Source organism: Stenotrophomonas sp. YJH_SMC_81 (assembly GCF_059370875.1).
In genome coordinates this window covers 1-112,374 of sequence record NZ_JCAFUB010000008.1, presented here as the reverse complement: position 1 = coordinate 112,374, position 112,374 = coordinate 1, and the positions used below count along the sequence as shown (strand labels likewise).

The 112,374-nt window shown below is 66.3% G+C and carries 102 protein-coding genes and 1 riboswitch (1 of these 103 only partly in view); of the genes, 41 read left to right on the top strand and 61 right to left on the bottom strand.

Features of this window, described 5'->3' with window-relative positions:
- The 3 genes from AC5P8U_RS15970 to AC5P8U_RS15960 form a co-directional block, all read left to right on the top strand.
- Positions 1–3,190, top strand: partial view of a DEAD/DEAH box helicase gene (locus AC5P8U_RS15970; protein WP_111008214.1) — the 3' portion only. 119 nt of this gene lie to the left of the window's left edge; the window shows 3,190 of its 3,309 coding nt (coding positions 120–3,309); its start codon lies off the left edge, out of view; the stop codon is at positions 3,188–3,190.
- A 98-nt stretch (positions 3,191–3,288) separates the two neighbouring features.
- Positions 3,289–4,635, top strand: coding sequence for a phosphohexomutase domain-containing protein (locus tag AC5P8U_RS15965; RefSeq protein WP_447897055.1), 1,347 nt, complete (start codon positions 3,289–3,291; stop codon positions 4,633–4,635).
- 11 nt (positions 4,636–4,646) lie between these two features.
- The gene (locus AC5P8U_RS15960) at positions 4,647–6,050 is read left to right on the top strand and encodes a mannose-1-phosphate guanylyltransferase/mannose-6-phosphate isomerase (protein ID WP_005415191.1); all 1,404 of its coding nucleotides are present in this window, start codon (positions 4,647–4,649) and stop codon (positions 6,048–6,050) included.
- A 75-nt stretch (positions 6,051–6,125) separates the two neighbouring features.
- On the opposite strand, the gene rfbD is transcribed toward AC5P8U_RS15960, so the two are convergent.
- Genes rfbD through rfbB form a run of 4 tightly spaced genes read right to left on the bottom strand, consistent with a single transcriptional unit; the run spans position 6,126 to position 9,527 of the window.
- On the bottom strand, positions 6,126–7,019 hold the full coding sequence (rfbD, locus tag AC5P8U_RS15955; protein WP_447897054.1) for a dTDP-4-dehydrorhamnose reductase: 894 nt from the start codon (positions 7,017–7,019) through the stop codon (positions 6,126–6,128).
- Entirely contained in the window at positions 7,016–7,573 is a 558-nt protein-coding gene (gene rfbC / locus AC5P8U_RS15950; RefSeq protein ID WP_495214231.1) for a dTDP-4-dehydrorhamnose 3,5-epimerase, read from the bottom strand. Before rfbC ends, rfbD begins: the two co-directional genes overlap by 4 nt.
- A complete protein-coding gene (gene rfbA, locus AC5P8U_RS15945) occupies positions 7,570–8,457 on the bottom strand; it encodes a glucose-1-phosphate thymidylyltransferase RfbA (RefSeq protein ID WP_061480209.1) in 888 nt (295 codons plus the stop codon). Before rfbA ends, rfbC begins: the two co-directional genes overlap by 4 nt.
- A 14-nt stretch (positions 8,458–8,471) precedes the next feature.
- Positions 8,472–9,527 (bottom strand): dTDP-glucose 4,6-dehydratase, encoded by a 1,056-nt coding sequence (gene rfbB, locus AC5P8U_RS15940; RefSeq protein ID WP_353761375.1) that lies wholly within the window; start codon positions 9,525–9,527, stop codon positions 8,472–8,474.
- A 263-nt stretch (positions 9,528–9,790) separates the two neighbouring features.
- On the opposite strand from rfbB, the gene AC5P8U_RS15935 reads away from it, so the two are divergent.
- The 7 genes from AC5P8U_RS15935 (at position 9,791) to AC5P8U_RS15905 (ending at position 16,870) form a co-directional block, all read left to right on the top strand.
- Positions 9,791–10,537, top strand: coding sequence for an electron transfer flavoprotein subunit beta/FixA family protein (locus AC5P8U_RS15935; protein WP_171956408.1), 747 nt, complete (start codon positions 9,791–9,793; stop codon positions 10,535–10,537).
- Positions 10,537–11,475: an electron transfer flavoprotein subunit alpha/FixB family protein gene (locus AC5P8U_RS15930; protein WP_495214230.1), complete on the top strand. Its 939-nt coding sequence runs from the start codon at positions 10,537–10,539 to the stop codon at positions 11,473–11,475. Before AC5P8U_RS15935 ends, AC5P8U_RS15930 begins: the two co-directional genes overlap by 1 nt.
- Before the next feature lie 129 nt (positions 11,476–11,604).
- The gene (locus tag AC5P8U_RS15925; protein ID WP_495214229.1) at positions 11,605–13,023 is read left to right on the top strand and encodes a UbiA family prenyltransferase; all 1,419 of its coding nucleotides are present in this window, start codon (positions 11,605–11,607) and stop codon (positions 13,021–13,023) included.
- Positions 13,020–14,330, top strand: a complete 1,311-nt coding sequence (locus AC5P8U_RS15920; protein WP_495214228.1) for an FAD-binding oxidoreductase — start codon at positions 13,020–13,022, stop codon at positions 14,328–14,330. The genes AC5P8U_RS15925 and AC5P8U_RS15920 overlap by 4 nt, the downstream gene beginning before the upstream one ends.
- A 2-nt stretch (positions 14,331–14,332) precedes the next feature.
- Complete coding sequence (locus tag AC5P8U_RS15915) at positions 14,333–15,064, top strand: SDR family oxidoreductase (RefSeq protein ID WP_495214227.1); 732 nt, start codon at positions 14,333–14,335, stop codon at positions 15,062–15,064.
- Positions 15,061–15,477, top strand: coding sequence for a GtrA family protein (locus AC5P8U_RS15910; RefSeq protein WP_495214226.1), 417 nt, complete (start codon positions 15,061–15,063; stop codon positions 15,475–15,477). The genes AC5P8U_RS15915 and AC5P8U_RS15910 overlap by 4 nt, the downstream gene beginning before the upstream one ends.
- A complete protein-coding gene (locus AC5P8U_RS15905) occupies positions 15,437–16,870 on the top strand; it encodes a hypothetical protein (RefSeq protein ID WP_495214225.1) in 1,434 nt (477 codons plus the stop codon). The genes AC5P8U_RS15910 and AC5P8U_RS15905 overlap by 41 nt, the downstream gene beginning before the upstream one ends.
- A 1-nt stretch (position 16,871) precedes the next feature.
- On the opposite strand, the gene AC5P8U_RS15900 is transcribed toward AC5P8U_RS15905, so the two are convergent.
- The 15 genes from AC5P8U_RS15900 to AC5P8U_RS15830 all read right to left on the bottom strand — a co-directional run bounded on the left by AC5P8U_RS15900 (position 16,872) and on the right by AC5P8U_RS15830 (position 34,405).
- Positions 16,872–18,488: a DUF8728 domain-containing protein gene (locus AC5P8U_RS15900; RefSeq protein ID WP_495214224.1), complete on the bottom strand. Its 1,617-nt coding sequence runs from the start codon at positions 18,486–18,488 to the stop codon at positions 16,872–16,874.
- Between the two features lie 28 nt (positions 18,489–18,516).
- On the bottom strand, positions 18,517–19,122 hold the full coding sequence (locus AC5P8U_RS15895) for a hypothetical protein (protein WP_495214223.1): 606 nt from the start codon (positions 19,120–19,122) through the stop codon (positions 18,517–18,519).
- Positions 19,123–19,185: 63 nt separating this feature from the next.
- Positions 19,186–19,755: a hypothetical protein gene (locus AC5P8U_RS15890; RefSeq protein ID WP_495214222.1), complete on the bottom strand. Its 570-nt coding sequence runs from the start codon at positions 19,753–19,755 to the stop codon at positions 19,186–19,188.
- Positions 19,752–20,894, bottom strand: coding sequence for an acyltransferase family protein (locus AC5P8U_RS15885; protein ID WP_495214221.1), 1,143 nt, complete (start codon positions 20,892–20,894; stop codon positions 19,752–19,754). The genes AC5P8U_RS15890 and AC5P8U_RS15885 overlap by 4 nt, the downstream gene beginning before the upstream one ends.
- Positions 20,895–20,896: 2 nt before the next feature.
- Entirely contained in the window at positions 20,897–21,817 is a 921-nt protein-coding gene (locus tag AC5P8U_RS15880; protein ID WP_495214220.1) for a class I SAM-dependent methyltransferase, read from the bottom strand.
- 33 nt (positions 21,818–21,850) lie between these two features.
- A complete protein-coding gene (locus AC5P8U_RS15875; RefSeq protein WP_495214219.1) occupies positions 21,851–22,777 on the bottom strand; it encodes an NAD-dependent epimerase/dehydratase family protein in 927 nt (308 codons plus the stop codon).
- Between the two features lie 4 nt (positions 22,778–22,781).
- The gene (locus AC5P8U_RS15870) at positions 22,782–26,147 is read right to left on the bottom strand and encodes a glycoside hydrolase family 99-like domain-containing protein (RefSeq protein ID WP_495214218.1); all 3,366 of its coding nucleotides are present in this window, start codon (positions 26,145–26,147) and stop codon (positions 22,782–22,784) included.
- Positions 26,148–26,150: 3 nt separating this feature from the next.
- A complete protein-coding gene (locus tag AC5P8U_RS15865; protein WP_495214217.1) occupies positions 26,151–27,326 on the bottom strand; it encodes a class I SAM-dependent methyltransferase in 1,176 nt (391 codons plus the stop codon).
- A 35-nt stretch (positions 27,327–27,361) separates the two neighbouring features.
- The gene (locus AC5P8U_RS15860) at positions 27,362–28,783 is read right to left on the bottom strand and encodes an ABC transporter ATP-binding protein (RefSeq protein ID WP_495214216.1); all 1,422 of its coding nucleotides are present in this window, start codon (positions 28,781–28,783) and stop codon (positions 27,362–27,364) included.
- A complete protein-coding gene (locus tag AC5P8U_RS15855) occupies positions 28,773–29,621 on the bottom strand; it encodes an ABC transporter permease (RefSeq protein WP_495214215.1) in 849 nt (282 codons plus the stop codon). Before AC5P8U_RS15855 ends, AC5P8U_RS15860 begins: the two co-directional genes overlap by 11 nt.
- An 8-nt stretch (positions 29,622–29,629) precedes the next feature.
- Complete coding sequence (locus AC5P8U_RS15850) at positions 29,630–30,802, bottom strand: cystathionine gamma-synthase (RefSeq protein ID WP_495214214.1); 1,173 nt, start codon at positions 30,800–30,802, stop codon at positions 29,630–29,632.
- A 123-nt stretch (positions 30,803–30,925) separates the two neighbouring features.
- Positions 30,926–32,296, bottom strand: a complete 1,371-nt coding sequence (locus AC5P8U_RS15845) for a pyridoxal-phosphate dependent enzyme (protein WP_495214213.1) — start codon at positions 32,294–32,296, stop codon at positions 30,926–30,928.
- Positions 32,297–32,597: 301 nt separating this feature from the next.
- A complete protein-coding gene (locus tag AC5P8U_RS15840; protein ID WP_005407964.1) occupies positions 32,598–32,834 on the bottom strand; it encodes an HP1242/YdcH family protein in 237 nt (78 codons plus the stop codon).
- 324 nt (positions 32,835–33,158) lie between these two features.
- Positions 33,159–34,043 (bottom strand): OmpA family protein, encoded by an 885-nt coding sequence (locus AC5P8U_RS15835; protein ID WP_154329989.1) that lies wholly within the window; start codon positions 34,041–34,043, stop codon positions 33,159–33,161.
- The gene (locus tag AC5P8U_RS15830; RefSeq protein ID WP_008264627.1) at positions 34,040–34,405 is read right to left on the bottom strand and encodes a DUF4398 domain-containing protein; all 366 of its coding nucleotides are present in this window, start codon (positions 34,403–34,405) and stop codon (positions 34,040–34,042) included. The genes AC5P8U_RS15835 and AC5P8U_RS15830 overlap by 4 nt, the downstream gene beginning before the upstream one ends.
- 121 nt (positions 34,406–34,526) lie before the next feature.
- Here AC5P8U_RS15830 and AC5P8U_RS15825 point away from each other — a divergent pair, with 121 nt between their 5' ends.
- The 3 genes from AC5P8U_RS15825 to AC5P8U_RS15815 all read left to right on the top strand — a co-directional run bounded on the left by AC5P8U_RS15825 (position 34,527) and on the right by AC5P8U_RS15815 (position 38,509).
- Positions 34,527–35,654 carry a PilT/PilU family type 4a pilus ATPase gene (locus AC5P8U_RS15825; RefSeq protein ID WP_049416904.1) on the top strand — a complete coding sequence of 376 codons (1,128 nt, stop codon included), beginning with the start codon at positions 34,527–34,529 and terminating at the stop codon, positions 35,652–35,654.
- Between the two features lie 130 nt (positions 35,655–35,784).
- Complete coding sequence (locus AC5P8U_RS15820) at positions 35,785–37,068, top strand: putative DNA modification/repair radical SAM protein (RefSeq protein WP_283785471.1); 1,284 nt, start codon at positions 35,785–35,787, stop codon at positions 37,066–37,068.
- A complete protein-coding gene (locus AC5P8U_RS15815) occupies positions 37,049–38,509 on the top strand; it encodes a UdgX family uracil-DNA binding protein (protein ID WP_353080371.1) in 1,461 nt (486 codons plus the stop codon). The genes AC5P8U_RS15820 and AC5P8U_RS15815 overlap by 20 nt, the downstream gene beginning before the upstream one ends.
- 44 nt (positions 38,510–38,553) lie before the next feature.
- Here AC5P8U_RS15815 and maiA read toward each other — a convergent pair whose 3' ends face one another.
- On the bottom strand, positions 38,554–39,222 hold the full coding sequence (gene maiA / locus AC5P8U_RS15810; RefSeq protein ID WP_283785473.1) for a maleylacetoacetate isomerase: 669 nt from the start codon (positions 39,220–39,222) through the stop codon (positions 38,554–38,556).
- Between the two features lie 14 nt (positions 39,223–39,236).
- The gene (locus AC5P8U_RS15805) at positions 39,237–40,226 is read right to left on the bottom strand and encodes a fumarylacetoacetate hydrolase family protein (protein WP_049440556.1); all 990 of its coding nucleotides are present in this window, start codon (positions 40,224–40,226) and stop codon (positions 39,237–39,239) included.
- Between the two features lie 620 nt (positions 40,227–40,846).
- On the opposite strand from AC5P8U_RS15805, the gene AC5P8U_RS15800 reads away from it, so the two are divergent.
- Complete coding sequence (locus AC5P8U_RS15800; RefSeq protein WP_049414254.1) at positions 40,847–42,268, top strand: DEAD/DEAH box helicase; 1,422 nt, start codon at positions 40,847–40,849, stop codon at positions 42,266–42,268.
- A gap of 555 nt (positions 42,269–42,823) precedes the next feature.
- On the opposite strand, the gene AC5P8U_RS15795 is transcribed toward AC5P8U_RS15800, so the two are convergent.
- Complete coding sequence (locus tag AC5P8U_RS15795) at positions 42,824–45,418, bottom strand: M14 family zinc carboxypeptidase (RefSeq protein ID WP_072167758.1); 2,595 nt, start codon at positions 45,416–45,418, stop codon at positions 42,824–42,826.
- A gap of 74 nt (positions 45,419–45,492) precedes the next feature.
- Positions 45,493–48,132, bottom strand: a complete 2,640-nt coding sequence (locus AC5P8U_RS15790; protein WP_072167757.1) for a TonB-dependent receptor — start codon at positions 48,130–48,132, stop codon at positions 45,493–45,495.
- Between the two features lie 191 nt (positions 48,133–48,323).
- On the opposite strand from AC5P8U_RS15790, the gene queD reads away from it, so the two are divergent.
- Together queD and AC5P8U_RS15780 are read left to right on the top strand one after the other, a co-directional pair.
- Positions 48,324–48,686 (top strand): 6-carboxytetrahydropterin synthase QueD, encoded by a 363-nt coding sequence (gene queD / locus AC5P8U_RS15785; RefSeq protein ID WP_353080369.1) that lies wholly within the window; start codon positions 48,324–48,326, stop codon positions 48,684–48,686.
- 116 nt (positions 48,687–48,802) lie between these two features.
- The gene (locus tag AC5P8U_RS15780) at positions 48,803–49,150 is read left to right on the top strand and encodes a phasin family protein (protein WP_061480483.1); all 348 of its coding nucleotides are present in this window, start codon (positions 48,803–48,805) and stop codon (positions 49,148–49,150) included.
- Positions 49,151–49,929: 779 nt separating this feature from the next.
- Here the strand turns inward: AC5P8U_RS15780 and asnB are convergent.
- Positions 49,930–51,831, bottom strand: a complete 1,902-nt coding sequence (asnB, locus tag AC5P8U_RS15775) for an asparagine synthase (glutamine-hydrolyzing) (RefSeq protein ID WP_111008274.1) — start codon at positions 51,829–51,831, stop codon at positions 49,930–49,932.
- A gap of 349 nt (positions 51,832–52,180) precedes the next feature.
- Here asnB and AC5P8U_RS15770 point away from each other — a divergent pair, with 349 nt between their 5' ends.
- Together AC5P8U_RS15770 and AC5P8U_RS15765 are read left to right on the top strand one after the other, a co-directional pair.
- Positions 52,181–52,870: a winged helix-turn-helix domain-containing protein gene (locus AC5P8U_RS15770; protein WP_004141029.1), complete on the top strand. Its 690-nt coding sequence runs from the start codon at positions 52,181–52,183 to the stop codon at positions 52,868–52,870.
- On the top strand, positions 52,867–54,213 hold the full coding sequence (locus AC5P8U_RS15765; protein ID WP_072167754.1) for an ATP-binding protein: 1,347 nt from the start codon (positions 52,867–52,869) through the stop codon (positions 54,211–54,213). The genes AC5P8U_RS15770 and AC5P8U_RS15765 overlap by 4 nt, the downstream gene beginning before the upstream one ends.
- On the opposite strand, the gene AC5P8U_RS15760 is transcribed toward AC5P8U_RS15765, so the two are convergent.
- A complete protein-coding gene (locus tag AC5P8U_RS15760) occupies positions 54,210–55,679 on the bottom strand; it encodes a sensor histidine kinase (RefSeq protein WP_111008272.1) in 1,470 nt (489 codons plus the stop codon). The two genes, AC5P8U_RS15765 and AC5P8U_RS15760, sit on opposite strands and share 4 nt — an antisense overlap.
- Positions 55,676–56,395, bottom strand: a complete 720-nt coding sequence (locus tag AC5P8U_RS15755; RefSeq protein ID WP_005415146.1) for a response regulator transcription factor — start codon at positions 56,393–56,395, stop codon at positions 55,676–55,678. The genes AC5P8U_RS15760 and AC5P8U_RS15755 overlap by 4 nt, the downstream gene beginning before the upstream one ends.
- 145 nt (positions 56,396–56,540) lie before the next feature.
- Between AC5P8U_RS15755 and msrB (AC5P8U_RS15750) the strand changes: the two genes are divergently transcribed.
- The 4 genes from msrB (AC5P8U_RS15750) (at position 56,541) to AC5P8U_RS15735 (ending at position 61,258) form a co-directional block, all read left to right on the top strand.
- Positions 56,541–57,113 (top strand): peptide-methionine (R)-S-oxide reductase MsrB, encoded by a 573-nt coding sequence (gene msrB / locus AC5P8U_RS15750; RefSeq protein ID WP_005415145.1) that lies wholly within the window; start codon positions 56,541–56,543, stop codon positions 57,111–57,113.
- Positions 57,114–57,115: 2 nt separating this feature from the next.
- Complete coding sequence (locus AC5P8U_RS15745; protein WP_072167752.1) at positions 57,116–58,885, top strand: cytochrome c biogenesis protein DipZ; 1,770 nt, start codon at positions 57,116–57,118, stop codon at positions 58,883–58,885.
- 14 nt (positions 58,886–58,899) lie between these two features.
- A complete protein-coding gene (gene msrA / locus AC5P8U_RS15740; protein ID WP_227837981.1) occupies positions 58,900–59,637 on the top strand; it encodes a peptide-methionine (S)-S-oxide reductase MsrA in 738 nt (245 codons plus the stop codon).
- Positions 59,638–59,809: 172 nt separating this feature from the next.
- Positions 59,810–61,258, top strand: a complete 1,449-nt coding sequence (locus AC5P8U_RS15735) for an aminotransferase-like domain-containing protein (RefSeq protein ID WP_188241530.1) — start codon at positions 59,810–59,812, stop codon at positions 61,256–61,258.
- 64 nt (positions 61,259–61,322) lie between these two features.
- Here the strand turns inward: AC5P8U_RS15735 and bioD are convergent, their stop codons facing one another.
- Positions 61,323–62,015 (bottom strand): dethiobiotin synthase, encoded by a 693-nt coding sequence (bioD, locus tag AC5P8U_RS15730; protein WP_495214212.1) that lies wholly within the window; start codon positions 62,013–62,015, stop codon positions 61,323–61,325.
- 68 nt (positions 62,016–62,083) lie between these two features.
- On the opposite strand from bioD, the gene AC5P8U_RS15725 reads away from it, so the two are divergent.
- Both AC5P8U_RS15725 and AC5P8U_RS15720 read left to right on the top strand, forming a co-directional pair.
- Entirely contained in the window at positions 62,084–62,566 is a 483-nt protein-coding gene (locus AC5P8U_RS15725) for a GAF domain-containing protein (protein ID WP_004140850.1), read from the top strand.
- A complete protein-coding gene (locus AC5P8U_RS15720; RefSeq protein WP_049410464.1) occupies positions 62,563–62,925 on the top strand; it encodes a TfoX/Sxy family protein in 363 nt (120 codons plus the stop codon). The genes AC5P8U_RS15725 and AC5P8U_RS15720 overlap by 4 nt, the downstream gene beginning before the upstream one ends.
- An 89-nt stretch (positions 62,926–63,014) precedes the next feature.
- Here AC5P8U_RS15720 and AC5P8U_RS15715 read toward each other — a convergent pair whose 3' ends face one another.
- A complete protein-coding gene (locus AC5P8U_RS15715; RefSeq protein ID WP_447897615.1) occupies positions 63,015–63,593 on the bottom strand; it encodes a histidine phosphatase family protein in 579 nt (192 codons plus the stop codon).
- A 143-nt stretch (positions 63,594–63,736) separates the two neighbouring features.
- A riboswitch (cobalamin riboswitch) is annotated at positions 63,737–63,959 on the top strand.
- A 116-nt stretch (positions 63,960–64,075) separates the two neighbouring features.
- Here AC5P8U_RS15715 and btuB point away from each other — a divergent pair.
- On the top strand, positions 64,076–65,917 hold the full coding sequence (btuB, locus tag AC5P8U_RS15710; protein WP_088496579.1) for a TonB-dependent vitamin B12 receptor: 1,842 nt from the start codon (positions 64,076–64,078) through the stop codon (positions 65,915–65,917).
- A gap of 91 nt (positions 65,918–66,008) precedes the next feature.
- Here btuB and gph read toward each other — a convergent pair whose 3' ends face one another.
- From gph to AC5P8U_RS15695, 3 genes are all read right to left on the bottom strand, one after another.
- The gene (gph, locus tag AC5P8U_RS15705) at positions 66,009–66,677 is read right to left on the bottom strand and encodes a phosphoglycolate phosphatase (RefSeq protein ID WP_072167746.1); all 669 of its coding nucleotides are present in this window, start codon (positions 66,675–66,677) and stop codon (positions 66,009–66,011) included.
- Positions 66,678–66,740: 63 nt separating this feature from the next.
- Complete coding sequence (locus AC5P8U_RS15700; RefSeq protein ID WP_005415136.1) at positions 66,741–67,532, bottom strand: class I SAM-dependent methyltransferase; 792 nt, start codon at positions 67,530–67,532, stop codon at positions 66,741–66,743.
- The gene (locus AC5P8U_RS15695; RefSeq protein ID WP_072167744.1) at positions 67,529–68,458 is read right to left on the bottom strand and encodes a LysR family transcriptional regulator; all 930 of its coding nucleotides are present in this window, start codon (positions 68,456–68,458) and stop codon (positions 67,529–67,531) included. The genes AC5P8U_RS15700 and AC5P8U_RS15695 overlap by 4 nt, the downstream gene beginning before the upstream one ends.
- 108 nt (positions 68,459–68,566) lie before the next feature.
- On the opposite strand from AC5P8U_RS15695, the gene AC5P8U_RS15690 reads away from it, so the two are divergent.
- Positions 68,567–69,205: an NAD(P)-dependent oxidoreductase gene (locus AC5P8U_RS15690; RefSeq protein ID WP_072167743.1), complete on the top strand. Its 639-nt coding sequence runs from the start codon at positions 68,567–68,569 to the stop codon at positions 69,203–69,205.
- Positions 69,206–69,270: 65 nt separating this feature from the next.
- Positions 69,271–70,182 carry an MBL fold metallo-hydrolase gene (locus AC5P8U_RS15685; RefSeq protein ID WP_447897621.1) on the top strand — a complete coding sequence of 304 codons (912 nt, stop codon included), beginning with the start codon at positions 69,271–69,273 and terminating at the stop codon, positions 70,180–70,182.
- A 294-nt stretch (positions 70,183–70,476) separates the two neighbouring features.
- Here AC5P8U_RS15685 and dinB read toward each other — a convergent pair whose 3' ends face one another.
- A complete protein-coding gene (gene dinB, locus AC5P8U_RS15680) occupies positions 70,477–71,571 on the bottom strand; it encodes a DNA polymerase IV (RefSeq protein WP_088496438.1) in 1,095 nt (364 codons plus the stop codon).
- Positions 71,572–71,761: 190 nt separating this feature from the next.
- Between dinB and fabA the strand changes: the two genes are divergently transcribed.
- Both fabA and fabB read left to right on the top strand, forming a co-directional pair.
- Positions 71,762–72,277, top strand: a complete 516-nt coding sequence (fabA, locus tag AC5P8U_RS15675) for a 3-hydroxyacyl-[acyl-carrier-protein] dehydratase FabA (protein ID WP_005415130.1) — start codon at positions 71,762–71,764, stop codon at positions 72,275–72,277.
- Entirely contained in the window at positions 72,277–73,485 is a 1,209-nt protein-coding gene (gene fabB / locus AC5P8U_RS15670) for a beta-ketoacyl-ACP synthase I (protein ID WP_005415129.1), read from the top strand. Before fabA ends, fabB begins: the two co-directional genes overlap by 1 nt.
- Before the next feature lie 128 nt (positions 73,486–73,613).
- Here fabB and AC5P8U_RS15665 read toward each other — a convergent pair whose 3' ends face one another.
- Genes AC5P8U_RS15665 through AC5P8U_RS15655 form a run of 3 tightly spaced genes read right to left on the bottom strand, consistent with a single transcriptional unit; the run spans position 73,614 to position 76,056 of the window.
- Positions 73,614–74,297, bottom strand: coding sequence for an HAD family hydrolase (locus tag AC5P8U_RS15665; RefSeq protein WP_072167739.1), 684 nt, complete (start codon positions 74,295–74,297; stop codon positions 73,614–73,616).
- The gene (locus AC5P8U_RS15660) at positions 74,294–74,995 is read right to left on the bottom strand and encodes a pseudouridine synthase (RefSeq protein WP_072167738.1); all 702 of its coding nucleotides are present in this window, start codon (positions 74,993–74,995) and stop codon (positions 74,294–74,296) included. Before AC5P8U_RS15660 ends, AC5P8U_RS15665 begins: the two co-directional genes overlap by 4 nt.
- A complete protein-coding gene (locus tag AC5P8U_RS15655) occupies positions 74,992–76,056 on the bottom strand; it encodes a class I SAM-dependent methyltransferase (RefSeq protein ID WP_072167737.1) in 1,065 nt (354 codons plus the stop codon). Before AC5P8U_RS15655 ends, AC5P8U_RS15660 begins: the two co-directional genes overlap by 4 nt.
- A 157-nt stretch (positions 76,057–76,213) precedes the next feature.
- On the opposite strand from AC5P8U_RS15655, the gene AC5P8U_RS15650 reads away from it, so the two are divergent.
- Positions 76,214–76,477: a hypothetical protein gene (locus tag AC5P8U_RS15650; protein WP_005415125.1), complete on the top strand. Its 264-nt coding sequence runs from the start codon at positions 76,214–76,216 to the stop codon at positions 76,475–76,477.
- A gap of 70 nt (positions 76,478–76,547) precedes the next feature.
- On the opposite strand, the gene AC5P8U_RS15645 is transcribed toward AC5P8U_RS15650, so the two are convergent.
- Together AC5P8U_RS15645 and AC5P8U_RS15640 are read right to left on the bottom strand one after the other, a co-directional pair.
- On the bottom strand, positions 76,548–76,841 hold the full coding sequence (locus AC5P8U_RS15645; RefSeq protein WP_019660923.1) for a DUF3247 family protein: 294 nt from the start codon (positions 76,839–76,841) through the stop codon (positions 76,548–76,550).
- A 43-nt stretch (positions 76,842–76,884) separates the two neighbouring features.
- The gene (locus tag AC5P8U_RS15640; RefSeq protein WP_005415123.1) at positions 76,885–78,873 is read right to left on the bottom strand and encodes a hybrid sensor histidine kinase/response regulator; all 1,989 of its coding nucleotides are present in this window, start codon (positions 78,871–78,873) and stop codon (positions 76,885–76,887) included.
- A 244-nt stretch (positions 78,874–79,117) separates the two neighbouring features.
- Between AC5P8U_RS15640 and AC5P8U_RS15635 the strand changes: the two genes are divergently transcribed.
- Positions 79,118–79,681 carry a DUF3016 domain-containing protein gene (locus tag AC5P8U_RS15635; RefSeq protein WP_188241538.1) on the top strand — a complete coding sequence of 188 codons (564 nt, stop codon included), beginning with the start codon at positions 79,118–79,120 and terminating at the stop codon, positions 79,679–79,681.
- 95 nt (positions 79,682–79,776) lie between these two features.
- On the opposite strand, the gene alr is transcribed toward AC5P8U_RS15635, so the two are convergent.
- Positions 79,777–80,844, bottom strand: a complete 1,068-nt coding sequence (gene alr, locus AC5P8U_RS15630) for an alanine racemase (protein ID WP_188241539.1) — start codon at positions 80,842–80,844, stop codon at positions 79,777–79,779.
- Complete coding sequence (locus AC5P8U_RS15625; RefSeq protein WP_447897573.1) at positions 80,823–82,127, bottom strand: D-amino acid dehydrogenase; 1,305 nt, start codon at positions 82,125–82,127, stop codon at positions 80,823–80,825. The genes alr and AC5P8U_RS15625 overlap by 22 nt, the downstream gene beginning before the upstream one ends.
- A gap of 149 nt (positions 82,128–82,276) precedes the next feature.
- On the opposite strand from AC5P8U_RS15625, the gene AC5P8U_RS15620 reads away from it, so the two are divergent.
- Positions 82,277–82,756: an Lrp/AsnC ligand binding domain-containing protein gene (locus AC5P8U_RS15620; protein WP_005407919.1), complete on the top strand. Its 480-nt coding sequence runs from the start codon at positions 82,277–82,279 to the stop codon at positions 82,754–82,756.
- A gap of 111 nt (positions 82,757–82,867) precedes the next feature.
- Here AC5P8U_RS15620 and AC5P8U_RS15615 read toward each other — a convergent pair whose 3' ends face one another.
- Both AC5P8U_RS15615 and AC5P8U_RS15610 read right to left on the bottom strand, forming a co-directional pair.
- A complete protein-coding gene (locus AC5P8U_RS15615) occupies positions 82,868–83,047 on the bottom strand; it encodes a lana protein (RefSeq protein ID WP_072167733.1) in 180 nt (59 codons plus the stop codon).
- A 143-nt stretch (positions 83,048–83,190) separates the two neighbouring features.
- Entirely contained in the window at positions 83,191–83,562 is a 372-nt protein-coding gene (locus AC5P8U_RS15610; RefSeq protein WP_447896996.1) for a classical arabinogalactan protein 4, read from the bottom strand.
- A 140-nt stretch (positions 83,563–83,702) separates the two neighbouring features.
- Here AC5P8U_RS15610 and msrB (AC5P8U_RS15605) point away from each other — a divergent pair, with 140 nt between their 5' ends.
- From msrB (AC5P8U_RS15605) to AC5P8U_RS15585, 5 genes are all read left to right on the top strand, one after another.
- On the top strand, positions 83,703–84,170 hold the full coding sequence (gene msrB, locus AC5P8U_RS15605) for a peptide-methionine (R)-S-oxide reductase MsrB (RefSeq protein ID WP_005415117.1): 468 nt from the start codon (positions 83,703–83,705) through the stop codon (positions 84,168–84,170).
- A 91-nt stretch (positions 84,171–84,261) separates the two neighbouring features.
- On the top strand, positions 84,262–85,116 hold the full coding sequence (gene motA, locus AC5P8U_RS15600) for a flagellar motor stator protein MotA (protein ID WP_005407915.1): 855 nt from the start codon (positions 84,262–84,264) through the stop codon (positions 85,114–85,116).
- Positions 85,117–85,119: 3 nt separating this feature from the next.
- Entirely contained in the window at positions 85,120–86,058 is a 939-nt protein-coding gene (motB, locus tag AC5P8U_RS15595; RefSeq protein ID WP_447896997.1) for a flagellar motor protein MotB, read from the top strand.
- Positions 86,059–86,153: 95 nt separating this feature from the next.
- Entirely contained in the window at positions 86,154–86,648 is a 495-nt protein-coding gene (locus tag AC5P8U_RS15590) for a hypothetical protein (protein ID WP_072167729.1), read from the top strand.
- Positions 86,649–86,661: 13 nt separating this feature from the next.
- Positions 86,662–86,937 (top strand): DUF4031 domain-containing protein, encoded by a 276-nt coding sequence (locus AC5P8U_RS15585; protein ID WP_061478631.1) that lies wholly within the window; start codon positions 86,662–86,664, stop codon positions 86,935–86,937.
- Positions 86,938–87,007: 70 nt separating this feature from the next.
- On the opposite strand, the gene AC5P8U_RS15580 is transcribed toward AC5P8U_RS15585, so the two are convergent.
- A complete protein-coding gene (locus tag AC5P8U_RS15580) occupies positions 87,008–87,550 on the bottom strand; it encodes a DUF6630 family protein (protein WP_061478630.1) in 543 nt (180 codons plus the stop codon).
- Between the two features lie 90 nt (positions 87,551–87,640).
- Between AC5P8U_RS15580 and AC5P8U_RS15575 the strand changes: the two genes are divergently transcribed.
- Positions 87,641–87,889 carry a DUF3297 family protein gene (locus AC5P8U_RS15575; RefSeq protein WP_005415112.1) on the top strand — a complete coding sequence of 83 codons (249 nt, stop codon included), beginning with the start codon at positions 87,641–87,643 and terminating at the stop codon, positions 87,887–87,889.
- Positions 87,890–88,036: 147 nt separating this feature from the next.
- Here AC5P8U_RS15575 and AC5P8U_RS15570 read toward each other — a convergent pair whose 3' ends face one another.
- From AC5P8U_RS15570 to AC5P8U_RS15560, 3 genes are all read right to left on the bottom strand, one after another.
- Entirely contained in the window at positions 88,037–89,686 is a 1,650-nt protein-coding gene (locus tag AC5P8U_RS15570) for a Na+/H+ antiporter (protein ID WP_005415111.1), read from the bottom strand.
- A 117-nt stretch (positions 89,687–89,803) separates the two neighbouring features.
- The gene (locus tag AC5P8U_RS15565) at positions 89,804–90,592 is read right to left on the bottom strand and encodes a dioxygenase family protein (protein WP_111008070.1); all 789 of its coding nucleotides are present in this window, start codon (positions 90,590–90,592) and stop codon (positions 89,804–89,806) included.
- Between the two features lie 31 nt (positions 90,593–90,623).
- A complete protein-coding gene (locus AC5P8U_RS15560; protein WP_061478627.1) occupies positions 90,624–91,034 on the bottom strand; it encodes a DoxX family protein in 411 nt (136 codons plus the stop codon).
- 96 nt (positions 91,035–91,130) lie between these two features.
- Between AC5P8U_RS15560 and AC5P8U_RS15555 the strand changes: the two genes are divergently transcribed.
- A complete protein-coding gene (locus tag AC5P8U_RS15555) occupies positions 91,131–92,012 on the top strand; it encodes a LysR family transcriptional regulator (protein ID WP_447896998.1) in 882 nt (293 codons plus the stop codon).
- Positions 92,013–92,290: 278 nt separating this feature from the next.
- Here the strand turns inward: AC5P8U_RS15555 and AC5P8U_RS15550 are convergent, their stop codons facing one another.
- Positions 92,291–95,353, bottom strand: coding sequence for a bifunctional diguanylate cyclase/phosphodiesterase (locus AC5P8U_RS15550; RefSeq protein WP_072167726.1), 3,063 nt, complete (start codon positions 95,351–95,353; stop codon positions 92,291–92,293).
- A 176-nt stretch (positions 95,354–95,529) separates the two neighbouring features.
- Between AC5P8U_RS15550 and AC5P8U_RS15545 the strand changes: the two genes are divergently transcribed.
- The gene (locus AC5P8U_RS15545; protein ID WP_334271499.1) at positions 95,530–97,641 is read left to right on the top strand and encodes a M13 family metallopeptidase; all 2,112 of its coding nucleotides are present in this window, start codon (positions 95,530–95,532) and stop codon (positions 97,639–97,641) included.
- Positions 97,642–97,749: 108 nt separating this feature from the next.
- Here the strand turns inward: AC5P8U_RS15545 and AC5P8U_RS15540 are convergent, their stop codons facing one another.
- The gene (locus tag AC5P8U_RS15540; RefSeq protein WP_072167724.1) at positions 97,750–98,679 is read right to left on the bottom strand and encodes an oxygenase MpaB family protein; all 930 of its coding nucleotides are present in this window, start codon (positions 98,677–98,679) and stop codon (positions 97,750–97,752) included.
- A gap of 309 nt (positions 98,680–98,988) precedes the next feature.
- On the opposite strand from AC5P8U_RS15540, the gene AC5P8U_RS15535 reads away from it, so the two are divergent.
- Positions 98,989–99,603, top strand: coding sequence for a hypothetical protein (locus tag AC5P8U_RS15535; RefSeq protein WP_049411437.1), 615 nt, complete (start codon positions 98,989–98,991; stop codon positions 99,601–99,603).
- Between the two features lie 39 nt (positions 99,604–99,642).
- On the opposite strand, the gene AC5P8U_RS15530 is transcribed toward AC5P8U_RS15535, so the two are convergent.
- From AC5P8U_RS15530 to AC5P8U_RS15465, 14 genes are all read right to left on the bottom strand, one after another.
- Positions 99,643–99,987 carry a hypothetical protein gene (locus AC5P8U_RS15530; protein ID WP_031270794.1) on the bottom strand — a complete coding sequence of 115 codons (345 nt, stop codon included), beginning with the start codon at positions 99,985–99,987 and terminating at the stop codon, positions 99,643–99,645.
- 34 nt (positions 99,988–100,021) lie between these two features.
- Positions 100,022–100,792, bottom strand: a complete 771-nt coding sequence (locus AC5P8U_RS15525; protein WP_134968927.1) for a LytR/AlgR family response regulator transcription factor — start codon at positions 100,790–100,792, stop codon at positions 100,022–100,024.
- Positions 100,782–102,041, bottom strand: coding sequence for a sensor histidine kinase (locus tag AC5P8U_RS15520; protein WP_495214211.1), 1,260 nt, complete (start codon positions 102,039–102,041; stop codon positions 100,782–100,784). Before AC5P8U_RS15520 ends, AC5P8U_RS15525 begins: the two co-directional genes overlap by 11 nt.
- 188 nt (positions 102,042–102,229) lie before the next feature.
- Complete coding sequence (locus AC5P8U_RS15515; protein ID WP_439426565.1) at positions 102,230–103,879, bottom strand: M28 family metallopeptidase; 1,650 nt, start codon at positions 103,877–103,879, stop codon at positions 102,230–102,232.
- Between the two features lie 248 nt (positions 103,880–104,127).
- Positions 104,128–105,783, bottom strand: coding sequence for a CsgG/HfaB family protein (locus AC5P8U_RS15510; RefSeq protein ID WP_353080496.1), 1,656 nt, complete (start codon positions 105,781–105,783; stop codon positions 104,128–104,130).
- A 16-nt stretch (positions 105,784–105,799) separates the two neighbouring features.
- Complete coding sequence (locus AC5P8U_RS15505) at positions 105,800–106,477, bottom strand: hypothetical protein (protein ID WP_005415096.1); 678 nt, start codon at positions 106,475–106,477, stop codon at positions 105,800–105,802.
- Between the two features lie 99 nt (positions 106,478–106,576).
- Positions 106,577–107,677, bottom strand: a complete 1,101-nt coding sequence (locus AC5P8U_RS15500; protein ID WP_439426564.1) for a hypothetical protein — start codon at positions 107,675–107,677, stop codon at positions 106,577–106,579.
- Positions 107,668–108,864: a hypothetical protein gene (locus tag AC5P8U_RS15495; RefSeq protein WP_088496425.1), complete on the bottom strand. Its 1,197-nt coding sequence runs from the start codon at positions 108,862–108,864 to the stop codon at positions 107,668–107,670. Before AC5P8U_RS15495 ends, AC5P8U_RS15500 begins: the two co-directional genes overlap by 10 nt.
- 106 nt (positions 108,865–108,970) lie before the next feature.
- Positions 108,971–110,233: an RNA polymerase sigma factor gene (locus AC5P8U_RS15490; RefSeq protein ID WP_495214210.1), complete on the bottom strand. Its 1,263-nt coding sequence runs from the start codon at positions 110,231–110,233 to the stop codon at positions 108,971–108,973.
- A 45-nt stretch (positions 110,234–110,278) separates the two neighbouring features.
- On the bottom strand, positions 110,279–110,635 hold the full coding sequence (locus AC5P8U_RS15485) for a DUF1428 domain-containing protein (RefSeq protein WP_032128771.1): 357 nt from the start codon (positions 110,633–110,635) through the stop codon (positions 110,279–110,281).
- Between the two features lie 22 nt (positions 110,636–110,657).
- Positions 110,658–111,068, bottom strand: a complete 411-nt coding sequence (locus tag AC5P8U_RS15480) for a VOC family protein (RefSeq protein WP_005415091.1) — start codon at positions 111,066–111,068, stop codon at positions 110,658–110,660.
- 33 nt (positions 111,069–111,101) lie between these two features.
- Positions 111,102–111,524, bottom strand: coding sequence for a VOC family protein (locus tag AC5P8U_RS15475; protein WP_088496423.1), 423 nt, complete (start codon positions 111,522–111,524; stop codon positions 111,102–111,104).
- A gap of 67 nt (positions 111,525–111,591) precedes the next feature.
- Positions 111,592–112,005 (bottom strand): YciI family protein, encoded by a 414-nt coding sequence (locus AC5P8U_RS15470; protein WP_032953878.1) that lies wholly within the window; start codon positions 112,003–112,005, stop codon positions 111,592–111,594.
- Positions 112,006–112,268: 263 nt separating this feature from the next.
- Positions 112,269–112,374 (bottom strand): IS3 family transposase (locus tag AC5P8U_RS15465; RefSeq protein WP_188248811.1); only part of this gene is annotated, 106 nt, incomplete at its 5' end.

Sequence of the window (112,374 nt, the reverse complement as noted above, 5' to 3'; positions counted from 1 at the left end):
GGCCGAGGTGCAGGGTTCGGCCAGGCATCCCTACCACGTGGAGATCGATCTGGCCGCCAGTATGCGCACCGCGCGCAGCCGCCTGCAGAGTGCCTGCTCCTGCCCCGTCGGCCGCGCCTGCAAGCATGTGGCGGCGGTGCTGGTCTCCCACATGCTGGAACCGCTGGCCATGGATGAGAGCCCCCTGACCGAACAGGACCTGGCGCAACCGCCGCGTGCTGAACTGCTGGCGGATCTCTCGCGTTGGCAGAGCACCCGGATCCGGCCGGCCCAGCCACGCCGGAACGGTGTCATCTTCGAACTGTCCACCTACAACCATCGCCCCGCCGTGCTGGTCCGGCGCGTCAAGTACGGTGCCGATGGTGCGATCAGCCCGGGCAAGTGGATGGATATCACCGCAGACCTGCTGCTGGAGCCTCCCGCATACCTCACCCCGACTGATCTGGCGGTGATGATCCAGCTACGCACCCAGCGGCAGCCCGCGACGAAAGACGAATGGATCGACTTCGCGGCCACCCTGCAGCTGATCGTCTCCAGCGGCCATGGCTGGGTCTCATGTGGTACGCAGGACGTGCTGGCCCGGTCGGGCGCTCCACGCCGCGGCGAACTGGGCTGGGTCGTTGACATGGCGCAGGGCGCGACGCTGCTGGAACCCACGTTGAGCGTGGAGGGCGGCGCCAGAGGCGTGGTCCTGGGCCGGAGTGCGTGCTATCTGGACCCGGTCACCGGCGAGGTCGGTCCACTGCAGCTGGATGTCAGGCCCGAAGACGCCGACGCGTTCCTGAGCCTGCCCAGTTTGTTACCCAATGAAGCGTCGGTGGTCGCACAGATGCTGCAGCAAATCGACCCTGCGCTGCCGCGCCCCGGTGCAAGCGACACGCTGCCCACCCTGCAGATCACTTCGATGATTCCTGTGCTGCGCCTGCATACGATCGAGTTCCGGCCGGCATGGCTTGGCCGTGGCGACGCTTCGCAATGGGCCGATATCGCGACCGTGGCCTTCGAATACGACGAGCACATCCGGTTCCTGGACGATCCGAGCCTGTTCGCACACGATCCGGAGGGCCAGCTTGCCCTGCTGCCCCGCGACCTGGCTGAGGAATCACGGCGTGAGGCCGAGCTGCGCACGGTGGGACTGCATCGCGACACGGCTCCGCGGGCGCCATTGGAGGGCGCAGGACCTCAGTTCCAGCTGCGCACCCATGACTGGACACGGTTTCTGCTGGACGACGTGCCGCGCCTGGAAGCCTTGGGCTGGAAGGTGGAGACGGACGACGATTTCCGCCATCGCATCACCCGGGTGGATGTGATCGACCTGGACATCCAAGCGGACCCGGCGGATGCGGGCTGGTTCAACCTGGGCCTGGATATTCAGGTGGAAGGCCGCAACGTGTCGATGGTTCCGCTGCTGCAGCAGGTGCTGCAGTCCGATCCCCGCTGGATGCGTGGCCAGCTGGACGCCATCGGCGACGATGAGAACATCCTGTTGACGACGGGCGACAACACGTGTCTGGCACTGCGGGCCGCACGACTGAAGCCGATCATGGCCCTGTTGGCGGACCTGTTCGCCCAGCGCGGCGCGCCGCTGCGCCTGTCTGCGCTTGACCGTGGCCGCCTGCAGGCGCTGCAGGACACGGCGCACCTGCAGTTCCGGGGGCGCGACACCCAGGCGATGGTGCAGCGGCTGATGCAGGCACCCGCATTGGGTGAAGTGCCGCCGCCGGCAGGGCTGGTGGCAACGCTGCGTCCCTATCAGCGCGAAGGCCTGTCGTGGCTGCAGTACCTGCGCCAGCAGGGCCTGGGGGGCGTGCTGGCCGATGACATGGGGCTGGGCAAGACCGTACAGACGCTGGCGCATGTGCTGGTCGAGAAGGAAGCCGGCCGCCTGGACCGTCCAGCGCTGCTGGTGGTGCCCACTTCGCTGCTGCACAACTGGCAGAGCGAAGCGGCACGCTTCACCCCGGGCCTGCGCGTGCTGACCCTGCATGGACCGGCACGTGAAACGCTGTTCGAGGCGATTCCCGGGCACGACCTTGTACTCACCACCTACCCTCTGCTGTGGCGCGACGAGCAGGCGCTGCAGGCACATGCCTACCATCTGCTGATTCTGGATGAAGCCCAGCAGGTGAAGAATCCGAAGTCACGCGCGGCCATCACCCTGCGCATGCTGCAGGCGCGCCATCGGCTGTGCCTGACCGGCACGCCGCTGGAAAACCACCTGGGCGAACTGTGGACGCAGTTCGACTTCCTGCTGCCCGGCCTGCTAGGCAGCGAGAAACAGTTCAACCAGCATTGGCGCCATCCGATCGAACGTGGCAGCGACCACCGCCGCGCCACCTTGCTGGCGCAACGGCTGCGTCCGTTCATCCTGCGCCGGCGCAAGGACCAGGTGGCGTCAGAGCTTCCGCCCAAGACCCTCATTACGCGTGCAGTGGAAATGGAAGGCGGCCAGCGTGATCTCTATGAAACCGTGCGCGCAGCGATGGAAAAGCAGGTGCGCGAGGCCATCAGCGGCAGCGGGCTGGCGCGCAGCCATATCGTGGTGCTGGATGCGTTGCTGAAGCTGCGCCAGGTCTGCTGCGATCCGCGCCTGCTGCCGGGCGACGCCCCGGCCCGCAATGCCGGTTCGGCCAAGCTGGAGCTGCTGCGCGACATGTTGCCGTCGATGGTCGAGGAAGGCCGGCGCATCCTGCTGTTCTCGCAGTTCACCGGCATGCTCACGCTGATCGCGCAGGCGTTGGATGATCTGGGCCTGGCCTATGTGACTCTGACCGGAGACACCCAGGACAGAGCCACGCCGGTGCAGCGCTTCATGCAAGGCGAGGTGCCGGTATTCCTGATCAGCCTGAAGGCAGGTGGCGTCGGGTTGAATCTGACCGCCGCCGATACCGTCATCCACTTCGATCCGTGGTGGAACCCGGCGGCCGAAAACCAGGCCAGCGATCGCGCCCATCGCATCGGCCAGCAGCAGCCGGTATTCGTTTACCGGCTGATCGCCGCAGGCAGCATCGAAGAACGGATTGCCGAGCTGCAGGAGCGCAAGGCCACGCTGGCCGACTCCATTCTCGAAGGCGGCGGCGCTACGGGGCCGCGCTTCAGCGAAGAAGACGTGCAGGCGCTGCTGGCGCCGTTGCCGGGGCTGCCCGGCAAGCGTTTGCGTAAAGCGGGCAAGCGGTCGACGCTAACCTGACCCTTGGACGCCAGTCACGTGGCGTTGCGCCATGGAAACGATTCCCATACAGGACTGGGACTACAATCGTGGGCTGAGCTCCCCAAGGATCCCGATCAATGCCCCTGCCCGCCTTCAAGGCCTATGACATCCGCGGCCGTGTGCCGGAAGAACTGAACGAAGACCTGGCCCGCCGCATCGGCGTCGCCCTGGCCGCGCAGCTCGCTCCCGGTCCAGTGGTCCTCGGCCACGACGTGCGCCTGACCAGCCCCGCGCTGCAGGATGCATTGGCCGCAGGCCTGCGCGGTACCGGGCGCGAGGTGATCGACATCGGCCTGTGCGGCACGGAAGAAGTCTATTTCCAGACCGACCATCTGGGCGCGGCCGGCGGCGTGATGGTCACCGCCAGCCACAACCCGATGGACTACAACGGCATGAAGCTGGTCAAGGAGAACGCGCGCCCGATCAGCTCCGATACCGGCCTGTTCGCAATTTCCGATGCGGTCGCCGCCGACATGTCCGAGGCCCAGCCCCCGCGCGCCGGACAGAGCGCCCGGCACGACAAGAGCGCGTACATCCAGCACCTGCTGAGCTATGTCGACGCTGGCAAGCTGCGGCCGCTGAAGCTGGTGGTCAACGCCGGTAACGGCGGCGCCGGTGCCATCGTCGACCTGCTGGCACCGCACCTGCCGTTCGAGTTCATCCGCATCTGCCACGAACCGGACGGCAGCTTCCCCAACGGCATTCCCAACCCGCTGCTGCCGGAGAACCGCGCCGCCACTGCCGACGCGGTGCGCGAACACGGCGCCGATTTCGGCATTGCCTGGGATGGTGACTTCGACCGCTGCTTCTTCTTCGATCACACCGGCCGCTTCATCGAGGGCTACTACCTGGTGGGCCTGCTGGCCAAGGCGATCCTGGCGCGCAACCCGGGCGGCAAGGTCGTGCATGACCCGCGCCTGGTCTGGAACACCGTGGACATGGTCGAGCAGGCCGGCGGTGTACCGGTACAGTGCAAGAGCGGCCACGCTTTCATCAAGGAAAAGATGCGCGCCGAAGACGCGGTGTACGGCGGTGAGATGAGCGCCCACCACTACTTCCGCGAGTTCGCCTATGCCGACTCCGGCATGATCCCGTGGCTGTTGATCGCCCAACTGGTCTCCGAAAGCGGGCGCTCGCTGGCCGAGTGGGTCGAAGACCGCATGGCCGCCTATCCGTGCAGTGGCGAGATCAACTTCAAGGTGGCCGATGCCAAGGCCGCCGTCGCGCGCGTGATGGAGCATTTCGCGGCGCAGTCGCCCACCCTGGACCACACCGATGGCATCAGTGCCGACTTTGGCGACTGGCGCTTCAACCTGCGCAGCTCCAACACCGAGCCACTGCTGCGCCTGAATGTCGAAGCCCGGGGCGATGCCGCGCTGATGCAGGCACGCACCGACGACATCTCCCGCCTGATCCAGCAGTAACCGAGGAACGCATGAGCAGCATCCAGCCCGTCATCCTGTCCGGTGGATCCGGTACGCGCCTGTGGCCGCTTTCGCGCGAGGCGTATCCGAAGCAGTTCCTGCCCTTGGCAGGTGAACTGACGATGCTGCAGGCCACCTGGAAGCGCGTGGCGCCGATCGCCGCGCGCGGGCCGCTGGTGATCGCCAACGAAGAGCATCGCTTCGTCGCCGCCGAGCAGCTGCAGCAGGTTGGCGCCGAGCCGGCCGCGATCATCCTCGAGCCGATCGGTCGCAACACGGCTCCTGCGATCGCAGTGGCCGCGCTGGAAGCCACCCGCGACGGTGCCGACGCCCTGCTGCTGGTGCTGCCGTCCGACCACGTGATCACCAACGAGACTGCGTTCCGCAGCGCCGTGCAGGCGGCGGCCGGCGCTGCCGAGGCCGGCAAGCTGGTGACCTTCGGCATCGTGCCGACCGGGCCGGAAACCGGCTACGGCTACATCAAGGCCGCCGATGGCCAGGGCCTGCGTGCGGTCGAGCGCTTCGTCGAGAAGCCCGACCTGGATACCGCCACCGGCTACGTCAGCAGCGGCCAGTACTACTGGAACAGCGGCATGTTCCTGTTCAAGGCCTCGCGCTACCTGCAGGAGCTGGAACGCTTCCAGCCCGCGATGCTGGCTGGCAGCCGCCAAGCCTGGCAGCAGGCGCGCCGAGATGCCGACTTCACCCGCCTGGACAAGGACGCCTTCACTGCCGTTCCGTCCGATTCGATCGACTACGCGGTGATGGAGAAGACCGCCGACGCGGTGGTGATTCCACTGGATGCGGGCTGGAACGATGTCGGTTCGTGGACTGCGCTGCGCGACGTCTCGCAGCAGGACGGCGATGGCAACGCGCACCAGGGCGACGTGATCGCCATCGACTGCCGCAATACCTATGCCTACGGCCAGCGCCTGGTGGCCATGGTCGGCCTCGATGACGTGATCGTGGTCGAGACCGACGATGCGGTGCTGGTGGGCAAGGCCGACCGCATGCAGGAGGTCAAGACCGTGGTGGCACAGCTGAAGGCCGAAGGCCGCAGCGAGGCCACCTGGCATCGCAAGGTCTATCGCCCATGGGGCGCCTACGATTCGATCGACAACGGCGAGCGCTTCCAGGTCAAGCGCATCACGGTCAAGCCCGGTGGCACGCTCAGCCTGCAGATGCACCACCATCGCGCCGAGCACTGGATCGTGGTCAGCGGCACCGCCGAGGTGACCCGTGGCGATGAAGTGATCCTGCTCAGCGAGAACCAGAGCACCTACATTCCGTTGGGCGTGACCCACCGCCTGCGCAACCCGGGCAAGCTGCCGCTGGAACTGATCGAAGTGCAGTCGGGCAGCTACCTCGGCGAGGATGACATCGTGCGCTTCGAGGATACCTACGGGCGCAGCTGACCCAGCGCCCGCTGGAGGCTGCCGACCGCGGGTTGGGGTGGGTGCCGACCGCTGGTCGGCACGCCGCCTACCGGGTCAGGCAATCTCCGCCATCACCCGCTTCAGGCCATCCTGCCAGGTCGGCAGCACGATGCCGAAATCCTGTTGCAGCTTGCGGTTGTCCAGTACCGACCAGGCCGGACGCTTGGCCGGGGTCGGATACTCGGAGCTGGGAATCGCCTCGACCGTCGGCACCTTGGCCAACACGCCGGTGGCCAACGCTTCGGCGAAGATCGCCTCGGCAAACCCATGCCAGCTGGTCTGGCCGCTGGCGGTCAGGTGCCAGGTACCCGACAACTGCCCCGGATGCTGCAGCGCCTGCAAGGTGACATCAGCGATCAGCGCGGCCGGCGTCGGCGTGCCGACCTGGTCGGCCACCACCCGCAACGCATCGCGCTCGGCCCCTACGCGCAGCATGGTGCGCAGGAAGTTCGCGCCGTGCGAGGCATACACCCACGCCGTGCGGAAAATCAGATGGCGGCCACCGGCCGCACGCACCGCGTCTTCGCCATCGCGCTTACTGGTGCCATACACGCCCAGCGGGGCGGTCGGCTCGTCTTCGCGGTAGGGCGCGCTGCCCTGACCATCGAATACGTAGTCGGTGGAGTAATGTACGAACGGCACGCCGTGGGCCGCGCACCAGCGCGCGATTACGCCCGGCGCCTGCGCGTTGGCAGCGAAGGCCGCATCAGCGTCCTGCTCTGCGCGGTCAACGGCGGTGTAAGCGGCCGCATTGACCACCAGCGACGGCTGCACGCGGTCCAGCAAGGCAGGCAGGCTGTCGGGCTGGCCGAAATCGGCGGTTTCGCAGGCGCTGCCGTCGGGCAGCTGGCCGCTACGGGTGGTGGCTACCACTGCTCCCAGCGGGGCCAGCGCGCGCAGCAGCTCCTGGCCGACCTGGCCATTGCCACCGAACACCAGCACGGTCATGGCACGTAGACCGGTAGGCGGTCTTCAGCAACGTCCTTCAGGAACGGCGCGTTCTCGTCCTTGGCCGACAAGGTCGGTGCACTGACCGGCCAGTCCACGGCGATGTCAGCGTCGTTCCAGCGGATACCCGCATCGGCTTCCTTGACGTAGACATCCGTGCACAGATAGCTGAACAGAGCGCGCTCGGACAGCACGGCGAATCCGTGGGCGAAGCCTTCCGGAATCCAGAACTGCCGCCTGTTCTCAGCGCTCAGTACCACCGCTTCCCAACGCCCGAAGGTCGGCGAGCCGCGGCGGATATCCACGGCGACGTCGTAGACCTCGCCCTCCAGCACGGTCACCAGCTTGCCCTGCGGGCGCGGCCACTGGTAGTGCAGTCCGCGCAGTACGCCCTGCGCGGACGTCGACACGTTGCTCTGCACGAAGCGATCAGGCAGGCCCAGCGCGGCGAAGCGCTCGGCATTCCAGGTTTCGAAGAAATAGCCGCGGGCATCGCCAAACACCGCCGGCTCGATCACCACGCAACCGGGCAACTTGGTTTCAATCACTTTCACGGAACGACTCCACGCAGGGCAAGCTTGTGCAGGTATTGGCCGTAGCCATTCTTGATCAGCGGCGCAGCCAGTGCTTCCAGCTGCTCGGCGTTGATCCAGCCCTGGCCGAACGCGATTTCTTCCGGGCAGCAGACCTGCAGGCCCTGGCGGGTCTGGATGGTCTCGATGAAGTTGGAGGCCTCCAGCAGCGACTGGTGCGTGCCGGTATCGAGCCAGGCGTAGCCACGGCCGAGCGCCTCCAGGTGCAGGTGGCCCTCGCGCAGGTAGCGCTGGTTCAGATCGGTGATCTCCAGCTCGCCACGCGGCGACGGCTTGAGCTCGGCCGCATAGTCGCTGGCATTGCCATCGTAGAAGTACAGGCCGGTCACTGCGTAGTTCGAACGCGGATTCTCCGGCTTCTCGACCAGGTCGATGACCTTGCCGTCCTTGTCGAACTCGGCCACTCCGTAACGTTCCGGGTCGTTGACCCAGTAACCGAATACGGTCGCGCCCTGCTCTCGCTGGTCGGCGTTGCGCAGCACTTCGCGCAGGCCGTGGCCGTGGAAGATGTTGTCGCCCAGCACCAGGCAGCTCGGCTTGCCGGCAACAAAGTCGCGGCCGATCAGGTAGGCCTGGGCCAGGCCATCGGGGCTCGGCTGCACCGCGTACTGGATGTCCATGCCCCACTGCGAGCCGTCGCCCAGCAGCTGCTGGAAAAGTGCCTGCTCGTGCGGGGTGTTGATGATCAGCACCTCGCGGATGCCCGCCAGCATCAGCACGCTGAGCGGGTAATAGATCATCGGTTTGTCGTACACCGGCAGCAGCTGCTTGCTGACGCCCTTGGTGATCGGATACAGCCGGGTGCCGGAGCCGCCGGCGAGGATGATGCCTTTACGCTGCGTCATGTCGTCTCCAGGGTTCAGGCCGCAGTGCCGATGCGCTGCAGACGGTAGCTGCCGTCCAGCACGCCGTTGACCCAGTCCTGGTTGTCCAGGTACCAGTCGACGGTGAAGGCGATGCCCTGCTCGAAGGTGTAGGCCGGTTCCCAGCCCAGATCGTTCTTCAGCTTGGACGCGTCGATCGCATAGCGACGGTCGTGGCCGGGGCGGTCGGTGACGTAGGTGATCTGGCTGCTGCGCGGCTGGCCATCCGCGCGCGGGCGGCGCTGGTCCAGCAGGGCGCAGATCGCCTGCACCACTTCGATGTTCTGCTTTTCCGAATTGCCGCCGACGTTGTAGGTCTCGCCGACCTGGCCCTTGGCCAGTACGGTGCGGATCGCTTCGCAATGGTCGGACACGAACAGCCAGTCACGCACCTGCTTGCCATCGCCGTACACCGGCAGCGGCTCGCCGGCCAGCGCCTTGGCGATCACCAGCGGGATCAGCTTCTCTGGGAAGTGATACGGGCCGTAGTTGTTGGAGCAGTTGGTGGTCAGCACCGGCAGCCCGTAGGTGTGGTGGAAGGCACGCACCAGGTGGTCCGAAGCGGCCTTCGACGCCGAATACGGGGAATTCGGGGCGTACGGCGTGGTTTCGCTGAACTTGCCGGTCTCGCCCAGGGTGCCGTACACCTCGTCGGTGGACACGTGCAGGAAGCGGAAGGCCGCGCCCTGCTCGGCCGGCAACGCCTTCCAGTAATCACGCACGGCTTCCAGCAGGCCCAGGGTCCCCACTACATTGGTCTGGATGAACGCACCCGGGCCATCGATGGAACGGTCGACGTGGCTCTCGGCGGCGAAATTGAGCACCGCGTCCGGCTGGTGTTCGGCCAGCAGGCGGGTGACCAGGGCGCTGTCGCCGATGTCACCCTGCACGAACACATGGTTCGGGTTGCCGTCCAGGCTGGACAGGGTCTTCAGGTTGCCGGCATAGGTCAGGGCGTCGAGATTGATGACCTTGACGCCACGTGCGACGGCCTCGAGAACGAAGTTACCGCCAATGAATCCGGCACCGCCGGTGACAAGCCATGTGGGCACTACCTGTTCTCCTGATCGAAATTCATCCAAGGGGCGCCATGAAGCACCCCAGCACAGCAGCACAGGATACATGTGGTTCGTCTTCACGACTGCCTGCGTGACGTGAACGACGCACTGGATTCACGCGAGCCATGCCGCAGCGCAGCATAACCATACGCATTCGCATGGTCCCCTCAAGCCAGCTAGAATCGGGATCCCACCCCCGAACCGGTTGCTGTTGCAGGACCGGACGTTCTCTCCGTTATTGAAGGACCCCGTACCAGATGAAAATCCTCGTCGCGTACAAGCGCGTGGTGGACTATAACGTCCGCATTCAGGTCAAGCCGGACGGTTCCGGCGTGGTCACCGACGGCGTCAAGCTGTCCCCCAACCCCTTCGATGAAATCGCCCTGGAAGAAGCCCTGCGCCTGCGCGACAAGGGCATCGCCAGCGAAGTCGTGGTTGCCAGCATTGCCCCCGCAGATGCCCAGGCGCACCTGCGCAACGGCCTGGCCATGGGCGCCAACCGCGCCATCCATGTGGTCACCGACCAGGCCATCCAGCCGCTGACCGCCGCACGGACCCTGCTCAAGCTGATCGAGAAGGAACAGCCGGACCTGGTGATCCTCGGCAAGCAGGCCATCGACGACGACGCCAACCAGACCGGCCAGATGCTGGCCACGCTGTGGGGCCGCCCGCAGGCGACCTTCGCCAGCAAGCTGGACATTGCCGACGGCAAGGCCACGGTGACCCGCGAAGTCGACGCCGGCCTGGAAACGCTGGAAGTCGATCTGCCGGCGGTGGTCACCACCGACCTGCGCCTGAACGAGCCGCGCTTCATCAAGCTGCCGGACATCATGAAGGCCAAGGCCAAGCCGCTGGAGACCCTGCAGCTGGCCGACCTCGGCGTTGAAGCCGCCGACACCTTCAAGACCACCCAGTACGCCGCACCGTCCAAGCGCAGCAAGGGTGTGATGGTCAAGGACGCGGCCGAACTGGTGGCCGCACTCAAGCAGAAGGGGCTGCTGTAATGAGCAAGATTCTCGTCATCGCCGAACACCACGACGGCAAGCTCAACGCCGCCACCGCCAAGACTGTCAGCGCCGCCGCCGCCATCAGCGGTGCCAGCATCGATGTCGTGGTGCTGGCCGCCGATCCGGCCGCCGTCGCCGCTGAAGCCGCGAAGATCAGTGGCGTCTCCAAGGTCCTCACCGTGGCCAACGCCGCCAACGCGCAGACCATCGCGCAGGTACTGGCGCCGCAGATCGCGCAGCTGGCCAAGGGCTACAGCCACGTGTTCGGTCCGTCGACCACCTTTGGCAAGGACCTGATGCCGTGCGTGGCTGCCCTGCTGGGCGTCAACCAGGTCTCCGACCTGATGACCGTCGAAGGCAGCCACACCTTCAGGCGCCCGATCTACGCCGGCAACGCGATCATCACCGTGGAAGCCCCGGCCGACCAGATCGTGGTCGCCACCGTGCGTGCCGCCTCGTGGCCGGAAGCCGCCCAGGGCGGCAGCGCCGCCATCGAAGCAGCCAGCGTCGATGCTGCCCTGCCGACCCACACCCGCTTCGTCGGCCTCGCCGCAGGTGCCAGCGACCGCCCGGACCTGCAGAGCGCCAAGCGCGTGGTCTCCGGTGGCCGTGGCGTCGGTTCGGAAGAGAACTTCAAGGTGATCTTCCAGCTGGCCGACAAGCTCGGTGCCGCCGTGGGTGCCTCGCGTGCCGCGGTCGATGCCGGCTACGTGCCCAGCGACCTGCAGGTGGGCCAGACCGGCAAGATCATCGCCCCGGAGCTGTACGTGGCGGTGGGCATCAGCGGTGCCATCCAGCACCTGACCGGCATCAAGGATGCTGGCACGATCGTCGCGATCAACAAGGATCCGGATTCGCCGATCTTTGAGATTGCCGATATTGGTCTGGTGGGGGATCTGTTTGCGATCCTGCCTGAGCTGGAAAAGGCGCTGTAAACAGCGTGAACCCTCCCGGCACGCATGCGCCGGGAGGTTTTGGACTTGCCGCTATACTGGATGACCTTTGCATCCGGAAATGGAACCTATGCAGTCCAAGCCAATCCGTCCCGTGGGGAGCGATGCCGCGTGAGCACCGATAGTCGCCCCCTCTGCGTAGACCTGGATGGAACGCTGCTGCGTTCAGACGTCCTGTATGAGTCATTGCTCGCTCTACTCGCACAGAATCCGCTCTACGTGTTCATGCTGCCGCTCTGGCTGCTCAAGGGAAAGGCGGCACTGAAGCGTGAACTGGCCAAACGCACAACGCTGCCGCCGGAGACGCTGCCGTATGACGAGCGCGTACTGGAACTGTTGCGGAACACTCCACAACGACCCCGCGTGCTTTGCACTGCGTCGGATGCATTGCTGGTAACTCCGATTGCAGAACACCTTGGGCTCTTCGAGGAGGTGCTGTGCAGCGACGGCAACCGTAACCTCGCCGGGCATCGCAAGGCTGAGGCGCTCGTGGAGCGCTTCGGTGAGCGGGGCTTTGACTATCTCGGCAACGGGCGCGTTGACCTGCAGGTTTGGAAGCATGCAGCCTCGGCGATCGTAGTCAATGGTACTGACTCGCTGGCAGTGGCCGCAGCCAAGGTCACCAAGGTGGCAAGCACCTTGCCACGTGCACGGGAAGGCTTGAAGACCTGGGTAAAGGCGCTGCGCATTTATCAATGGCTCAAGAACCTGCTCGTGCTGGTTCCGCTCCTCACCGCACACCGCTTTTTCGATATTGATGCGATCATCCAAGGCGTGGTCGCATTCCTTGCATTCGGCCTGTGCGCGTCGGGCGTCTACGTCCTGAACGATCTGTTGGATCTCACCCCCGACAGATTGCACGCACGCAAACGCCTTCGCCCCTTTGCTGCAGGCCGGCTTCCCATCCTGCAGGGCCTGCTGGCCGCCCCCCTGCTCACGCTGAGCGGTTTTGCACTGGCACTGGCATGCAACTGGAAGTTCGCCTTGGTGCTGGTGGGCTACTACATCATGACGCTCAGCTATTCGTTGAAGCTGAAGCGCATCGTCATGATCGATGTCGTCCTGCTTGCGGCTCTCTATACCGTCCGGATCATCGGCGGAACAGTCGCCATCAATGCAGACATGTCGTTCTGGCTGCTCGCCTTCTCCATGTTCCTGTTCCTGAGCCTGGCATTGGTGAAGCGGTATGGTGAACTCGAGTCAGCGCTCAGCAGTGGCAAGGAAACCGCGATCGGGCGGGGATACAGTGTCAATGACCTGCCGCTCATCCAGTCAATGGGAACCAGCGCGGGCTACCTGGCGGTCCTGGTGTTCGCCCTGTACATCAACAGTCCTGCCAGCATCCAGCTCTACAGCAGGCCGGAGCTTCTGTGGCTGCTGTGCCCGATCCTGCTGTACTGGGTGAGCCGCGTCTGGGTCGTTGCGCACCGTGGCGACATGCACGATGACCCCATCGTGTTCGCCGCGACAGACCGCGTAAGCCAGGTGGTCGGCGCCCTTGGACTGCTGGCGCTTCTGATCGCCATATGAGCAGCGAGTTCAGCTCATGGGGCCGCTTTCCCGTCGCCTACGGACAGCGCAACCTGCCCGTGGCGGGTCGGCTTGCGCCGCTGCCTGATTTCAGTGGATCCGCGCTTCCCCGTGGCAACGGCCGTAGCTATGGCGACAGCTGCCTGAACGCCGGCGGAAGTCTGCTGACCACTCGTGCCTTGGACCATTTCATTTCCTTTGACCCTTCCACTGGCGTACTCGAGGCAGAGGCGGGCGTCACACTGGCCGAGGTCATTTCGCTGGCCCTACCCCACGGATGGTTTCTCCCCGTTACCCCTGGTACGCGCTGGGTCACGCTGGGCGGGGCCATCGGCAATGACGTGCATGGCAAGAACCATCACGTAGCGGGCAGCTTCGGGCACCATGTGCGCTCGATTGAGCTACTGCGTTCGGATGGATCAAGGGAACATCTCGCTGCAGGAACGGGAAGCGAACGGCTGCGAGCCACTATCGGTGGCCTGGGACTGACCGGACTGATCACCCGCTGCGAAATCCAGCTGCGACGTGTCCCAGGACCTTGGCTCGACACTGAAACAGTCCGCTTCGGCTCACTCGATGAGTTCTTCGCACTTTCTGCAGAGTCCGCCTCTACGCACGAATACACGGTCGCGTGGATCGACTGCCTGGCCAAAGGCAGCAGGCTCGGTCGCGGGCATTTCATTCGCAGCGACCACGCACCCGGCGACCCGTTAGCACCGGTTCCCGGCGGGCGGCAACGATTGTCTTTCCCTGCCACGCCACCGGTATCGCTGGTGAACCGGCTCACCCTGCGGCCGTTCAACACTGCCTATTATTGGCGGCAGCTGGCCCTGCGCCAGCGTCGTCAGCAGCATTATCAGGGCTATTTCTATCCGTTGGATGGAATCGGGAACTGGAACCGTATTTATGGCCCCCGAGGGTTCCTGCAACATCAATGCGTGCTTCCACCGTCCTGCGCCAAGGACGCGACCGCGAGTCTGCTGCGGGCAATCTCCGACAGCGGCAACGGCTCTTTTCTCGCGGTACTCAAGGAATTCGGGGACATCAGTGCCAGCGGGTTGCTCTCCTTCCCCCGGCCAGGCACAACCCTTGCGCTCGACTTCCCAAACACTGGGCCCAGTGTCTTCCGGTTGCTGAGCAGGTTGGACGATATCGTCACCGAAGCGGGTGGAACCCTGTACCCGGCCAAGGATGCCCGTATGGCGCCCAAGCTTTTCCAGCAAGGATATGGGCACGCGCTCAGCGCCTTTGAAAGCCACATGGACCCTAGATTTTCGTCAGATTTCTGGCGACGTATGACGGAGTAAATATGCAGAAGATCCTGATTATCGGCGCCACTTCGGCCATTGCTGAAAGCGTTTCGCGTTGCTATGCACAACGCGCCAGTGCACTGCACCTTGTGGGCCGCAGCAGCGCGAAACTGGACATCACCGCGGCGGATCTCTCAACGCGTGGTGCAGCGCGGGTGACCTCTTCCGTACTGGATGTGGCCGACATTCGCGCCCATGCTGCGATCCTGGATGAGGCAATGCAGAGCCTGGGGCAGATCGATGTCGCCCTTATCGCGCACGGAACGCTTCCCTCACAAGCGGATTGCGATGCGGACGTCGATGTTGCGCTACGCGAGTTCCATGTCAACGGAACCGCGACTATTGCACTCGCACACCAGCTGGCTTCCAGAATGCAGGCGGGTTCGACCATCGCGGTCATCTCATCTGTCGCTGGAGACAGGGGCCGCGCCAGCAACTACCTCTACGGGAGCGCGAAATCTGCGGTCACCGCGTACATGAGCGGCTTGTCGCAACGCCTGCAGAGCGAAGGCATCAACGTCCTGACGATCAAGCCAGGCTTCGTTGACACGCCGATGACTGCCTCCTTCAAGAAGGGCCCCCTTTGGGCGTCTGCGGACAACGTTGCAAAGGGAATCGTCAAGGCGATCGACCGGCGACGCCCTGTCGCCTATCTTCCCGGATTCTGGTGGCTCATCATGCAGGTCATCAAGCACATCCCCGAGCGGATCTTCCGGAAGGTCCGCCTGTGACCCGCACCAGGCTCGTGGCGATCTACGCAGCATTCGCAGCGTTGTCGATCGCTGTGAACATTGGTTCACAGGCCTTGGCCATCGCCGTGTATTCAGGGCCCTGGGCAGTTGCGCTCTCGATGGCGTTTGGTACGGGTACCGGGCTCGTCTGCAAATACATCCTCGACAAGCGGTTTGTATTCGACCATCGTTCGCGCGACCACAAGCACGAAGCCAAGACATTCATTCTTTACACAGTGATGGGCCTGGCGACCACGGTCATATTCTGGGGAACGGAGACCGCATTCCATTTTGCGTTCGAAAGCGACGCGATGCGCTACATCGGTGGGATCGTGGGTCTGTGTATCGGGTATATCGTGAAGTATCAGCTGGATGCGAGATTCGTATTTTCCAGGCAGCACGATCCAACCTGACTGCCAGGAGTATGCTGGGACGGCCTGCCGCCAGTCATTTTCCATGACACAGCCCTTGAACCCCTCGTCGTCCTCCATCCATTGGCACATTGCGTATCGCTCGCTTCCCTACGCGTTGTTGCTTGCCTTGCCGATTGTGCAGATCGCCCGGCATTTCCGGGACCTTCAGGTCTACCCTTTTGCAGATGAGTGGTACTACGTAACCTCTGTCGCGGCACAGAATGGGGTTCCTTGGGCCTGGCTTTGGGAGCAGCATGGGGACCACAGGATTCCCCTGCAGAAGGCCCTGCAGTGGGCCCTGCTCAACGCATCAGAATTCGACTTCAGAACACTGGTCATCCTCAATCTCCTTGTAGCTACAGCGATCGGCCTCATCACTCTGCAGGTCGCCCGCAATCTCCGCGGATCCACCAGCGTATGGGATGCGATGATTCCCATCGCGCTTTTCAACCCGATGGCCGGTTACGCCATGTGGGGATTTCACCTGCAGTTTCTGTCGAGCGCCCTATTTGCCTGCGTATTTGCATGGGCAGTTGTTCGTCATTCCATTCGCCCATGGCATCTGGCCGTGGCGATTCTGGCAGTCATTGCATGCGGCTTGTGTGGATTGAATGGCCTCTTGCAGGCCGGGTTCATGCTCCCGCTGGCATGGCTGCGCGCAACGAAGACGCAGCGCGGCCCATACCTCACTGCTGCGCTATGCTTGACCAGTCTGCTTCTGGCATTGCTGTGGTTTTCATGGTCACGGGCCGGTGCGGGTGAGGCAGTCCCCTCTCCCTCTGCGTTCGGACAGTTCTTTGCGGGCTTGATCGGTGCGAGCCTGCTGCCAGCCTGGGATGTGTACGTCGCAGCAGCGATCATCAGCGTGGCTGCGGCAGCCGCGGTGCTGGCTGGACTGCGCGGTGGGCAAGAAAATCCTGCCGCCCGCGTCTGCGCACTCTTGGTCTCCACCGTCATGCTCCAGCTGTGCGCCGTTGCATGGGGACGCGCGCAGTACCAAGGCGGCTGGCAACCTGGGTTGGCTATGCACTATGGCGCGATCTCCATGCTGCTCCCGATTCTGGCATGGCTGACGCTTGCTAGCCGAAACCGACCGATGGCCACGCGAGCCGTTGGTGTCCTGCTTACGCTTGCATTAGGGGCTGGCTGGGTCGAGGCCGAGTTCTGGCGCACGACGTACACCAGGGAACACTCTTCCAGCAAGGCGCTGGCATACAGGGATATAAGGGATAGGCACATGCCCATCCCCACGGTCATCGAGCGCAATGCTGCACTTTACTGGAGCGATGACGCCGCAGCCAAAGAGACCATGTCGGTCGGCATCCCGATCCTGCGGCGGGCGTACGAGAGAAAATGGCCGGGCCTCGCTGTGGAAGAGCCCGGCCCCCACTGAATCAGTGAGCCGTTGCGTCTGCCTTACGTCGGTAGAGCATGGCGCCTTGCTTCAGCAGCACATCCCAGTAGGGCTCCCGGAACTCTCCCACCAGCTCGTAATGATCAAAGAAGCCGGGCTGCTGGTCAGGGTTGTACTTGCCCTGCCAACTCGTCACCACGTACTTGGGCTTCCAGGTTGTCACCGTGTAGTTGAAGTCGCCAGCGCGCAGGGCCTTCGCTACACCCGGACTTGCCAGACCGAGCACGTCCAGCACCTGGTAGTCAGGACCCAGCTTGTATCCGAAGGTGCCCGGCTCAGCGATGGCCACGCTCGTACCAGCAGGCTCATGCTTTTTCAGGTAATACATGATCGGGTCATAGCTTGTCAGGTGCCCGTTGACGTTTCGGCTGGTTGCGAACGTCTTTGCCTGCTGGTCGATCCGCGGCGTGATCGACAGGCCGACCGCCAGCAGGAAACCGAGGATGAAGGATGCCCACGTTCCAGGCGTGCTCGGCACTTGGCCAACATTGGCGGCACTGGCTACCCGCTGCTGCGCGAGGTAGTTGGCGCCGTATACGCCTGAGAGCAACAGCCCGAAACCGATCGGCGCGACGTACCACGTCCACAACGTCACCTTGAACACGGTATAGGCGCAAACAACACCCAGTGCGAACAAGAGCCAGACCGCGCAGTAAAGGATCAAGGGATTCACCAACGGACCTGGCAGTCGCGCGCGCAACTGTCGCAGGAACACACCTGCGGCGACCAGTGCTGGCACCGGCAACAACAGCCAGTAGCGACCCGCGAACAGCTGGTCGAGCGCCGTTACGACGGTGCTGATCTTGAACAGCGGCCAATAGCCCATCTGCACCTGGGCCTTCTTTGCGTCCATCGTGCCCGGGAAGAAGGTGCCGTAATACAGCTTCATCGCCACTACCCACGCCAGCATCCCGACCAGGACGATGCCCACCGCAATGCAGATCTGCCGCAGGGTGTAGCGGGACTGTGTCCGGTCAACGCCAAAGGCGAAGACTAGGCCTGAGAACTGGATGATGACGAACAACAGCGAGTCCGGGCGCAGCGTCATCGCGAGCACCATCATCAGTGCCCCTGCAAACAACGCGCGTCTCATGATGATCAGGTAACTGCCCACCGCAAGCGCCGCGGTGAAGGCATATGTCTCGTGGCCAGATACCGAACTGGACAGCGGTAGGACCACAATGAACACGGCTACTGCAACCGCTGCGACCTGTCCGAGCAGCGAGCGATTCCAGAGACAGGCTCGCCCAGCGATCCAGGCGATCCCAGCGACCGACAACGCTGAGAGGAAGGTCGATACCTGCGGGATGTCGACCAGAATGCGTACGAACGACAGCAGCTTCACTATGCCGGCGAGCAGCATGGCGTAGCCGGTTGCGGTTGATCCGTAGTAGTGCTGGCCTACGTTGAAGACGAAGCCGTGACCCGCCAATGCATTCTGCGCATACCGGAACGTGATGTATGAATCATCTACCGCGAACCCTTTATTGAAGCGCAGATATGCCCAGAACAACAGGACAACCGAAATAGTGAGCGGCGCGAGGCGCTTCCATGTTGCCAAGGTGCCGCTATCGAATCTGGTCGGGCTTTCGTTCATTGGATCAACTCACATTCCTGGGATGCGCTTACTTGGGTACAACGTCGTGGAAACCGACTGCAAGCCAGTCACACCAGATGACGCCGTTCTGGTCGCTGGACTCGATGACCAGCTGCTTGGCGCCACCGACATCGACCCGGATGGCCGAGGCATAGTTGCGGTCTACGACGACGTCGTTCATCGGCGCTCCATCAAGCTGCCAGTGCAGTCCCGCAACGCCGGCGCTCGGATCCGCCTCACAGGTCGCATTACCTTGGAAACTCTCGATGACAGGCGAAAGCGTGAGACCTGAAAGGCTGCTTACATCGAGTACAAGGCGGGCACGCTTGCCTTCAGCTGGGTGCAGCAGGAGTCGGTGGTCAGCCAGCGGTGCGATAGGCTGATAGACATCCTCCTTCGACTTGATCAACGGCTGCACTGCATCCAGCCCAGCAAGCAGCTTTGCCTCCACTTGAGCCTTGGCGGCGGAATCCGCATCCTCGTTCGCCCCCGCAGTCGGCGCTGCATTCGCCGGCTGGGCCGGATCCGCTGCCGCAGCAGGCGTGGCTGCTGGCTCACGCAGATCACATGCCGTCAACGCCAGACACGTCGCTCCTGCCAGGCACAGCGAGGGCAATCCGATACTGAACTTCATTTTGGTTTTCCTTGTTGAATAACGGATCGATTCAGGAGCGATCAGTGCAGTTGAATAGTTTCGTCACTTATCGAAAGTGACTTGGCGGCCATTGTCGCAACGATACGGCTTTCCATCGACAATGTAGTGCAGAAGCAGCTTGTAGGTGCCCGCCGGCACGTCCGGAAGCGCAGCCTCGAAACCGGAATCGCGTAGTTCCGCTCGCCCTCCGTAGGCGTTCACCACATCCTCCCGCACCATGGACAGCTGCAGGGCGACCCCTGCAGCGGCGCCGTGTTCGCCCAGCAGCACCAGCACGGGTGAACCTACAGGGGCGGGCGTGGAATGACCCAACCAGCCGTGGACCTTCTGCGCCGGCGCCACAGCCAGTGGTCCTGCGACGAAAGCACTGGTTCCAACGCTCTCGATGTTGCAGTAGGACTGGTCAGATGCCTTGGCAACATCGATGCCCTCGATGACGCCAGGCCCTGCTTGAATCTGCGCAACGGGCGGCTCGACTTCAGCTGCCGATTGCGCGTCACCAGGCCCACTGCCAGCAGGCAAAGTTGAAGCTGGCAGCGGTGCGTTCGGTTCGCGACAGGCCGCGAGCGAAACGCAGATGATGGCCGCAGCGGCCAAGGGAGCAAGTTTCATGCAGTTGCCCTTTTCGGCAGCCAACGGGCCTCCAACCGCTTGCCCAGCCGGATGCCCGGCAGTTCGATGAAGCGATAGGACAGCCACGCCAGCGGCAGGAGAATTGCGAAGGTCAGCCCGGCGCACACGATGAACGCGACCGTCAGATCGGTCTGCTGTTCATGGATGCGGCGATAGACGGGAATCAGCAGGTACACGATGGTCGGGTGCAACAGATAGAGCGAGTAGCTGACCTTGCCCAGGAATGAAGTGAAGCGATTGACAACCAGCTTCCAGGGGAACAGGGCCAAGCCGATGAAGATCAATCCATAGGCAAGCGCCTGGAAGTAGTACGGGTTACCCAGTACGTTCGGCAACCAGCCTTGAATCAGGGCCAGATAGGTGAAGGCCCCCGCGAACAACGCCGCCTGTCCCTTGCTTCGGGCCATGCTGCAGTCGGCATCGGTATCCATGAACCAGTAGTACAGAAGGATGCCCGTGGCGAAGATCGGGAAATGCTTGAACGTGCTCCACTGCAGGATCGACTCGCGCCACCCCTCCGGCAACACCAGGTAATCGAGCACCAGTCCGATGAAGTACCAGAACAGGAGGGTGACGAAAATGAACGCGACAGCCTTGTACCGATCCCTTACCCGGGCATAGATCAAAGGGAACACCGCGTAGAAGATCATTTCCACGCCAATGGTCCAGCCTGCCCAGACGAATCCTTCCTGGCGCATGGGGAACAGGTTGAAGATGAACGTCGCAGACGCTGCCACCGCGCTTACCGAATGGTGGACATCAAACAGCCAGGCGTCGCGGAGCCAGCTCACCAGAATAAGGAAGTAGAAAAGAGGCGCTACGCGGAAGAAACGATGCAGATAGAAACTGGCAGTCGGCTTCGGGCTGCCTTTCCGCATCGGCATCGTGTAATAGAGCGAGAAAGCGCTGACGATGAAGAACAGGGTGACACCCGTGCCCCCCATCAGGGTGAACTTCTCGGCCCAACGCGGCAATGCCAACTGGGGCTGGGGCATCAGGGTCATGTGGTAGATCACCACATAGGCAGCCGCCAGGCCACGCAGTGCGTCCAGAAACTCCAACCGTCCGCGCTTGGGAAGTGCGTTAACGGCGGACACAACAGCGGTGTTGTCTTGCATTTTCACTCCATGATCGACGCCGGGGCAGGATCCGTCTCATCCATCCGCTCCCTGACCGCACGGACGACCGTGGGTAGCATAAGGAACTCATCCCCATAACGGTAGTTGTTTGTCACCAGGCCCGCATAGGGGTCATAGCACACGCCAAAGGAGACGTCCGGGAACCCCGCACGCGTCACCAGATCGGCGAAATCGGCACCGAAATTGTGAAATGTGTAGATCCCCTCGGGGCGAAGACCGTCGCCGTGCATCTCTGTTGGCAGCAGCTCCACCAGCGCCCCGCTCTCGTCCAGTCGCCCTCTGACCAGGGTTTCAGGAAGCCAAGGGAAGAACGGTACCGTGAACAACGCCACGCCACCTGGCGCCAGCACGCGGTGGCACTCCTTCAAGCCCGCCAAGGGGTCTGGAACGTGCTCAAGCACGTCGTTGTGGAGTATTCCATCCAGGCATCCATCGTCGAACGAGAGTGCCTGCATATCCTGGTGAACCGCAGTGCGCGTGCCCCCCTGGGGGTCGGGGAAGGTGTACTGTTCCCCACCCAGTGAGCTTGGCCCATGGAATTCAGACAGCATCATCGCGGGCCATACTGCCGCGGCATAGCGCGACAGCGGCGAAAAAGCCTCCAGGAGTGCGAGACGGTCAGTTGGTCCGAAGCAGGTGCGTGCTTCCATGTACAGGTGCCGGGACCGTGAGTTGAGCCCACACGACTGGCAGACCAGCCCTTCCCGAAGGTTGACATCGGCACCAAACATCGCACCGCCGTTGACCTGCAGATCCCGCACCTTGCCACAATGGGCGCAGAAGCCACGGGTCAGGCTGCCCTTGCCAATCTCGCCATCGATTTCACGCATCAGGTCCAGCGAGCCCGCTACCGCCTGGGAGATCGCTGCTACAGAATCAAACCACATCGTCTGCGGGTACATGGCCTGCTCCCTGAATGGGCGGCATCCACTACGTCACCCCCTGGAAGCCCCCTCGTCCAGCATTGCCTGCCAGGTTCTGCGGATACCATCATGGATTCCCACCTGGGGCAGCCACCCCAGGTCCTCTCTTGCCCTTGCCACATCGAGCACGATTTCGCGCACATCGAACGCGCGAGCCGGCTGGTACTGAACGGACAACGCACTGCCAGTCACGCTGCGGATGCAGTTGCACAGCTCGTTGAGACTGATGCCACTACCCGAGCCCGCATTGAAGACCGCATTGCGGCCCGAATCAACCGCACGCAGGGACAGGTCGATCAGATCGTCAATGTAGATGTAGTCCCTGACCGTCTCTCCATCGCCCCAGATCTGTATCCCTTCGCCGGCAAGCGCCTTTCCAAGGAAGACAGCAACGGCCCCCTGGACGCTGCGCGCCGGCTGGCCCGGACCGTACGGGTTGGAGGGCCGGATGATCACCGGGTCCAGCCACCCCTTGCGCTGGAACATGGCCAGATACTGCTCGATGGCGACCTTCACGATGCCGTAGGACGAGATTGGCCGCAGCGCGTGCGTTTCGGGCACAGGAACGGCGTCGGGGTTGCCGTACACCGTTCCTCCCGAGGAGAAGTAGCAGAACCTGCGGACACCGCGCTCACGCATGGCCTCCAGCAGCCGGTGTGTTCCAACCAGATTGCCCTGGATGTCAGCGATGGGGTCGGCGTCGGCCGTGCTCGGCACCGTGCAACTGGCCAGGTGGTAGACGGTGTCCACCCCCTGCACTGCCTGTTCCAGTACATCGGCGTCATGGAAATCGCCCTGGAAATAGCGCACGCCACTCCAGTCCATGTCCCGGCGGGCAGCAAAGCGATCCAGCACCGCTGTCTCGTCACCGCGCGTGCGCAGCGCGGCGACGAGTCGCGAGCCGATGAAACCATTGCCACCGATGACCAGCACGCTCATGCGATCATTCCGCTCCGGCCGGGAGGTTGCGCAACCCGAAGTGGGTGCGCAGTTTGTCCTCATAAGCCGCCGCCGCGCTTCGCGTAGCCGCGCTCAGCGGGAACAACCGTTGCGCATGGGCATGCAGGCTGCGGATTTCATCCAGGTGACCCTGTGCCTTGGAGCCGATGGTCACGCTGTTGCCATGGCGGCGGTGCTGGTTGAGCGATTCAGCATTGAAGCTGAGGCCGCCATCGCGCAGCAGCAGCAGGTAGACCAGCCAGTCGCCGGCGATCCGATACTGGGTGATCTCTTCGATGTGCTCCTGCATCACGCTCAGCAGCGCCTCGCGACGGAACAGCACGGCGCTGACGTTGGGCAGGGTGTTCTTGACGGCCAGACCGGCTTCGACTTCTTCCGAACCCATCGCCGAATAGCTGCTGCGCCAGCGATCACGCGAGAGATCGTTGGTGTATTCCAGATAGTCGCCGGCCATCACCTCGCCGAACTCGTCGATCTGTTCCGACTGCGAGAACGCCATCACCGAGCGGGGGTTGGACTCGAGCAGGTCCACCAGCGAGCGCAGGAATGCAGGCTTGGAAAGATCGTCGGCCTCGGCGATCCAGACGTACTCGCCGCGCGCCAGGCTCACGCCCTTCATCCACTGGCGGAAGACCGACCCGCTGTTGTCCGACGACGCCTCAAGGCGAGGCTCCGGATCGAATGTTGGCCAGAGGCGTTCGAGTTCTGCCAGGCTCCCATCCGATGAGGCGTCATCCAGGATGATGACCTCATACAGGGGGAAGTCCTGCCCGTACACCGATGCCAGGCGCTCTTCCAGGTAGTGGGCGTAGTTGTAGTTCGGCACCACCACCGAGACACGCGGAATGCGATGCCCGGCCAGATCCAGCAGGTCCAGCAGGTAGCTGCGGAAGGAGAAGTCGGCATTGACAAGGCGTCGTCCGACTTCGCCTGCCGCTGCTCGCACCGCATCCTCATCAAGCAGACGCGCCAAGGCGCCGCCATAGGCGACAGCGTCCAGTGCCGGCACGACCACGCCCGCCTGGTGCTGGGCGACGAGGTCCGCACCGCCCCCCGTGCCTGCGAATGCGACGACCGGCAGCTCGACAGACAGGGCCTCCAGCACGACGGACGGGAAAGGATCTTCCCGCGACGCGAGCGCATAGACGTCAGCGCCTGCGTAGTAGTCATCGGTGTCAAAGTCGAGACCGGAGAAGTGGAACCGCTCCAGCATGCCATGGCGGCGGAGCACCTTTTCCGCGGCCTCACACGCCGCCTCTTCACGGTGACCGACCCAAACGACGTGGACATCGGGTCGCTGGGCGAATGCACTGGTGAACGCCTCGGCCAGCAGGTCGACACCCTTGCGCGCATCGGCGTAGCCCACCGACAACACGATCCTGTCCGTGGATTTGAGACCCAAGCGCTGCCGCAGCGCTGCGCGCGCAGTGTCTCGATTGCGCTTCCCGCGATGGCGGTTGGCTGCAAACAGCCCCTGCGGCAGCTTGGTTACCTTGGCCTGCCCTGCCGGGTCGAGGAAGGGCTGCAAACCTTCGCGTACTGCGTCCGAGGCGACGACGATGCGCTTGGCAACACGGGAAATGTCCGCCAGTGCAGGCTGCAGGCCGTAGCTCTGGATGACACCCGGCAGCTCGTGGATCATCGACACCACGGTTAGACCTGCATCACCCAACGCCTGCACGATGCGGCCGCTGACCGCCGTATTGGCAAGCACCGAGCGCACGCCCAGCTGGCGTAGTTCATTGGCCAGCACCGCTGGATCCCGGTCGCCCAGCAGGTGGACCGTGGAGCACTCGGCGAACTGGCTGTGCAGGCGGCCGTCTTCGAGCAGCACGACATGCACGTCCAGCCCCAGGCCGGCCGTCATCTTGCGTGCCATGTTGAGCGCAAGGTACTGCGCGCCATGCGGATGCGCGTCATGCGAAATCAGCGCGACACGCGGCTTCGCCGTGCCCGCGGTGACATTGCGCGTCGCCTGCAGGAAGGCATAACCGTAGTAACGGTCCGGTTCCAGATGGGCGCCTTCGGCCCACTCGTTCCACGCGTTGATGAAGACCACGCTCTCGCCACGCACAGGTTTGGCCAGTGCGAACTCGCCCGCCGATTCCAGCCAGCGCTGGTACTCGCTCGGCGAGGAATGGGCGAACGTGTAGCCGCGGCCCGGCTTTCGCGCTTCATTGTCCCAGCGGGGCGCAACCCCCTTGAACAGCGGATAGTCTTCTTCCGGCCAGGTCCTGGAACGTTCGGCCATCTCGCGGTAGTCGACCACGTAACCTTCATAACGCGGGTTGGCAATGTCCAGCGTGTGGTTGATGCTGGACAGGCCACGCGCCACCTTGTGCGGCGGGAACTCCAGGGCTGCATCGAAGCCGTACGTGCGCGGATCGTCGACGTCGAACTGGACCATGGCGATGAACAGCTCGCCGAGGCCCTGCTCACGCGCATACTCGCGCCAGACATCCAGCGACTTGCGGGCATCGGGAAGCAGCGATGGCCGGTAGATGATGAGCAGCGGCCGACCATCGATGCGGATATACCGCGAATCAGACAGGTACGGCATCGCATCACGAATGAACGCGATGTCGTTGTCAGCCGTGTAGTTCTGACCAATCAGCACATCGTTTTCATGCCCATCCCAGCGCCGGGTCCAATTCTCGTTGGCCCAGCAGATGCAGAACGGCAGGTCAATTTCCGGATGCGCGAGCAGCTGGTCCACCGGCCGCTCCATCAGTCGATGACCAGAGAACCAGTAATGGTGGAAACAGAAACCATGCAGGCCGTACAGCCTCGCTAGCTCAGCCTGACGTTTCAGTACGTCAACAAGTCGCAAATCGTAGAAACCAAGTTCACCCGGTAGGTGCGGCTGTCGATGCCCGGCGAATTGAGGGACGGCCTTGCTGACGTTCGTCCACTCAGTGAATCCGCGCCCCCACCATGCGTCATTCTCTGCAAAGGGATGGAACTGCGGAAGATAGAACGCGATGGATTTGAAACGAAGGCTTGTTGGGGCCTGCAGAGAACTGGGTAGCTCGACATACTCGCGACCACGCACGCCAGTAGCGGCATCAATGGCCCCCGCGTAGATCTGCGCGACAGCCGGCAGCTTCACGCCTTCGGCAACAAGGGTGGCTGCAGCCGGCGGCGGCGCCTTTGCGAAGGATTCAGCTGCAATGCCCTGGCCAGGGCCCAGTGCGCGCCAGCGACGGTACGCATTTGTTCTGGCGAACACGAAACTGAAGTTGCGGAAAAGGAAATCCTTCAATGCCAGACGCGCATTCCAACCCGGCACGGCCATGTAAATGTGCCTTGCGAACGCCCCCAGCTTGCCACTCTTGTAATTCTGATGCATGTGTTACAGGTGCCTCCGTGCACTACCGGTAATTCGGCGCAGCCAACCAGTGTACCTCCAACTGCGCGACTCCTTCAGCAACTGGACTTCTCGTTCCCGCTGGTCACCAATAAGACGCTGTTCGGTCACAGCAAGCTGGAGCTGCCGGACCTCCTCGCGGTCTTGATTGTGCTGTGCCACCAGACGCGCCAGCTCGTCGCGAAGCGCGCCCTCGCCGGCAAACTGCGTCAGCAGGGTCTGCTGCGACGACGCAAGGAGGCCTTCGAGCTGCTTTACCTGCTCCCCTACGTTCTGGAGGGCAACGTGCTGGATTGAAAGCTGGCGCAGGAGTTCATCATTCGAAAAGTTATCGATCCGGGCTTGCAATGCAGCCACCTGCCGATCGCCGTCACTGACCCGCTCGGGCAGGTGCACGCCGTAGAAGGTGGCTGCATCCAGTCCGTGAACCTTCATTTCATAGAAGCTCGACTGGGCTTCTGGAAGCCCAGCATCACTGGCCAGGATTAGATCGTACAGGGGTCGATTCAGGCCGGCTTCGCTTTCGCTGGTGTCCGGACCCGTGCCAAGAATCGAGCTGAATGCGCTCTTGCCTTCGGCTACGAGCAGAGAGCCATGCACCACCCGCTGCGAGTACACCTGTACCTCGCCGAAGTAGCGACCAGCCAACGCAAGCAATTCCTCACGGAAGAGCTCCTTCACGTGATATGGATTGGAGTATCCCGGCTCGATGGAGTAGTACTGCTTGTTCGGACTGGACAACACGAGCAGACCGCCTGGGCGCAGGACGCGACGAATCTCCGAGAGCATTTCCTCATGCTGATCATGATGCTCGATGGTCTCGAAGCTCACCACCACATCAACGGAGTCGTCCTCCAACGGCAGCAGTGCAGCCGACGCCTCAACGAACCGCAAACTATCAGATCCATAGCGGCGGGCAGCATGGGCCACGGCGTCGGCCGAAATATCTATGCCGGTCACGGATGCCGCAACGCCGGACAGAATCTGGCTGCCATACCCCTCACCACAGGCCACATCCACCACCTGCTTGTCCGCACAGAACCTGGCGGCAAAGTGGTAACGATGCAAATGCTCAAAGGCAATCTGACCGGCCACTTCGGGCATGAATCTTTCACCGGTGAATGCGAGATCTTCTACTTGCTCGTCAAGCTGGTTTGCCATGGGTCACCTCGATACATGAATACTGATGAAGCCGGTCACCCGGATACCAAATCTTGCTGCTCGACTACAAGGCGCACGCGTTGCATTGGTGCGCCGAACAATCCAAGGCAGATGCCACGTGCATGCACATGGAAGGCTAGCGCATCATGCAGCCAGTGGTGTTGGACATGGTGATTCTGGTTGCCGTCGGCGATTGCCGCGCTCATGGTGTAGTCGCCTTCGCGCAGAACAGGCATCCGGAAATCAAAGGAAGCCACCAGTATCTGCCCCGCTTGAGCGCCGGGAGGGGGATCAATGGAGGCGACATACGTGTTGTCCGCGAATAGGGTCTGCCCCAGCCGGTCGTACACCTCGAAACCGATGATGGGCGAGCTCAGCACCTGGTTCACACGACAGCGGATCTGCAGCCTGACCGGCTCTCCGCCCACCACCCAGGACAGCGGATTGCCATCCACGTCAACAAAGGCAGCGAACTCGACCTGCGCCCCGCCTTGTCCGAACCCCTTGTCTGCATTGAACTCGAAGACCCGAATTTCTTGCCGATGCTCACTGGCGTTAATCAGATCCTGGCGGAAATCACGGGGCGCCATGCCTGCGTGGTCCGGTTCGATGGCGGTCGCACCAGCAGCCGCCGGTTGGACTTCACTTCCGGGAGCGTCAACGGCCACCGGAGCAGGGCCAGCAGCAGCCATCTCCACCGCGTAGAGATCTTCCAAATACTTGGCGGTGACTTCCTTGGGGGCGCCATCTGCAACGATCTGCCCGTGCGACAACCAGACCACTCGGTCGCAGAGGTTGATGACGGCGGCGGTGTCATGGGATACGAAGACCACCGTGCCGTTCTGCATGAAGGAACGGAGGAATCGCATGCACTTCTGCACGAAAAACGCGTCGCCGACGCTCAGTGCCTCGTCGATGACCAGAATGTCGGCTTCGACGTGCGCGATCACGGCGAAGGCCAGCCGCACGAACATGCCGCTGGAGTATGTCTTCACAGGCTGGTCGATGAACTCGCCGATATCGGCGAATTCGACAATGGAGTCGTACTTGCTGCGCAGCTGCTCGTCCGAAAGTCCCAGCAGGGCGCCGTTGAAGAACACGTTCTCGCGGCCGGTAAAATCAGGATTGAATCCCGCCCCGAGCTCCAGCAGTGCCGCAACCCTTCCGTCGACCAGGATCTGGCCTTCCGATGGCGCCAGCGTACCGCTCAACAGCTGCAGCAGCGTGGACTTTCCCGACCCATTGCGTCCGATGATACCGACCGTTTCACCCTTGCGAATCTCGAACGAAACATCCTTCAGCGCGCTGAACTGGCGGCCATAGGATTTGCCTCGGCTTCCCACGACACGCGCAGCGCGCGAAAAAAGGGCGTCCTTAAGCCGGTCCTGGGGTGAGCCGTAGACCTGATAGTGCTTGGAAACGCCGTCGATCTTGAGAACGACCGGATCAGATGACATCGGCAAATCCATCTCTAGATTTCTGGAAGAAAGCGTAACCGGCCATGGCCGTGAGCACGCCGACGAGCAGGCCGATCCCGAAGTACGCAGGAGACGGGATGTCACCGAACATCAACACCTTGCGTGCCGCCTCCAAGACACCCGTGAGGGGATTGGCTTGGATCAGGGGGCGATAACGTTCAGGAATCGAATCAAGCGCGTAGAACACTGGAGAAAGGAACAGCAGCAGCGTCGCGAGCGTCCCGGTGATCTGTGCCACGTCCCGGAAGTACACACCGATCGCGGCCAGGAACCAGGAAACACCAAGACAACCGAGCAACAACGGCAGCATGACCACGGGGAACAGGATCACGGTCCAGGGCAGCGCAACGCCCATGCACAGCTGGGCGATAGTCAGCACGATCCAGCTAACGAAAGCATGGAACATCGCGGAGCCGAGCGTCACCCACGCGTAAACTTCCAGCGGAAACACTACCTTCTTTACGTAGTTGGCATTGCTCGTGATCAATGCCGGGGAACGATTGATGCATTCGGCAACCACGCCGTGCACGATCAGTCCGGAAAAGAGGATCAAGGCAAAGCCACCGCTGGTATCGAAGTCCTTCCACTTTGCCTTGAACACGATGGAGAACACGAACGTGTAAAGGACCAGCATGATCAATGGCGTGATGAACGACCAGGCCAGGCCGGCAAAGGAACCGCGATAGCGACCCACGATCTCACGCTGGATCAGACGGAAGATGAGTTGACGGTGCTCCAAGGGCGAACGCAGGAAGCCCGCCAATGGCCGCCGCCGGGCCGTTGCATAGGGCGTCAGCCCGGAAGCTTTCTTGTCCAAGCGACTGCTCACGCGAGCGCCCTTTCCAGATCCACCTGCAGATCCCCCAGCTCTTCCACGCCCACGCTCAGCCGCACCAGCGCATCGCTGATCCCCAGCTGCTCGCGGCGTACCACCGGAATCGAGGCATGGGTCATCACCGCCGGGTGGTTCACCAGGCTTTCCACGCCACCCAGCGATTCGGCCAGGGTGAACAGCTCGGTATTTTCGCAGAAGCGCTTGGCCGCCTCGAAGCCGCCCTTCAGCACGATCGAGACAATGCCACCGAAGCCGGTCATCTGCTTGCGGGCAAGATCATGCTGTGGATGCGAGGGCAGGCCCGGGTAGATCACCTTTTCCACCTCCGGATGCGTTTCCAGCCACTTGGCCAGCGCCATCGCATTGGCGCAATGCGCCTTCATGCGCAGCGGCAGGGTCTTCAGGCCGCGCAGGGCCAGGAAGCTGTCGAACGGGCCCTGCACACCGCCGATGGAGTTCTGCAGGAACGCCATCTGCTCGGCCAGCGGCGCGTCGTCACCGACCACCACCATGCCGCCGACCATGTCCGAATGGCCATTGAGGTACTTGGTGGCCGAATGCAGCACCAGGTCGGCGCCCAGCAGCAGCGGCCGCTGCAGCATCGGCGAGGCGAAGGTGTTGTCCACCACCACAATCAGGCCATGGCGCTTGGCGATGGCAGCCACCGCGGCGATGTCCACGATCTTCAGCATCGGGTTGGTCGGGGTTTCAATCCAGACCATCTTCGTCTTCGGCGTGATCGAGGCTTCAAAGGCCGCCAGATCGGTCAGGTCGACGAAGCTGAAGTCCAGCCCGGCGGTACGGCGGCGCACGCGCTCGAACAGGCGGAAGCTGCCGCCGTAGATGTCATCCATCGCCACCACATGGCTGCCGGCGTCCAGCAGCTCGATCACGGTCGAGCTGGCCGCCATGCCCGAGGCGAAGGCGAAGCCGCGGGTACCGCCTTCCAGCGAGGCCACGCAGCGCTCATAGGCAAAGCGCGTCGGGTTGTGGGTACGCGAGTACTCGAAGCCCTGATGCTCGCCCGGGCTGGACTGCGCATAGGTCGAGGTGGCGTAGATCGGCGGCATCACCGCGCCGGTGCTGGGGTCGGGCGACTGGCCGCCGTGGATGGCCAGCGTGGCCAGGGCCAGTGCGCGGTCGGGCGAAGAGGAGTTGGACATGTCGTTTCCTGAATGGCGCCGACGTGCGGCGCCGTCGAAGGAGCGGGAGTCTATCAGCGCGGCCTTAACGAGCTTTGACGCGGATAAACCGGGATTCAGCAGCGATCTGCGGCGATAAACGCCTTACTGAACGCGCCGACGCAGATAGTTCAGCAGGTCGATGCGGGTGATCAGGCCGAGGAAGGCGTCACCGTCCATCACGATCGCCACCTGCCCGCGGTCGAACACCGGCAGCAGGGCCTCGATCGGCGACTTCACGTCCAGCCGGTCCAGCTTGCTGACCATCGCGGTGGCCACGGTGTCGCGGAAGCGCGCTTCGTCACCATAGACATGCAGCAGCACGTCGCTTTCATCGACGATGCCGACCAGCTGCTCACCGTTCATCACCGGCAGCTGCGACACGTCATACAGCTTCATGCGCTGGTAGGCGGTGGTCAACAGGTCGTTCGGGCCGATCACCACCGTGTCGCGCTGGCCGTACGGACGCAGGATCAGGTCGCGCAGGTCACCGTGCTGCGGGCGCTCCAGGAAGCCGTTGTCCAGCATCCAGTAGTCGTTGTACATCTTCGACAGGTACTTGTTGCCGGTATCGCAAACCAGCACCAGCACCTTCTTCGGCGTGGTCTGCTCCTTGCAGTACTTCAGTGCCGCGGCCAGCAGGGTGCCGGTGGACGAACCGCCGAGGATGCCTTCCTTGCCCAGCAGCTCGCGCGCGGTGTGGAAGCTCTCGGCATCGCTGATCGCATAAGCCTTCTTGACGCGGCTGAAGTCGGAGATCGAGGGCAGGAAGTCCTCGCCGATGCCTTCCACCAGCCAGCTGCCCGACTTGTCGTTGAGCACGCCGTCGTTGATGTATTCGGCCAGGATCGAGCCGACCGGATCGGCCAGCACCAGCTCGGTCTTCGGCGACAGCTTGGCGAACGCGCGCGACAGGCCGGTCATGGTGCCGGAGCTGCCGCAGCCGAACACGATGGCGTCGAGGTCACCGCCCATCTGCTCGAGGATCTCCGGGCCGGTGCCGAACTCATGCGCGGCCGGGTTGTCCGGGTTGCCGAACTGGTTGATGAAGTAGGCGCCCGGGGTCTGCTCGGCGATGGTCTTGGCCAGGTCCTGGTAGTACTCCGGATGGCCCTTGGCGACGTCTGAACGGGTCAGGCGCACTTCAGCGCCCATCGCCTTCAGGTTGAAGATTTTCTCGCGGCTCATCTTGTCGGGAACGACGAGGATCAGCTTGTAGCCCTTCTGCTGTGCCACCAGCGCCAGGCCCAGGCCGGTGTTGCCGGCGGTACCTTCAACCAGGGTCGCGCCCGGCTTCAGGTCACCCCGCTGCTCCGCCGCCTCGATCATCGACAGGCCGATGCGATCCTTGATCGAACCGCCCGGGTTGGCGCTCTCGAGCTTCAGGTAAAGCTCGCAGACACCAGTGTCCAGGCGCTGGGCCTTGACGATCGGGGTCTGGCCGATGAGTTCGAGGACGGAGGAATGGATGGGCATTCGGAGGACTTTCGATTCGCGCCACGCAGGGCCGGACCGATGATTATCCGACGGATGGCGCTGAATGTCAGGTCGGCGCGGAGATGCCGCCCGCCGGCCCCGTAAAGGGATGCGGGCGGGCCCGGATCGACGAGGAGACCGGTACCGCCCGCATCGGTGAGTGGTGCCTGCAGGCCAAGGCACCACCGCTTGTGGTGCCTTGGCGCGGCCGCCTCATCGGCGGTGCCGCGATGCCGGGGCAGAAGCGCCCGGCGGGGCCATCGATGGCCGGGTCACGCCGTTCCGGGCGCGACGGAGTGCGTCAAAGCGTGGGGGACGTCGTTGGGAGCGGTGTTTCGTACATTCGCAGAAGACGTTGCTTGGCCAGCAGCTTCTCACGCTTCATGCGACCCAGGGTGACATCATCGATCGGGAGTACACCCAACTCCGCGTCCATGCACTTCTTGTTCAACTTGCGGTGCTGGTCATGGAGTGCCCTGAACTCCGGATCACGCGCGCGACGGGCGTCGATCTCGCTCTGGGGCTGATCTTCAAACATGATGGACCTCCTTCGACAGATACACGAACGCCCCGGCCGCAAGGCACGGGGCGTTGTTCATGGAGGAGTGCCGGTCGATGGCCACCTGGACGCCTGCAACGACCTGCGGCACTGGCCTGCGCACGTCGATCTGCTGCGGTTCGCGCCCTGCTTGCATCGGCCCGGCCCTCCCATCGTCCGGTCCGCGGCATTGCGTCCCGGACGATTGACCCTACGCCTGCTCAGGGCGGGGTACAAGACCCCTGCGACAAAAAGACCGAACCCCGCCGGGGCGGGGTTCAGGCTGAATGCTCATCACAACGAAAAACAAACAATATCAAGCAATTACGGGGCGATGATGACCTCGGCAGAGCGCGCCCGGGTGGACGCAGCCTTCTTGCCGCTGACCTGGATCCGGTTGCTGGCGACACCACCTGCGACCAGGGCGTCGCGCAGCGCTTCGGCACGCTTCTGGCCCACGCCGTTGGCACTGTCGTAGGCCTCGATGCGCAGGCGCCCCTTCTTGCCGATGTTCAGGTACTCGGCCAGGGCCTTGGCCTGGTTGCGCGCGCCGCCGGACAGGCTGGAGGCGCCTGCGGCGAACGCGTCACCCCCGAAGGTGAAGACCTCACCGCGAGCGTCGAACTTCGAACCGGGCAGCTTCTGCCCGGACACCAGCTCGGCTTCCTCGCGGGCCAGCCTGGCAGCGTTCTGCTGGGCAGCGCTCAGCCGCTGCTGCTGCTTGCCGGCCACGCTGGTCAGGGCATTCTCGGCGTCCTGGCGGGCCAGGGTCTCGGCCTCGGCCGCCTGGCGCAGGCGTTCGGCCTCCTCGGCCTGCATCTGCGCCTGCATGCGCAGCTGCTCGGCTTCCTGGCGGGCACGGGCGGCATCGCGGCGGCTGGCCTCGATCAGCAGGTCGCTGCGGGTACGCTCCAGGCGGTCGACCTCGCGCGCGGCCAGCGCAGTGCGCACTGCGGTCTCGGCAATCTCCACCCGGCGCTCGGCCAGGTAGGTGGCCAGCTCCTGGTCACGGCGCTTGGCCTTGTCCAGGGTCGCGATGGCCTGCTGCGCCTGCATGCGCTCGAAGGCGCCCAGCTCAGCGGTATCGGGGTTGGCCTGGATGGCCATCAGGCGCTGGCTCAGCTGCGCCACCATCGGGTTGTCGGCGGCCACGGCCAGGGTCGGCAGCGCCAGCAGCGCGGCCAAGGTTGCGGCGGTCATCGGCTTCACCGGCGGTCCTCCCCGGTCGACAGCTGGCGCTGCAGCTGGTTGACCTCGTTGCGGCGCAACTGCAGCTGCGCGGTGACGGTGGCTTCCTCACTGCGGGCGCGGGCCAGGTCGGCATCGGCGGCAGCGCGCAGGGCCATCGCCGGGGCGTTCTTGCGCTCACGGCGGTCGCCGGCGGCGCGCTGGGCCTGCTCCAGCCCCTGCCGGGCCAGCCCGATCAGGTCCGGGGCGTACTGGTCGGCATCGGCCTGGGTGGCCTTGTCGACCGCCTGCCGGGCCTGCGCCAGTTCCAGGGCAGCGTCCTGCGCCCAGGCGGGGGCAGACAGTGCGAATGCAAACGCCATCACATACAGGCCATGGCGCATTCGTGCGAAGCTAAGTCGTTTCATTGGGGAGGCCGTACCGGTTGTCGGTTCACGGCCATTGTCGTCAAGCCGACACCGTGCTGGCAACGGGCGTCGGCCGTTTCGTTGGGGAAAATTCGCAATGGATATCGGCTACTTCCTGAAGCTGATGACCGAAAAGAACGCTTCGGACATGTTTCTGACCACCGGGGCACCGGTCTACATCAAGATCGAAGGGAAGCTCTATCCGCTGGGCAACACGGGCCTGCCGCCGGGCATGGTCAAGAAGATTGCCTACTCGCTGATGGACGAGGGCCAGGTGCCGCAGTTCGAGCGCGAGCTGGAGCTCAACATGGCCATCGCCCTGCCCGATGCCGGGCGCTTCCGCGTCAACGTGTTCAAGCAGCGGGGCGAGGTCGGCATGGTCATCCGCGCCATCCGCAGCCGCATCCCGAGCATCGAGGAGCTGAATCTGCCGCAGGTGCTGAAGGACGTCATCATGACCCCGCGCGGGCTGGTGCTGGTGGTGGGGTCCACCGGCTCCGGCAAGTCGACTTCGCTGGCGTCGATGATCGACCACCGCAACAGCACCACCACCGGTCACATCCTCACCATCGAGGATCCGATCGAGTACCTGCACAAGCACAAGATGTCGATCGTCAACCAGCGCGAGGTCGGCCTGGACACCCATGCCTTCCACAACGCGCTGAAGAACGCGATGCGTGAAGCACCGGACGTGATCCTGATCGGCGAGATCCTGGATGCGGAAACGATGGAGGCGGCAATCGCCTTCGCCGAGACCGGCCACCTGTGCCTGGCCACCCTGCACTCCAACAACGCCGACCAGACCATCGAGCGCATCCTCAACTTCTTCCCGGAAAGCGCGCACAAGAACGTGCTGATGAACCTGGCACTGAACCTGCGTGCGGTGATCAGCCAGCGCCTGGTGAAGAACAAGGAGGGCCGTCGCCTGCCAGCCACCGAGGTGCTGATCAACACGCCGATGATCCGCGACCTGCTGCGCCGCGGCCAGGTGCACGAAATCAAGGCCGCGATGGAAGCCTCGCTGGAAGAAGGCATGGAGAGCTTCGACCAGTGCCTGTTCCGGCTGGCCAAGGCCGGCACCATCGAGCAGGAGGAAGCGCTGCGCGCGGCCGACTCGCGCGATGGCCTGGCCCTGAAGTTCCGCCTGTCCGAAGGCAGCAGCGGCGAGCACGACCCGTACGCCGATTTCTCGGCGGGCGCGCCCAGCATCACCCACGGCTTCTGATCCCACGAAAAAGGGGACGGAGGGGATCAAGTCGTTTGTGCACTGGCGACTTGAATCGCTCCGTCCCCTTTTTCTGAAGAGTTCAGGGGCGGTCTCATCCAATGAGACCGCTCATCCGTAGGTTTCCTCAATGGAAACCATCCGCAAGCTGGCCATTCTGGCTGATGCCGCCAAGTACGATGCCTCCTGCGCCTCCAGCGGTTCGGGCAAGCGCGATTCGCGCGCCAGTGGCGGTATCGGCAGCACCGAGGGCATGGGCATCTGCCACAGCTACACGCCCGATGGCCGCTGTGTTTCGTTGCTGAAGATCCTGCTGACCAACTTCTGCGTCTACGACTGCGCCTATTGCGTGAACCGGGTTTCCAGCAACGTGCCCCGTGCACGTTTCAGCGTGGATGAGGTGGTCACGCTCACCCTGGACTTCTACAAGCGCAACTACATCGAGGGCCTGTTCCTGTCCAGCGGCATCATCCGCAATGCGGACTACACCATGGAACAGATGGTGGAAGTGGCCCGGCAGCTGCGCGAAGAACACCGCTACGCCGGCTACATCCACCTCAAGACCATTCCCGAGGCCTCGCCGGAACTGCTGGCCAGTGCCGGGCGCTATGCCGACCGCCTGTCCATCAACGTGGAACTGCCGACCGAAGCCGGCCTGAGCGCCTTGGCGCCGGAGAAGACGGTTCATTCCATCCGTGGCGCGATGGGCGAACTGCGCTGGCGCATCGAGGAAGCCAAGGAAGCTCGCAGGGCCCCCGCAGCGGTGGCACCGACGGCCAGCCGCAGCACTCGCCCGCGCCCTCCCCGTTTCGCACCGGCCGGGCAGAGCACCCAGATGATCGTCGGCGCGGACGGGGCAAACGACCGGCAGATCCTGGCCAGCGCCGACAGCCTGTACGGCAACTACCGCATGCGCCGGGTCTACTACTCCGCGTTCAGCCCGATTCCGGACGCCAGCCGGCAGTTGCCACTGCAGCCGCCACCGCTGCAGCGCGAACATCGCCTTTACCAGGCTGACTGGCTGCTGCGCTTCTACGGGTACGGCGTGGATGAAATTACCGATACCACCCAGGACGGCATGCTCGACCTGGATATCGACCCGAAGATGGCCTGGGCGATCCGCCACCCCGAGCGCTTTCCGGTCGATCTGAACCGGGCACCGAAGGAGATGCTGCTGCGCGTGCCCGGCCTTGGCGTGCGCAACGTCAAGCGCGTGCTGATGGCGCGCCGTCACGGGCGGCTGCGCGTGGCCGACCTCGCACGCCTGAAGGCACCGATGAGCAAGCTGCTGCCGTTCGTGCTGCTGGCCGACCACCACCCGCGCAAAGCACTGGACGACCCGGCGGCGCTGCGCGCGCAGCTGGCCCCGCCGCCGCGACAGGGTTCGCTGTTCGATGCCCCGTCCGCGGCCTGACGCGCAGCGCTGGTCGCTGCGGGTGGATCCGCCATGGTCGCTGGAGGCTTGGCGCAGCGGTGCGCGCGAAGCCCTGCTGCGCGGCGTCGCGCCGGAGCAGCTGGACTGGCTCGAGGGCAGCGACGCATCGCTGCTGGACGCGCCAGCGGTCACCTCGGCGCCCGCACAGGCCGATGCTGGCGCACTGACGGTACCGCGCGACTTCCTGGAACTGGCGGCCACCTGCCTGTGCCATCGCGACGGACAACGCATGGCCCTCCTGTACCGGTTGCTGTGGCGCATCGCCCATGGCGAACGCTCGGTGCTGTCAAACCCTGCCGATGCCGACGTACTGCGGGCGATGACCATGGCACAGGCGGTCCGCCGCGACACGCACAAGATGAAGGCGTTCGTGCGCTTCCGCGAAGTGCCTGGCCAGCCTGATGCGTTCATCGCCTGGTTCGAGCCACAGCACCACATCGTCGACCGGGTCGCGCCGTTCTTCGCGCGCCGTTTCACCGGCATGCGCTGGGCCATCCTCACGCCTTCGCGCAGCGTCGCCTGGGATGGGCAGGCGCTTGCCTTCGGCCCCGGTGCACGGCGCGAGGATGCCCCGGCCGAGGATGCACGCGAGTCGCTGTGGCAGACCTACTACGCCAGCATTTTCAATCCGGCCCGGCTCAACACGCGGATGATGATGCAGGAGATGCCGGCCAAGTACTGGCGCCACCTGCCTGAAGCCCGATTGCTGCCTCGCCTGGTACGCGACGCCGCCGACCGCGTGCAGGAAATGCATGACCGTCCCGCGCAGGCACCGCAACGCAGGATTCCGCTGCGAGCGAACCCTCCGGCATCGGCAGCCGAAGCCAGCAGCCTGGACAATCTGCGCGGGCAGGCCAGCGCCTGCCGCCAGTGTCCGTTGTGGGAGCAGGCCACGCAGACCGTATTCGGGCAGGGGCCGGCAGGGGCCGGGGTGATGCTGGTCGGAGAGCAACCCGGTGACACCGAAGATCTGCGTGGGCAGCCATTTGCAGGACCTGCCGGCCAGGTGCTGGACCGCGCCTTGTCGGAACTGGGGATCGATCGCGCCACGCTGTACCTCACCAACGCGGTGAAGCACTTCCACCATGAACGGCGCGGCAAGGTGCGGCTGCACAAGCGGCCGGAGAGCCGTCACATCCAGGCCTGCCGGCCCTGGCTGATGGGTGAGATCGCGCGCGTGCGGCCCCAGGTGATCGTGTGCCTCGGCGCGACAGCGGCAGCCTCGGTGTTCGGCCATGATTTCGACCTCTCGCGTGACCGCGGGCGCTGGCACACCCTCGAGGACGGCACGCGCGGCTACGCCACGGTGCACCCGGCATGGGTGCTGCGACAGACCGGCGATGCCCGCCGCGAGGAGGCCTACCGGTTGTTCCGCGATGACCTGGCCCGATTGCAACAGAAAGGGGACGGAGGGGATTAAGTCGTAAGTGCATATACGACTTAATCCCCTCCGTCCCCTTTTTTTCAGGCGGCGTCGGGCTGGTGTTCCGGGCGCGCGCGGTCGAATGCCTCCAGCGCTTGGCACGCCGCTTCGATGCGGCGCAGGGTCGGGTACGGCGTCAGGTCCAGGCCGAAGCGGTGTGCGTTGTACAGCTGCGGCAGCAGGCAGATGTCGGCCAGGCCAGGACGGTCGCCGTGGCAGAAGGTGCCGGTGTCGCGGCTGTTGGCCAACAGCGCTTCCATCGCGTCAAAGCCTTCGGCGATCCAGTGCAGGGTCCACTGCGTGCGGGCGTCGGCAGGCAGTTGCAGGTCGCGTTCCAGGTACTGCATCACCCGCAGGTTGTTGATCGGATGGATATCGCAGGCCACAAGCTGCGCCAGCGCCCGCACCCGTGCGCGGCCCGCAGCATCGGCCGGCAGCAGCGGCACCTGTGGGAAGCGCTCTTCCAGGTACTCGATGATCGCCAGCGACTGGGTCAGCGTGTGCCCATCATGCAGCAGGGTCGGCACCAGCTGCTGCGGATTGAGCGCGCGATAAGCCTCATGGTGCTGCTCGCCACCGTCGCGCACCAGATGCACCGGCCGCGCCTCCCAGGCCAGGCCCTTCAGCTCCAGGCCGGTGCGCACGCGGTAGGCGGCGCTGGATCGCCAGTAGGTGTACAGCACGATGCCGTCGTCGACCGGGATCTCCATCGCCGCCTCCATGCTCAGGGCTTGGCCGCCTGTTCGATGCGCTGCTCGATCGCACCGAAGATGCTGTTGCCGGCAGCGTCGAGCATCTCGATGCGGACCACGTCGCCGAAGGACATGAACGGCGTGCTCGGCTTGCCGTCACGCAGGGTCTCGACCACGCGCTGCTCGGCGAAGCACGAGGCACCCTTGCTGGTGTCTTCATTGGCGATGGTGCCCGAGCCAACGATGGTGCCGGCGCCCAGTGGACGGGTCTTGGCCGCATGCGAAACCAGCTGGGCGAAATTGAACTGCATGTCCACGCCCGCCTCCGGCGCACCGAACCACTGGCCGTTGATGTGCGTCAGCAGCGGCAGGTGCACCTTGCTGTCCTGCCACGCAGCACCCAGCTCATCGGGGGTGACGAACACCGGCGACAGCGCCGAACGCGGCTTGGACTGCAGGAAGCCGAAGCCCTTGGCCAGCTCGCCCGGGATCAGGTTGCGCAGCGAGACATCGTTGACCAGGCCGACCAGCTGGATGTGGCCGGCGGCCTGTTCCGGGGTGGCCGCCATCGGCACGTCGTCGGTGATCACCACGATCTCCGCTTCCAGGTCGATGCCGTAGTCCTCGCTGACCACCTTGACCGCATCGCGCGGGCCGTAGAACCCCGCACTGGTGGCCTGGTACATCAGCGGGTCGGTGTAGAAGCTCTCCGGCACCTCGGCGCCACGGGCGCGGCGCACGCGCTCGACGTGCGGCAGGTAGGCGCTGCCGTCGACGAATTCATAGGCACGCGGCATCGGTGCGGCCAGCGCCTGCGGATCGAGGTCGAATACGCCATCGGCGTCGCCAGCGTTGAGCGATTCGTACAGGGCGTTCAGGCGCGGTGCGATGTGGCTCCAGTCCTCCAGGGCCTGCTGCAGGGTGGCGGCAATGCCGGTGGCGCGCACGCCGTGGCGCAGGTCACGCGAGACGACGATCAGGGTGCCGTCGCGGCCGCCTTCCTTCAAAGAACCAAGCTTCATGGGTGGGTGTCCGGAGTCGTGGGCAAACAAGTTTCAAGTGTAATCAAATCTGCGGCGACGCCAAGCTGCAGCGCGGCATCGGCCCACCCTACCGTAGTGGGGGTCGGCAGGGCTTGCAGGCCTGCGCCTGCGGTAGTGCCGGCCGCTGGCCGGCAACCTCAACAGCAACAGCGTCCATTCCGAGGGATGGTGGGGCAGTGCGGGTGGGCCGGGCCCCTGAGGGGTACTTGCAGCGTCCCCTGCCACCGGACCGACCCCGCCTGCCCACAGGAACCCGACCTTTGACGTTGCTCCCGCCTCTGCGGGTGCAGGGCGCAGCCCTGCAGAGAGAACCCCTTACCTGAACGGGGCTTTTTGCGCGAGGTCTCAGCCATCGGTTAGACTAGGCAGGTCTGCAGCGGCCGTCCGTTTCCCTTCGGGATCGCCGGCGACCAGGGTCCGCCCTCTTCGCCCGCCCCCACTCCGACGCCGTTCGTCACGCATTCCAGCCTGCGCTTCGTGCCGGCTGCACCCAACTTCTCGCAGCGCGGTTCACGGGAACGCTCCGAGTCAGCCGATCACTTTGATCTGCCCCCGTCTGTCCGCTCGGACAGGCGTTTCTTGTACCTGGAGCAATCTCAATGTCTTTTGAATCGCTGGGCCTGGCGCCCTTCCTGCTGCGTGCGCTTGCCGAGCAGGGCTACGAAAACCCGACCCCGATCCAGCAGCAGGCGATCCCGCTGGCGCTGGCCGGTCGCGACCTGCTGGCCGGCGCACAGACCGGTACCGGCAAGACCGCCGCGTTCGGCCTGCCGCTGCTGCAGCACCTGGGCACCGCCTCGCAGGAAGTGCGTGCCGGCCCGCGCAAGCCGCGTGCGCTGATCCTGGCCCCGACCCGCGAACTGGCCACCCAGGTGCATGACAGCCTGCGCGGCTACAGCAAGTACCTGCGCATTCCCAGCGCCTGCATCTACGGCGGCGTCGGCATGGGCAACCAGCTGGACATCCTGCGCCGTGGCGTGGACCTGCTGGTGGCCTGCCCGGGCCGCCTGATCGACCACCTGGAGCGTCGCAGTGTCGACCTGTCCGGCATTGAACTGCTGGTGCTGGATGAAGCCGACCGCATGCTCGACATGGGCTTCCTGCCGTCGATCAAGCGCATCCTGGCCAAGCTGCCGAAGCAGAACCGCCAGACCCTGCTGTTCTCGGCCACCTTCGAGGACAACATCCGCCAGCTGGCGCTGGAGTTCATGCGCAACCCGGAACAGATCCAGGTGACGCCGAAGAACACCGTGGCCGAAACCATCACCCATCGCGTGCATCCGGTCGATGCCGGCCGCAAGCGCGACCTGCTGCTGCACCTGCTGGCGCAGGACAGCCGCGAGCAGACCCTGGTGTTCGCCCGTACCAAGCACGGCAGCGACAAGCTGGCCACGTTCCTGGAAAAGTCGGGCATCAAGACCGCGGCGATCCATGGCAACAAGAGCCAGGGCCAGCGCCTGCGTGCGCTGGGCGACTTCAAGGCCGGCCGCGTGACCGTGCTGGTGGCCACCGACATCGCTGCGCGCGGCATCGACATCAACGAGCTGCCGAAGGTGATCAACTTCGACCTGCCGATGGTGGCCGAGGACTACGTGCACCGCATCGGCCGTACCGGCCGCAACGGCGCCACCGGCCAGGCGATCTCCCTGGTGGCGCAGGATGAAGTGAAGCTGCTGCGCGCGATCGTGCGCCTGCTGGGCCGCGACATGGACATCCGCGACGTGCCGGGCTTCGAGCTGCAGACGCCGATCCGCTGGGGCAACAGTGCGCCGGGCAAGGCCGAGCACGATACCGGCGAGCGCGCACCGCGCAAGAGCCACGCACGCCGTCCGCACGGTGATGCGCCGCGCCATGCGCATGCCGGCCCGAAGAAGGCCGGCGGTGGCCGTCGCGAGGGCGGTGGCAACGGCCAGCAGCGTGCGGGTGCAGGCGCCGGTCAGGGCCAGCGTCGTGGCGGTGGCGGTAATGGTGGCGGTCGTGGCCGCGGCCAGGGAGGCAATGGCGGCGGTCGCGCCGGCTGATCACAGCTGACAGCTGTTGTGCTTCCCGTTGCGCGGGAGGCTATCGAGGGACGGCGCTGACGCGCCGTCCTTTTTTGTTGCTGGCTACCGGGTGATGAAGCACGCGGTGGCGGTACCGAGGGCGGATGGGCATGGGGGCAGCGCAGAACACGCTGTAAATACGTCCATGTAAGCTCGATGGCGCCATCCATGGCGCCAACGGTTCTGCGCTGCCCCCATGCCCATCCGCATCAAGCATTGCCTGCGCCTTCTTCTCCCGCCGGGTAGCCGGGAGAAGAAAGATCAAATTCAAATTCAAATTCAAATTCAAGTTCAAATTCAAAGGCAAAAGCCGAAGTCGCAATTCCTGGCTTTGCTTTTGCTTTTGCCCTTGCTCCCGCCTTGGGGTTCGATGCGTCCGCGCCCGCAGGAAACCGTCGAGGGGCGGCCGGGCGGGCTGCGCAGGACCGTTGGCGCCATGGATGGCGCCATCGAGCCCCCAAGGACGGGTTTACGGCGTGTCCTGCGCAGCCCGCCCGGCCGCCCCCACACGCATCAGTCAAGGCGCCAAACGCCTCAACCCCGCGCCTTGCTCGGATTCACCAGATTCCCGAAGAAGATCGCGTTGATCAGCAACCGGTCCGTCCCGTGCCAGTACTTCCGGTGCGCCGGATCGTCGGCGAACAGCACCACGTTGCCCTGCCCCTGCGCCGACACCAGCAGCCACGCGCTGCCCGCCACCCGCGCACGGTTGCGCTCGGAAAGATAGCCATTCACCCGCGGCGGCGTGTCGATGCGTACCACCGTCGAGAATGGGTTCGCACTCGGCTGCAGGGCAACTGTGTTTTCCTTGTTGACCGCCAGTTGCCGGCGCGGCACGCCGAACGCCAGCGGATGACTGATGTCCACATCGGCGCTGAGGATGTTGCCGCTGACCCGCTCGATCGCGGCGATGTCGCGCTGGTCGCCGAATGCGCGGCGGCTCTCGTCGGCAGTCTCTTCGTCCTTGCCGAGCTTCTCGCCGTCGGCGAGCTTCTGTTCGATCGCCCACTTCGAAGCACTGCCGTAGGTCACCAGTGAACCACCGGCCTGCACCCAGCGCTTCAGTGCAGCCACCGCCGTGGTATCGACGCCGGTGTAGGTCCCCCCGGACAGCACGATCGTGGTGTAGCGGTCCAGCGGCACTTTGCCCAGCTGCTGCGGGTCCAGCTTGCTGGCGGGCAAGTGCAACTGCTGGTCGAGCAGGAACCAGGCCGAGCCGATCTCGGTGGCGGCCACGCCCTCCCCCATCACCAGCGCAACCGCGGGTTTGCGCAGCGCCTTGACGCCGTCACTGCCCAGATCGATGCCTTCGCGGCTGCGGCCACTGGACAGCGCGTGCACCTGCACACCTGCCTCGCGCGCGGCCGATGTCACTGCCTCAAGCAGCGCCGCACCCTGCAGCGCTTGCCCGGCAACCGGAATCACCAGGCTGCCGGCAGCGAAGCTGACCTCGCCCTGCACGGTCGCGGTGGTGAACGGCTGGAACGCGGCACGTGCGCTCACGCCCTTGCCCTGCAGCACAGCCAGCGCGCGCCCGGCGTTGTAGTCGCGCCAGTCGATCGCGTACGCGAATCCGGCCTGGCCACCCAGCACCGCACCCTGCTCCGCCGGCAGCGCGGTCACGCGTGCGCCACCCTCGATACGGCTACGGCTGCCGGCGAACGCCACGCCGTAGGCCGGTGCGATCGCATAGCTGGTGCTGCCGTAGAACACATCCCCCTTGATTGGCGGCGTCTCGGCAAAGATCGAATGCACCAGGCGGAACTGCGCCTGCTGCACCGGCACCACGTAGGCGCTGCCGGCATCGAAGCGCTGGCCATCGACAGTGACTGCATGCTCCAGCGCGCGCACCTCGATGCGATGCAGCAGCAACAGTTCCAGCAGGCGACGGGTCAGTGCCGGATCGTGCGCGTCGCCGAACACGAAGCTCTTCACCGGCTGCTGTGCGGCCTGCTTCAACGCGCTCTGGAAGAAATGCTTCTGCAGGTCGAACAGGCCGCTGCGCTCAGCTACCGCACCACGCACCGTGCCCAGCCCGGTGGCGACCTGGTTGCGGATGGTGAACGGGAAGGTCAGCAGGCCGTTCACCGATTCCTGCACGCGGCCACGCGAACTGGCCTGCTCGACGGTGACGCCGACCGCGCCGTGGAAGTCCGGATAGGTCGAGCCATACACCGGCGAGAAGTTGTCGAAATTCTCGCCGGTGTAGTACAGCGAACCCAAGGCATCCAGCGCCTGCGCGTGGTACCTGGCCAGGGTCTTGTTGAACTCGTACGACGGCGCCGGAATCAACGGGCTGTGCATGCTCTTCGGCGAAGGCTCGAAGTAGTACGTGCTGTCCTTGCCCATTTCGTGGAAATCGATCTGCACGTTCGGGTACCACTGGTGGAACACCTCTACCTTCGGCCGTGAGTCCTGCTGGGTCAGGGCAAGCCAGTCGCGGTTGAGATCGGTGAAATAGTGGTTGGTGCGACCCTGCGGGAACGGCTCGACATGTTCCTTGTCGGCGGGGTCGGCCGACGCCGGATCGGAGGCCCAGGCATTGTGCCAGTTGGCGGCACGGTCGCGGCCGTCCGGATTCTGTGCCGGGTCGAACAGCACCACCGCGTGCTGCAGCCACTGCTGGGTTTCGGCACTGCGGTTGGCCACCAGGTAGTAAGCGGTCAGCATCGCCGCCTCGGCACTGGAGGTCTCGTTGCCATGCACGCTGTAGCCCAGCCACACCACCACCGGGCTGTCACCGGCCGCGCTGCGCGGTTGCGCCGGATCGGCCAGGGTCGCGTGCTGCTGGCGGATCTGCTCCAGCCGCGCATGATTGCCTGCAGCAGTGACGGTGGCGATCAGCAGCGGGCGGCCCTCATAGCTGCGACCGATCTCGCGCACGCTGATTTTGTCGGAACGCTTCGCCAGCTCCTGGAAGTACGCCACCAGTTGGTCGTGCCGAGTGTAGCGGCTACCGATCGGGTAGCCGAGGAACTGCTCCGGCGTCGGCACCGCTGCATCGAAGGCTGCCGCATCCGTGGCCTGCGGGAAGAAATAGGCACTCTGTGCCTGCGCCGGCTGCGGGCAGGACAGTACAGTGGCGGCGGCAAGCAGCAACGGAAGAACGGCACGGCGATGCAAGGACACGGTGACTCCCCTGGAACACAACGGCAGACAGTTGCGCGGCCGGTCCCTTCAGGTGGCCGGCTGCGGCGGATGGATCAGAAGCGGTAATCGAAGCCCAGCGTGAAGTAGCGGCCGCGCAGGTCGTACTGGCTGAAGTCGTACGGCGCGCGGATGCCCGGGAACGAGGCGTCGTACGGCGGCGTCTTGTCGGCCAGGTTCTGCACCTTGGCATACAGCGTCAGCTTGTCGATGCCGGTGTAGGCCAGGTACAGGTCGTACTGGCTGTAGCTGCCAACGCGCTGCTGCACGGCCTTGGCGGCGGTGCTGGCTTCCTGGCGGTAGCTGCTGGTGTAGTACCAGGTCACGGCTGCGTTGAAATCACCGTACTTCCAATCCAGCGTGGTGGTGGCCTTGTCCTTGGGCAGGGTCGCGCCCAGGTTGCTGCCGGCGTAGTCGACCAGCGGGCCACCGACCACGGTCGGGCGACGGTAGTCGCGCACGTGGGTGTAGGCCGAGGACACGGTGAAGTCACCCAGCACCGCGGTCGGGATGCGCTGGCGCAGTTCGACGTCGATGCCCGAGGTCTTCAGCTCGCTCAGGTTCTGGTAGCGGTTGTAGACCGCCTGCAGCTTGCCGCGCTCGTCGCGCTGCACGGCACCGGCCACGTTGTCGTTGACCAGGGTCTGGGTGTTGTTGGTGCCGACCAGATTGTCCAGCTGGATGCGGTAGTAGTCCACGCTCAGATTGGTGTTGGCCCACGGCGACAGCACCACGCCGAAGTTCACGCTCCTGGTGCGCTCGGGCTTCAATGCGTTGTTGCCGACGGTGAAGAAGGTCGGGTTCTGCCGCGAGCCCGGCACGTCCGGATCACGCGGATCGACCACGCTGCCATAGGCGATGCTGGTGCTGTTGGAGTTTTCCGACAGCGACGGCGCACGGAAGCCCTTCGAGGCCGATGCACGTACCAGCAGGAAGTCCAGCGGCTGCCAGCGCAGGCCGATCTTCGGCGAGAACGCATCGCCGAAATCATCATAGTGATCGGCGCGTGCAGCGGCGGACAGCTCCAGCGTCGAGGCCAGCGGTACGTTCACTTCGGCGTAGGCGGCACTGACCTGGCGCTGGCCATGTACTTCTGCGATGGCCGGGCGCACCTGCAGGCCGGCATCGATCTGCCACGGGTTGTTGGAATCGAGCTTCTCGCGGCGCCACTCGGCACCCGCGGCGAAGCCGATCTCGCCGGCCCAGGTGCGGCCCAGGCTGCCGGAAATCTTCGCATCGACGCCCTGCAGCTTGGACTCGGCCGGACGCAGCGTGGCGATGTTGATCGAATCACGCACCGACTGCGGCGTGGCTGCCGGGTCAAGCAGGTTGTAGCTGCCCGTGGACAGTGCGTTGGCCAGCGCCCAGCGGTTGGCGAACCCGCCGGACACAGTCTCCCGCTCACTGCTGCGCGCACCGAATGCAGCCACTTCCCAGTCCCAGTTGGCGGTGGTGCCGCGCAGACCGAACACGCCGCGATAGGCGGTTGAGCGGTTGGTCTTGATCGTGCCGCCGAGGTCGAAGAAGGTGTACTCGATCGGGATCGCACGGCCGTACGGGTTATACGGATTGCTGGCCGGCAGCAGCGACGACACCGGCTCGGCCAGGCCGCTGTCCGCGTTCAGTGCGAAGCGGCCGCTCTCCAGGGTGAAGAACGGGCTGCTGCCGAACCACGCGGCGCTCTTGATCTGGCTGTACAGCACCTCGCCGAAGGCTTCGACGTTGTCGTTCAGGCGGAACGTACCGTTGGCGTAGGCCTGATAGCGCTTGGTAGAGGGGATCAGCGTGGTGAACGGTGCCTGGTTGAAGCCGCAGGTATCACCGGACAGGCCATCGATCGGCGCGCTGGCAACGCGGGTGGTGCCGGCCGGGCAGTTGCCGTTGGCATCGAGCATCGGCACCGACACGCCGTTGACCAGGTAGCGTGCGCCCTTGGCCGACCAGCCGTTCCAGCGGCCACCGGGCTTGTCGGTGTAGATGCCACTGCGGGTCAGATTGCGCTCGTCCTGGTCCAGACGCTCGCGGTTGTAACCCTGCAGGCTGAAGAGGATGTTGTAGCCGTCGGTGTCCAGATCACCGAGGCCGCCGACGAACTTCAGGTTCTGCTCGTGCAGGCCGCCCTGGTCGGCACCGCCGAAGCTGCCGCCGATCTCGGCGCCTTCGAAGTTCTGCCGGGTGATGATGTTGACCACGCCGGCCACGGCGTCGGAACCGTATACCGCCGAGGCGCCGTCCTTGAGCACTTCAATGCGCTCGACCGCGACCAGCGGCAGCGCATTGAGATCGACGAAGGTGTCGGACAGGCCACCGGCCGGGAAACCGTAGTTGGCCAGGCGGCGGCCGTTGAGCAGGACCAGCGTGTTCTTCTGCGAGAGGCCGCGCAGGCCGATGCCGGCCGAGCCGGACGCCCAGCCGTTGTTGGTGGTTTCGTTGGCGGCGTTGCCGGTGTTGGCCGAAATCGAACGCAGCACGTCGGCCACGGTGGCCTTGCCGGTCTGTTCCAGCTGCTGGCGACCGATCACCTGCACCGGATTGGAGGCCTCGGTATCGGTGCGCTTGATGTTGGAACCGGTGACACGCACGGCGGCCAGGGTATTGGCGTCACCAACGGCGTCGGCGGAGGTTTCGGCGGCGGCGGACAAAGGCGCGGCCAGAGCGACGGCCAGGGCCGCCACGAGCAGGGTGTGCTTGGGCATGACGATGTGGGGAGATGGTAAGGACGACGAAGTTCCGCAGTAGTCCATGCCTGGCCCGGGTCCGGCCAATAACATCTCTTCATACGGATATAAGAGAAGCGATCATCTCTTCATCCGGATGGAAAGAGTTACTTCACGAAAGCCCGACATCCACTCAGGATGGCCGGCCACCTGCGGCGTACAATTGCGCCATGGAAATCTTCAAAGTCTTCATGCTCGAGGCGGCGCACCGCCTTCCCAACGTGCCGCCGGGGCACAAGTGCTCGCGCCTGCACGGCCACTCGTTCCGGGTGGAACTGAAGGTCGAGGGCGAGCCCGGCGCGCAGACCGGCTGGATCATGGACTTCGGCGACGTGAAGGCGGCCTTCCAGCCCATCTATGACCGCCTGGACCATCACTACCTCAACGACATCCCCGGCCTGGAGAACCCGACCAGCGAGAACCTGGCGGTGTGGATCTGGAACGAACTCAAGCCCAGCCTGCCGGCGCTGAGCGAGATCACCGTGCACGAAACCTGCACCTCCGGCTGCCGCTACCGCGGTCCGACGGTCTGATCAACTCATTGATCTGAAAGGTTTTTCAAAGGCGCCCTGAGCGCCTTTGTTATTTTTGTTGCATTGCCGCATCAAGGGCGTATGCTGCAATGCATCAAGCCACTCCCTGACGCCCCATGGCCGCCGCCTTCAGCGATCGCTTCAGTGATGCCACCCGCCAGCTCGCCGCCGCGGCAACCCGTGCGAACCGGTTGGCGTTGGAGAACGCGGAAAGCATGTTCGGCGTGCAGTTGAAGGCGATGGAGCGCAACCTGACCGCGACCGGCGGCTGGCTGGGTGAACTGGCCCGCAGCGACGACGCGGCCGGGATGCTCAACAGGGGCGCACAGCTGTGGCAGGACAACCTGCAGCGGCTGGGCCAGGCCCAGCAGGATGTGGTCGGTCTCGGCCTGCAGGCCAGCAAGGCCTGGTCCGAACTGGTGCAGGGTTACAACGAATCAACGGCGGACGCGAACAGTCACTGACGCGACGCAACGCTCATTGCATGGGTCCCTCCCCCCATGCAATCCGGACCCGGCAGATCCCTCCCTCTGCCGGGTCTTTTTTTGCCTGGCTTCTGGATTGAATAGCGCTTCCTCGCTTGGACTCTCTGCGAACTGATGGGCCCCGCCGGGGCGGGCAGGGGCCTGGGCAAATGTCCCCCGGCGCCGGCCGTTGGCCGTCACCTCCTCCTTTACTTTGCCCAGGCCCTGCCCGCCCCGACGAGGTTCGGCTTGCGGCGGCCAAGGCACCGAGCAGGCTGCCTTCAACAAAGCGCCGATAGATTTCGAACGCAGGGCGGAGGCCCTTGCGTACGAAGTAAAGGGGGAGGTGACGGCCAACGGCCGGCGCCGGAGGACATTCGTACGCAAGGGTCTCCGCCCTGCGCCACGCAAAATGAACCCACCGCACGCGTGCCTTCGTTTCGATTCGCCGCGAATTGAACGGCCCCGCCGGGGCAGGCAGGGGTCTGGGCAAATGTCCCCCGGCGCCGGCCGTTGGCCGTCACCTCCTCCTTTACTTTGCCCAGGCCCCTGCCCGCCCCGACGAGGTTCGGCTTGCGGCGGCCAAGGCATCGAGCAGGCTGTCTCCAATAAAGCGCCGATAGATTTCGAACGCAGGGCGGAGACCCTTGCGTACGAAGTAAAGGGGGAGGTGACGGCCAACGGCCGGCGCCGGAGGACATTCGTACGCAAGGGCCTCCGCCCTGCGCCACGCAGAACGAATCCGCCACACGCCACGCAGAACACACCGCAAAGGAACCTCAGCGCCCGCGACCACCGTGCCAGTGCTGGTGCCACGCCTGGAACATCAGCACGTTCCACAGGTGCGTGTGCCACTTGCGCTCGCCGCGCAGGAACGCTTCCCAGATGCCGCGCACGCGCGCCGCATCGAAACAGCCCTGGTTGCGCAGCAGCTGCGGGTCCAGCAGCGCCTCCGCCCAATCGCGCAATGGACCGGCCAGCCAGCGCGCCATCGGCGGGCCAAAGCCGCGCTTGGGACGGTACACCAGCGGCTCGGGCAGGTAGCGTGCCAACAGGTGCTTCAGAATCAGTTTGTGTTCGCCATCGTGGTACTTCAGGTGCTGCGGCAGGCGCCAGGCCAGTCGCACCACCTCCATGTCCAGCAGCGGCGCACGGGTTTCAACGCCCGCCGCCATGCCCGCGCGGTCAACCTTGGCGAGAATGCCCTCGGCCAGGTCCATGCGGAAATCCAGCAGCTGGATGCGCGCTTCGGCCGGCAGCGCCGTGTCCTGCTGCTGGAAGATCGTCACCGGTTCACGCGCGCCCAGCACCACCTGCGCCGGCTGCCGCCAGCGGGTCACCCGCTGCAGGTAGTGGCCTTCCACATCGTTGGCAGCAACCTCGGCCACCAATGCACGCCAGCCACCCAAGCGACCACGCTCGGCGTTCATGCGGTTGCCGCTGCGCCGCGCCAGGTCGCGTACCCAATCCGGCAAGCCACCGCACAGGCGCGCATTGCGCAGCGCGCGGCCATAGCTGGGGTGGCCGAAGAACAGTTCATCGCCACCGTCACCGGTCAGCGCCACCGGCTTGCGTGCCCCCAGCAGTTCACTGGCCAGCAGCGTCGGCAGCTGCGACGCGTCGGCGAACGGTTCGCACCAGACCTGCGGCAGGCGCTGCAGCAGATCCAGGCCCTGGCGCGCGTCCATGCGGTGCAGGTGATGCTGCACACCCAGATGGCGCGCGACCTGCGACGCCCAGTCGCTCTCGTCATGTCCCGGATCGTCGAAGCCGACCGTCCATGCTTCGATCGGCAGGTTGGATTGGGCCTGCATCATCGCCGTCACCAGCGAGGAGTCGGTGCCACCGGACAGGAACGCGCCACAGGCCAGCGGCGAGTGCATGCGTGAAGCGATGGCTTTCTGAAGTACCGCCTCAAGCTGATCGGTGGCCTGTTCCAGGCTCGGCGCCGGTTGCACCGGCTCCTGCAGTGCACGCTGCATTGCTTCGCGTGCGCACCAGTAACGCGCGCCCCCCTGCGCGGCCTGGCTGGAGCAACCCGCGGCATGGTCGCTGAGATCGATGCGCAGCATCGCGCCCGCCACCAGCTTGTGGATGCCGCGGTAGATGGTGTGCGGCGCCGGCACATAGTCGTGGCGCAGCAGCAGGCTCAGCGCATCCTGGTCGATGCTCGGGGCGAACCCGGCGAAAGCCTGCAGCGCCTTCAACTCCGAGGCGAACAGGAACCGGCCCTGGCACCAGCCGTAATACAGCGGCCGCTCGCCCACCGGATCACGGGCCAGCCACAGCACGCGCGACTCGCGGTCCCAGACACTGAAACCGAACGCGCCCTCGATACGCGCCAGCGCCCGCTGCACGCCCCATTCGACGATCGCCTGCAGCAGCAGCCGTGCATCGCTGCAGCTGCGTGGCAGATCGCGCAACTGCGCCTGCAGGTCAGCGCGGTTGTACAGGCGGCCGTCCAGGCACAGCACGTAGCGACCGCAGTCCGAGCTCAGCGGCTGCAACGGCGTGTCGGCCGGCGCCCGGCAGTGGCCCAGCGCGAGGCCGGCCTCGGCGTCGGTCCAGTAACCGATGCGGCCACGCCCACGCTGCTGCAGCGCCCGCAGCATTGGCGCCAGCTGCTGCAGCAGCTGCTCGTCCTCGGCGGGCGGCAGCCAGGCCCCGACCACGCCGCTCATCGGGAGCCTCCGCACTGGCGGCGGCGGGACGGGTTCAGCAGGCAGGGGGCGGCGGGCGACATGGGGACGGCACGCGGAGCGGAGAAGACTCCATGCTCGGCCGCAGGCCCCGTCGCGTCAGTCGCTTTGCTGTCAGCGATCGTCACCCGCCGTATCACGAAGGTAACGTTTTGTAACAGCGGCAGGCTATGCTGGGCGGCAAGTCGTTGCCGGGACTGAGACCCGGCCCGTGCGCCAGCAACCCCGGCTGAATGGCGCCCGCCCCCGGCACCCGGGCGGCCCGATGGCTGGGATAGCATCGCCGCGCTCGTGCCGTGGCGGTACGTCTGCGCCTACGGAGGCCTTGGAAATGCTGGATATCGTACTGGTTGAAGACGATGCCCGCCTGGGAACGATGGTCAGTGACTACCTGCAGCGGCATGGCTACCAGGTCGCCCATGAACGCAGCGGCGAGCGGGCAGTGGCCCGGATCCTGGCCGAAAAGCCGGCGCTGGTGCTGCTCGATGTCGGCCTGCCCGACCAGGATGGTTTCGAAGTGTGTCGGCAGATCCGCCCTCACTATGACGGCATCATCTGCGTGCTGACCGCCCGCACTGACAACATCGACCAGGTGCTGGGACTGGAGCTGGGGGCCGACGACTACATCGGCAAACCGATCGAACCGCGGGTGCTGCTGGCGCGGCTGCGCGCCCACCTGCGCCGCCACCGCCGGGTCGAACCGCGTGACGGCAGCCTGCGCTTCGGCGAGCTGAACATCGACCCGTCCACACGCAACGTGCACCTGCAGGGCAGCCTGCTGGAGCTGACCACGGCCGAGTTCGACCTGCTGTTCCTGCTGGCCAGCAACGCCGGCCAGATCCTGGACCGCGACGCGCTGCTGCGCGGCCTGCGTGGCATCGCCTTCGACGGCCTGGACCGTTCGATCGATGCCCGCATCTCGCGCCTGCGCCGCAAACTGGGCGACAACCCCGAGCAGCCGGAACGGATCAAGACCGTCCGTGGCCGCGGCTACCTGTTCAGCCGCTCGGCATGGGGATGAAGCGCACGCCCTCGGCGATGCGCGGCCACGCCTTCCACTTCCTGCGCTACGGCGTCGGCTTCCTGGTCGCCCACCTGTTGTTGATCGTGCTGGGCCTGTGGGCCTGGGATGCCCTGCTCGAAGACCGCACGGAAGCTGGTCTGCAGGCCGAGATGCGTGGCACCCATGCGCTGCTGCAGCACCGCTTCGCCGAAACCCCGCGCGACCAGTGGCCGGTGCTGGCACGCGAACTCGACGCCGATTTCGCCTACGCGCTGCGCATGGTGCCGCTGGCTGAGGCAGTGAGGGCGTTGCCGGCCAGCCAACGTCCGCCGTTCAACAACGGCCGCGTGCAGATCGACCTGGAGCACATGCGCAGCCTGCAGCGCATCGGTGACAGCGACTACGCGGTGATCCTGGGGCCGCTGGACGAAGCGCTGCCGGACGAGGGCTGGCAGGACAGCGAAGTGTCCGGCGTGGCGATCCTGCTGCTGATCCTGATGGTGGCGGTGGCACTGCCGATGTACGTGATGGTCTATCGGTTGTGGCGCGACGTCTCGCAGCTGGCACAGGCGGCCAGGCAGATGCGCGATGGCCAGTTGGACACGCGAGCGCCGCGTGCGGGCACCGCGCTGGTGCGGCCACTGGCCAATGCCTTCAACCACATGGCCGAGCAGCTGCAGCAGCTGCTGGAAAGCCAGCGTGTGCTGGCGCAGGCGGTGGCGCACGAAGTGCGCACGCCATTGGCGCGGATGCGTTTCGGCCTGGCCGACCTGGAGGACACCGCGCTCGATGATGGGCAGCGCGATGCACTGGGCGGATTGCGCACCGATGTGGATCGGCTGCAGCACCTGACCGATGCCGGCGTCGAGTACGCCGCACTGGGCCGCTGCCATCAGCCGACCCGCCAGCGCCTGCAGCTGGCGGCGCTGGTGCGTGGCGTGGTCGCCCAGTTCGCGCCGCTGCCGATGCCGGTGCAGCAGGCGCTGTCGCCGGTGGGCCTGGTCAACGTCAACCGGCACATGCTGGAGCTGGCACTGCGCAACCTGCTCGGCAATGCACTGCGTTACGCGCGCCGGCAGATCCGTATTGCCAGCACCGTCAATGACGGCTGGCTATGCCTGCAGGTGGAGGACGACGGCCCCGGCATCGCACCCGAACTACGCGGCCAGGTGCTGCAGCCCTATGTCCGGCTGGACCCGGGCAGTCCCGGCTTCGGCCTCGGCCTGGCGCTGGTGCAGGTGGTGGCCGACAAGCATGGCGGCCACGTCGAAGTGACCGATTCGGCGCTGGGCGGTGCCTGCATCCGCCTGCGCCTGCCGCTGGAAAACGGCGGCATCGTCGAATGCGAAGCGGCCTGCTAGGCCGCCGGTTCCGCACGCGGCAAGGCGAACACGAACAGCGCGCCACGCTCGCTGTCGCGCAGTTCGATGCGGCGGCCGTGCAGCTGCACGATGCGCTGCACGATCAACAGCCCCAATCCGCCGTTCTCGCCGCGCCGCGCGCCCAGCGCGGCCGGTGCCTGGAACAGCTGGGTGCGCAACGCCGGCGCGACCCCTGGGCCGTCATCGGCCACGCTGACCTCCACGCTGTCGGGAGTCGCACGCAGGCGCACTTCGATCTGTCCACCGTCGGGTGCATGGCGCAGCGCGTTGTCGAGCAGGTTGGTCAACACCCGTTCGACCAGGCCCAGGTCGGCGCGCACCAGCGGCAGGCCGGGGGGGAACGCTGCGTGCAGCTGCTGGCCGCGCGCCTGTGCCGCCAGTTCGAACTTCTGCAGCACGTCCTGCAGCAGCTCCGGCAGCGCGAACACCTCCCACTCCAACCGCACTTCGCCATGCTCCAGCCGCGCCAGCTCGAACAGCGCGCGCGCCAGCCGGCCGACCTTGGCGCTCTGCGCCAGCGCGATACCGAGATAGCGGCGGCGCTCGTCCGCTGTCAGCGTGGCGTCCTTCAACGCCAGCGTTTCCAGGTAGCCATGCAGCGACGACAGCGGCGTGCGCAGGTCGTGTGAGATGTTGGCGACCAGTTCGCGGCGCTGCAGGTCCTGCTGGCGCAGCTGCTGCCACTGCTCGCCCAGCCGCTGCGCCATCTGCGCGTGCGCGTGTTCGAGGATCACCAGCTCGTCGCGCTCACCAGGGCGCAGCGGCTCCGGCGGTGGCAACGGCGTGGGTGCGTCGATGTCGAAGGCCTGGATGCGTCGGGTCAGCCGCCGCAGCGGACGGGTCACCCAGTAGAACGCCACCAGCCCGGCCAGCAGGCCGAGGCCACCGACCAGCACCACCGACCACAGCGTGGTGTTCCACTGGCTGCCGGCGGCAAGATCGTCGGCCAGCATCTGCCGGTGCTCGCCGACCAGCACCACGTACACGTAGCCCGCCGGCCGGCCCTGCACGATCAGAGGTGCCGCGCTGAACACCTTGCGGCCATTCGCGCTGCGCGGGTCATCGCCGAGGATCGGCAACGGCGCACCGGCCAGCAGGCGGCGCAGCGGCGCCACGTCCACCCGGTTTCGCACCAGGTGCCCACTGGGTGCATCGTGGCCGAGGATGCGGCCCTGGTCATCCAGCAGGTAGACCTCGACGCTGGGGTTGACCGCCATCAACTGGCCGAACAACGCCCGCACCGCCGCATCACGCATGCCGCTGGTATCCATCAGCTCGCTGCGCTGGGCGATGTGCTCGGCCAGGCCCAACGACAACCGCTGTACCACCTCCTGCTCGTGGCGGGTATTGGCACGCATCTGCAGTGCAAGCAGCGCCATGCAGCACGTCAGCATCAGCGCAGCGGTCACCACTGCCAGCTTCTGCCACAGGTTCGGCTTGATCATGCCGCCGCTCCGGCCGGGTCGACCAGCTTGTAGCCACGGCCCCACACCGTCAGCAGCCGCCGCGGATTGGCCGGATCGGGCTCGATCTTGCTGCGCAGGCGGTTGATATGGGTGTTGACCGTATGCTCGTAGCCGTCGTGCTGGTAGCCCCAGACCTGGTTGAGCAGTTCCATGCGCGCGAACACCTGGTCCGGGTGACGGGCAAAGAACAACAGCAGGTCGAACTCGCGCGGGGTCAGCTCCAATGGATTGCCATCCACCGAGGCGGTGCGCGCGACCGGGTCCAGCTGCAGTCCCCCCAGCTCGATCGCGCCGGCATCGATGCGTGCGCTCTGCGCCATCGCCTCGGCGCGGCGCAGCAGCGCGCGCACGCGTGCCACCAGTTCCGGCATCGAGAAGGGTTTTGCCAGGTAATCGTCCGCGCCCAGTTCCAGGCCGACGATGCGCTGGGTTTCGCTGCCGCGCGCACTGATGATGATGATCGGCACATACCGCGCCATCGCGCGTGCGCGCTGGCACACCTGCAGCCCGTCCACGCCGGGCAGCATCACGTCCAGCACCAGCGCGTCCCAGGGACCTTCCTGCTCGAGCAGGCGCAGGCCGGCATCGCCGCTGGCAGCATGGGCGACGTCGTAGCCCTCATCGCCCAGGTGCATGCGCAGCAGGTCGGCGATGTGGGCATCGTCTTCAACAATCAGCACGCGTTTGGTCGACATCGTCAGCTCAAGGCCAGTGGGGAGGCGGGTTGCATTGTGGCGCGGGACGGCCGCCGATACCTCACGAAAAATTGAATCCTGCGTGAGGATTCGTTGACCCGGGCGGGCGCAGCATGGCCCCGTCACCCCCTTCCCGGAGTCCGCCATGTCCTTGTCCCGCCGCCATCTGCTGGGCCTGGGCGGTGTTGCCACCGCCGCCGGCCTGCTCGGCCTGGGGGCCTGCAGCCGCGCCGCCCCCGCCGCCGCCGAAGCGCGCCCGTCGCGACAGTTCGAGGTCATGCACAGCGATGCCGACTGGCGCCAGCGCCTGACCCCGGCGCAGTACGCGGTGCTGCGCCAGCAGGCCACCGAACGGCCGTGGAGCAGCCCGCTCAACAAGGAACACCGCCAGGGCACCTTCGCGTGTGCCGGCTGTGCGCTGCCGCTGTTTTCCTCGTCCACCAAGTTCGAGAGCGGCACCGGCTGGCCCAGCTTCTGGGCGCCGCTGCACAACGCCATCGGCGAAGACCGCGACGTCACCTTCGGGATGCTGCGGGTGGAGGTGCACTGCCGCCGCTGCGGTGGCCACCTCGGCCATGTGTTCAACGATGGCCCACGCCCGACCGGGCTGCGCTACTGCATGAACGGTGCAGCGATGGTGTTCGTTCCCGGCGCCACGGATGGCACTGCCGACGGCTGGCGGGTGCCGGTCGGTTCTTCCCCTGTTTCCGGAGCCTGACGATGCTGCTGTTGCTGCTTGCCTACCTGGGAGGCGCGCTGACCCTGCTCAGCCCCTGCATCCTGCCGGTGCTGCCGTTCGTGTTCGCGCGTGCCGACCGTCCGTTCCTGCGCAGCACGCTGCCATTGCTGCTGGGCATGGCACTCACCTTCACCGTGGTCGCCAGCCTGGCCGCGGTGGGCAGCCAATGGGTGGCACAGGCCAACCAGGTCGGGCGCTGGATCGCCCTGCTGCTGATGGCGCTGTTCGCGGTCGCCCTGCTGTGGCCACGAGTGGCCGACCATCTGCTGGCGCCGTTCCAGCGCGTGGGTGCCCGTCTGAGCGCGCGCGCCGATGCCGCGGATGCCGCTGGGCGCGGCGGCGCGTGGACCTCGCTGCTGATCGGCATCGCCACCGGCCTGCTGTGGGCGCCATGCGCCGGTCCGATCCTCGGCCTGGTGCTGACCGGTGCCGCCCTGCATGGTGCCAGCGTGGGTACCAGTGCCCTGCTGCTGGCGTATGCGCTGGGCGCGATCACCGCGCTGGCACTGGCGGTGTGGGTGGGCGGCCGGGTGTTCCGTGCGCTGCAGGCGCGGCTTGGCCTCGGCGATGTGCTGCGCAAGGTGCTGGGCGTGGCCGCCTTGCTGGCAGTGGTGGCGATCGGCCTGGGCTGGGATACCGGCCTGCTGACCCGCCTTTCCACGGTCAGCACCGCGCGTATCGAGCAGGGCCTGCTGGACGCGGTACCCGGCGCGCAGCCGGCGGCACCACCGATGATGATGATGGCCGGTGCCAACGCCGCTGGCGATGCACCGCTGCCGGTCGAGGGCACCCTCCCCGCGCTGGACGGGGCCACCGGCTGGCTCAACAGCCCACCGCTGACGGCCCAGCAGCTGCGCGGCAAGGTGGTACTGGTCGACTTCTGGACCTACTCCTGTATCAACTGCCTGCGCGCGATGCCGTTCGTGCACGAATGGGAGCGCCGCTACCGCGACCACGGCCTGGTGGTGATCGGCGTGCACACGCCGGAATTCGCCTTCGAGCGTGACCCGCGCAACGTCATGAAGGCGGTGCAGCAGCTGAAGGTCGAGTACCCGGTGGCGCTGGACAACCAGTACACGATCTGGCGCGCGTTCAACAACCGCTACTGGCCGGCGCAGTACTTCGTCGATGCGCAGGGCAACATCCGCGGCCACCAGTTCGGCGAAGGCAACTACGCGCGTTCGGAACAGATGATCCGTCGCCTGCTGACCGAAGCCGGGCAGGCCAACCTGCCGCCGCCTGCCGATCCTGCTGCCGCCGACCTGAAAGGCGTGGCCGTGCAGGCCGACATGGGCAACCTGCGCTCGCCGGAAACCTATCTGGGCCACGCCCGCGCCGAGCAGTTCGCCTCGCCCGGCGGACAGCGCAGCAACAGCGCGTTCGACTACACGCTGCCGACCACCCTGGCGTTGAACCAGTGGGGACTGTCGGGGCGCTGGACCGTCACCGATGAAGCCGCACAGCTGCAGCAGGCCGGTGGCCGCATTGCCTTCCAGTTCCATGCGCGTGACCTGCACCTGGTGCTGGCGCCCAGCCGCGACGGCACGCCGGTGCGCTTCCGCGTCTGGCTGGATGGCAAGGCGCTGCCCGCTGCCGATGCCGGTAGTGATGTCGGCGCCGATGGCAGTGGCGTGGTCGACGAGCATCGCCTGTACCAGCTGGTACGCCAGCGCGGCACGGTCGGTCCGCATCGCTTCGAGATCGAATTCCTCGATGCGGGCGTGCAGGCCTATGCCTTCACCTTCGGTTGAACCGGGAGCACATGATGAAACTCTCCTTTGAACAGAGCATCGCCGCCGGTGTTGCCGGCCTGGTGGCCATGGCATTGATTGCCGGGGTGCTGCTGGTCGATCACGGCGCGGCTGCGGCGCCGGTCGAAGCCAGCGCGCAGATCCAGGCACTGCCGGCCCCCACCGGCGATGCGGCGTTCCGCGATGACGCCACCCACGCCAGCGTGGTGTTTGCCGGCGGTTGCTTCTGGGGCGTGCAGGGCGTGTTCCAGCACGTCAAGGGCGTGAGCAATGCGGTGTCCGGCTATATCGGTGGCAGTGCAGCCAATGCGCGCTATGAGCGCGTCAGCGGTGGCCAGACCGGCCATGCCGAAGCCGTAAAGATTGACTACGACCCGCGCCAGGTCAGCTATGGACAGCTGATGCAGGTGTTCTTCTCAGTCGCGCACGACCCGACCCAGCTCAACCGCCAGGGTCCGGACCACGGCAGCCAGTACCGTTCGGCGATCTTCACTGACGACGCCCGCCAGCAGGCGGCCAGCCGTGCCTACATCGCCCAGCTCGGCCAGGCCGGCAGCTACCGCGCGCCGATCGTCACCCAGCTGGTCAGCGGCCAGCGCTTCTACCCGGCCGAGAGCTACCACCAGAACTACATGACCAACTACCCGCAGGCCGCCTACATCCGCTACTACGACGCACCGAAGCTGGCGGCCCTGGCCAAGCAGTTTCCGGCGCTGTACCGGCGCGAGGCGGTGCTGGTGCCGATGCGCTGACGGCATTTCCCCTGGGGCTGATCGGTGCTCGGCTCTACACACCAAAAAAAGACGCACGGCGGTCCCGCCGTGCGCTTGGAATGCGCCGGCCACGCCCCGATCAGGCCCGGCCGACGACGACATGCTAGGCTCGCCATCATCATGGGTACAGAACCAGATGGCGGCATGTTCGATGGATACAGATGACCAGGCCACGATGATCCCTCCACGCTACCAGCGGCTCTCCGACGAACTGGCCGAGGCCATCCACGGCGGCCGCCTTCCGGTCGGCAGCCGCCTGCCTTCGCTGCGGCAGATGGCGTCGCAGCGCAGGCTCAGCCTCAACACGGTGATCGCGGCATATCGCCAGCTGGAAGATGCCGGGCTGGTGATTCCGCGGCCGAAGGCGGGCTTCGAAGTCGCGCCGCGGCTGTCGGTGCCGGAGCGTTCGCTGCGCGACACCCCGTCCGCGCCCACCGCGCCGCTGCAGCAGGTGCTGATGGCCCGGGTACTGGAAGCGCAGCGCCGCCCGGGTGTGGTCGACCTGGCCTTCGCCGGCCCACGTGGTCGCCAGTTCTATCCCGGCGCGCAGCTGGCCCGGCATACCGCGCAGGTGCTGCGCCACGGCCAGCAGACGGTGGAGACCTATGCGAGACCCAACGGCTCCCCCCGGCTGCTGGCGCAGATCGTGCGCCGCAGTCCGCGCATGGGCCTGCACACCCACGCCGAGCGACTCCTGCTGACCCATGGTGCGATGGAGGCCCTGCAGCTGGCGTTGCGCGCGGTCACCCAGCCCGGTGACGCAGTGGGCATCGAGGCGCCGTCCTACTTCAACCTGTATCCGTTGCTGGCCAACCTCGGCCTGCAGGCAATCGAGTTGCCCACCCACCCGCAGCACGGGCTGGATGTGGATGCACTGGATGCGCTGCTGGAGCACACGCCGCTGGCCGCACTGGTGGTGATGCCGACCGTGCACAACCCGCTCGGCTGCACCATGCCGACCGCCGCCAAACAACGCCTGGCCGAGCTGGTCAACGCACGGCAGCTGCCCCTGATCGAGGATGCGGTGTACGCCGAGCTGCAGTTCTGCGAGCCGCCGGCACCCTTGCTGAAAGCCTTCGATCGCGATGGCTGGGTGATGGTGGTCGGTGGCTTCTCAAAGACACTGGCGCCGGATTACCGCATCGGCTGGCTGGATGGCGGCCGCTTCGCAGAGCGCATCGCGCTGCTGAAGTTCCAGTCCACCGGTGGTGAGCCGCAGCTGCTCGGCGATGCGGTGGCCGCGTATCTGGAAGCAGGCAGCTACGAGCACCATCTGCATCGCATGCGCCGCCTGTACCGCGAACAGGTGGGACGGCTGCGCCAGCTGGTAGCCGAGCATTTCCCGGCAGGCACCCGCGCCACCGAACCACAGGGCGGATTCCTGCTGTGGCTGGAACTGCCGGGCGTGGACACGCGCGAGCTGTTCGAGCGAGCGCTGCAGGAGGACATCGTGTTCATGCCCGGCCAGGTCTATTCGCGTGGTGCGCGCTATCGCCACTGCCTGCGGCTGTCGTGCTGCCAGAGCCTGGATGCGCGCTTCATCGGTGCGGTGGAACGGCTGGGTGCGATCGCGCGGGAGCTGGCGGCTGCAGCACGGTAGTGCCGGCCGCTGGCCGGCAACTGCACGGACGTGATTCATCGAGGTTGCCGGCCAGCGGCCGGCACTACCCCAGGTCGTCGAGCAGGTGCGCCGCCAGCACTTCACCACTGGCATCCGGCAGATGCGGCAGCCGTCCCCAGCACGGCATCGGCAGGCGCTGCTGCAGCGTGGCGATGTTCTCGTCCTGGCGCTGCATTGCCGGGTCGATGTGGTTGCCGATCCAGCCCAGGCAGTCCACGCCGCTGGCCTGCAGCGATTGCGCGGTCAACCGCGCGTGGTTGACGCAGCCCAGCCGCATGCCCACCACCAGCAGCACCGGCAGCTGCAGCGCACGCACCAGGTCGAGCTGGTCCAGCGTGGCCGAGACCGGTGCCAGCCAACCGCCCACGCCCTCCACCACGACGATATCGGCCTTCGCGCGCAGGCGTTCGAACGCGGCCACGATCGGCGCCAGCGCCACCTGCACGCCGTCCTCGGCAGCGGCCAGCTCCGGTGCCAGCGGCTGCCGCAGCGCATAGGGATTCAGGTCGGCATAGTCCGGTACCGGCCAGCTGGCCGCCTGCAGCGCCAGCGCGTCCTCGTTGCGCAGGCCCTGCCCCAGGTCCTCGCTGCCGCTGGCCACGGGCTTCATGCCCACCGCGCGCAGGCCACGCTGGCGCAGTGCATGCAGCAGCGCGGTGCTGGCCGCGGTCTTGCCGATTTCGGTGTCGGTGCCGGTAACGAACAGGGCGGGCGGCAGCGTAGCGGGCAACGGCATCGATGGGCTCCAACAGGGCAACAGTGCGCGCATTATCGCCGGCCCGGTGCACTTGCTAGACTGCAGGCATGTTCGCCAATGCCTCGCTCACCGGCAGCAAGCCGGAACAATACGCCCAGCTGCTGGAACAGGCCCGTGGCCTGGTCTACGCCGAGTCCGACCGCATCGCCAACGCGGCCAACCTCTCCGCACTGGTCTATCACGCCCTGCCCGACCTGAACTGGGTGGGCTTCTACCTGTATGACGGCAAGGAACTGGTGGTCGGCCCGTTCCAGGGCCTGCCGGCCTGCGTGCGCATCCCGCTGGACAAGGGCGTGTGCGGTGCCGCCGCCAGCCAGCGCGTGACCCAGCGCGTGGACGACGTCGATGCCTTCCCCGGCCACATCGCCTGCGATTCGGCCTCGCGTTCGGAGCTGGTGGTGCCGCTGCTGCGCGGCGATGAACTGATCGGCGTGTTCGATATCGACAGCCCGAAGGTCGGCCGCTTCGACGCCGACGATCAGGCCGGCCTGGAAGCCATCGCCCGCGTGTTCGTCGAGGCACTGGGATGAGCGCACCGAAGCTGCGCAACATCGGCCCGAAGAGTGCAGCGTGGCTGCGCCAGGTCGGGCTGCGCAGCCGCGAGGACCTGGTTGCGATCGGCGCAGTTGGCGCCTTCGTCAAGGTCAAGCGGGCCGGCTTCAAGCCCAGCCTGAACCTGCTGTACTCGCTGGAAGGCGCATTGCTGGACTGCCACTGGCAGGAGCTGAGCGAGCCGCAGCGTGAAGCGCTGGTGCAGGACTACGAAGCGCGCATCGCCGCGCATCCGCTGAAGGCGGCCGGCCCGGCGTCGGGCCCGGTGCATGAGCAGCGCTTCGATGCCGACGATGACGCTGAAGACAGCGTTGCCGAGGGCGCGGACGAGGATTGAGCCGCGCCCTCCTGTAGAGCCGAGCCCACGCTCGGCTGGCCTTTCTGATCGAAGTGCAGCCGAGCATGGCTCGGCTCTACAAGAGCAGATCAGGGCTGCTGCAGTTCCAGCAGCTCGCCCACCAGCCCGATCTCGCCCCGCTCCAGCCACACCCGCAGGCGCGTGCCGTGGTCGATGCGCAGGGCCCAGCACAGCGACATCGGCAGGCCGCAGACCTGCGACAACACCATGCGCAGCGGGCCACCATGGCTGACCACCAGCGTCGGCACCGGATCATCATCATCGAGCAGGCGATCCAGCGCGCGCGCGATACGCCGCTCGAAATGACCCCAGCTCTCGCCGTTCGGCGGCGGGAACGCATGCGGATCGGCATGGAAGGCGGCCAGCGCATCTTCCGGCAGGTCGAACAGCGACTGCCCGTCCCAATCGCCGAAATCCAGTTCTTCCCATTCCTCGTCCGCTTCGACGTCCAGCCCGCGTGGGGTGGCCAGCGCCATCGCCGTGTGCAGGGCGCGCAACCGCGGTGAACTGATCACCCGCTCCCAGCGTTGCCCGGCATAGGCCTCGACCAGCTCCTGCGGCAGGCCGGCCAGCTGCGGTGGATCGCTGCGGCCATCAAGGAATTCATCGCGACCGTTGCCGGCATGGCGGACCAGGTCGAGGATCATGCGTGCGTCCCGGACGGGCGACGCAGGTACAACGGAGAACGGGCAGACATCGGTAACGGCACCACGGGATCGAGCAACCATTCTAAAGGCACAGCAAAGGCAGCCGCGCAGGCGCGACGCAACGGGACGGCCTGCGATGCCGTAGACTGCGCGCACTTCCAGGTGACCTGCGGCCGTGGCCGGCAGGTTGAAACGGGAAGCCGGTGACGCGTGATTCCACGCCAGGCCGGCGCTGCCCCCGCAACGGTAAGCACGTCAGTTCCAGGCAACACCGCCACTGTGCCGCAGGCATGGGAAGGCGCCTGGACGGTGGCCTCGCGCCACCCGGCGGCAAGCCCGGAGACCGGCCCGGAAGCCTCAGGTCGCGATGCGGTGGGCATGGCGCTGGATGACCGTGGCGTGCGCTGCGGCATCGGCGCGTGCCTGCCTTCGCGGCTCCTCCCCTTCGCCACGCGGGCGTGCGTGGCACCTGGAGTCCCCCCATGAAGCTGCAGTCCCGAATGCTGTCCCTGGCCGTACTGGCCGCCCTGCCCGCGCTGGCACAGGCCGCCGATGACACCACCGCGCTCGACCAGATCCTGGTCACCGCCACGCGCACCCCGATCGCCCTGCAGGACAGCATCGCGCCGGCCCAGGTGATCGACCGCGCGCAGATCGAATCCAGCCAGGCCACGTCGCTGCAGGAACTGCTGCGCGGCCGCGCCGGCATCAACCTGACCAATGCCGGTGGGCTCGGCAAGCAGAGCTCGCTGTTCCTGCGCGGCACCAACTCGGGCCACACCGTGGTGCTGGTCGACGGCGTGCGCATCAACAGTGCCGACCTCGGCCTGGCGATGTACCAGGACCTGCCGCTGGCGCAGATCGAGCGCGTGGAAATCGTGCGTGGCCCGCAGTCGAGCCTGTACGGCGCCGATGCCATTGGCGGCGTGATCCAGATCTTCACCCGCCGCAACCAGGGTGATTTCGCCCCGCACTTCCAGCTCGGTGGCGGCAGCAACGGCCTGCGCGAAGCCAGCGGCGGGATCGGTGGCGGGACCGAACGCGGCTGGTTCGGCGCCGACATCGCCTACCAGCATTCCGATGGCATCGATGCCTGCCGCGGCTCGGCAACGCTGTTCACCGGCTGCTTTGCCGACGAACATGACCGCGATGGCTACCGCAACCTGTCCAAGAGCCTGCGCGGTGGCTACACCTTCAACGACCAATGGAACGTGGAAGGCAGTGCATTGCGTGCCGACGGAAAGAACCATTACGACGGCTACTACAACTATTCGGAAACCCGCCAGCAGGTGCTGGCCGGCAAGGTGCGCTACACCCCGTCCGAACGCCTGGCGTTCACCGCCAATGTCGGGCGCAGTGACAACGAGTCGGACAACTTCGGTGACTTCGGTGCCCGTGGCAGCGCTCAGACCCACCGCGACAGTGCCTCGCTGCAGGGTGACTTCGCCTTGGCCGAAGGCCAGCTGCTGAGCACCGGCGTGGACTGGAGCGAAGACAACCTGGATGGCAGCAGTGCCGGATATCGGGTCGACAGCCGCCGCAACACCGGCGTGTTCGTGCAGTACCAGGGGCGCTTCGGCCGCCACCAGCTGCAGGCCAGCGCGCGCAACGACGACAACCAGCAGTTCGGCAACCACGCTACGGGCAGCCTCGGCTGGGCGATGGAGCTCGGCCACGGCCTGCGTGTCAATGCCAGTTACGGCACCGCGTTCAAGGCGCCGACCTTCAGCGACCTGTATGACCCGTGGAGCGGTGTGCCGACGTTGAACCCGGAGAAGTCCAAGAGCGCCAACCTGGGCGTTTCGCAGCAGGGACAGGGCTGGCACTGGGGCCTGGACGTCTATGAAACCCGCATCGATGATCTGATCACCTACGATGCGGCGACCTTCAGGATGCAGCAGGTGGAGAAGGCGCGCATCCGCGGTGCCGAACTGACCGGTGGCGTGCTGCTGGCCGGCTTCGACATCAACGCCCAGCTGAGCTACACCGACCCACGCAACCGCACCGGCGGCAGCACGCAGTTCGACAACTGGCTGCCGCGTCGTGCACAGCAGACCGCGCGCTTGGACATCGACCGGCGTTTCGGGGACTTCCGCGCAGGCCTGACGGTTCAGGGTGCGGGCAAGCGCTATGACGATGCCGCCAACGCGGTGAAGGTGGGGGGGTACGGCACGCTGGATCTGCGCGCCGAGTACGCGCTGACGCCGTCGTGGTCGCTGCTGGCGCGTGCCACCAACGTGTTCGACCGCAGGTATGAGACGGTGGCGTGGTTCAACCAGCCGGGCCGTGAGTACCAGTTGAGTGTGCGTTACCAGCCGAAATGAAAGAAGGCGCCGGGCATTGCCCGGCGCTTTCTCTGTAGAGCCGAGCCCATGCTCGGCTCAGGCAGCAAAGCAGCCGAGCATGGGCTCGGCTCTACACCGGGACGCCGGCGGTCAACCCCGGCAGTTCACGCAGGTCGTCGATCACCGCCACCGCATGCGCGCTGGCCAGGTCCAGGCCGCGCGGATAGCCGTAGCGCACCAGCGCGATCGGCATGCCCGCATCTTCGGCGGCGCGGTAGTCGGTCAACGAATCTCCCACCATCAGGCACGCCTGCACCGGCAGCCCGAAGTGCGTGGCGATGTGCCGCAGCGGTTCGCCGCTGGGCTTGCGCTGTGGCAGTGAATCGCCGCCCAGTACCAGCGCGAACGCATCACCGATGCCCAGGTGCTGCAGCAGCGGCGGCACCAGTGCTTCGGGCTTGTTGGTGCAGATCGCCAGTGGCACGTCGCGCGCGCGCAGCTGCGCCAGTGCCTCGGCCACGCCATCGAACAGGCGCGGGCTGCGCAGCAGGCATTCACGGTAGTGCACCATGAACACCGGCATGACCTCGGCCAGGTCGACCTCACGACCGGCGGCGTGCACGGCCTGTTCGACCAGGCGGCGCACTCCGTCACCGATCCAGCCGAGCACGGTGGCTTCCGGCACGCGTGCCATGCCGATGGCTTCCAGCGTGCGGTTCAGCGCTTCGGCGATGTCAGATGCGCTGTCGACCAGCGTGCCATCGAGATCGAATACGACCAGCGGATAGGGATACGACAAGGGACGACGCCTGTACAACGTGGGGCCGCCCATTGTACGCCGCGTTTTTTTCCAGGATCCGCCTCATCCGATCCTGCGTGCGCGGGTGGCCAGAAAGGTGGGCAGGTAACGGTCGATCAGGAAGCGCGGCTTCGGCTGCCAGTCTTCCATGAACCGATCAATCACGAAGCCTGCATCCAGCTGTCCGCCGATCAGTTCGGTCAGGCTGTGGCCAAAGGTCAGCGCATCACCGCGGGCGAGTTTCGCCTCACGCTCTGCGGCGGGCAGGTCTTCCAGGTCCGAATAGGGAATGGCGTACTGCGGCCGGATCAAACCCTGTGCGTCCAGCTGCGGATCACGTGCACCGACGAACAGCACCGGGTTGTAGAAACTGGCCATCAACATGCCATCGCGCGCCAGCACGCGGCGGCATTCGGTCCACACCGGGCGCACGTCGGGCACGTACAGGTTGGAGATCGGATGGAACACCACGTCGAAACTGTCGTTGGCGAATACGTGCAGGTCGCGCATGTCGCCCTGCACCGTGCGCAGCTGCAGTCCATCACGCGCAGCGACCCGGCGGTCCTGTTCCAGCTGCCCGTCGGACAGGTCGAACACGGTGACGTCGGCGCCCGCAGCGGCCAGCACGGGGGCCTGCTGGCCACCACCCGAGGCCAGGCACAGGATGCGGCGGCCGCGCACGTCGCCCAGCCAGTCCAGTGGCAGCGCGCGTGGGGTCAGGTGCACCTGCCAGCGGCCTTCGCGCGCGGCGGCAATGGTTGAACTCTCCACCGGGCGCGACCATTCGCGCACTTCGCTGGCCTGGCGGTCCCAGGCAGCACGGTTGTGGTCGATCAAGGCCTGTCCATGGTTCATGTGTTCTCCTTGCCCGGTGGGCGCCAATCCAGATCCTGGAAGGCCGGGCTGGCGAAACACTCGGCCAGGTAATCCAGGAATCGCCGCATGATAGCGGGCTGCTGGCGCCGTGATGCGTACACGGCATGAATGCCGAGCTCGTCCAGACTGAATCCGGGCAGCAGTTCGATCAGCTCGCCGCTGCGCAGCAGTGGCGCCACCTGGTAGGTCGGCAGCATGGCGATCCCGGCACCGGCGCGTACCGCCTCCAGCAGCAGCGAGGCATCGTTGGCGCTGATGTTGCCGCCCACCGCCACCGACAGCGAACGGCCATCGCGGTGCAGCTGCCACAGGCTCTTGCCGACGTAGTGGTGGGTCAGGCAGTTGTGCGCGGCCAGGTGCTCCGGCGCGGTCGGCGTGCCACGCGCCTGCAGGTACGACGGCGTCGCGCACAGCACCGAGCGGCAGGTGGCCAGCCGCCGCGCGATCAGGCTGGGGTCGATCTGGCGCGCGATGCGCACGGCCAGGTCCACGCGCTCCTCGACCAGGTTCACCGTGCGGTCGACCAGCAGCAGCTCGATGCGCGCCGCCGGATGGCGTGCGACGAAACCGGCCACCGCCCGCGCCAGGTGGCTCTGCCCGAACGACACGCTGGCGGTCACCCGCAGCGTGCCGTGCGGCTCGGGATCATCACTGGCCAGCTCGCCCTGCAGTTCTTCGCCGATTGCCAGCATCTGCCGGAAGCGCGCCAGCGCCGCCTCGCCCGGGCCGGTCAGGCTGACCCGGCGTGTGGTCCGGTGCAGCAGGCGTGCGCCCAGCCAGCCCTCGACCTCGGCCAGGTAGCGGCTGACCATCGCCCGCGACATGTCCAGCACTTCTGCGGCGGCGGTGAGGCTGCCGCGCTCGGCCACCTCGACAAACACGGCCATGGCGGTCAATCGGTCCATATGCTCGATCCACGCAACAAACAAGCGCGTTATACGCTGTTTTTCGAGCGACTGCAGCGGCCTAGAGTGGCCCCATTCCCAGCCCACATCGCCCCACGGAGTCCTGCCATGAAGATCGCCCTCGTTGGTTCCACCGGCAACATCGGCCGCCAGATCGCCCGCCACGCGCTGGCCCACGGCCACGAACTCACCGTCATCGTGCGCAGCGCGCAGGACCTTCCGGCCGAACTGGCCGGTGCCCATCCGGTGATCGCCTCGCTGGATGACCAGGACGCGCTGGTCGCCGCCATCGCTGGCCACGACGTGCTGGCCAGCGCCTACGGCCCGCGTCCGGGCGATGACATCGGCCGCGTGGGCGAGATCGCCGCGCAGCTGGCGGCCGCCGCGCGCAAGGCCGGCGTACCGCGCCTGATGGTGGTGGGTGGCGCCGGCAGCCTGGAAGTCGCGCCGGGCGTGCAGCTGGTCGATACCCCCAACTTCCCGGAAGCCTACAAGCCGTACGCGCTGGCCCATCGTGAAGCCTTCAATCGCCTGCAGGCAGTGGACGACCTGGACTGGACCTTCTTCTCGCCGGCCGCCGAAATCGGCCCGGGCGAAGAGCGCGGCCAGTACCGTGTGCAGCCCAAGGCCTTCCTGGCCGACGCCAGCGGCCACAGCCGCATCAGTTATGCCGACTACGGCGCCGCGTTCGTCGCCGAGCTGGAAGCGCACCAGTACCCGAAGCAGATCATCACGGCCGCGTACTGATCGACGCGCGAGCCCTGTAGGGCCAAGCCCACGCTCGGCTCCCTATCCGACACAAGGAATTCCCCATGCGTACCGCTGCCCTGCTGCTTCCCCTCGCCCTGGCCGCCACGTTCACCAGTGCGCCGCTGCTGGCCGCACCGGCCACCGCGGCGCCGACCACCGCGACGAAATCACGACTGCACCTGCAGACCTTCCATCCCGGCCCGCAGGCGATGTTCTCGGTATCCTCGGTGCTGATCGAAGGGCGCCACGACGCGATCCTGGTCGATGCACAGTTTGGTGCCAGCGACGCGCGCAAGCTGGTCGAACGGATCCGTGCCAGTGGCAAGCAGCTGACCACGATCTACATCAGCCACGGCGATCCGGACTACTACTTCGGCCTGGCCACCCTGCAGGATGCCTTCCCGCAGGCACGCATCGTCGCCACTGCGCAGACCGTCGCCCACATCCAGCAGACCCAGGCCGGCAAGCTGGCCTACTGGGGACCGAAAATGGGCGCCGACGTGCCGGCACGCATCGTGGTGCCGCAGGTACTGGACGGCGATGCCCTGCAGCTGGAAGGCCAGCGCCTGCCACTGATCGGCCTGGATGGCCCGACCCCGGACCGCACGGTGCTGTGGGTACCGTCGCTGCGCGCGATCGTTGGCGGCATTCCGGTGGTGGCCGGTGAGCACGTGTGGATGGCCGACACGCAGACGACGAAGTCGCACGCTGACTGGCTGCAGACCCTGCAGCGGTTGCAGGCACTGAAGCCGAAGGTGGTGGTACCGGGGCATTACGCGCCGGGTGCGGCGCTGGATGCCAGTGCGCTGCGCTTCACTGCGGACTACATCCGCGCGTTCGACGCCGAGGCGGCAAAGGCCAAGGACAGCGCGGCACTGGTGAAGGCGATGCAGGCGCGCTATCCGAAGCTGGACGGCGTGGCGTCGCTGGAGCTGAGTGCGAAGGTGGCCAAGGGCGAGATGCAGTGGCCATGAGGTGGGGAGTTTTCTTTTGCAGGGCTGCGCCCTGCACCTGCAGAGGCAACAGCAACAGCTGGCTATCGGTGGGAAGGCGAGGTGGGTCCGGTTGCGGGGGGCGCTGCAAGTACGTCCATGTAAGCTCGGTCGCCGCATCCATGCGGCTCACGCCCCCGCAACCGGACCCACCCCGCCTTCGACAGTTTCCCGCTATCTGTCGGAACCTGCTGCTGATGGTGGGTGCCGACCGTTGGTCGGCACGGGGTCAGAGCCCGTTGCTGCGCAACGGGCTCTGACCCCACTATTTGATGATTAGGTATCTGTGGGATTGTTCATGTCGTGCTCGAACAACTCCCCCTGCACCACCGGTTCCTTTTCGCGGAAGCCACCCAGCCCGACACCCACCAGCCGATAGCGCGTCTCCGCCGGCAGGTCGACGCGGGCGCGCAGGGCCAGTGCGATGTCGCGCAGTTCTTCCATCGACTCCGGCGGACGTTCCGGGGTGAAGCTGCGGGTGAGAATGCGGAACTGCGCGGTTTTCAACTTCAGCACCACGGTATGGCCGACACGCTCGGTCTTGCGGGTCGCCTTCCAGGTCTTCTCTGCCAGCTGCACGATGGCCTCGGTCAGGTCTTCCAGCAGCAGGTCTTCGGCGAACGTGTCCTCCGAGGAAATCGACTGCACCTGCTGGTCCGGTTCCACCGGCCGCTCGTCGATGCCGCGTGCGCGGTTGTACAGGCTGCGGCCGAAACTGCCGAACGCTTCTTCCAGATCGATCAGTGCCCACTGCCGCAGGTCGCCGCAGGTGGCGATGCCGCGCGCGGCCAGCTTGCCTTCCATCACCTTGCCGACGCCAGGCACCCGGCTCACCGGCAACGGCAGCAGGAAGGCGTCCACCCGCTGCGGCGGAATCACGAACTGGCCATCGGGCTTGCGCCAGTCCGAGGCGATCTTGGCCAGGAACTTGTTCGGCGCGATCCCGGCTGAAGCAGTCAGGTTGGTCTCCTCACGGATCTGCATGCGGATGGTACGGGCGATGTCGGTCGCCAGTTCGATGCCGCTCTTCGGCTCGGTCACGTCCAGGTAGGCTTCATCCAGCGACAATGGCTCAACCAGGTCGGTGTGGCGCAGGAAGATCTCGCGCACCTGGCGTGACACCGCCTTGTAACGTGCGAAGTCGGGCGGCACGAAGATCGCATCCGGGCACAGGCGTTCGGCCCGCACTGCCGGCATGGCCGAACGCACACCGAACACGCGTGCCTCGTACGATGCCGCGCACACCACCGAGCGTGCGCCGCGCCATGCCACAACCACCGGCTTGCCGCGCAGTGACGGATCGTCGCGCTGCTCCACCGACGCGTAGAACGCGTCCATGTCAACGTGGATGATCTTGCGCAGTCGGGTCATGTCAGGTGGAAAAGGCGGGGCCGGGCCGGGTGGGCCACACGCCGAAGTATGGTCGTTGCACATCAACAGGATGCGCGTATTCCCTTGAAAACACTACGGTTGCGTACGGTTGAAATGTTTGATCGGCGCAGTTTCCACGGGCATTCTCGGGCGCTTGTTTCCCTGTTCTCCGCTTCCAGGATTGTGCTTCATGACCCGTCTCCACGCGTTCAACCGCGAACAGCTGCTGGCCAGCGCACGCGGTGAACTGTTCGGCACCGCCGCCGGCCGTTTGCCCAACGACCCGATGCTGATGTTCGACCGCATCACCGACATCCGAGAGGACGGCGGACCGCATGGCAAGGGCATGGTACGCGCCGAACTGGATATCCGCCCGGACCTGTGGTTCTTCGGCTGCCACTTCATCGGCGACCCGGTGATGCCAGGCTGCCTGGGCCTGGATGCCATGTGGCAGCTGACCGGCTTCTTCCTGACCTGGCTGGGTGCACCCGGCAAGGGCCGCGCGCTGGGCTGTGGCGAGGTGAAGTTCACCGGCCAGGTATTGCCGGACGCCAAGCTCGTACGCTACGAGATCGACATCAGCCGGGTCATCAACCGCAAGCTGGTGATGGCCCAGTCGGACGCCCGCATGTACGTGGACGACCGCGAAATCTACAGCGCGCGCGACCTGCGCGTCGGCCTGTTCACCGAAACCGGGAGCTTCTGATGCGTCGCGTCGTCATCACCGGCATGGGCATCACGTCCTGCCTCGGCAATGATCTGGATACCGTTTCGGCCGCGCTGCGTGAGGGACGCTCGGGCATCACCGCCCTGGCCGACCACGCCGAAGCAGGCCTGCGCAGCCAGGTCGGTGGCCGCGTCGACCTCGACCTGGACGCCTTGATCGACCGCAAGCAGAAGCGCTTCATGAGCGACGCGGCGGCCTTCGCCTACCTGGCCATGCGCGATGCCATCGCCGATGCCGGGCTCAGCCCCGAGCAGGTCAGCAGCCTGCGCACCGGCCTGATCGCCGGTTCCGGTGGCGGCTCCAGCGAATGGCAGATCGGTGCCGTCGACCTGCTGCGCGAACGTGGCGTGCGCAAGGTCGGCCCATACATGGTGCCGCGCACGATGTGCTCGACGGTCTCGGCCTGCCTGGCCACGGCCTACCAGATCAAGGGCGTCAGCTACTCGCTGTCGGCTGCCTGCGCGACCTCGGCGCATTGCATCGGCGCCGCTGCGGACATGATCCGGCACGGTGCGCAGGACATCATGTTCGCCGGCGGTGGCGAAGACCTGCACTGGTCGATGAGCGTGATGTTCGACGCGATGGGTGCCCTGTCGACCAGCTTCAACGAAACCCCGGCCAGTGCCTCGCGCCCGTACGACAAGGACCGCGACGGCTTCGTCATTGCCGGTGGTGGCGGCATGCTGGTGCTGGAGGATTACGACCACGCCGTCGCACGCGGTGCCCACATCCATGCCGAGCTGATCGGCTATGGCGTCACCTCCGACGGTGCCGACATGGTGGCGCCCTCCGGTGAAGGTGCGGTGCGCTGCATGAAGATGGCGCTGCAGGGTGTCGATCGCCCGCTGGACTACCTGAACACCCACGGCACCTCGACCCCGCTTGGCGATGTCACCGAGCTCAACGCGATCCGCGAAGTGTTCGGCGATGCGGTGCCGCCGCTGTCTTCGACCAAGGCGTTGTCCGGGCACTCGCTCGGTGCAGCCAGCGTGCACGAGGCGATCTACTGCCTGCTGATGATGCGCGATGGCTTCGTTGCCGGTTCGGCCAACATCGGCGAGCTGGACCCGAAGGTGGAGAGCTTCCCGATCCTGCGCGAGAGCCGCGAGCAGAAACTGGATACGGTGATGTCCAACAGCTTCGGCTTCGGTGGCACCAACGCCGCGCTGGTGTTCGGGCGGGTGTGATGGGGACGGGCGTGCCGACCAACGGTCGGCACCCACCCAAGGATGTAGAGCCGAGCCATGCTCGGCTCTGTGCCAACCAAGGTTGGCACCTACCGGGGCACTGGGCCGACCAACGGTCGGCACCCACCTTACTTCGGCAGCAACGGCAGCAGCAGCGCGTGCGCGTCCACCAGGGATCCAACGATGCGGTGGCCCAGAGCACGCAGCTCTTCATCCGGATGCACCAGGTCCGGCACCTGGATCACGGTCATGCCAGCCGCCAGCGCCGCGCGCGTACCGGCCGGTGAATCCTCCAGCGCCAGGCAACGCCCGGGCACCTGCCCCAATCGCTGCGCGGCCAGCAGGTAGATATCCGGCGCCGGCTTCGGCCGCGCCACGTCGCCACTGGTGATCACCGCATCGAAATACGGCAGCAGGCCAGCAGCGGCCAGCTTGCGGTTGGCCCGCGGCTGCCGCGTGGTGGTGGCCACCGCCCGCGGTACCGCGTGCACTTTCAGCAGCTCCAGCAGTTCCAGGATGCCCGGACGCAACGGCAACCCGGTCTGTGTGCGTGCCTCATAGAGGTCGTGGCAACGTGCGGCCACCGCATCGATCACGCTGTCCTCGATGCCCTGCGCGCGCAGCAGCGCGTGCGAATCGCGGTCGCCGAGGCCGACCATGCGCAGGAACACCGCCTCGTCCAGGCCCAGCCCGAATTCATCGGCGGCCTGGCCCCAGCAGGCCAGCGAGACACGCTCGCTGTCGATCATCAGGCCGTCCATGTCAAAGATGACGGCGTCGGGAAGAAACGGCAGCGCAGCGATGGGGGTCATGGAGCGAACAGCGTATCCAGGTCGGTAGGGGTGAGCTGCCGCCATTGCCCTTCGTCCAGCCCCTGCAGGTCCAGCCCGCCGACGCGGCTGCGGTGCAGGGCCTGCACGTGGTTGCCGGTGGCGGCGAACATGCGGCGTACCTGATGGTAGCGGCCTTCGTGCAGCACCAGCCGCGCACGGCGCGCATCCAGCACTTCCAGTTCAGCCGGCAGCAGGGGCGTCTTCTCCGATTCCAGCATCAGCGTGCCGCTGGCGAACAGCGCCACCTCGTCGCCGCGCAGGTCCTCGCTCAACTCGACCTCATAGACTTTCGGCAGCTTCGACTTCGGCGAGATGATCCGGTGCAGCAGGCCACCATCGTCGGTCAGCAACAGCAGGCCACTGGTCTCGCGGTCGAGGCGGCCGACCGTGGACAGCACCGGATCGCGGTCACGGAAGCGCGGCGGCAGCAGGTCGTAGATCAGGCGCCCGGTGTCCTTGGTCGAACAGGTGTAGCCGGCCGGCTTGTGCAGCGCGATCGACAGCCCCGGCGGTGGGTCCAGCGGCTCGCCATCGACCCGGATGGCGTCATGCGGCACCTGGTCGTCGGCATACAGCACCTCGCCGTCGGCGTCGGTGACGCGGCCTTCGCGGAACATCCATTGCACCTGCTTGCGGCTGCCATAGCCCAGGTTGGCGATGTGCTTGACCAGCTTCACTTGCCCTTCCCCTTCACGGCTTCCACCAGCTTGAAACCGTCGCGCTCGGCGACCACGCGCACCGCGCCGAAGCTGTCGTTGAGGGTGTGCTCGTAAGGCAGGTGGCGGTTGGCCACCACGTACAGGCGCCCGCCCGGGCGCAACGCCTGCGCAGCCACGGCGATGAAGCGCTGGCCGATGTCCGGGCGGTCAGCGCGCGAAGGCGTGTGGAACGGCGGGTTGCTGATGATGACGTCGTAGCCCGGCTCGATGCCGGCGGTGACGTCCTGCCACAGGAAACGCAGCGGCAGCGGTCGCGGCGGCGGCGCCAGATTGAGCTCGGCCAGTGCCAGCGCGCGCTGCTCGGCCTCGTACAGGTCCAGCGCGGTGATCTTCGGGCAGCGTTCCAGAAGTTCGCGCGACAGATAGCCGTAGCCCGCGCCGAGGTCGGCGGCGCGTCCGGCCAGGTCGGCCGGCAGGTGCTCGGCCAGCAGCGCCGACGCCGGATCGATGCGATCCCAGGCGAACACGCCCGGGCGGCTGAGGAAGCGACCGCCCACGATCGGGCGCACCGCATCCAGCGCCGACCAGCGCTTGGCCAGGTCAACGTCGTGCCGGCCCTGCAGCGGGGCGGTCCAGTACACGCGGCAGTGGTTCTTGGTCAGGCAGCCACCGAGGCCGGCCAACTGCTTGAGGTCGCCCTCGCCCGAACGCGCACCTTCGTTGTTGGACTGGCAGGCAACGATGCGGCCGCCATCGGCGACCAGCGCCAGCGCACGGGCGAACAGCGCACGGGCTTCTTCGCGCTGGCGCGGCGGCAGCACCAGCACCAACGGGTAGCGGCCCTTGCCGGCCGCGTCATCCAGCTGGCCGCTGACGGTCCAGCCGGCAGCCTGCTGCAGCGGTTGCGCGAACGGGGCGAAGCTCTGTTCGCAGTGCACCTCGCGGTTGCCGGCCACTTCGCGCAATGGCCAGCCATCGCGGGCACGCAGGAAAGCCACCGGGCCCTCCGGCCAGCGCAGGGCGCCTTGGGAGAACGGCAGGAGCAGGGTCTGCAGGGGGGCGTCGTCGCTGGAGGCCATCGGCGCGGGTACTTCAAGCGTGAGGGCCGTCCATTGTACCGGCTTGGCCGGGCCGGCCCCGGCGGCCCGCTTTGCGAAACCCGAACGGGGCCTTGATCCGCCAGAAACATTGAAACGTTCAGGGTAGAGGCTCCCCCGGAAACCCAGGAGAACCTGCATGCGAGCCTTGTTCGTCGGTGGCGTGGTCGACAACAGTGAAATGGACCTGGAAGGCAGCCATCCGCCCGTGCACTACCCCGAGGACACCGGCGGCGGCCACTCGCGCTACCGGCTGCATCAGATCGGTCATGGTGCCGACGGCAGCGTTGCCTACGCCGTCTATGGGGCACCGGACCTGGCCGATGACGAGGTGGCGAGGGTTGCAGAGGAGCGTGCGTACGCACGCCGATTCGAGGCGACGCCGACGTTGTTCGAGCACTGACACATCCGTAGCGCCCGAGCCCACGCTCGGGCGGCGGCAGAGCCGAGCGTGGGCTCGGCTCTACACCGGATCAAGGCGCCTTGGGTGGCAGGCGGTTGATACTGGCGATTTCATCCAGCCACACATGGTGCTGCTGCACCGGCGTGTCGTAGTCATCCAGGCGCAACTGGCCGTTGCTGCCTTCATCACCAGCGGCGTTGCGGTATTGCTGCACAGTTGGCCTCACCGCCACCGTGCCGAGCAGGCGGCGGCCATCGTGCAGAATCAGTTCCACCTGCGTTTCGCCATCCAGCTGCGGCAGCAGGGCTTCCAGGCGCGCGATCTGCGCCGGATCGGTGTGGATACGTGGAGCTATACGGGACATCGGCGACCTCCTGATTGCAGGGTCGCCGATCGGCCGTGAATGTTCAGTGCAGCGCGCTGTCCGCGCGCGGCACCTGCACCTTGCGCACGGCAGCCACCAGCTGCGCTACCGAGTACGGCTTGGCCACATGCTCCTGGAAGCCCGAGGCCAGCGCGCGGCGACGGTCGTCGGCACGCGCCAGTGCAGTCACCGCCACCGCAGGCAAGGTCGCCGCATCCACGCCCATGTCCTCGCGCAAGGTGCGCACCAGCCCATAGCCATCCATGCCCGGCATGCCGATGTCGGTCAGCAGCACGTGGTATTGCAGGTGGCCGGTGTCGGCCAGCAGTGCCAGCGCTTCGCCGGCCGAACTGGCCGCAGACACGCTGGCGCCCTGCTCTTCCAGCATGCGCCGCAAGTACTCCAGCACTTCCGGCTGGTCTTCCACCGCCAGCACATGCATGCCGCGCAGCGGATACGGCTCGACGATCACCGGCTCCAGGATCGGCCCGCTGATCACTTCACGCAGCGGCCGCCGTTCGGCATCGGGAACATGCTGGGGCAGGCGCACGGTGAAGGTCGCGCCGTGGCCGTGGCCCTCGCTGGCCGCAGTGACCGTGCCACCATGCAGTTCGACCAGCTGCTGCACGATCGCAAGGCCCAGGCCCAGGCCGCCATGGCGGCGGGTGGTGGTGCCGTCGGCCTGGCGGAAGCGGCTGAACAGATGATTGAGGAATTCGGGTGCGATGCCATCACCGCTGTCACGCACGGTGATCTCCCAGTAGTTGCCGTCGGCCCGCAGCTGCAGGTCGATGCGGCCTTCAGCCGGGGTGAACTTGATCGCGTTCGAGAGCAGGTTCCAGAACACCTGCTGCAGGCGCGTGGCATCGCCCAGCACCAGGCTGGGTTGCGTGGGCAGCTGCAGGTGCACGTCCAGCGCCTTGCCTTCGGCCACCAGTTCCTGCGCGCCGATCGCCTCACCCAGCACCGCGCACAGGTCCAGCACTTCCACCTCCAGCTGCACCTTGCCCAGCAGCATGCTGCTGAGGTCGAGCATGTCCGAGATCAGCCGCTTCTGCGCACCGGCGCTGTTGGCGATCACGTTCAGGCCCTTGTACAGCGGACTGGTGTTGTCCACTCGCTGCAGAAGCAATTCGCTCCAGCCGAGGATGGTAGTCAACGGCGTACGCAGCTCATGCGACAGCGTGGCCAGGAATTCATCCTTCAGCCGCGCCATGTTTTCCGCAGCACTGCGCGCGGCACGCTCGGACTGCAGCAGTTCCTCGCGGGCCAGCTCGATCTCGCGGCGTTCGGTCACGTCCGGGCTGCTGCCGGCCAGGCCGATGAAGCGGCCCATGCGCGAGAAGCGCGGGCGGGCGTTCATCTCCAGCCAGCGCCACTGGCCATCGGCACGGCGTGCGCGCACCAGCGCATGCATCGAGCGCTGCGCCTTCAATGCTTCCTGCAGTTCGTACTCGAAGACCGATGCGTCGTCCGGATGCACCAGGCCGCGCCAGACGTCCTCCGGCACGCGCGTCTCGTCACCGCCGAAGAACTCGCTGAAGGCACTGTTGACGAAACGGGCATGGCCGCGCTCGTCCAAGACCCACACCGGCATCGGCAGGCCGTCGGCCAGCGCACTGAAGCGGGCTTCGCTTTCGCCCAGCTCCACTTCCATCTGCTTGCGTGCGGTGATGTCGAAGAACAGGATGCCGACCTTGTCCTCGCCCGGCCGGCCCACGCGCACCGCATCCACCGCGAACGAGCGGCCCAGCGCACGCGCCTCCATCTCGAACTGGGCCGGGCGGCCGCTGCGTGCGACCTCGCCATAGATGCGGAACCAGTCCTGCTCATGGCCGGGCTCCAGCGCCGTCATGCGCTTTCCACGCGCATCCTTCAGCCCGGTGTGGCGCTCGAAGGCATCGTTGACCTCGATGAAGCGGTAGTCGACCGCACGATCACCCTCGAACAGCACCTGGATCACGCAGAAACCGGCGTTGATGCGCTCAAGCACGCCATGATGCAGGTCGGGTTCGGGCGCCGGCACCGTCATCGGTGGGCGCTCCACAAGGGGCGGCAGTGTGGACAAGGGTGTCTGTGCAGGCCAGGTTGGAGGCACAGCATCTTCCAAAGGGCGTATTCACAGCGTCAAGCGCCGTCAGTCATGGTTGACGTCGATGAATTGGCGGCAACCGCTCTTGCAGACGACGCATGCGGCCATTGCCGATACCGGGAAGCAGGATCACACTCGATCTGTGATCAACATCGCCCCCATCGAGGGGACGCAGGAGAGCGTGATGAAACACTCACTCGCGATTGCCCTGTTGGCAGGCGCCCTGGCGGCGGGCGGCGCCAGCGCGGCCCCGCGCACCGTGACCGACCCGGAAGCTCCCCGCGCATTGCGGGCCGATGGCCCGGTCAGCGTGAAGTGGGACGATCCGGCCCAATTCACCGAGATCCGCCAGAGTACCAACCGCTTCGAAGCCGAGCGTGGCGACTGGGTGCAGCAGCTGGCACGCTACCTGCAGACCGCTGCCGCCAAACCGCTGCAACCGGGACAGACGCTTGATGTGACCCTGGTCGACATCAAGCGCGCCGGTGACTACGAGCCGTGGCACGGCCCGCGCGGCCGCGACATCCGGATCATGCGCGACATCTACCCACCGCGGATCAGCCTGCAGTACACGCTGAAGGACGCCAGCGGCCGCATCATCAGCGAGGGCGACGCGCGCCTGAGCGATACCGGCTACCTGCACAACATCGGCCTGAAGAGCGACAGCGATCCACTGCGCTACGAAAAGCACCTGATCGACGACTGGGTGAAGCGGCAGCTGACAGCGCAGGCCACCGCAGCACGGTAGGCCGTAGGCCCATCGGCAGGTGTCTACCTTGGCCGACACGCATTCACAGCGCCGACCAGGGTCGGCCGCTACGGAAGCCGAGCGTGCGCTCGGCTCTACACGTACACCTTCGCCACGCGCTTGACCGCGCACGGCAGCTGGTAGGCACTGACGCCACAGCGCGGCGCCAGCTCCGACAGCTTCGGCGCGGAACCCCACAGCTCCACCACGCTGCCGATGCCGGCCTGCGGATGCGCGGTCAGGTCCACCGTCAACATGTCCATCGACACGCGCCCGATCAGCCCGCCGGGCTGGCCGTCGATCAGCACCGGGGTGCCGTTCGGGGCGAACTGCGGGTAACCGTCGGCATAGCCAAGCGCGACCACGCCCACGCGGGTGCGCGCCTTGGCCACGAAGCGCGCGCCATATCCCACCGGTTCACCGGCTTCAATCCAGCGATCGGCGATCACCTTGGACTGCATCGTCATCACCGGGCGCAGTCGCGCGGTCAACGCGGTGTCATCCGGCAGCGGGTTGGCGCCGTACAGCATCAGGCCCGGGCGCACCCAATCGCTGCGCACCTCCGGCCAGCCCAGCAGCGCCGGCGAGTTGCACACGCTGGTCTCGCCCTCCAATCCATCAATGGCGCGCGCGAAGGTTGCGGCCTGCTCGCGGGTGCGCTCGCTGTCCAGTTCGTCGGCACGTGCCAGGTGGGTCATCAGCACGATGCGCTCGACCTGCGGCAGCGCCGACAGGCGTGCATGCGCCGCGCGGAAGCTGTCCACGTCCAGGCCGAGGCGGTGCATGCCGCTGTCCAGCTTCAGCCACACCGTCAACGGGCGCGGGCTGTCGAACGCCGCCAGTGCCTCCACTTGCCACGGCGAACCGACGGCGAACCAGAAGTCATGCTCGGCCACCAGCGCCATGTCGCTGGGCTCGAAGATGCCTTCCAGCAGCAGGATCGGCGCACGGATGCCGGCCTTGCGCAGCTCCAGTGCCTCTTCGATGGTGGCCACGCCGAATCCATCGGCCTCGCCCTCCAGCGCCTGCGCACAGCGCACCGCGCCATGCCCATAGGCATCGGCCTTGATGATCGCCAGGGCCTTGCCACCGCCCAGTTCACGGGCGAGCCGGTAGTTGCTGCGCAGGGCGTCCAGATCGATCAGCGCGCGGGCAGGACGCATGTGCGGTTCTCGAGTTGCGGCGCGTGACCGTACTGGCCGTAGCGGAAAATATCCAGGCCTTCGGTGCTGATCTGCGGCTGTCGCGCGCTCATCAGGTCGGCCAGGTAGCGGCCTGAGCCGCAGGCCATGGTCCAGCCCAGCGTGCCGTGTCCGGTGTTGAGGTACAGGTTGCGGAACGGCGTGGCGCCGATCACCGGCGTACCGTCCGGCGTAGCCGGGCGCAGGCCGGTCCAGAACTGCGCGCGCGACAGGTCGCCGCCCTTCGGATAGAGATCCCTGACCACCAGTTCCAGGGTCTCGCGGCGGCGCTGCGACAGCGACAGGTCGAAGCCGGCCACTTCGGCCATGCCACCGACACGGATGCGGTCGTCGAAGCGGGTCACCGCCACCTTGTAGCTCTCATCGAGGATGGTCGAGGTCGGCGCCATCGCCGGGTCGGTGATCGGCAGGGTCAGCGAATAGCCCTTCAGCGGGTACACCGGCAGGCGCATGCCCAGCGGTGCAACCAGCGCTGGCGAGTAGCTGCCAAGCGCAACCACGAAGCGGTCGGCGGTTTCCAGCTTGCCGTCGATGCGCACGCCGGTAATGCGGTCGCCATCGAATTCCAGGCCGGTGATGTCCTGGTCGAAGCGGAATTCGACGCCGGCATCCACGCACATCTGCGCCAGGCGGCGGGTGAACAGCTGGCAGTCGCCGGTCTGGTCACGCGGCAGGCGCAGCGCGCCGACCAGGCCATCGACGTGGGCCAGGGCCGGTTCGGCCTGGATGATGCCGGCCCGGTCCAGCACCTCGTACGGCACGCCGTACTGGGCCAGGATCTCGATGTCCTGCGCCGAGGCATCCAGCTGCTGCTGGGTGCGGAACAACTGGGTGGTGCCCAGGTCGCGGCCTTCGAATTCGATGCCGATCTGCGCGCGCAGCTCGTTCAGGCAGTCGCGGCTGTACTCGGACATGCGCACCATGCGCGCCTTGTTGATCGCATAACGCTCGTGGGTACAGTTGAGCAGCATCTGCCACAGCCAGCGGTACTGGGCCAGGTCCATGCCCGGCTTGATCGCCAGCGGCGCGTGTTTCTCGAACAGCCAGCCGATCGCCTTCTTCGGCACGCCCGGCGCCGCCCACGGCGAGGTGTAGCCGAACGACAGCTGGCCGGCATTGGCGAAGCTGGTCTCCAGCGCTGGGCCGGGCTGGCGGTCGATGACCGTGACTTCAAACCCGGCCTGTCGCAGGTACCAGGCACTGGTAGTGCCGATCACGCCGCTGCCGAGAACTAGGACTCGCATGGGACTTCTCCAACCCGATCATTCCCTGCACTGGAGCGTGCCGGGGCCATAATTGGGGAAGTATAGACAGCCAATACCAGTTGATTTGCCTGAATTGAAATCAACCGGCAGGATGTTCTCCTGCAATTCATTCCCCAAGGTTGACGGCCATGGCCACCCGTACCCGCGAACTGGACAAGATCGACCGCAAGATCCTGCGCATCCTGCAGGCCGAAGGCCGCATCTCCTTCACCGAGCTGGGCGAGCGGGTCGGCCTGTCGACCACCCCGTGCACCGAGCGGGTACGCCGCCTGGAACGCGAAGGGGTAATCACCGGCTATCACGCCCACCTCGACCCGGCCGCGGTGAAGGCCAGCCTGCTGGTGTTCGTGGAGATCAGCCTGGCCTACAAGTCCGGCGACATCTTCGAGGAATTCCGCCGCGCCGCGCTGAAGCTGCCCAACGTGCTGGAATGCCACCTGGTGTCGGGCGACTTCGATTACCTGCTGAAAGCACGGATCAGTGAAATGGCTTCCTACCGCAAGCTGCTCGGCAGCACGTTGCTGACACTGCCGCATGTACGTGAGTCGAAGAGCTACATCGTGATGGAAGAGGTGAAGGAGACGCTGAGCCTGCCGATTCCGGATTGAAGCTGGGAACCGGTTGGGGTCAGAGCCCGCTGCGCGGGATCCGACCCCGGTCGGCATCTGGCAAGGGGTCGGATCCCGCGCAGCGGGCTCTGACCCCGGTCATGGCGACAGTCAGCGCTGCTGCGGATGCTTCTGCGAGCGCTGTTCCTGCTGCTTGCCGCCCTTGTGCGGCGGCTGCGGCTCCATCTGCTGTTGTTGCTGTTGCTGCTGCGGGTTACGGCCCTGCGGTTCCTTGCCGGGATGACGGTTCTGCTGGTTTTTCATGGTCGCGATCCAGTGGACGAAGGACATGCGGCGGCGGAATGCCGGCGCAGGGCCACGGTGGTCCCGCAACGGTTAATCGCAGGCGAAAAAGCAGTGATCGGCTGGATGCTGTTTTCGTGCGTTCAGCCCGCTCAGCGTCAGCCAGCAGCAAACCCTGGTGGCACCAGGGCTCAGCGCTTGATCTGCTGCCCGTCGCCGGCCGGCACGCTGTCGTAGTAGCGGCCGGTGCGCGAATCGAACACGCGGTTCGGGCCGGCCGGGCGCACGCCGGGAACAATGCGGCCATTGCGGTCATAGACCTTGTCGGCCGGCTTCGGTACCGGTGCCGGCGCGACCCGGGCCGGACCGGTGGACTTGATCGGCTGCACCGGCTGCGGCGACGGCAGCACCTGCGGTTGCGGGCGAGCGGCCTGTGGCGGTGGTGCCACGGGCTGCGGCGCCACGGTGGTCGCGCTGCGGGTCGCAGTCGGGTCGGCGGTCGCCACCTGCGCCAGCGCGACGATGGGCAACAGGGCCAGCAGCAGGGGAAGGATTGGTTTCATGGCACGCTCCGGCGTGGATCGCGTTCACCTTGCGCCCGCCCCTGTGTGCCGCCCATGAACGGCCATCACACTTGCAAGGTTGCGCTTTCACCCCCACGTTTTCCGCCATCCCCAGGCCATCGACCCCACGGAGCGCCGCCATGACCGCCTTCGACCTGACGCCCCCCACTGCCACCCAGACCGAGGCGCTGATCGCTGGCCTCAGCAGCGAGGAGCGCCGCGTGCTGCTGCAGCACGGCACCGAGGCGCCGTTCTGCGGCGTGTTCCTCGACAACAAGCGCGAGGGGGTCTACTGCTGCAGGCTGTGCGCGCTGCCACTGTTCCGCTCCAGCACCAAGTTCGATTCCGGCACCGGCTGGCCCAGCTTCTTTGCCCCGTTCGACCCGGCGCACGTGCGCGAGATCCGTGATACCAGCCACGGCATGGTGCGCACCGAGATCACCTGCGCGCGCTGCGGCAGCCACCTGGGCCACGTGTTCCCGGATGGTCCGCCGCCCACCTACGAGCGCCACTGCCTGAACTCCGTCTCACTTTCGTTCACCGGCAATGGCGAGCCCTGGCCCGATCCGTTGCAGCGTGGCGGCGCAGAAAGCGGCGTGGCGGGCTGAAACACCCCGCTGACCGATTTCACAGAATTCCCTCTTCAGAAAACCGGGCGACGGGCCGACAAGGAGATATCCCCTCTCCTTGCGTCGCCCCATGCTCATCATCGTTGGATTCCTGGTCGTCATCATCAGCGTGATCGGGGGCTACCTCGGTGCCCACGGCCGCCTGGGTGCCCTCTGGCAGCCCTATGAGCTGGTCATCATCGGCGGCGCCGCGCTCGGCGCCTTCCTGGTCGGTACCCCGGCCAAGACGGTCAAGCAGACCCTGCAGGCCATGGTGGGTGTGTTCAAGGGCCCGCGCTACAAGCAGCAGGACTACATCGATGTGCTCAGCCTGCTCTATGAACTGCTCAACAAGGCCCGCCGCGAAGGCTTCATGGCGTTGGAAGACCATGTCGAGCGCCCGGCCGAAAGCGCGCTGTTCGGCAACTACCCCAAGGTGCAGGCCGACCACCACCTGATCGACTTCATCACCGACTGCCTGCGCCTGATGATCGGCAGCAACATCGAGCCGCATGAGCTGGAGCCGCTGCTGGAACTGGAGCTGGAAAAGCACCACGCCGAGGCCATGGCGCCCTCACAGGTGCTGACCAAGGTCGCCGACGGGCTGCCCGGTTTCGGCATCGTGGCCGCGGTGCTGGGCATCGTCATCACCATGGGCTCGATCGGTGGCGACATCGTCGAGGTCGGTGGCCACGTGGCCGGTGCGCTGGTCGGCACCTTCCTCGGCATCCTGCTGGGCTACGGCTTCGTCGGCCCGATGGCAGCCGCGATGGAAGCGCGCGCCGAGCAGGACAGCCGCATCTACGAATCGGTCAAGACCGCCCTGCTGGCCTGCCTGCGCGGTTACAACCCGAAGATCGCGCTGGAGTTCGCCCGCAAGACGCTGCCGTCGAACGTGCGCCCGGCCTTCTCCGATTTCGAGCAGCACCTGAAGACGGTCAAGTAAGCCATGGCCGAGACCAAGCCCACCGTCATCGTCCGCCGGGTCAGGAAGGCCGGCCACGCCGCCCATCATGGTGGTTCGTGGAAGGTGGCCTATGCCGACTTCGTGACCGCGATGATGGCGTTCTTCCTGGTGCTGTGGCTGATGGCCACCACCAACAAGAACGACCGTGCGGCCATTTCCGAGTACTTCCGCAACCCCAGCCCGTTGAGCGGTCAGAGCGCCACGCCGGCGCCCGGCATGGCCGGCCCGGGCGGCGCCAGCACCTCGATGATCAAGCTGGGCGGTGCCACCGACATTTCGCGTGGCAACAGCAACGACCCCTTCCAGAACCAGAAGGAAGCGGTACCGCAGCCGGTGGACCAGCAGCAGCGCGACAAGCAGCAGCTGGAAGCACTGATGAAGGAGCTGCAGGAAGCGATCAGCAGGAGCCAGGCCCTGGAGCCGTTCAAGGACCAGCTGCTGCTGGACCTGACCCCGGAGGGCCTGCGCATCCAGATCGTGGACAAGCAGAACCGGCCGATGTTCGACCTCGGCAGCGCCACGCTGAAACCGTACACGCAGCAGATCCTGCACGAGCTGGCCAACTACCTGAACCACGTGCCGAACCGGATCAGCCTGACCGGCCACACCGACATCACCGCCTATTCGGCTGCACGTGGCTACGGCAACTGGGAACTGAGCGCCGATCGTGCCAATGCCGCCCGCCGCGCGCTGGTGGACGGCGGCCTGGAGGACAACAAGATCACCCGCGTGGTCGGCCTGTCTTCATCGGTGCTGTTCGACAGGGCCGACCCGCAGAACCCGGTCAACCGCCGCATCAGCATCGTGGTGATGACCCAGGCCGCCGAAGCGGCCGCGCTGGCGGGTGCCGGCCCTCAGGTGGGGCTGTCGGCGCCTGCCGCTGACCCCGACGTGCAGGCCGCGCAGGGGCCGGCAAAGTAAACGGCAGGTGCGGACCCTGGTCCGCACCTGCCAGGGGCATCACCCCGCACACCCGCTACAATGGTGGTCTTTCCGTTTTCAGGTGACCCCACCCCATGTCCCAGTCCTCCAAGGCCAAGCGTGACAAGCGCAAGAAGCAGCAGGGCAAGCGCCCGTTCCTCCGCCTGAACGCGCAGCAGCAGGTGCAGAACCATGCCGTGCTGACCAACGAAGACGGCCAGGTGGTGGCGGCCATCGGCCTGCAGGGCCGTGAATGGCTGCTGGCCATCGGCGGCCAGACCATGGGCAACGCCGAGAACCCGGTGCCGATGCTGGCCATGCTCAAGCACCTGGCCAACGTGCAGGAGAAGGAAGGCCGCAAGGTCAACCTGGAGTACTCCGAACTGCTGCAGAAGCTGCTGGACACCCTGGCCGCCGAATCCGGCCAGACCGCTGACGAGTACCTGGACAAGCTGGTGTCCGAGTTCGAGACCGTGGAAGCCGAAGAAGGCGAAGAAGCCGCTGAGGCCGCCGAAGGCGATGTGGTTGAAGCTGCTGCCGACGCCGAGGCCACCCCGGCCGCTGACAGCGACAGCAAGCCGCAGGCCTGAACCGGCCGCGGCGGTGACGGTCTACGTCGATGACGCGGTGCATCCCTGGCGCGGACAGCGCTGGGCGCACCTGATGGCCGACACCCTGGCCGAGCTGCACGCGATGGCGGCGCAGCTCGGCATCCCCCCGCGGGCCTTCCAGAACAAGGCCAGCGGTGCCCATTACGATGTCACGGTCGAGCTCCGCGCGCAGGCGATCGCGCTTGGCGCGCGAGCGATTTCCCGGCACACCGAGCGCGAACTGGTCAAGGCGGTGATCGCCAACGCCCGGGCGCAATACCGGCCATAGGCTCGGCTGCTGTTCGCGGACTGCAGCCGAGCGCGGGCTCGGCTCTACATGCGCAGCGCTGCCTGCCCGCTCAGAACGGGTCGCTGCCCAGCCGGATTTCCACGTTCAGCAGCGAGCACAGCGCCAGCATCGCGTCGTCGTCACGGGTCAGCGCCATCACGCCGGTGAAGCCGTCGCTGCCGGCATCCACGCTCCACAGCGTGTAGTTGTGCTCGCGCAGGCGGTCGAAGGCGGTGGCCATCAGCTGCACGCCGTCCAGGCCTTCGGCAAAGTCCTCGTCGTCCAGGTCGCCACCCCAGTCCAGCTGCAGGTTGAAGCGCGCCGACAGCTCGTTGACCGCCGACTGCAGCGATTCCAGGTCGTCGCGCTCCACATCGAAACCGGACTGCCAGGCGATGGCGGTGAACAGCGCCGGCAGCCAGTCGCTGTCCGCTTCCAGCGGCTGCCCGTCCTCGGACAGGTGCTCGCGCCAGCGGTTGAACTGCTGCAGGGCCAACTCTTCGTCGCCCGGGTTGATCAGCACCAGCAGGTTCCAGACCCGCGCCTCGAATCCATCCTCGTCGAAGTCGTGGATGTCTTCCTCGAAGTCGAAATAGTCGCTGTTGTCGGGCATGGCGGAACGTCCTCTGGGGCAGGCCGGCATTCTACGGTTTATCCTGTGCCGCTGAAGCCGGCCTTGGTGGCCGTCACTGTGAATGAAGCGATGAGCGATACCCCTCCCGACCACCTGGCGATCAACCCGGCCAGCCCCTTCCATGATGCGCAGGCGCTGGAGCGCGGCGTCGGCGTGCGTTTCAACGACGTCGAGCGCGACAACGTCGAGGAATATTCGGTCAGCGAAGGCTGGATCCGCGTGCAGGCCGGCAAGGCCCGCGACCGCCGTGGCAACCCGATGACGATCAAGGTCAAGGGCAAGGTCGAGGTGTATTTCCTGGACCAGAAGCCGGAATAACCGGCACCGGCATGTAGAGCCGAGCCTGTGCTCGGCTGCTTTTCGTTCCGGGTTCATGACGCCTGAAGCAAGCGCAGCCGAGCATGGGCTCGGCTCTACATGCAGGGCGGAATCCGCGTCAGCGTCTGCAACGCCCGGTCCCAGGCGTCATTCGCGCTTGCGCGATTCCAGCAGGTCCAGGTTGCGGATCAGGCGCCGCGAGATCTCATCGGAGATCACCCCGCGCCGGGTCAACCGGAACAGTTCCTCGCGCTCGGCATTGAGGCCGGCGCTGCGCAGCTGGCGGTACCCCAGCTCCATGCGCCGCACCTTCTCCGGGTCCACGTCGGGCCCATCGTTGTCCTTCTCCAGGTGCCGCTGGTACAGCAGGCTCACCCGCGAGGCAGCGTCGTTGTACAGCTGCACGTTCTCGGTGTTCTGGTTCATCACCAGCTGCTGGCGCATGCGCTCGACCCCGGCCAGCGCGGCCTTTGACGACAGCCGGCGTGCCAGGTCCTCTTCCTTGCGCTCGCCCGAATCGGCCGGCAGCTGCAGGCCCTTCAGCAGCTGCGGCAGCGCCACGCTGGCGCCGACCAGCGAGAACAGGATCACCGCCGCGGCCAGGAAGATCACCAGGTCGCGCGCCGGGAACGCGCTGCCATCAGGCAGGAACAACGGCAGGGTCAGCACGCCGGCCAGGGTGATCGCGCCGCGCACGCCGGCCACCGAGGTCGCCACCACAATGCGCCAGTTCGGTGCCTCGCCGCGTTCCAGGCCTCGGCGGCGTGCACGCAGCAGGTTCCAGCGCAGCGACAACCATACCCACAGCAGGCGCAACAGGATCAGCGCCAGGTTGATCACCACCACGTACACCAGCAGCCACCATGCACTCTGGTGGCCGGACTCGTTCATGGTGGTGGTGGCGCGCTCGACGATGCCGGGCAGCTGCTCGCCCAGCAGCACGAACATGATGCCGTTGAAGCTGAACTGCAGCATGTTCCAGACGCCCGCGCGCTGTACGCGCATGCTGCCGGAGACACGGCCGGTCAGCTCGACGTAGCTCATCGCGATGCCGGCCGCCACGGCAGCGAGGATGCCCGAGGCATGGATCTCTTCGGCCAGCAGATAGGCCGCGAACGGGATCAGCAGGTTGACCAGCATCGCCGCACCCGGTTCCTCGCCGAAGCGGCGCCACAGCCAGCGCTGGAAGGTGGAGACACCGAGGGTGACCGCCACGCCCACCGCAAGGCCGGCCACCGCCACCCACAGGAAGGTCAGCGAGGCCGTGGCCAGCGAGAAGGAACCGGTCATCACCGCCGCCACCGCGAAGCGGAAGCAGACCAGGCCGGACGCATCGTTGAGCAGCGACTCGCCTTCCAGGATGTGCATCAGTCGCTTGGGAATCGGTGCCTTGGAAGCGATCGCGCCGACCGCCACCGGATCGGTCGGCGAGACGATGGCCGCCAGCGCAAAGCACACCGCCAGCGGCATCACCGGAATCATCCAGTGGATCAGCAGGCCGGCACCGATGACGGTGAACACCACCAGGCCGAAAGCCAGTTCGAGGATCGCGCCCTTGTCGCGGAACAGGCCCTGCTTGGGGATGCGCCAGCCATCAAGGAACAGCAGCGGCGGCAGGAACAGCAGGAAGAACACTTCCGGCTCCAGCGCGTGGCCGCGGTTGAACACCCCGGCGATGACCGCGCCCAGGCCGATCTGCACCAGCGGCAGCGGCAACGAGAACGGGAGGACGCGAACCAGGTAGCCGCTGGCGACAACGGCCACCAGCATCGCCAGGACGACTTCAATGGTATGCATGCTTCTTCCAGGAAGCGGCGCGCGGGGAGGCTCGAAGGCCAGCGCCGGAAACCCGGAAAAAACTACCACATGCGGCCATGAGCGCGACGGCCGGGGCGGTCGCGCGTCAGCCCCGGCTCATGCCCCGTCGAAGCGGTACAGGTCCATGGCGAGGAAGCCGGCATCGATGCCGGCATCGATGCGGCGCGCACCGAAGCTGTCCTCGCCGGCTGCGCCCATCGCGAAGAACAGCGGCAGCAGGTGCTCGTCGGTCGGGTGCGCGCGTTCGGCGAACGGCGCCTGCCGGCGGTAGTCGAACAGGGCCTGGCGATCATCGGCGGCCAGGCGCTGTTCCACCCATTCGATGAAGGGCCGCACGTACGGCGCTTCCTTGCCGTCCTGGTAGTCGCCCCAGTCGTGCAGGTTGTGGGTGATGCTGCCCGAGCCGACCAGCAGCACGCCCTGCTCTCGCAGTGGCGCCAGCGCGCGGCCCAGCGCGAACTGGTGCCCGGGGCCGAGCAGCGGCTGGATCGACAGCGGCACCACCGGGATGTCGGCTTGCGGGCGCAGCAGCCGCAGCGGCACCCACGCGCCATGGTCGAGGCCACGCTCAGGGTCGAGCGCCACCGGCAGGCCGGCAGCGGCGATGCGGCCGGCCACGTCTTCGGCCAGCGCCGGATCGCCCGGCGCCGGGTACTGCAGTTCGAACAGTGCGCGCGGGAAGCCGCCGAAGTCATGGATCGTCGGCGGCTGCGGATGCGCGCCGACCTGCGGCTGCCGCCCCAGCCAGTGCGCCGAGGCCATCACGATGGCGCGCGGCGTCGGCAGGTCGCGCGCCAGCTCGGCCAGGCGCACGCCGACCTGGCCCGGATGCAGGGCGGTCATCGGCGAACCATGGGAGATGTACAGCGAAGGCAGGCGGGACATGGAATCCTCCGGTTGCAGGGTCAGGCGGCGATCAGCGCGAACGCAGGGTCCACTTGCCGTCGCCGACCAGGAACAGCACCACCAGCGCCAATGCCCAGAACGCCGGGTATTCCCAGCCGCCGCCGGCATTGGCGAAACCGAAGCCGTTGGCGCCGTGCACGGTGACGATGGTGCCCAGCAGCAACGGGACGCCGGCCAGGCCCACCCAGCGCGCGTAGATGCCCAGCAGCAGCGCAGTGGTGATCACCAGCTCGGCGCCGATGGTGAGGTAAGCCAGCACGCCGGGCAGGCCCAGCGATTCGAAAAATGCCGCCGTACCGGCCGGGGTGAATACCAGCAGCTTGATCAGCGCATGGACCAGGAACAGCACGCCCAGGGCCAGGCGCAGCAGGGTGGCACCGTACGGGGCCAGCGGCGAGACAGGAGCGGTCGTGGTGTGCATGGCAAAGCACCTTGACGGGAGTGGAGACAGGTTATTGCGCCTTCATGAGACGATAAATACGATCGTTTGACCTTATTTATTTCAGAAGGCGCAACAATGGACACCCTCGAGGCGATGCGCGTGTTCGTAGCGGTGGTCGAGCGCAACGGCTTCAGTGCCGCCGCGCAGGCCCTGGACATGTCGACCGCCGGCGTCACCCGCCAGGTCGCGGCACTGGAAAAGCGCCTGTCCACCCGCCTGCTCCACCGCACCACCCGGCGGGTCAGCCCCACCAGCACCGGCGCCGCCTACTACGCCCAGTGCGTGCGCCTGCTGGCCGAGTTCGACGCGCTGGAGGCCAGCATCGGCGCGCAGGCGCTGGAACCCTCCGGCACGCTGCGCATCAACGCACCGGTCAGCTGGGGCATCGCCCGCCTTGGCCCGTTGCTGGCCAGCTACCGCGAGCGCTTCCCGCAGGTGGAACTGGACCTGGCCCTGTCCGACCGCCTGGTGGACATGGTCGAGGAAGGCTACGACGTGGCCATCCGCATCACCCGCGAGCCGAGCCCGGCGCTGATCGCGCGCCGGCTGGGCGAATCGCGGGTGAGCCTGTGCGCGGCGCCGTCCTACCTGGCTGCACGCGGCACCCCACAGACGCCGCAGGACCTGCAGGATCACGCGTGCCTGAGCTACAGCTACTGGGCCGCTGGCGACCACTGGCCGCTGCAGGGACCCGGCGGTGAAGTGAAGGTGGCGGTGAACAGCCTGCTGCACGCCAACAACGGCGACGTGCTGCGCGAAGCGGCGATCGCCGGCATGGGTGTGATCCTGCAACCCGACTTCCTGCTGAAAGACGCGCTGGCCGATGGCCGCCTGGTGCGCGTGCTACCGGAATGGGAGGCCTCGCCGATCGGCATCTTCGCGGTGTATGCCAGCCGTAGCCACCTGGCGCCGAAGGTGCGCAGTTTCATCGACCACCTGGTGGAGGCCGGGGTGTAGCCGAGTCTCGCGCTTGCCGGCCAGCGGCCGGCACTACCGTCATGCTTCGGTCGGATGCCTGCCGGCCAGCGGCCGGCACTACCGTCATGCTTCGGTCGGATGCCTGCCGGCCAGCGGCCGGCACTACCGTCATGCTTCGGTCGGGCGCCTGCCGGCCAGCGACCGGCACTACCGTCATGCTTCAGTCGGGTGTGCTGGCCGCTGGCCGGCAAATACGAAAATCCGTAATGTTTCGGTCGGGTAGTGCCGGCCGCTGGCCGGCAAATACGAAGCCCCGATCAGGCAGGGACTTCATCCAGCGCGTCGATGATCCGCTCCAGCGGCGCCGGCCGCCCCAGCAGGTAGCCCTGCACCTGGTCGCAGCCGTGCGCGGCCAGCCAGTCCAGCTGCCCCGGCGTTTCAACGCCCTCGGCGATGATGGTCAGGCCCATGCTGTGGCCGAGCGACAGCAATGCGCGGCAGATCGAGGCGTTGCGCGGATTGGTTTCCACGTCGGCGACGAAACTGCGATCGATCTTCAGGATGTCCAGCGGCAGGTGCTGCAGGTAGGACATGCTGGAATAGCCGGTGCCGAAATCGTCCAGCGACACGCGGATGCCCTGCTCGTGCAGGCGTTGCATGGTCTGCATCGCCTGCGCCGGCTTGCGCATCAGGCTGCTCTCGGTCAGCTCCACGTGCAGTGCGCCGCGGGCCAGTCCGAACTCCTGCTGGACGCGGGTGAATTCGGCCACCAGGTCGCTGTTGAAGAACTGCACTGCCGACACGTTGACCGCGATCGGCAGCTCGCCCCAACCGGCCTCGACCAACCGGCGCTGTGCCTTCGCCGCGGCGCGGATCACCCAGCGGCCCAGTGCCAGGATCAACCCGGTGTCCTCGCACAGCTGGATGAACTCGTTGGGCGGGATGAAGCTGCCATCGGCCTGCGGCCAGCGCAGCAGTGCCTCCAGCGCGGCCGGGCTGCCATCGCTGGCATGCCGGATGGGCTGGAAATACAGCTGGAACTCGTTGTCGATGGCGGCGTGGATGCGCCCGGCCAGGCGCAGGCGGTCGGCCAGCCGCGTGGTCACTGCCGCATCGAACCAGACCACCACGTTGCCCTCGGCACGCGCCGCGTGCGCGGCCTGTGCGGCCATGCCGATCACCTGCTCGGCGCTGTGGCCGTCACCGGCAGTGTGTACGGCCACACCGATGCGCGGTTCGAACTGGTGCAGCGAATCCTTGCCACGCATCGGCGCTGACACGATCTGCAGCAGGTCATCCAGCACGCGCTGGGTATCGTGCTCGGCCCCGATCGCGAACACGAAGTCTTCCGCCGGCTGGAATGCCAGCGTGCCGCAACGCGCCCCCAGTCCACCGAGCCGGGTCGCCATCGACTGCAGGACCGCATCGCCGATCTCGCGGCCCAGCGTATCGGCCACAAGCTGCAGGCCACGCAACTGCACGAAGGCGATGGTGTAGCCCTGCTGCTGCTCGTCCAGCTGTTCGGTCAGGGCGCGCACGTTGAGCAGGCCAGTGGCCGGGTTGTGCCGTGCCCGATAGGCCAGGTCGCGCTCGTAGGCCAGCCTTTCGCTGACATCCTCGGCCAGCACGAGGCACGCCGGCTGTCCATCGAAATCGAGTTTGGACAGGTGTGCGCGCACCTCGAACACACTACCGTCCTTGCGCCGGTGCAGGCGCACGGTCGCGTCCGGAGGATCGCCCACCTGTGCGCGCTGGATGGCACCCCGCACCTCGTCCCAGCCTTCGCGCGGGCGGATGTCGAGGATGCTCATCGCCAGGAACTCGTCGCGGCTGTAGCCGTACTGGCGCACCGCAGCGTCGTTGACCTCGATGAAGCGCAGCGTATCCGGGTCGAATACCCAGAACGGCGCCGGATTGCGGTCGAACAGCAGCCGGAAGCGCCGTTCCACTTCGCTCATCTGCTCGCGCGCCTGATAGCGTTCGCTCAGGTCGGTCAGCGCGCCGATCATGCGCCGCTCGCTGTCGGCCACTTCCACCCGCTGCCCACGTGCGCCCACCCAGCGCACCTCGCCCCCGGGCAATACCAGGCGGAACACCTGGTCGAGCACGGCGCTGCCGGCGAATGCCTGGTCAAAGGCATGCTGCAGGCGCGCGGCATCGTCGCGATGCACGCGTGCGAAGAAATCGGCCACCGACAGCGCATCGGTCTGCACGCCAAAGATCTCGCGCGCCAGCGGCGACCAGCGCAGCAATGCGGCGTCCTCATCCACGTACCAGGTACAGACACGACCGACCTGATGCGCAAGACGCAGCTCGGCGTGGCCTGTTTTCAGCTCCTCGGCCATCGCCTGCTGGCTGCGGGTGCTGCGCCGCACGGCGTACAGCAGCACCAGCAACACCGCGATGTAAGCCAGTACGATCGCCACCGACGCCTGCAGGTACGGCCACCACGGCGCCAGTACGTCTTCGTCGGCCAGGCCGACCTGCACCGCCAGCGGGCTGTGTTCCAGCGTGCTGATGGTCATGATGCGCGGTACGCCGTCGACCACACCCGGCACGCTGCCCAGCTCGACCACCGCCTGCGTGCCGAGCAGGTCACGGCGCGGCAGGCCGTAGCGGCGGCCCACCGTGCCGTGCGGATCAGGCACGCGGGCCAGCATGTAACCCTCGGCATCGCTGATCGAGACCAGTCCGTTGGGGCCGACATCGAGGCCGCCGACGATGCGTTGCAGTTCGCCACAGCGCAGCCGTGCCAGCAGCCAGCGTTCGCCGGCCATCGGCAGCGCCAACGGCACCACCCAACCGCCATCGCTGGCCCGCTGCGGCGGGCCGATGTACAGGGCGCTGCCCTGGCCACGACGCTGCGGGTCGGTCCACAGCGGCAGCTGCAGGTCGCCCTCGCCGGCCGTCAACGGTCGGCCATGGCGGTCGAGCACGGCGATGCTGTGCAGTTCGGCATGCCGGCCCAGCACCCCGCCGATGGAGGCATCCATCAAGGCCGGCGCCTGCGCCGGCACGCTGCGGAACAGCTCGGCGGCGTCGGCGGCGATGCCGGACATGGCGCGCTCCAGGTTGCGCAGTTCCAGCGCCAGCAGGCGCTCGCTGCCCACCGCCAGCGCCCGGCTCTGCCGCTGTGCCGCTTCCAGGCGGCGGTGGTAGTCATTGACCAGCATGAGGGTCAGGCCGGTTACCAGCAGCACGCCCAGCAGCACTCCGCCCCAGGTAATGGCGCGCAGCGGGCGGGCCAACGCGCGTTTCAGCGCGGGCATCGGCGGGTGTTCCTTGTGCAGTCGGCTGGCTTCATGCGCGAACGAATCCTCCACGTCCCCGACCTCAACGGCCGGTGGACGCCATTCTTGACGCCTGACCCGCCCCCGCATGGCCACCTCCCCGTGTCCGCGCAGGGCTCCAGGGTCCAGCATGCACCACCCCGGTGACGGCGTGAAGATCGCGTCTGCGCGTTCAGCCAGATCCTGCACAGGACGGGCGGCGCAAGGACGCGGCCAGTGGCGCCGGAGCGGATTAGACTTGGGGTTTTCCGCTGCAAGAGAAGTCCATGTCCAAGCTGCGCCGTCCCACCCTGGCGCTGGCCATCGTTGCCAGCCTGTCCCTGGCCGCCTGTGACCGCCCGGCCGAACCGGCCGCCGGTGCCACCGCGCCGGCCGATGCCGCCCCCGCTGCGGCCAAGCCGATGCTGGGCAGTTTCGGCTTCGATGCCAGCGGCATGGATCGCAGCATCGCCGCCGGCGACGACTTCTTCGGCTTCGCCAATGGCACCTGGGTGAAGAACACCGAGATTCCGGCCGACCGCTCGCGCTTCGGCAGCTTCAACGTCATTGCCGAGAAGACCCTGGCCGATACCCGCGCCATCCTTGAAGGGGCGGCCGGCAACACCAAGGCCAGCGGTGACGACAAGCTGATCGGCGATTACTACGCCGCCTACATGGATGAGGCTGGCATCGAGCAGCGCGGTCTGGCGCCGGTGCAGCCGCAGCTGAAGGCGATCGATGCGATCGCCGACAAGGCCGGGCTGGCCCGCGCCCTCGGCGGCGACCTGCGCGCCGACGTCGACCTGCTCAATGCCACCAACTTCTACACCGACCGCCTGTTCGGCCTGTGGGTGTCGGTGGACCTGCTGCAGCCGGACCGCACCGCGCCGTACCTGGTGCAGGGCGGGCTGGGCATGCCCGACCGCGATTTCTACCTGGGCGGCGGCCGCATGGCCGAGCTGCGCAAGCAGTACCAGGCCTACATCGCGCAGATGCTGCAGCTGGCCGGTGTGGCCGATCCGGCCGGCAAGGCGCAGCGCATCCTGGCACTGGAAACGAAGATCGCGCAGGCGCATGCCACCCAGGAAGAAACCAATGATGTGACCAAGGGTGCCAATCCGTGGACCCAGGCCGACTTCAATGCCAAGGCGCCCGGCATGGACTGGAACGCCTTCCTCGACGCGGCCGCGCTGGGCAAGCAGCAGGACTTCATCGTGTGGCAGCCCAAGGCCGTGGCCGGCCTGTCCAGGCTGGTCGCCACCGAGCCACTGGAGGTGTGGAAGGACTACCTGGCCTTCCACGCGCTGGACCGTGCCGCCGCCTACCTGCCGAAGAAGTTCGCCGATGCCCGCTTCGCCTTCCATGGCACCGCGCTGAGCGGCACGCCGCAGCAGAGCGACCGCTGGAAGCGCGCCGTGGATGATGCCAACCATGCCGTCGGCGAAGCGATCGGCAAGCGCTATGTCGAGAAGCACTTCGACGCGAAGACCAAGGAACGCGCGGACGAGATGGCCAAGAACATCATCGCCGCCTTCGCCAAGCGCATCGACGCGTTGGCGTGGATGTCCCCGCAGACCAAGGCGAGCGCCAAGGCGAAGGTGGCCGGCCTGACCGTGGGCATGGGCTATCCGGAAAAGTGGCGCGACTACACCGGCCTTGAGATCCGCCGTGATGACCCGCTGGGCAATGCGCAGCGCGCCGAGCTGTTCGAGTACCAGCGCAACATCGCCAAGCTGGGCAAGCCGGTCGACCACAGCGAGTGGGCGATGCTGCCGCAGACCATCAACGCGATGAACGTACCGCTGGAGAATCGCCTGGTGTTCCCGGCCGCGATCCTGCAGCCGCCGTTCTTCGACGGCGCCGCCGACGACGCGGTGAACTACGGTGCGATCGGCGCGGTGATCGGCCACGAGATCAGCCATGGCTTCGACAACGCCGGCGCGCTGTTCGATGAAACCGGCAAGCTGCACAACTGGTGGACCGCCGAGGACCTGAAGCAGTTCAACGCCGCCGGTGATGCACTGGCCGCGCAGTTCAGCAGCTACGAGCCGTTCCCCGGCGTGCATGTGAACGGCAAGCTGACCCTGGGCGAGAACATTGCCGACGTGGCCGGCCTGGGCACCGCCTACGATGCCTACCAGCTGTCGCTGCAGGGCAAGCCGGGCCAGACCCTGGAAGGCTTTACCCCGGACCAGCGCTTCTTCCTCGGCTTCGCCCAGGCGTGGCGCAGCAAGAGCCGCGAGCAGGCGCTGCGCAACTCGCTGCTGACCGATGTGCATGCACCGGGCCAGTTCCGCGCACTGACCGTGCGCAACATCGACGCCTGGTACCCGGCGTTCGAGGTGAAGGAAGGCCAGAAGCTGTACCTGGCCCCGGACAAGCGGGTCAAGGTGTGGTGATGTAACCGGAACGGGCGCCGCAAGGCGCCCGTTTCACTTGCGGGTAGCTGCCAACCTTGGTTGGCGCTTCCGCGGCACCGCGAAAAGCGTGCCAACCAAGGTTGGCACCTACCAGGCAACCGCGGGCCACTCGCGCAGGATCTCCACCGGCGCGCCCATGCGTGCACAGGCGCGGCTGGCGAGGCCGTCGGGCAGCGCACGGCGGAACAGCGGCGCCATGCCCTGCATCAGCTTCGCAGACGCCGCAGCCTGGGCGCGCTGACGGCCACTGCGTGCAAGCATGCCTTCGGCCCAGTCCGGCAGCAGCGCCGCGCCCGCACCGAGGAACACCTCGCGCGACAGCCCCGGCACCGGTACCGGCAGGCGCACGCCGGACAGCACCTCCAGCACCTCGCGCGAGCGCTCATCCACACGCAGCTCCGGCTGACGTGCACAGAAGTACGCCGCCACTTCCGCTTCGCTGCGCGGCACATCCACCGCGCCCAGTGCCTCGGCCACGCAACGGTACTCGTCGTAATAGCGATCGGCGATGTGCGCCGGCACCTCGCGCCCGTAGCGTCGGAACCCCTGCAGGAAACCGAAGGCTTCGGTCACGTGCACCCAGGTCAGCAACTGCGGATCGTCGGCGGCGTAGGGCTCGCCCTGCGCGGTCTGGCCGCGGATCTGCGCATGGATGCGGCGCACCCTGGCCACCAGCGCCTCCACCTCGCCGCTGGGCGCATAGCTGGTGCCGGCAACGAAGGCCGTGGTGCGGCGCAGCCGACCCACCAGGTCCTGGCGGAAATTGGAGTGGTCATAGACCCCGGCCAGCGCGCGTGGGTGCAGGGTCTGCAGCATCAGCGCGCACAGGCCACCGGCGAGCATCGAGGGAAATTCGGCGTGCAGCCGCCAGGTGACGCTGTCCGGGCCGAACCAGCCCGGGTCGCCCTGCGGATGGTCGTAGTCGATACCACTCTGGCCGCGCGGGAAGGCGTCCAGTACCCAGCGTCGGATCGGCGCCGTGACGGGGCGGGAGAGTCGCTGCAGCAAAGCCGGCATCACAGGTCCAGAAGAGGCGGAAGAACAGTCGCGTCTTGCGCGGTTGGCTCCGATTCTCGGCGATCACGCCTCTGGCGGCGAGCCTCCCCGCTCAGCGACGGTTTCATGTGCGGTCGCAGCACGTTTCACCCTGCGACATCCTGTCGCAGGCCGTGACTGCGATGCTGCGTCGCATCAATTTTCACTCCCACCGGTCAAACCCTTGCGCCGCTTGGCATTGCCCCCATTGCACGGCTCGCTGGAAGTGCTAGAACTGGATCCGCCACACCGTCCAATGCTGATCGACGCACGTTCCACAAGGAGCCAGCCATGATTGCCTTGTTCAAGGGTTTGGGAATTCTGCTTCGCGACAACGAGCTCTACAGCAGCCCGTTCGACAAACAGGTGGCGCACTGGCGCAACCTCAGCGAGCAGCAGATCCGCGATGAAGTGGCTGTGCTGGCCCAGGCCAAGTGCCAGTGGCTGATCGCCTCGATCGTCGGCTGGCAGGCGGCCTCGCTGCTGATCCTGGGCCTGATCGCCAACTACCTGTGGCGCGACGACTTCCATATCACCTTCACCCGCGTGGTGATCGTGTTCGGCTCGTGGGTCTCGATCCTGTTCGTGATCTGGTTCATGGCCAACATGTTCGATCAGCAGGCCGGCTTCGAGCGCTGGATGAAGGCGTTCAACAGCCGCGCCCGCATCAGTTCCAAGGCCGACAGCGTGGAGCACGTGGCCGAGGCGCTGGACCTGGCCGAGCACTACCCGGAAGTGCTGGACTATAAGCAGGCGGTCACCGCCAGGCGCGAACTGCGCCACGAGGACATCCGCATCATGACCGAGATCGGCCGGATGAAGCAGCACTCCGAACTGGTCGGCCGCCTCAACCATGTGGGCGAGACCGAGCACCATCACGACCTGACACTGCAACCTGCCTACTGAGCCTTCAGGGAAGCGGGGGGACCCACACTGCCACCGTGATCACTCACGGTGGCAGTGTTCTATCGGGTCCTGGCTGACGCACTGGCGGAAGCCGTCGGGTAGCCCACGCATGGCCTCGGTCTTGCCTGCTGCAACGGCAAACCGGCGCAGCGGCGGTGTGGTGCACGCGGCATCGGTGCTGCACGCTGGGTCCAGCACCAGGTAATGGCAGTGGCCACTGCTGCTGGCAATGCACTGAAAGCGCGCCTCGCCATCGACCACCGTACTCTTGCTGTACAACGTGTCCACGCCGTTGGCATGGGTGCGGGTGATCGAGGTGTTGCGGGATTTTTCGCAGCCGGCCAGTGCCAGCACGGCAACGCACGCAATCAGCAGACGGGACATGTTCATTCCTCGGTGCAGGGGGATGCGGCTGCGGCTACATGCCGCGGAACAGGCTCATGAACGGCTGGCTGACCACCAGCGTCTCCGTCCGCCCGCGCAGGCGCAGCACGCCGCGCCCGGTATCGTCGCGGCTGACCGCCGCCACTGCCTTCATGTTGACGATGGTCGAACGATGGATCTGGCGGAAGTGCTGCGCATCGAGCACTTCCAGCAGCTCGCGCAATGGCGTGCGCAGCAGGCTTTCGCCGCTGGCGGTGACCACGGTCGTGTACTTGTTGTCCGCGCGGAAGTACGCCACGTCTTCCAGCATGATCAGCTGCGTCTCGCGCCCATTGCTGGCGGTGATCCAGGCCAGTGGCGGGCGCTCGGCCGCGCCCTGCGATGGGCCCAGCCGCTGCAGCAGGCGCTCGAGCACGGCATCGTCCTGGCGCGTCGATGGCAGCCGCGACAGGATGCGTTCGCGGGTGGCCAGCAGGCGCTCGTCGCTGACCGGCTTCAACAGGTAATCCATCGCGCCCTGTTCGAACGCATCGATGGCGTACTGGTCGTAGGCGGTGACGAACACTACCTGGGTGCGCGGGCTCAGCTCGGACAGCGAGCGTGCCACCTCGATGCCGCTGATGCCAGGCATGCGGATATCGAGAAAGGCGATGTCCGGCTGCTTCTCGGCCAGCTGCTCCAGCGCGCTGGCGCCGTCTTCGCACTCGGCCACCAGCTTCAGGTCCGGCCACAGCCGGCGAAGTTGCTCCACCAGCGACTGCCGCAGCAGTTCTTCGTCTTCAGCGATCAGTGCCTCAAGCGGCATGGCTGCGCTCCTTGTGCGACTGCGGCAGGGTCATGGTCGCTGCCACGCCGCTGGGGAAGTTGGCGACGATCGCCACGCCGGCCTGCTCACCACAGGTCAGGCGCAGGCGCTCGCGCAGGTTCTTCAGGCCGATGCCGGTACCACTGGTGCCCTGGCCGAAGCCGAGCCCATCGTCGGCCACGGTCACCGTCACGTGGTCGTCGAAGCCGCGCGCCAGGATCCAGATCGTGCCTCCGCCGGGCTTGGGTTCAAGGCCATGCTTGATCGCGTTTTCCACCAGCGTCTGCAGCGCCATCGCCGGCAGGTGCACGCCATGCAGTTCGCTGGGCACCTGCACTTCCACCGCCAGCCGTGCGCCCATGCGGATGCGCAGGATCTCCAGGTAGGCGCGGGTGCGTTCCAGCTCCACGCCCAGCGTGGACACCGATTCGTCCACCTGTGGCAACGAGCTGCGCAGGTACTGGATCAGGTGGCCGAGCATCTGCTCGGCCCGTGCCGGGTCGGTGCGGGTCAATACCTGCGCGTTGGCCAGCGTGTTGTAGAGGAAGTGCGGTTCCACCTGCGCATGCAGCAGGTTCAGCCGCGCCACCGACAGTTCCTTTTCCACCTGGGTCTGTTCGGCCGCAGCCTGTTCGTCGCGGCGCTGGTCGGCGACGCGGCGACTGATCGCACGGGTGACTGCTTCAGCGTTCTCGAAGTTGCTGCCCTCGTCCAGCGCCAGCAGGTCGGCCCACCAGCCGGCATCGGGTTCGAACAGCAGGGTAACGGTGCTGGTGCCCTGCCCCGGCGTGACCGTTGCCAGCACGCTGTTGCGCTTGATCGCCAGCCGCGCAGGCAGGTTCCAGCGCGACGGCTGGCGGCCATTCCAGAGATCGACCCGGCGCACATAGGCGCGCACCTGCAGGCTGCCGGCCGAGCTTTCCACGTCTTCCACGCGGGGTAGTTCGGAGATTGCCGCCTCCACCACCGAGAAGGCGTGGCCGGCGTCCATCGGCAGTTCGATCTGGCGGCGCTGGCGACCGGACGGGGTGGTGGCGTCCAGGCGACCGGCCACCAGCCAGACCCGGCGGATGTGGGTGATGGCACTGCCCAGCGCGGAAATGATCAGGAACATCGCCAGCAGGCCGAAAATCCAGCCCGGGCCATCGTTCATGCCACTGAAGATGCCGCTCCAGACCATGCCAGCGACGAACAGCGCCGCAGCCCAGGCCAGCAGGTGACGGAACAGGAGTGAGAGGCTGGCGAACACGGCGGCGCCTTGGAGGAAGGGGGTGAGCCGAGCATAGGGCGGCCGGCCGGGCAAGCAAGCGGCCTGCGACGAAGGGCCGGAAAGTGCGGATGGAAGCCGTTCTGGTAGTGCCGGCCGCTGGCCGGCATCCCGTTATGTCCGCAAACCTGGCAGCAGTGCCGGCCAGCGGCCGGCACTACCGGTGCTTCTTACTTGCGCTGGCCGGCGCTGGCGTCACGCACGGCGCGGAACGACTCGTCCTTGCTCCAGTTCGGCCAGGCACGGGAGTTGGCCAGCTGGTTGCCCAGCGTGTACAGCACTTCCAGGTCGCGGGCGGCACCGGCGAACACCCAGTCCGGCTGCCATTCGTCGCCCTGCTGGTGGTAACGCTTGGCGGTGTAGTCCTCGGAGGCTTTCTTGCCTGCGGCGACGCCACCGTCCACCCAGTCCTGGCCGGCCGACCAGGACAGCGCCGGCACGCCACGCTTGGCGAACGGGAAGTGATCGGAGCGGAAGAACAGGCCCGCTTCCGGCTTCGGGTCCGGCGTGTAGCGGATATCCCAGCCCTTGGCCACGTCCTTCAGCTGGTCCAGCAGCTCGAAACGCGCGGCGCCGTAGATGCCGAAGTCACGCGACGGGCCGAACGGCGCCATGCCGTCCATGTTGATCACCGCCACGGTCTTTTCCAGCGGGTACAGCGGATGGGTGGCGTAGTACTCCGACCCCAGCAGGCCCTTTTCCTCGGCGGTGACCGCCAGGAACAGCAGCGAGCGCTGCGGGCGCTTTTCCTTGGCGAAGCCACGGGCAAGCTCGATCAGCGAGGCGGTACCGCTGGCGTTGTCCAGTGCGCCGTTGAAGATGCGGTCGCCACGCGCGTCCGGCTCGCCCACGCCGATGTGGTCCCAGTGCGCGCTGTAGATGATCGTCTCGTCCGGGTGGCGGCTGCCTTCCAGGCGTGCGGCCACGTTGTGCGAGGTGATCACTTCGGTCTTTACCGCGTACTTGGCGTCCAGGCTGGCGCCGGTCAGCGGCACCGGGGTGAAGTCGCGCTGCTGCGCCTTCTTCTTCAGCGCCTCGAAGTCCTGCCCGGCGGAGCGGAACAGCTCCACCGCCAGGTCGCGCTGGATCCAGCCTTCCAGCAGCGGGTGGCTTTCGGCCGGGTTGTCGCGCACCACGTCGAACATGGTGTTGGTGTTGGAACCGGCCACGGTGGCCCAGCCATAGGAGGCCGGTGCGGTCTCGTGCACGATCAGCACGCCCAGTGCACCCTGGCGCGCGCCTTCCTCGTACTTGTAGGTCCAGCGGCCGTAGTAGGTCATGCCCTTGCCGTCGAAATCACCCTGGCCGGTCTCGAAGTCCGGATCGTTGATCAGTACGACGGCGATCTTGCCCTTCAGGTCCACGCCCTTGAAGTCGTCCCAGTTGCGCTCCGGCGCTTTCACGCCATAGCCGAGGAACACCAGCGGGGCCTTGCTGATGTCGACGTTGCTGGCGCCGTTCATGGCGGCGCGCACGGCAATCTGCTTGCCCTGCTCCAGCGTAACGGTCTTGCCGCCCTGGTGCAGCGCCAGCTGCGGTGTGCCGACGATGTCGCCCTTGCGCAGCGGCACGGCCTGGGTCCACAGGCGCTTGCCGTCCTTCAGGTCGCCGCCCGGCTGCAGCCCGGCATCGGCGAACTGCTTGCTGAGATAGGCGATGGTCTTCTCTTCGCCGGCGGTGGCCGGCGAGCGGCCTTCGTAGGCGTCGGAGGCCAGTTCCTTGACGTCGGCGGAGATCCGCGCGCCATCGAATTTCGGGGTGGCCGCCATCAGTGCGCTCGACACCGACAGGGCCAGCACGCCCAGTACCACTCGTTTCATTGCTCTCTCCAGCAGGGAAATCCTTCTGGAGTGTAATGGGATTCGGCAGGGCTGCGCCCTGCGCCTGCCGAAACAACGGCAACAGCCGAAGCAACAGCAAAAGCTGGTTTCCTGAGGGTAGGCGGGGTGGGTCCGGCTGCTGTTGGTGGGGTCTCGACCTTGGTCGACACGAACGGAAACACGAAGGGGTCAGATCCCTTTCCCGGCAGGAAAGGGCTCTGACCCCATCTGTGTGTTGCTTGGGCGTGTTACCAGTTCGGGTCTTCGGCCGGGGCGGCAGCAGGCTTGGGCTTCGGCTTGGCCACCGGGCGCGCGGCGGTAGCCGGTGCTGCCGAGGCCGTTGCGCCAGCAGCAGCGGCAGCCGGCTTGCTGCCCAGCTTCTGGCGCAGTTCGATCTGGCCCGGACGGAAGCCGCCGCGCATCGCGTCAACGCCATCTTCGATGGTGCCGTACGAGGTCTGCGCAGCCACGCGGTCGATGCGGATGGTGCAGCACGGGTGTTCGCTGCGGCCCAGCGAACGGCCAGTCTGTGGGTCCTTCAGTTCCTCGCCCAGGCGCACGGCCTGCCAGCGCTGGCCGGCCTGCACGGTGTCACCGCCCTGGCTCAGCACCACCTGGTCACCGTCCACCGACACCACCGATACCGGGAACAGCGTGGTGACGATGCTGGTGCCGATCTGGCCGGACAGCGATTCCATCATCGCCGCAGCCATGTTGCGGCCGTTCACCACACGCGGCAGGGTGCTCGGGCCGGTCGAGGCCAACTGGTGGTCGAAGCTGTCGGACATCACCACCTGGCCGGTGGTGGCGTTGATTAGGCGCAGGGTGATGCGGCCGCCACCGGAGTACGAGGTCACCTGACGGTCGGACATGCGCAGGTTGCGCACGCTGCGCGGGTACTCGAAGCGTTCGATGGTCGGGATCAGGATCAGGTCGGTCGCCAGCTGCTGGCCGACGCGGGCAGTGTCCTGCAAACGCACGTTGCCGCTGTTGATGTGGTCGATCTCGGCCTGCAGTTCGTCGCCGAACTCGCGATCCAGCACGATGAAGCGCTGGGTCTGGGTCAACGTGTCGGACAGGCGTGCGCGGATCGCGTCGGCCACTTCATCGGCGCTCACGCGGCCATCGCCCACGGCATAGCTGCCGGCCTTCGTACGCGGCAGCGCGACCACGATCTTCGGCTTGCCCTGCTCGTCCGGTGCGCGGTACTGGGCGATCTGGGCACGCACGCGTACCTTCCAGTAGCTGCGCATGCTGCGGTGGGTCACGTCGGAATCGAACGAGCTTGCGCCACGCTTGGCATCGACGCTGACCTTCTCGTCGTAGCTTTCCCTGACGCTGGCCGAGGCACCGCCGCCCTTGGCCGTGGCTTCGCCAGAGGCGCTGGCAGAGGCCGAGCCCTTGAAGCTCCAGCCTTCATCGCTGGCGCGCACGCGGGCGATGGTTTCCTCGTCCAGCTGCCGCACTTCGTCCTGCGACAGGATTTCATAGCCCAGCACCGCGCCCTGCGAGCCGGCGATCATCTGCTGGGTGAACGCGTCGGCGCGGATATCGCCGACGTGTTCATCATCCACGTCCACATGCAGGCCTGCGCGCAGGCCCTGCATCTGGCTGGCCACGCGTACGCCGTTGACCTGCGCCACCGCCGACTGCAGCGCCGCCAGCACCGCCAGTTCCGGGGTGCTGCCGATGCCGTCGGCCTCGCGCGCGACCTGGGTGGTGCCGCCGAAATCCGGCGTGCCACGCAGGGGCGCTGCTTCCACTGGCGCATTGCTGGCCAGTGCACTGGTTGCCTTGTCCTTGGCGGGTGTGGGCGCATTGGCGGCCGGGGTGTCCTGCTTGCCGCAGGCTGCAAGCAGCACGGCAGCCAGGCCCAGGCCGATCAAACGGGAGGTCGTACGCATGGGGTTGATCCTCGGATCAGATCGAGTCGAGCATCGAATCGGCGTTCGACGGCACCTTCACCTTGCTCTTCTTGGCGAAGGTCACGGCCGACTTGGTCGAGCCGTACAGGCCCTGGATGAAGCCCGGCGATTCCTTGGCCACCCATGCACCGGCAGCCAGCTTGCGGCCGACGGTGGCCATCTGGGTGGCGCCCAGGTTCTTCATGCCGGCGGTGAAGTTGCTGGCTTCGCCGCCCAGCTTCTGCGCTTCGGCAGCCGACGCCAGCAGCGAGACCAGGCCTTCGGCATAGTGCTGCTTGGATTCAGCGTTCAGCTCCGGCTGCGCGGCCTGGCGCTCGTCGATCGCGGCCTGAGCGGCTTCGCTGACCGACACCGACTTCTTCATCGCATCGACGCTGACCGAACCCGACGACAGCGCCTGGCGCTCGGCTTCCAGCAGCTGCACCTGCTCGGCCAGGCCGAAGGCACGGGCGAACGAGGTCTGGGCCTGCAGCGAGTGCGACTGCGAGCTGACGAAACGACGCACCAGTGCTTCCTGCGCGGCTTCATCCGGTGCGGCGGCGCTGGAGGCGCTGCTGCTGGAGGTACCGGTGGCGGCGCCGGCCAGGTCCTTCAGCTTGCCCAGGCCAGCGTGCGCCGGCATCGACAGGGTGGCGGCCGCGATGGCCAGGACAAGAGCGGTATTGCGGATCATGTGAGAGTCCTTTGGGAGAGACGGCCGCGGTGCGGCACGTGGGGAATCGGTAAGCCCCGGTGGATGCCGAGCGCGCTCGGCACCCACGGGGGCGGCGGATCAGCGGACCGCCTTGACGTTCAGTTCGTTGATCATCTGCTGGGCGGCCTTTTCGGCAGCCAGCTGCAGGGCATTGGTACGGGCCACGGTTTCATTCGGGCCGGTGCCGGAGAACTGCACCGGGCCGACCGACGACACGGTGCGCGGGAAACGACCGGTCACATCCAGCACCTTGCCGGTGACGGTGACGAACACGCGGGTGTTGCCACTGGCCGGATCACGGTCGCGCATGCCGATGTCGAGGGTGCCGACGGCGATGTACGGAATGTTGGCCGCACGGATGCCGTTGGCGGTGTCACGCAGGGTGGCCGGGGCCAGGTCGTTGCCGGTGCTGAAGTCCTTGCGGATGCGCTCGATGCTGAGCAGGCCACGCGATTCGCCTTCCACGTATTCGGCTTCAACCACTTCGTAGCCCGCGGCGCTGAAGGCCCCGGTCATCGCGGTGTTGACCTCGGCGGCGTTGGCCACCTTCCAGGTGATGTTGTCGGCGCGCGCGGTGGTGCTGCCGCCGCTGGTGACCGACACCGAACCATTCTGGTTGATGCTGCCGTTGGTGCTGATCGAGTTGCCGCGGAAGCTGTCACCCTCACGGGTGTTCTCGCTGTAGCTGCTGCTGGCGTCGACGCGGCGGTATTCCTTGTCCTGGAACGACTGCACGGTGTCCTGCGAGCGCGCCATGAACAGGAAGGTCAGCAGCGAGCGCTGCGCGGCGGTGGCACCGGCCACGGCCGAACCCGCATCCAGCTTGGTCTGCAGCAGGGTGGTGTTGATCTCGGCACGGACGGTGACGGTGTAGGTCTTGGCTTTCTTGTCTTCGGTGTCCGACAGCGGCACAGCGCTGAGCACGTAGCGGTCGATCTCACCGATGAACTCGGCGCGGCGCGCTTCGAACAGGCGCAGCTTGGCCGCACCGGTTTCGGCGATGTACGCCTCCAGGGCATTGACCTTGGCCTTGTTCAGGGCCTGGGCACGGGTATCGGCACTCAGGCGCAGGCCGTAGCTGGCCGAGCCGGTGCCGCGCGAACTCGCGGTCTGCGCAGCGACCGGCGAGGCCACCACCAGCGCGATGAGGATGAGCAGGATGGTACGCATCAACGACATGACTTGATCAACTCCTGGAGGGCTTGGGTCTGCTGTTGCAACGGGCGGCCGCCCGGCTTCTGTTCGTCCAGCCAGGCGCGCGAATCGGCACGCTTGGCGGCGGCGCCGGCGAAGGCGTCGAGCCCGGCCAGCAGGGTTTCGTAGCTGGCCGACCACTGGTCGACCTGCCACTGCGTGGCCGGCACCACCTTGGTGGCGCCCTTGCGCAGTGGCTGTTCGAAATAGACCTTCCCCGAGAACGGCTCGGTCACCTTGGCGGTGAAGAAGGCGCCGAACAGCATCGTCTTCATCGCCGGGGTTTCCTCGATCACACCGCTCTTCAGTGCATCGACCTGCAGGTTGATGACGTAGTCGGGCTCGGGAATCTTCAGCTGGTAGACCTTGCCGTCGGCAAAGCGGGCAGCCATCGCGCCACCGATCGCCTGGCCCGAGGCCGGCGGCAGCAGCCCGACGCCGGTGTTGGACGACAGCGTCTTGGACAGTTCATGGGCGAGGGTGGCGCGCAGCGGCGCTTCCCACTTCGGGTCGGGCAGCTTGGCGCGGACCGCGTCGGACAGGGTTACACCACCGACCTGCAGACGGCGCACCGCCGCGTCGGGCAACCTGGCCTGGGCGAGGCTGGCCGCCAGCACCTGCGACAGGCTGGTATCGGCGCCGCCATACAGCAGATCGGCGACGATCGCGTCGATATCGTCGTTGTCCGGTCGGTAATCCTGCACGTCGATGCGCTGCAGGGTCAGCGGATAGGACGCGATCACCTGGCGCTCGCGGAAGTCGAAGAACAACGCCTGCAGCGCCACTTCCACCAGCACCTTGTACTGGTCGCCGATCGGCTCGACCGAGACCAGTTCGCGGTCCAGCGCGGCGGCCAGCACGGTGGCGCTGGTGGTGCCGTCGAGCATCGCCACCGGCTGGTCGATCAGCTCCAGGTGGGCCGGTGCGCGGCGCTTGAGCGACTGCGCCAGCGTCTGGTTCAGCGGGATCAGGCCACGCCGTTCCAGCACCGCATGCGCATGTGGGGTGGTCGCCTGCACGGCGGCGGCGTCAGCGGTATAGGCAAAACCGGCCCAATAGGCCTGCTGCGATTTGTCCGCGGCCTGCACGGCCATCGGCCATACGGCCAGGCACAGGGCACAGGCAAGCAGGCGCGCAAAAGCGCGCGATGCGCTCTTCGTCCTTGAATACATCCAACCGCTCCTCGGTCAATACGCACGGAATGCGGGCGCTGATGCGTCCGCTGGGCGCGAAACATAGCCGCTAAGGCGCGCGGCGACAAGTGCTGTCCTTGTCGGCTCAGTCCGTGGGGGGCAGGCCCGCCCGCTGCCGCAACAGTCCACGCTCGGCCTGGTTCTGGCTGAGCCGAGCCGCCTCGCCAAAAGCGTCACGCGCATCCTGCTCGCGCCCCAGTGCCTGCAACAGCTCGCCACGCACCACCTGCAGCGGCGCGTAGTCACGCAGGCGCGCGTCGACCAGCAAGGGCTGCAGCTGCGCCCAGGCGGCAAAGGGACCGTCGCTGCGCAGGATCGCCACCACCCGGTTCAATGCCACCACTGGCGAAGGCTGCACCTGCAGAAGCTGTGCATAGAGCGCAGCAATGCGCGGCCAATCGGTATCCTCGGGGCGGCGCGCCGCTGCATGGCAGGCCGCAATGCGCGCCTGCAGCACGTAGGGATCGTCGCCACCACCCGCGGCCAGCGCACGCGCCAGCACCTGCTGCCCACGTTCGATCTGCAGCCAATCCCAGCGTGCGCGGTTCTGCTGGTCCAGCAGCACCGGCACGCCCTGCGCGTCCACCCGCGCCGCTGCGCGCGAGGCCTGCAGCTCCATCAGGGCCAGCAGGCCCAGTACCGGCGGCACCGGCAACCGATGGGCCAGGATGCGGGCCAGCCGCAGCGCTTCCTCGCACAGCGCCGGGCGCATCCAGTCGTCGCCGGCGCTGGCCGCATAGCCTTCGTTGAACACCAGGTAGATCGCCTCCAGCACCGAGGCCAGGCGCTCCGGCATCGCCTCCGCGCGCGGCACTTCATAGGGCACCTGCTTCTGCGCCAGGGTGCGCTTGGCGCGCACGATGCGCTGGGCGATGGTCGGTTCCGGCTGCAGGAACGCGCGCGCGATCTCCACGGTGGTCAGGCCACCGAGCAGGCGCAGGGTGAGCGCCACGCGCGCATCGGCCGGCAGCACGGGATGGCAGGCCACGAACATCAGCCGCAGCAGGTCATCGACCAGGTCGTCCTCCAGCGCCTGGCTGTCATCGGGTGCCGGCAGCGCCGCCGGATGCAGTTCCTCGCCCCATTGCGCGTGCTGCTGCGCCACGCGCTGGTGCTGGCGCAGCACATCGATGGCACGGTTGCGCGCGGTGGTCATCAGCCAGGCTCCGGGGTTGTCCGGGATGCCCTGCTCCGGCCAACGCTCCAGCGCGGCCAGCCAGGTGTCCTGGGCCAGTTCCTCGGCACGGCCGACATCGCCACCGAGCAGCCGCGCCAGGCGCGCGATCAGCACTGGCGACTCCATCCGCCAGAGGGTTTCCAGACGCTGCGTCAGTGCGGGCTCGAGCATGCGCCGATCACAGCACGCAGGCCCGGCCCGCACAAGCGCCGTAGCTCACGCTTCAACAATCGGCTTGAAGCCGCCCCAGAACATGCGCTTCGTATCGAACGGCATGTCCTTCGGGCCCAGCGACGCCAGTCGCGGGTCGGCCATCACCTTTGCGTTGATGCGGTCGCGTGCCGCGCGCGAGCGGAACACCACGAAGGCGACGATCACCGTCTCGCCCGGTTTCGCCTTGACCGCGCGCGGGAACGAGGTGCTCTTGCCCGGCTCCACATCGTCGGCCACGCATTCCATGTACTGCAGCGCGCCATGGTCCTTCCACACCGCGCCGGCCTTGCGGGCAAGGCGGCGGTAGGCCGCCACCTTGTCCTGCGGGCACGGCAGCACGTAAGCGTCCACGTAAGCCATGCGGGTTCTCCTGCGGCGGCCGTCAGCCCGGCTCGCCGTCCATGTGTGCGATCTCCCAGAGATGGCCGTCCAGGTCCTGGAAGCCACGCTGGTACATGAAGCCGTAGTCGCGCGCCGGCTGCGGTTCGCTGGCGCCGGCGGCCAGGGCCTTGTCCACCAACTCGTCAACGGCCTTGCGACTGGGTGCCGAGAGTGCGTTGATCACTTCGGTGTGGGTGTGCGCGTCGGCAATCGGCTTGTTGGTGAACTGCTGGAAGAAGGGCTGGGTCAGCAGCATCACGTAGATGCTTTCGCTGATGACCATGCCGGCCGCGTCGTCGTTGGTGTAGGTCGGATTGAAGCTGTAGCCCAGCGCGGTGAAGAACGCCTTGGACTTCTCCAGGTCCTGCACGGGCAGGTTGACGAAGATCATCTGCGGTTGTGGTGCACTCATCGTTGAAGCTCCTTGTGGATGACAGAGGCGGGATCAGGGCTGCTTCATGCAGTTGACCATCCACGGCTTGCCGTAACGGTCGATCAGCATGCCCCAGCGATGTGCCCAGAACGTTTCGCCGATCGGCATCTGCACCTGGCCACCTTCGGCCAGCGCGGCGAACACGCGTTCGGCTTCTTCGATGCTGTCGACATCGACATTGATGGTGGTCGAGCCGCCCTCGCCTCCGCCGGGGCCGTCGGCTGCCATCAGGATGGCGTTGCCGATCTCGAGCTGGCTGTGCGCGACGTGGTCGAGGGTTTCCGGCGGCATTTCGTTGCAGCCCGGCGAGCCATCGGAGGGCGGCATGTCGCGGTACTTCAATTCCGAGGTGACCTGGCCACCGAGTGCCTTGGCATAGAACGCCATTGCCTCGTGGGCCTGGCCGCTGAAGCCGAGGAAGGGAATCAGTCTCATGGCAATACTCCGTTGTGCGGTTCAGGGTGGTAGTGCCGGGGCGTGCCCGGTTGGGAGAGGAATCGGGTCAGCCTTCCAGCTGTGCACGCAGACGCTGTTCCTGCTGCTGTAATTCGGGGGTGAAGGCTTCACCAAAGTCTTCTGCGGAGATCAGGGGACGCAGTTCCAGCGTGCCGCCCTCGCCGAACGGCGCACGGCTGGCCCATTCAACGGCCTCGTCCAGCGACCGCACCTCCCACAGCCAGAAGCCGGCGATCTGTTCGCTGGCAGGACCGAACGGACCGGCCTCGACCTTGGGTGCCCCGGCGCCGAAATGAATGCGACGGCCGCGCTGGGTGGCGTGCAGGCCTTCACCGGCCAGCATGATGCCGGCGGCCACCAGTTGTTCGTTGAAGGCGCCCATTTCGGACAGTTCCTGTTCGCTGGGCATGCGGCCGGCTTCGGAGTCGGCGTTGGCCTTCACGATCACCATCACTTTCATTTTGGTCTCCCGTGGGACGCGTGGTGCGTGCCCTTCACTGGGTACAACGAACCAGGGGGCTGGGAATCGACACGTCCTCTGAAAATTATTTCTTCCGTGGAAAGCGCGCCTTCGGCGAAGGTCGGCGAACGGCGGAGCCCCTCCGCGGTGGGTTTGGGTGGTCGCTGAAAGCGCGGGTTCATGGCTTTGGCCGGGTGGGTAGGCGGGTCGGGGGACGCCGTAAACCCATCCATGAAGTGACCCCCGAGACTTGGACGGTGGGGTCAGGCGGCTGCTTGGGCCTGTTCCCGGTACTTTACCGGGCTTAGCCCCTTCAATTTCAATCTGATTCGCTCTTGGTTGTAGTACTTGATGTACTCCACCAGCCCG

Excerpts from the sequence above, each read along its gene's own strand:
- asnB (WP_111008274.1), bottom strand. The coding sequence starts at position 51,831 with ATGAGCGGCGTGGTCGGGGCCTGGCTGCCGCCCGCCGAGGACGAGCAG.
- msrA (WP_227837981.1), top strand. The coding sequence starts at position 58,900 with ATGAAACTCTCCTTTGAACAGAGCATCGCCGCCGGTGTTGCCGGCCTG.
- AC5P8U_RS15510 (WP_353080496.1), bottom strand. The coding sequence starts at position 105,783 with ATGCGTACGACCTCCCGTTTGATCGGCCTGGGCCTGGCTGCCGTGCTG.
- queD (WP_353080369.1), top strand. The coding sequence starts at position 48,324 with ATGGAAATCTTCAAAGTCTTCATGCTCGAGGCGGCGCACCGCCTTCCC.
- btuB (WP_088496579.1), top strand. The coding sequence starts at position 64,076 with ATGAAGCTGCAGTCCCGAATGCTGTCCCTGGCCGTACTGGCCGCCCTG.
- AC5P8U_RS15685 (WP_447897621.1), top strand. The coding sequence starts at position 69,271 with ATGCGTACCGCTGCCCTGCTGCTTCCCCTCGCCCTGGCCGCCACGTTC.
- AC5P8U_RS15690 (WP_072167743.1), top strand. The coding sequence starts at position 68,567 with ATGAAGATCGCCCTCGTTGGTTCCACCGGCAACATCGGCCGCCAGATC.
- AC5P8U_RS15565 (WP_111008070.1), bottom strand. The coding sequence starts at position 90,592 with ATGTCCCGCCTGCCTTCGCTGTACATCTCCCATGGTTCGCCGATGACC.
- AC5P8U_RS15930 (WP_495214230.1), top strand. The coding sequence starts at position 10,537 with ATGAGCAAGATTCTCGTCATCGCCGAACACCACGACGGCAAGCTCAAC.
- AC5P8U_RS15745 (WP_072167752.1), top strand. The coding sequence starts at position 57,116 with ATGCTGCTGTTGCTGCTTGCCTACCTGGGAGGCGCGCTGACCCTGCTC.
- motA (WP_005407915.1), top strand. The coding sequence starts at position 84,262 with ATGCTCATCATCGTTGGATTCCTGGTCGTCATCATCAGCGTGATCGGG.
- AC5P8U_RS15880 (WP_495214220.1), bottom strand. The coding sequence starts at position 21,817 with ATGTACCCGCAGACGATGTGGTTTGATTCTGTAGCAGCGATCTCCCAG.
- maiA (WP_283785473.1), bottom strand. The coding sequence starts at position 39,222 with ATGGAGATCCCGGTCGACGACGGCATCGTGCTGTACACCTACTGGCGA.
- AC5P8U_RS15515 (WP_439426565.1), bottom strand. The coding sequence starts at position 103,879 with ATGAAACGAGTGGTACTGGGCGTGCTGGCCCTGTCGGTGTCGAGCGCA.
- AC5P8U_RS15800 (WP_049414254.1), top strand. The coding sequence starts at position 40,847 with ATGTCTTTTGAATCGCTGGGCCTGGCGCCCTTCCTGCTGCGTGCGCTT.
- AC5P8U_RS15790 (WP_072167757.1), bottom strand. The coding sequence starts at position 48,132 with ATGCCCAAGCACACCCTGCTCGTGGCGGCCCTGGCCGTCGCTCTGGCC.
- AC5P8U_RS15610 (WP_447896996.1), bottom strand. The coding sequence starts at position 83,562 with ATGAAACCAATCCTTCCCCTGCTGCTGGCCCTGTTGCCCATCGTCGCG.
- AC5P8U_RS15700 (WP_005415136.1), bottom strand. The coding sequence starts at position 67,532 with ATGAACCATGGACAGGCCTTGATCGACCACAACCGTGCTGCCTGGGAC.
- AC5P8U_RS15780 (WP_061480483.1), top strand. The coding sequence starts at position 48,803 with ATGGCCGCCGCCTTCAGCGATCGCTTCAGTGATGCCACCCGCCAGCTC.
- AC5P8U_RS15485 (WP_032128771.1), bottom strand. The coding sequence starts at position 110,635 with ATGGCTTACGTGGACGCTTACGTGCTGCCGTGCCCGCAGGACAAGGTG.
- AC5P8U_RS15845 (WP_495214213.1), bottom strand. The coding sequence starts at position 32,296 with ATGCCCATCCATTCCTCCGTCCTCGAACTCATCGGCCAGACCCCGATC.
- AC5P8U_RS15640 (WP_005415123.1), bottom strand. The coding sequence starts at position 78,873 with ATGACGGTGCCGGCGCCCGAACCCGACCTGCATCATGGCGTGCTTGAG.
- AC5P8U_RS15470 (WP_032953878.1), bottom strand. The coding sequence starts at position 112,005 with ATGAAAGTGATGGTGATCGTGAAGGCCAACGCCGACTCCGAAGCCGGC.
- AC5P8U_RS15840 (WP_005407964.1), bottom strand. The coding sequence starts at position 32,834 with ATGTTTGAAGATCAGCCCCAGAGCGAGATCGACGCCCGTCGCGCGCGT.
- AC5P8U_RS15490 (WP_495214210.1), bottom strand. The coding sequence starts at position 110,233 with ATGCTCGAGCCCGCACTGACGCAGCGTCTGGAAACCCTCTGGCGGATG.
- AC5P8U_RS15475 (WP_088496423.1), bottom strand. The coding sequence starts at position 111,524 with ATGAGACTGATTCCCTTCCTCGGCTTCAGCGGCCAGGCCCACGAGGCA.
- AC5P8U_RS15825 (WP_049416904.1), top strand. The coding sequence starts at position 34,527 with ATGGATATCGGCTACTTCCTGAAGCTGATGACCGAAAAGAACGCTTCG.
- AC5P8U_RS15505 (WP_005415096.1), bottom strand. The coding sequence starts at position 106,477 with ATGATCCGCAATACCGCTCTTGTCCTGGCCATCGCGGCCGCCACCCTG.
- AC5P8U_RS15895 (WP_495214223.1), bottom strand. The coding sequence starts at position 19,122 with ATGAAGTTCAGTATCGGATTGCCCTCGCTGTGCCTGGCAGGAGCGACG.
- AC5P8U_RS15620 (WP_005407919.1), top strand. The coding sequence starts at position 82,277 with ATGGCCACCCGTACCCGCGAACTGGACAAGATCGACCGCAAGATCCTG.
- AC5P8U_RS15580 (WP_061478630.1), bottom strand. The coding sequence starts at position 87,550 with ATGCCCGACAACAGCGACTATTTCGACTTCGAGGAAGACATCCACGAC.
- AC5P8U_RS15555 (WP_447896998.1), top strand. The coding sequence starts at position 91,131 with ATGGACACCCTCGAGGCGATGCGCGTGTTCGTAGCGGTGGTCGAGCGC.
- AC5P8U_RS15480 (WP_005415091.1), bottom strand. The coding sequence starts at position 111,068 with ATGAGTGCACCACAACCGCAGATGATCTTCGTCAACCTGCCCGTGCAG.
- AC5P8U_RS15805 (WP_049440556.1), bottom strand. The coding sequence starts at position 40,226 with ATGAAGCTTGGTTCTTTGAAGGAAGGCGGCCGCGACGGCACCCTGATC.
- AC5P8U_RS15935 (WP_171956408.1), top strand. The coding sequence starts at position 9,791 with ATGAAAATCCTCGTCGCGTACAAGCGCGTGGTGGACTATAACGTCCGC.
- AC5P8U_RS15725 (WP_004140850.1), top strand. The coding sequence starts at position 62,084 with ATGTTCGCCAATGCCTCGCTCACCGGCAGCAAGCCGGAACAATACGCC.
- AC5P8U_RS15495 (WP_088496425.1), bottom strand. The coding sequence starts at position 108,864 with ATGTATTCAAGGACGAAGAGCGCATCGCGCGCTTTTGCGCGCCTGCTT.
- AC5P8U_RS15545 (WP_334271499.1), top strand. The coding sequence starts at position 95,530 with ATGTCCAAGCTGCGCCGTCCCACCCTGGCGCTGGCCATCGTTGCCAGC.
- AC5P8U_RS15885 (WP_495214221.1), bottom strand. The coding sequence starts at position 20,894 with ATGCAAGACAACACCGCTGTTGTGTCCGCCGTTAACGCACTTCCCAAG.
- AC5P8U_RS15655 (WP_072167737.1), bottom strand. The coding sequence starts at position 76,056 with ATGGCCTCCAGCGACGACGCCCCCCTGCAGACCCTGCTCCTGCCGTTC.
- dinB (WP_088496438.1), bottom strand. The coding sequence starts at position 71,571 with ATGACCCGACTGCGCAAGATCATCCACGTTGACATGGACGCGTTCTAC.
- AC5P8U_RS15830 (WP_008264627.1), bottom strand. The coding sequence starts at position 34,405 with ATGCGCCATGGCCTGTATGTGATGGCGTTTGCATTCGCACTGTCTGCC.
- AC5P8U_RS15530 (WP_031270794.1), bottom strand. The coding sequence starts at position 99,987 with ATGTCCCGTCTGCTGATTGCGTGCGTTGCCGTGCTGGCACTGGCCGGC.
- AC5P8U_RS15645 (WP_019660923.1), bottom strand. The coding sequence starts at position 76,841 with ATGTCCCGTATAGCTCCACGTATCCACACCGATCCGGCGCAGATCGCG.
- rfbA (WP_061480209.1), bottom strand. The coding sequence starts at position 8,457 with ATGACGCAGCGTAAAGGCATCATCCTCGCCGGCGGCTCCGGCACCCGG.
- AC5P8U_RS15560 (WP_061478627.1), bottom strand. The coding sequence starts at position 91,034 with ATGCACACCACGACCGCTCCTGTCTCGCCGCTGGCCCCGTACGGTGCC.
- AC5P8U_RS15635 (WP_188241538.1), top strand. The coding sequence starts at position 79,118 with ATGAAACACTCACTCGCGATTGCCCTGTTGGCAGGCGCCCTGGCGGCG.
- AC5P8U_RS15890 (WP_495214222.1), bottom strand. The coding sequence starts at position 19,755 with ATGAAACTTGCTCCCTTGGCCGCTGCGGCCATCATCTGCGTTTCGCTC.
- AC5P8U_RS15590 (WP_072167729.1), top strand. The coding sequence starts at position 86,154 with ATGTCCCAGTCCTCCAAGGCCAAGCGTGACAAGCGCAAGAAGCAGCAG.
- AC5P8U_RS15870 (WP_495214218.1), bottom strand. The coding sequence starts at position 26,147 with ATGCATCAGAATTACAAGAGTGGCAAGCTGGGGGCGTTCGCAAGGCAC.
- AC5P8U_RS15770 (WP_004141029.1), top strand. The coding sequence starts at position 52,181 with ATGCTGGATATCGTACTGGTTGAAGACGATGCCCGCCTGGGAACGATG.
- AC5P8U_RS15820 (WP_283785471.1), top strand. The coding sequence starts at position 35,785 with ATGGAAACCATCCGCAAGCTGGCCATTCTGGCTGATGCCGCCAAGTAC.
- AC5P8U_RS15525 (WP_134968927.1), bottom strand. The coding sequence starts at position 100,792 with ATGCCGCTTGAGGCACTGATCGCTGAAGACGAAGAACTGCTGCGGCAG.
- alr (WP_188241539.1), bottom strand. The coding sequence starts at position 80,844 with ATGCGTCCTGCCCGCGCGCTGATCGATCTGGACGCCCTGCGCAGCAAC.
- AC5P8U_RS15850 (WP_495214214.1), bottom strand. The coding sequence starts at position 30,802 with ATGTCCAACTCCTCTTCGCCCGACCGCGCACTGGCCCTGGCCACGCTG.
- AC5P8U_RS15765 (WP_072167754.1), top strand. The coding sequence starts at position 52,867 with ATGAAGCGCACGCCCTCGGCGATGCGCGGCCACGCCTTCCACTTCCTG.
- AC5P8U_RS15720 (WP_049410464.1), top strand. The coding sequence starts at position 62,563 with ATGAGCGCACCGAAGCTGCGCAACATCGGCCCGAAGAGTGCAGCGTGG.
- AC5P8U_RS15625 (WP_447897573.1), bottom strand. The coding sequence starts at position 82,127 with ATGCGAGTCCTAGTTCTCGGCAGCGGCGTGATCGGCACTACCAGTGCC.
- AC5P8U_RS15500 (WP_439426564.1), bottom strand. The coding sequence starts at position 107,677 with ATGTCGTTGATGCGTACCATCCTGCTCATCCTCATCGCGCTGGTGGTG.
- rfbD (WP_447897054.1), bottom strand. The coding sequence starts at position 7,019 with ATGACCGTGCTGGTGTTCGGTGGCAATGGCCAGGTCGGCCAGGAGCTG.
- AC5P8U_RS15905 (WP_495214225.1), top strand. The coding sequence starts at position 15,437 with ATGCGAGATTCGTATTTTCCAGGCAGCACGATCCAACCTGACTGCCAG.
- AC5P8U_RS15875 (WP_495214219.1), bottom strand. The coding sequence starts at position 22,777 with ATGAGCGTGCTGGTCATCGGTGGCAATGGTTTCATCGGCTCGCGACTC.
- AC5P8U_RS15735 (WP_188241530.1), top strand. The coding sequence starts at position 59,810 with ATGGATACAGATGACCAGGCCACGATGATCCCTCCACGCTACCAGCGG.
- AC5P8U_RS15715 (WP_447897615.1), bottom strand. The coding sequence starts at position 63,593 with ATGATCCTCGACCTGGTCCGCCATGCCGGCAACGGTCGCGATGAATTC.
- AC5P8U_RS15900 (WP_495214224.1), bottom strand. The coding sequence starts at position 18,488 with ATGAACGAAAGCCCGACCAGATTCGATAGCGGCACCTTGGCAACATGG.
- AC5P8U_RS15965 (WP_447897055.1), top strand. The coding sequence starts at position 3,289 with ATGCCCCTGCCCGCCTTCAAGGCCTATGACATCCGCGGCCGTGTGCCG.
- bioD (WP_495214212.1), bottom strand. The coding sequence starts at position 62,015 with ATGCCGTTGCCCGCTACGCTGCCGCCCGCCCTGTTCGTTACCGGCACC.
- msrB (WP_005415145.1), top strand. The coding sequence starts at position 56,541 with ATGTCCTTGTCCCGCCGCCATCTGCTGGGCCTGGGCGGTGTTGCCACC.
- msrB (WP_005415117.1), top strand. The coding sequence starts at position 83,703 with ATGACCGCCTTCGACCTGACGCCCCCCACTGCCACCCAGACCGAGGCG.
- AC5P8U_RS15570 (WP_005415111.1), bottom strand. The coding sequence starts at position 89,686 with ATGCATACCATTGAAGTCGTCCTGGCGATGCTGGTGGCCGTTGTCGCC.
- AC5P8U_RS15865 (WP_495214217.1), bottom strand. The coding sequence starts at position 27,326 with ATGGCAAACCAGCTTGACGAGCAAGTAGAAGATCTCGCATTCACCGGT.
- AC5P8U_RS15540 (WP_072167724.1), bottom strand. The coding sequence starts at position 98,679 with ATGCCGGCTTTGCTGCAGCGACTCTCCCGCCCCGTCACGGCGCCGATC.
- AC5P8U_RS15755 (WP_005415146.1), bottom strand. The coding sequence starts at position 56,395 with ATGTCGACCAAACGCGTGCTGATTGTTGAAGACGATGCCCACATCGCC.
- AC5P8U_RS15960 (WP_005415191.1), top strand. The coding sequence starts at position 4,647 with ATGAGCAGCATCCAGCCCGTCATCCTGTCCGGTGGATCCGGTACGCGC.
- AC5P8U_RS15575 (WP_005415112.1), top strand. The coding sequence starts at position 87,641 with ATGAGCGATACCCCTCCCGACCACCTGGCGATCAACCCGGCCAGCCCC.
- AC5P8U_RS15860 (WP_495214216.1), bottom strand. The coding sequence starts at position 28,783 with ATGTCATCTGATCCGGTCGTTCTCAAGATCGACGGCGTTTCCAAGCAC.
- AC5P8U_RS15760 (WP_111008272.1), bottom strand. The coding sequence starts at position 55,679 with ATGATCAAGCCGAACCTGTGGCAGAAGCTGGCAGTGGTGACCGCTGCG.
- AC5P8U_RS15695 (WP_072167744.1), bottom strand. The coding sequence starts at position 68,458 with ATGGACCGATTGACCGCCATGGCCGTGTTTGTCGAGGTGGCCGAGCGC.
- AC5P8U_RS15815 (WP_353080371.1), top strand. The coding sequence starts at position 37,049 with ATGCCCCGTCCGCGGCCTGACGCGCAGCGCTGGTCGCTGCGGGTGGAT.
- motB (WP_447896997.1), top strand. The coding sequence starts at position 85,120 with ATGGCCGAGACCAAGCCCACCGTCATCGTCCGCCGGGTCAGGAAGGCC.
- AC5P8U_RS15535 (WP_049411437.1), top strand. The coding sequence starts at position 98,989 with ATGATTGCCTTGTTCAAGGGTTTGGGAATTCTGCTTCGCGACAACGAG.
- fabA (WP_005415130.1), top strand. The coding sequence starts at position 71,762 with ATGACCCGTCTCCACGCGTTCAACCGCGAACAGCTGCTGGCCAGCGCA.
- AC5P8U_RS15550 (WP_072167726.1), bottom strand. The coding sequence starts at position 95,353 with ATGCGGGGGCGGGTCAGGCGTCAAGAATGGCGTCCACCGGCCGTTGAG.
- AC5P8U_RS15615 (WP_072167733.1), bottom strand. The coding sequence starts at position 83,047 with ATGTCCTTCGTCCACTGGATCGCGACCATGAAAAACCAGCAGAACCGT.
- fabB (WP_005415129.1), top strand. The coding sequence starts at position 72,277 with ATGCGTCGCGTCGTCATCACCGGCATGGGCATCACGTCCTGCCTCGGC.
- AC5P8U_RS15665 (WP_072167739.1), bottom strand. The coding sequence starts at position 74,297 with ATGACCCCCATCGCTGCGCTGCCGTTTCTTCCCGACGCCGTCATCTTT.
- AC5P8U_RS15915 (WP_495214227.1), top strand. The coding sequence starts at position 14,333 with ATGCAGAAGATCCTGATTATCGGCGCCACTTCGGCCATTGCTGAAAGC.
- AC5P8U_RS15650 (WP_005415125.1), top strand. The coding sequence starts at position 76,214 with ATGCGAGCCTTGTTCGTCGGTGGCGTGGTCGACAACAGTGAAATGGAC.
- AC5P8U_RS15920 (WP_495214228.1), top strand. The coding sequence starts at position 13,020 with ATGAGCAGCGAGTTCAGCTCATGGGGCCGCTTTCCCGTCGCCTACGGA.